The organism is Cupriavidus sp. MPR-AND1C (genome assembly GCF_058809705.1).
In genome coordinates this window covers 1-92,419 of sequence record NZ_JBXASU010000023.1, presented here as the reverse complement: position 1 = coordinate 92,419, position 92,419 = coordinate 1, and the positions used below count along the sequence as shown (strand labels likewise).

75 protein-coding genes, 1 pseudogene and 2 riboswitches are annotated in these 92,419 nt (G+C 65.8%); of the genes and pseudogenes, 24 read left to right on the top strand and 52 right to left on the bottom strand.

All coding sequences use genetic code 11. The features are described 5' to 3' along the window. Window positions 1-205: 205 nt before the first annotated feature. The gene (locus AC1RWI_RS15275; protein WP_492867259.1) at window positions 206-607 is read left to right on the top strand and encodes a peptidase associated/transthyretin-like domain-containing protein; all 402 of its coding nucleotides are present in this window, start codon (window positions 206-208) and stop codon (window positions 605-607) included. A gap of 104 nt (window positions 608-711) precedes the next feature. Here the strand turns inward: AC1RWI_RS15275 and AC1RWI_RS15270 are convergent, their stop codons facing one another. Beyond that, window positions 712-2,817: a UvrD-helicase domain-containing protein gene (locus AC1RWI_RS15270; protein WP_492867257.1), complete on the bottom strand. Its 2,106-nt coding sequence runs from the start codon at window positions 2,815-2,817 to the stop codon at window positions 712-714. Between the two features lie 234 nt (window positions 2,818-3,051). Continuing rightward, a riboswitch (glycine riboswitch) is annotated at window positions 3,052-3,139 on the top strand. A 21-nt stretch (window positions 3,140-3,160) separates the two neighbouring features. Beyond that, window positions 3,161-3,311: riboswitch (glycine riboswitch) on the top strand. Window positions 3,312-3,410: 99 nt separating this feature from the next. Between AC1RWI_RS15270 and gcvT the strand changes: the two genes are divergently transcribed. The 8 genes from gcvT (at window position 3,411) to AC1RWI_RS15230 (ending at window position 11,919) form a co-directional block, all read left to right on the top strand. After that, window positions 3,411-4,550, top strand: coding sequence for a glycine cleavage system aminomethyltransferase GcvT (gene gcvT, locus AC1RWI_RS15265; protein ID WP_043350704.1), 1,140 nt, complete (start codon window positions 3,411-3,413; stop codon window positions 4,548-4,550). Window positions 4,551-4,652: 102 nt separating this feature from the next. After that, window positions 4,653-5,033: a glycine cleavage system protein GcvH gene (gcvH, locus tag AC1RWI_RS15260; protein WP_006157271.1), complete on the top strand. Its 381-nt coding sequence runs from the start codon at window positions 4,653-4,655 to the stop codon at window positions 5,031-5,033. Window positions 5,034-5,134: 101 nt separating this feature from the next. Then, window positions 5,135-8,056 (top strand): aminomethyl-transferring glycine dehydrogenase, encoded by a 2,922-nt coding sequence (gene gcvP, locus AC1RWI_RS15255; protein WP_492867255.1) that lies wholly within the window; start codon window positions 5,135-5,137, stop codon window positions 8,054-8,056. Window positions 8,057-8,169: 113 nt separating this feature from the next. Further along, window positions 8,170-8,712, top strand: coding sequence for a DUF421 domain-containing protein (locus AC1RWI_RS15250; RefSeq protein ID WP_043350709.1), 543 nt, complete (start codon window positions 8,170-8,172; stop codon window positions 8,710-8,712). Between the two features lie 31 nt (window positions 8,713-8,743). After that, complete coding sequence (locus AC1RWI_RS15245; RefSeq protein ID WP_043350712.1) at window positions 8,744-10,120, top strand: L-serine ammonia-lyase; 1,377 nt, start codon at window positions 8,744-8,746, stop codon at window positions 10,118-10,120. 91 nt (window positions 10,121-10,211) lie between these two features. Next, window positions 10,212-10,535: an EthD family reductase gene (locus tag AC1RWI_RS15240; RefSeq protein ID WP_043350716.1), complete on the top strand. Its 324-nt coding sequence runs from the start codon at window positions 10,212-10,214 to the stop codon at window positions 10,533-10,535. Between the two features lie 54 nt (window positions 10,536-10,589). After that, window positions 10,590-11,327, top strand: coding sequence for an MBL fold metallo-hydrolase (locus tag AC1RWI_RS15235; protein ID WP_043352461.1), 738 nt, complete (start codon window positions 10,590-10,592; stop codon window positions 11,325-11,327). 112 nt (window positions 11,328-11,439) lie between these two features. Further along, window positions 11,440-11,919 carry an OsmC family protein gene (locus tag AC1RWI_RS15230; protein ID WP_043350721.1) on the top strand — a complete coding sequence of 160 codons (480 nt, stop codon included), beginning with the start codon at window positions 11,440-11,442 and terminating at the stop codon, window positions 11,917-11,919. On the opposite strand, the gene AC1RWI_RS15225 is transcribed toward AC1RWI_RS15230, so the two are convergent. The 3 genes from AC1RWI_RS15225 to AC1RWI_RS15215 all read right to left on the bottom strand — a co-directional run bounded on the left by AC1RWI_RS15225 (window position 11,920) and on the right by AC1RWI_RS15215 (window position 16,329). Beyond that, window positions 11,920-13,035, bottom strand: a complete 1,116-nt coding sequence (locus AC1RWI_RS15225; RefSeq protein ID WP_043350724.1) for a YbdK family carboxylate-amine ligase — start codon at window positions 13,033-13,035, stop codon at window positions 11,920-11,922. Continuing rightward, window positions 13,035-14,249, bottom strand: a complete 1,215-nt coding sequence (locus AC1RWI_RS15220) for a cation:proton antiporter (RefSeq protein WP_043350728.1) — start codon at window positions 14,247-14,249, stop codon at window positions 13,035-13,037. Before AC1RWI_RS15220 ends, AC1RWI_RS15225 begins: the two co-directional genes overlap by 1 nt. 166 nt (window positions 14,250-14,415) lie before the next feature. Further along, window positions 14,416-16,329 (bottom strand): tetratricopeptide repeat protein, encoded by a 1,914-nt coding sequence (locus AC1RWI_RS15215; protein ID WP_043350732.1) that lies wholly within the window; start codon window positions 16,327-16,329, stop codon window positions 14,416-14,418. Window positions 16,330-16,557: 228 nt separating this feature from the next. On the opposite strand from AC1RWI_RS15215, the gene AC1RWI_RS15210 reads away from it, so the two are divergent. Then, complete coding sequence (locus AC1RWI_RS15210; protein WP_492867251.1) at window positions 16,558-16,809, top strand: type II toxin-antitoxin system Phd/YefM family antitoxin; 252 nt, start codon at window positions 16,558-16,560, stop codon at window positions 16,807-16,809. Window positions 16,810-17,123: 314 nt separating this feature from the next. Here AC1RWI_RS15210 and AC1RWI_RS15205 read toward each other — a convergent pair whose 3' ends face one another. The 22 genes from AC1RWI_RS15205 to AC1RWI_RS15100 all read right to left on the bottom strand — a co-directional run bounded on the left by AC1RWI_RS15205 (window position 17,124) and on the right by AC1RWI_RS15100 (window position 44,343). Continuing rightward, window positions 17,124-18,275, bottom strand: a complete 1,152-nt coding sequence (locus AC1RWI_RS15205) for a branched-chain amino acid ABC transporter substrate-binding protein (protein ID WP_043350739.1) — start codon at window positions 18,273-18,275, stop codon at window positions 17,124-17,126. A gap of 145 nt (window positions 18,276-18,420) precedes the next feature. Beyond that, complete coding sequence (putA, locus tag AC1RWI_RS15200) at window positions 18,421-22,422, bottom strand: trifunctional transcriptional regulator/proline dehydrogenase/L-glutamate gamma-semialdehyde dehydrogenase (protein ID WP_492867248.1); 4,002 nt, start codon at window positions 22,420-22,422, stop codon at window positions 18,421-18,423. Between the two features lie 203 nt (window positions 22,423-22,625). After that, window positions 22,626-24,929, bottom strand: coding sequence for a primosomal protein N' (locus AC1RWI_RS15195; protein ID WP_492867246.1), 2,304 nt, complete (start codon window positions 24,927-24,929; stop codon window positions 22,626-22,628). Between the two features lie 574 nt (window positions 24,930-25,503). Continuing rightward, window positions 25,504-26,601 carry a uroporphyrinogen decarboxylase gene (gene hemE, locus AC1RWI_RS15190; protein ID WP_043350749.1) on the bottom strand — a complete coding sequence of 366 codons (1,098 nt, stop codon included), beginning with the start codon at window positions 26,599-26,601 and terminating at the stop codon, window positions 25,504-25,506. Between the two features lie 47 nt (window positions 26,602-26,648). Beyond that, window positions 26,649-27,605 carry an alpha/beta hydrolase gene (locus AC1RWI_RS15185; protein WP_492867244.1) on the bottom strand — a complete coding sequence of 319 codons (957 nt, stop codon included), beginning with the start codon at window positions 27,603-27,605 and terminating at the stop codon, window positions 26,649-26,651. Between the two features lie 71 nt (window positions 27,606-27,676). Beyond that, entirely contained in the window at window positions 27,677-28,099 is a 423-nt protein-coding gene (locus AC1RWI_RS15180) for a CoA-binding protein (protein ID WP_043352464.1), read from the bottom strand. A 5-nt stretch (window positions 28,100-28,104) separates the two neighbouring features. Then, window positions 28,105-29,109 carry an RsiV family protein gene (locus AC1RWI_RS15175; protein ID WP_492867242.1) on the bottom strand — a complete coding sequence of 335 codons (1,005 nt, stop codon included), beginning with the start codon at window positions 29,107-29,109 and terminating at the stop codon, window positions 28,105-28,107. A 767-nt stretch (window positions 29,110-29,876) separates the two neighbouring features. After that, window positions 29,877-30,293, bottom strand: a complete 417-nt coding sequence (locus AC1RWI_RS15170) for a F0F1 ATP synthase subunit epsilon (protein WP_043350759.1) — start codon at window positions 30,291-30,293, stop codon at window positions 29,877-29,879. Window positions 30,294-30,432: 139 nt separating this feature from the next. Further along, complete coding sequence (gene atpD / locus AC1RWI_RS15165; protein ID WP_043350761.1) at window positions 30,433-31,836, bottom strand: F0F1 ATP synthase subunit beta; 1,404 nt, start codon at window positions 31,834-31,836, stop codon at window positions 30,433-30,435. A gap of 33 nt (window positions 31,837-31,869) precedes the next feature. After that, window positions 31,870-32,745, bottom strand: coding sequence for a F0F1 ATP synthase subunit gamma (atpG, locus tag AC1RWI_RS15160; protein WP_043350766.1), 876 nt, complete (start codon window positions 32,743-32,745; stop codon window positions 31,870-31,872). 74 nt (window positions 32,746-32,819) lie between these two features. Beyond that, the gene (gene atpA, locus AC1RWI_RS15155; protein ID WP_043350770.1) at window positions 32,820-34,361 is read right to left on the bottom strand and encodes a F0F1 ATP synthase subunit alpha; all 1,542 of its coding nucleotides are present in this window, start codon (window positions 34,359-34,361) and stop codon (window positions 32,820-32,822) included. 49 nt (window positions 34,362-34,410) lie between these two features. Then, window positions 34,411-34,950, bottom strand: coding sequence for a F0F1 ATP synthase subunit delta (locus tag AC1RWI_RS15150; protein ID WP_006157248.1), 540 nt, complete (start codon window positions 34,948-34,950; stop codon window positions 34,411-34,413). 2 nt (window positions 34,951-34,952) lie between these two features. Next, a complete protein-coding gene (locus AC1RWI_RS15145; RefSeq protein ID WP_043350775.1) occupies window positions 34,953-35,423 on the bottom strand; it encodes a F0F1 ATP synthase subunit B in 471 nt (156 codons plus the stop codon). 99 nt (window positions 35,424-35,522) lie between these two features. Next, window positions 35,523-35,789, bottom strand: a complete 267-nt coding sequence (gene atpE, locus AC1RWI_RS15140; protein WP_006157246.1) for a F0F1 ATP synthase subunit C — start codon at window positions 35,787-35,789, stop codon at window positions 35,523-35,525. A 62-nt stretch (window positions 35,790-35,851) separates the two neighbouring features. After that, entirely contained in the window at window positions 35,852-36,715 is an 864-nt protein-coding gene (atpB, locus tag AC1RWI_RS15135; RefSeq protein WP_043352467.1) for a F0F1 ATP synthase subunit A, read from the bottom strand. Window positions 36,716-36,959: 244 nt separating this feature from the next. Continuing rightward, on the bottom strand, window positions 36,960-37,460 hold the full coding sequence (locus AC1RWI_RS15130) for an ATP synthase subunit I (RefSeq protein WP_043350778.1): 501 nt from the start codon (window positions 37,458-37,460) through the stop codon (window positions 36,960-36,962). A 378-nt stretch (window positions 37,461-37,838) separates the two neighbouring features. Next, window positions 37,839-38,741, bottom strand: a complete 903-nt coding sequence (locus AC1RWI_RS15125; protein WP_492867239.1) for a ParB/RepB/Spo0J family partition protein — start codon at window positions 38,739-38,741, stop codon at window positions 37,839-37,841. A gap of 52 nt (window positions 38,742-38,793) precedes the next feature. Continuing rightward, window positions 38,794-39,567: a ParA family protein gene (locus tag AC1RWI_RS15120; RefSeq protein WP_043350788.1), complete on the bottom strand. Its 774-nt coding sequence runs from the start codon at window positions 39,565-39,567 to the stop codon at window positions 38,794-38,796. Window positions 39,568-39,635: 68 nt separating this feature from the next. Next, the gene (gene rsmG / locus AC1RWI_RS15115) at window positions 39,636-40,343 is read right to left on the bottom strand and encodes a 16S rRNA (guanine(527)-N(7))-methyltransferase RsmG (RefSeq protein WP_492867237.1); all 708 of its coding nucleotides are present in this window, start codon (window positions 40,341-40,343) and stop codon (window positions 39,636-39,638) included. Continuing rightward, entirely contained in the window at window positions 40,344-42,284 is a 1,941-nt protein-coding gene (gene mnmG, locus AC1RWI_RS15110; protein WP_492867235.1) for a tRNA uridine-5-carboxymethylaminomethyl(34) synthesis enzyme MnmG, read from the bottom strand. A gap of 197 nt (window positions 42,285-42,481) precedes the next feature. Then, window positions 42,482-43,342, bottom strand: a complete 861-nt coding sequence (locus AC1RWI_RS15105) for an N-formylglutamate amidohydrolase (protein WP_492867233.1) — start codon at window positions 43,340-43,342, stop codon at window positions 42,482-42,484. Window positions 43,343-43,347: 5 nt separating this feature from the next. Then, the gene (locus tag AC1RWI_RS15100; protein ID WP_043350803.1) at window positions 43,348-44,343 is read right to left on the bottom strand and encodes a tripartite tricarboxylate transporter substrate binding protein BugE; all 996 of its coding nucleotides are present in this window, start codon (window positions 44,341-44,343) and stop codon (window positions 43,348-43,350) included. 127 nt (window positions 44,344-44,470) lie between these two features. Between AC1RWI_RS15100 and AC1RWI_RS15095 the strand changes: the two genes are divergently transcribed. After that, window positions 44,471-45,415: a LysR substrate-binding domain-containing protein gene (locus AC1RWI_RS15095; RefSeq protein ID WP_492867230.1), complete on the top strand. Its 945-nt coding sequence runs from the start codon at window positions 44,471-44,473 to the stop codon at window positions 45,413-45,415. 266 nt (window positions 45,416-45,681) lie between these two features. Here AC1RWI_RS15095 and AC1RWI_RS15090 read toward each other — a convergent pair whose 3' ends face one another. From AC1RWI_RS15090 to AC1RWI_RS15020, 15 genes are all read right to left on the bottom strand, one after another. Continuing rightward, complete coding sequence (locus tag AC1RWI_RS15090; protein ID WP_043350811.1) at window positions 45,682-46,425, bottom strand: ABC transporter ATP-binding protein; 744 nt, start codon at window positions 46,423-46,425, stop codon at window positions 45,682-45,684. 10 nt (window positions 46,426-46,435) lie between these two features. After that, window positions 46,436-48,223, bottom strand: coding sequence for a branched-chain amino acid ABC transporter ATP-binding protein/permease (locus AC1RWI_RS15085; protein ID WP_492867227.1), 1,788 nt, complete (start codon window positions 48,221-48,223; stop codon window positions 46,436-46,438). Between the two features lie 10 nt (window positions 48,224-48,233). After that, window positions 48,234-49,286, bottom strand: a complete 1,053-nt coding sequence (locus tag AC1RWI_RS15080; protein ID WP_043350817.1) for a branched-chain amino acid ABC transporter permease — start codon at window positions 49,284-49,286, stop codon at window positions 48,234-48,236. A gap of 411 nt (window positions 49,287-49,697) precedes the next feature. Next, window positions 49,698-50,849: an ABC transporter substrate-binding protein gene (locus tag AC1RWI_RS15075; RefSeq protein ID WP_043350820.1), complete on the bottom strand. Its 1,152-nt coding sequence runs from the start codon at window positions 50,847-50,849 to the stop codon at window positions 49,698-49,700. 407 nt (window positions 50,850-51,256) lie between these two features. Continuing rightward, window positions 51,257-52,015 carry a sulfite exporter TauE/SafE family protein gene (locus AC1RWI_RS15070; RefSeq protein ID WP_043350823.1) on the bottom strand — a complete coding sequence of 253 codons (759 nt, stop codon included), beginning with the start codon at window positions 52,013-52,015 and terminating at the stop codon, window positions 51,257-51,259. Window positions 52,016-52,096: 81 nt separating this feature from the next. Beyond that, window positions 52,097-52,615: a hypothetical protein gene (locus tag AC1RWI_RS15065; protein WP_236701942.1), complete on the bottom strand. Its 519-nt coding sequence runs from the start codon at window positions 52,613-52,615 to the stop codon at window positions 52,097-52,099. Window positions 52,616-52,925: 310 nt separating this feature from the next. Then, window positions 52,926-53,954 carry a branched-chain amino acid ABC transporter permease gene (locus tag AC1RWI_RS15060; protein WP_043350829.1) on the bottom strand — a complete coding sequence of 343 codons (1,029 nt, stop codon included), beginning with the start codon at window positions 53,952-53,954 and terminating at the stop codon, window positions 52,926-52,928. Continuing rightward, window positions 53,954-54,838, bottom strand: coding sequence for a branched-chain amino acid ABC transporter permease (locus AC1RWI_RS15055; protein ID WP_043350832.1), 885 nt, complete (start codon window positions 54,836-54,838; stop codon window positions 53,954-53,956). Before AC1RWI_RS15055 ends, AC1RWI_RS15060 begins: the two co-directional genes overlap by 1 nt. Before the next feature lie 179 nt (window positions 54,839-55,017). Then, complete coding sequence (locus tag AC1RWI_RS15050) at window positions 55,018-56,226, bottom strand: ABC transporter substrate-binding protein (protein ID WP_492867223.1); 1,209 nt, start codon at window positions 56,224-56,226, stop codon at window positions 55,018-55,020. A 95-nt stretch (window positions 56,227-56,321) separates the two neighbouring features. Next, window positions 56,322-57,047 (bottom strand): ABC transporter ATP-binding protein, encoded by a 726-nt coding sequence (locus AC1RWI_RS15045; RefSeq protein WP_043350837.1) that lies wholly within the window; start codon window positions 57,045-57,047, stop codon window positions 56,322-56,324. Between the two features lie 9 nt (window positions 57,048-57,056). Next, entirely contained in the window at window positions 57,057-57,833 is a 777-nt protein-coding gene (locus AC1RWI_RS15040; RefSeq protein WP_043350840.1) for an ABC transporter ATP-binding protein, read from the bottom strand. A gap of 381 nt (window positions 57,834-58,214) precedes the next feature. Next, entirely contained in the window at window positions 58,215-59,915 is a 1,701-nt protein-coding gene (locus AC1RWI_RS15035) for a GMC family oxidoreductase (protein WP_043350843.1), read from the bottom strand. 170 nt (window positions 59,916-60,085) lie between these two features. Beyond that, complete coding sequence (locus AC1RWI_RS15030) at window positions 60,086-61,021, bottom strand: alpha/beta hydrolase (protein WP_043350845.1); 936 nt, start codon at window positions 61,019-61,021, stop codon at window positions 60,086-60,088. A gap of 50 nt (window positions 61,022-61,071) precedes the next feature. Continuing rightward, on the bottom strand, window positions 61,072-61,572 hold the full coding sequence (cueR, locus tag AC1RWI_RS15025; protein ID WP_043350848.1) for a Cu(I)-responsive transcriptional regulator: 501 nt from the start codon (window positions 61,570-61,572) through the stop codon (window positions 61,072-61,074). Continuing rightward, window positions 61,569-64,040: a heavy metal translocating P-type ATPase gene (locus AC1RWI_RS15020; RefSeq protein WP_492867219.1), complete on the bottom strand. Its 2,472-nt coding sequence runs from the start codon at window positions 64,038-64,040 to the stop codon at window positions 61,569-61,571. The genes cueR and AC1RWI_RS15020 overlap by 4 nt, the downstream gene beginning before the upstream one ends. Window positions 64,041-64,301: 261 nt before the next feature. Between AC1RWI_RS15020 and AC1RWI_RS15015 the strand changes: the two genes are divergently transcribed. Continuing rightward, window positions 64,302-64,514 carry a heavy-metal-associated domain-containing protein gene (locus AC1RWI_RS15015; protein ID WP_043350852.1) on the top strand — a complete coding sequence of 71 codons (213 nt, stop codon included), beginning with the start codon at window positions 64,302-64,304 and terminating at the stop codon, window positions 64,512-64,514. A 69-nt stretch (window positions 64,515-64,583) separates the two neighbouring features. Here AC1RWI_RS15015 and AC1RWI_RS15010 read toward each other — a convergent pair whose 3' ends face one another. The 4 genes from AC1RWI_RS15010 to AC1RWI_RS14995 all read right to left on the bottom strand — a co-directional run bounded on the left by AC1RWI_RS15010 (window position 64,584) and on the right by AC1RWI_RS14995 (window position 68,433). After that, the gene (locus AC1RWI_RS15010) at window positions 64,584-65,312 is read right to left on the bottom strand and encodes an OmpW/AlkL family protein (protein ID WP_492867217.1); all 729 of its coding nucleotides are present in this window, start codon (window positions 65,310-65,312) and stop codon (window positions 64,584-64,586) included. Window positions 65,313-65,544: 232 nt separating this feature from the next. Then, window positions 65,545-66,504 carry a delta(1)-pyrroline-2-carboxylate reductase family protein gene (locus AC1RWI_RS15005; RefSeq protein WP_492867216.1) on the bottom strand — a complete coding sequence of 320 codons (960 nt, stop codon included), beginning with the start codon at window positions 66,502-66,504 and terminating at the stop codon, window positions 65,545-65,547. Window positions 66,505-66,592: 88 nt separating this feature from the next. Continuing rightward, window positions 66,593-67,597, bottom strand: coding sequence for an aldo/keto reductase (locus tag AC1RWI_RS15000; RefSeq protein WP_492867215.1), 1,005 nt, complete (start codon window positions 67,595-67,597; stop codon window positions 66,593-66,595). 158 nt (window positions 67,598-67,755) lie between these two features. Then, the gene (locus tag AC1RWI_RS14995) at window positions 67,756-68,433 is read right to left on the bottom strand and encodes a LysR substrate-binding domain-containing protein (RefSeq protein WP_492867213.1); all 678 of its coding nucleotides are present in this window, start codon (window positions 68,431-68,433) and stop codon (window positions 67,756-67,758) included. A gap of 7 nt (window positions 68,434-68,440) precedes the next feature. Between AC1RWI_RS14995 and AC1RWI_RS14990 the strand changes: the two genes are divergently transcribed. The 3 genes from AC1RWI_RS14990 (at window position 68,441) to AC1RWI_RS14980 (ending at window position 70,067) form a co-directional block, all read left to right on the top strand. Beyond that, the gene (locus AC1RWI_RS14990) at window positions 68,441-68,926 is read left to right on the top strand and encodes a hypothetical protein (RefSeq protein WP_492867211.1); all 486 of its coding nucleotides are present in this window, start codon (window positions 68,441-68,443) and stop codon (window positions 68,924-68,926) included. Window positions 68,927-69,111: 185 nt separating this feature from the next. Then, window positions 69,112-69,384 carry a helix-turn-helix domain-containing protein gene (locus AC1RWI_RS14985; protein ID WP_492867209.1) on the top strand — a complete coding sequence of 91 codons (273 nt, stop codon included), beginning with the start codon at window positions 69,112-69,114 and terminating at the stop codon, window positions 69,382-69,384. Further along, complete coding sequence (locus AC1RWI_RS14980; RefSeq protein WP_492867207.1) at window positions 69,336-70,067, top strand: LysR substrate-binding domain-containing protein; 732 nt, start codon at window positions 69,336-69,338, stop codon at window positions 70,065-70,067. The genes AC1RWI_RS14985 and AC1RWI_RS14980 overlap by 49 nt, the downstream gene beginning before the upstream one ends. On the opposite strand, the gene pbpC is transcribed toward AC1RWI_RS14980, so the two are convergent. The 4 genes from pbpC to AC1RWI_RS14960 all read right to left on the bottom strand — a co-directional run bounded on the left by pbpC (window position 70,036) and on the right by AC1RWI_RS14960 (window position 79,580). Beyond that, window positions 70,036-72,297 (bottom strand): penicillin-binding protein 1C, encoded by a 2,262-nt coding sequence (gene pbpC / locus AC1RWI_RS14975; protein WP_492867205.1) that lies wholly within the window; start codon window positions 72,295-72,297, stop codon window positions 70,036-70,038. The two genes, AC1RWI_RS14980 and pbpC, sit on opposite strands and share 32 nt — an antisense overlap. Then, window positions 72,294-72,995 (bottom strand): lysoplasmalogenase, encoded by a 702-nt coding sequence (locus AC1RWI_RS14970; RefSeq protein WP_492867203.1) that lies wholly within the window; start codon window positions 72,993-72,995, stop codon window positions 72,294-72,296. Before AC1RWI_RS14970 ends, pbpC begins: the two co-directional genes overlap by 4 nt. Next, on the bottom strand, window positions 72,992-79,012 hold the full coding sequence (locus tag AC1RWI_RS14965) for an alpha-2-macroglobulin family protein (RefSeq protein WP_492867201.1): 6,021 nt from the start codon (window positions 79,010-79,012) through the stop codon (window positions 72,992-72,994). Before AC1RWI_RS14965 ends, AC1RWI_RS14970 begins: the two co-directional genes overlap by 4 nt. 88 nt (window positions 79,013-79,100) lie before the next feature. After that, entirely contained in the window at window positions 79,101-79,580 is a 480-nt protein-coding gene (locus AC1RWI_RS14960; RefSeq protein ID WP_043350872.1) for an Lrp/AsnC family transcriptional regulator, read from the bottom strand. A 308-nt stretch (window positions 79,581-79,888) separates the two neighbouring features. Here AC1RWI_RS14960 and phhA point away from each other — a divergent pair, with 308 nt between their 5' ends. The 4 genes from phhA (at window position 79,889) to AC1RWI_RS14940 (ending at window position 83,789) form a co-directional block, all read left to right on the top strand. Continuing rightward, window positions 79,889-80,821: a phenylalanine 4-monooxygenase gene (gene phhA / locus AC1RWI_RS14955; RefSeq protein WP_043352471.1), complete on the top strand. Its 933-nt coding sequence runs from the start codon at window positions 79,889-79,891 to the stop codon at window positions 80,819-80,821. A gap of 156 nt (window positions 80,822-80,977) precedes the next feature. After that, window positions 80,978-81,295, top strand: a complete 318-nt coding sequence (locus tag AC1RWI_RS14950; protein WP_492867199.1) for a 4a-hydroxytetrahydrobiopterin dehydratase — start codon at window positions 80,978-80,980, stop codon at window positions 81,293-81,295. A 144-nt stretch (window positions 81,296-81,439) separates the two neighbouring features. Beyond that, window positions 81,440-82,144 (top strand): response regulator transcription factor, encoded by a 705-nt coding sequence (locus AC1RWI_RS14945; protein ID WP_043350877.1) that lies wholly within the window; start codon window positions 81,440-81,442, stop codon window positions 82,142-82,144. A 25-nt stretch (window positions 82,145-82,169) separates the two neighbouring features. After that, window positions 82,170-83,789 (top strand): sensor histidine kinase, encoded by a 1,620-nt coding sequence (locus AC1RWI_RS14940; protein ID WP_043350879.1) that lies wholly within the window; start codon window positions 82,170-82,172, stop codon window positions 83,787-83,789. A 37-nt stretch (window positions 83,790-83,826) separates the two neighbouring features. Here AC1RWI_RS14940 and AC1RWI_RS14935 read toward each other — a convergent pair whose 3' ends face one another. Further along, entirely contained in the window at window positions 83,827-84,393 is a 567-nt protein-coding gene (locus tag AC1RWI_RS14935) for an SET domain-containing protein (RefSeq protein ID WP_052494720.1), read from the bottom strand. Window positions 84,394-85,786: 1,393 nt separating this feature from the next. Between AC1RWI_RS14935 and AC1RWI_RS14930 the strand changes: the two genes are divergently transcribed. The 4 genes from AC1RWI_RS14930 (at window position 85,787) to AC1RWI_RS14915 (ending at window position 89,249) form a co-directional block, all read left to right on the top strand. Next, window positions 85,787-86,065, top strand: a complete 279-nt coding sequence (locus tag AC1RWI_RS14930; protein ID WP_006162250.1) for an HU family DNA-binding protein — start codon at window positions 85,787-85,789, stop codon at window positions 86,063-86,065. A 238-nt stretch (window positions 86,066-86,303) separates the two neighbouring features. Continuing rightward, window positions 86,304-87,272 carry a DUF2272 domain-containing protein gene (locus AC1RWI_RS14925; protein WP_492867196.1) on the top strand — a complete coding sequence of 323 codons (969 nt, stop codon included), beginning with the start codon at window positions 86,304-86,306 and terminating at the stop codon, window positions 87,270-87,272. Window positions 87,273-87,453: 181 nt separating this feature from the next. Continuing rightward, on the top strand, window positions 87,454-88,218 hold the full coding sequence (locus tag AC1RWI_RS14920) for a class II aldolase/adducin family protein (RefSeq protein WP_492867194.1): 765 nt from the start codon (window positions 87,454-87,456) through the stop codon (window positions 88,216-88,218). 47 nt (window positions 88,219-88,265) lie between these two features. Then, entirely contained in the window at window positions 88,266-89,249 is a 984-nt protein-coding gene (locus tag AC1RWI_RS14915; protein ID WP_043350889.1) for a 2-dehydropantoate 2-reductase, read from the top strand. Window positions 89,250-89,489: 240 nt separating this feature from the next. On the opposite strand, the gene rarD is transcribed toward AC1RWI_RS14915, so the two are convergent. Both rarD and AC1RWI_RS14905 read right to left on the bottom strand, forming a co-directional pair. After that, the gene (gene rarD, locus AC1RWI_RS14910) at window positions 89,490-90,380 is read right to left on the bottom strand and encodes an EamA family transporter RarD (RefSeq protein ID WP_492867192.1); all 891 of its coding nucleotides are present in this window, start codon (window positions 90,378-90,380) and stop codon (window positions 89,490-89,492) included. A gap of 105 nt (window positions 90,381-90,485) precedes the next feature. Next, a complete protein-coding gene (locus tag AC1RWI_RS14905; protein WP_043350893.1) occupies window positions 90,486-91,619 on the bottom strand; it encodes a TRAP transporter substrate-binding protein in 1,134 nt (377 codons plus the stop codon). Between the two features lie 480 nt (window positions 91,620-92,099). On the opposite strand from AC1RWI_RS14905, the pseudogene AC1RWI_RS14900 reads away from it, so the two are divergent. Next, window positions 92,100-92,419 (top strand): annotated as a pseudogene (locus tag AC1RWI_RS14900) (hypothetical protein); the annotation flags it as partial.

Genomic DNA, 92,419 nt, shown 5'->3' with positions numbered 1-92,419 from the left:
CCCCTTCCCCGGCGCCATGCCAGGCCCCATGCCCGGCCGCGGACCAGCGCCCATGCCCTGCGCCTTCGGCGCGAACAGCCCATTTGGCGTACCCGGCGCTGCGGGGCCTCACCAACAAGGAGCGCCAGATGCCCGGTAAGCCCCTCGGCCACGCAAGCCCGATAGCAGCAAACAGCGGCCGCCGCCGCTTCCTCGGCGGTGTACTGTGAGGATCGCCACCGGCGCCGATGGCGCCGCGCAGTTCCTGACGATCTACCCGGGCTGGTACGCGCCGCGCGCGGTGCGTATCCACTTGAAGATCCATCTCGGCAAAACCGAGGTACTGACCAGCCTGCTGTTCTTCGACGATGCGCTCAGCCGCAAGGTGCATCTGCAGCATGCCGCGTATCGCACGCGCGGCGCTTCGCCAGTGCAAAACGCACAGGACGGCATTGCCGGCGCGCGCCTGACGGCCACGGGATCTGGCGGATTCCCTAAAAAAACGCCCCCGGACCCAAGTGCGGAGGCGCTGAACAGGGAAGAATTCGGGCGTGCTGCCCGGCCACGCCACTCCGAAGGGACGGAACGGCGCGACGCCTGGTCCATACGTCGGGCCAGGCACCGGTGATGTTAGACAGACATCGGGCGGGGGTCTTGTCCCGCTTGTAGGCTAATGTATCGACTTTGTACGATTGGCACCGGGATGGGGCACGGAACGCCCGCCGGGGCCGGTCATGCGGAGGTCTTGCCTGGCGTGCCGGGCGTTCCCAGCAAGGCCTTGAGCCCGGCCAGGCGGTCCTTGGGGCTCATGGCGGGCGTTTCGTCCTTGATCGCGGGGGCCTCTTCGAGCTTCATCTCGCCGATAAAGCGCGAGGGCTCGCAAGAGTAGGTATCGCGGGCGCGCTTGCGCTTCTTGCACCAGCTCAGGTGCAGGCTGCGCTGCGCACGCGTGATGCCTACATACATCAGACGGCGCTCTTCCTCGATCTTCTCGTCGCTCATGTCCTCGTCTTCGCGGCAGTGGGGCAGGATGCCCTCTTCCACCCCGACCAGGAACACGTGCGGGTACTCCAGCCCCTTGGAGGCGTGCAGCGTCGACAGGCGCACCGCGTCGGGATCTTCCTCGCGGCCTTCGAGCATGCTCATCAGCGCCACCGTCTGGGTCAGCTCCAGCAGGTTCTTGCCCTCGTCGCCGAAACCATCGGCGGTGTCGAAGCCGGTGGCCTCCTCGCCCTCGCCCGTCGCCTCGGGCTTGGTGCCCTTGCGCTTGAGCCAGTCGAGGAACTCCAGCGTGTTGGTCCAGCGCGACTGGGCCTGGCGCTCATCGAAGGTGTCGTACAGGTAGGCCTCGTAGTGGATGCCTTCCATCATGTCGTCGAGCACCTGGGTGGCGGGATCGCTGGCCGCGCGCCCGGCCAGGCGCACCATGGCCTCGCAGAACACCCGCAGCGGCTCCAGCTGGCGCGGCTGGAGCTTGCCTTCGATGCCGCCCATCATGGCCGCCTCGAACAACGACACCTTGGCCTGGCCGGCGAAGGTGCCAAGCACTTCCAGCGTGGTGTTGCCCACGCCGCGCTTGGGCGTGGTGATGGCGCGGATGAAGGCGGGATCGTCCTCCGGGTTGGCGATCAGGCGCAGGTAGGCGCAGATGTCCTTGATCTCGGCCTTGTCAAAGAAGCTCTGCCCGCCCGAGAGCACATAGGGAATGCGCTCGCGGCGCAGGATCTGCTCGAACAGCCGCGCCTGGTGGTTGCCGCGATACAGGATGGCGTAGTCGCGGAACTGCGCGCGCCGCTCGAACTTGTGGGCCGACAAGCGGAATACGACCGACTCCGCCTCGTGCTCCTCATCGTTCATTGGGTTGACGGCAATGGGGTCGCCCATGCCGTGCTCGCTCCACAGCTTCTTGTCGAACAGCTTGGGATTGTTGGAGATGACCGCATTGGCCGCCTCCAGGATGCGCACGGTGGAGCGGTAGTTCTGCTCCAGCTTGACCACCTTCAGGTCGGGGAAATCGGTCTGCAGCAGCTTGAGGTTGTCCAGCGTGGCGCCGCGCCAGCCGTAGATGGCCTGGTCGTCGTCGCCCACCGCGGTGAAGGCCGGTGCGCGCAGGTGCGAGCCGCCGGCGAGCTGCTTGAGCAGCTGGTACTGGCAGGCGTTGGTGTCCTGGTACTCGTCCACCAGGAAGTAGCGCAGCCGGTTCTGCCAGCGCAGGCGCACCTCTTCGTTGCGCGCGAACAGCTCTGCCGGCAGGCGGATCAGGTCGTCGAAGTCCACCGCCTGGTAGGCATGCAGCGTAGCCACGTAGTTGCGGTAGATCAGCGCCGCCTGGTGATCGTCGGGGTTGTCGGCCTGGGCGATGGCGGTCTCGGGATCGACCATGCCGTTCTTCCACAGCGAGATGGTGCTCTGCACGCTGCGGATCAGCTTCTTGTCGGTGGAGGCGAGCTGCTCCTGCACCATGCCAAAGCAATCGTCCGAGTCCATGATGGAAAAGCGCGGCTTCAGGCCCACGTGCTCGGCCTCGGCGCGCAGGATCTGCACGCCCAGCGAGTGGAAGGTGCTCACCGTGATCTGCTTGATGGGGATGCGCTTGCCCTCGCGCGTGGTCTTGCCTTCCATCAGCTTGGCGATGCGCTCCTGCATCTCCTTGGCGGCCTTGTTGGTGAAGGTCACCGCGGCGATGTGCTTGGGCTGGAAGCCCTTGTCCTCGATCAGGTGCGCGATCTTCTGCGTGATCACCCGGGTCTTGCCCGAGCCAGCGCCGGCGAGCACCAGGCAGGGGCCGTCGAGGTAGCGAACGGCTTCGGATTGGGCAGGATTGAGTCCGTGGGTCATGCGAGGGCTGGTGGTGGTGCTGGGTGGCGGGATGGCCGGCAAGGCGGGCGCGGGCTTTTGCGCATGGCAAAAGCAGCACATGCACTGGCGCGGCCAAGGCCACGGGTGAAGCCTGCAGCACAGCAAAAGCCATCGGAGCCGCAGATGTTAACACGCCGGCCAGCCGGCCAGCGGCTGCGCCCGGGCTGGCGCGCGAGCGCGTTGACAAGCCCCCGAGGCTGGCTGTAGAGTCGCGCCATCCGACCGGGAGAGCGCGCAGATCTTGCGCCGCCGAAGGGGTATCACCCGAAAACTCTCAGGCACCATGGACTGGTTGGATCGGCTTGCAACATGCACACGATGCACGCCGTACTCTGGAGAGCGGCACCCGCCACTGATCGATTCCGTCGACAGCCTTGGTGAGCGTGCCCACCGAAGGGGCGCGCAAGGCTTGGGTTTCCGGTAAATGGAATCCGCCTTGTAATCTCTCAGGTATCGAGGACAGAGGGGTCATCCGCCGCAGCGGATCTGGCAGCGCTATGGCGCGCCGAATCCTGCGGCGGATGGCCCTTTTTTTGTTTTCGAACCGAGATTTGCCTTCCCCCGAGGATTCCATGACGCTCCAGGCCACGCCCCTCAACGCTATCCACCGCGCCCTCAGCGCCCGCATGGTCGACTTCGGCGGCTGGGACATGCCGGTCAACTACGGCTCCCAGATCGAGGAACATCACGCCGTGCGCACGGATGCCGGCATGTTCGACGTCTCCCACATGTGCGTGGTCGATCTCAATGGCGAGCATGTGCGTGCCTTCCTGCGTGGCCTGCTGGCCAACAATGTGGACAAGCTGCAAACGCCGGGCAAGGCGCTGTACTCCTGCATGCTGGACGAGAAGGGTGGCGTCATCGACGACCTGATCGTCTATTTCTTCGCCGAGGACCACTTCCGCCTGGTGGTGAATGCTGGCACCGCCAACAACGATATCGAATGGATCGCCGCGCGCAACGCCGCCACCAATAGCGGCGTGCGCATCACGCCGCGCCGCGGCGACAATGCGCCCGACGGCGTGGCTCCGCTGGCGATCGTCGCGGTGCAGGGCCCGAATGCCCGCGCCAAGGTGTGGAACGCCTTCCCCTCGACACAACCCAGCGAAGCCCTGAAGCCGTTCAACGCCGTCGTGGTGCAGGACCCCGCCCTTGGCGAAGTCATGGTGGCACGCACCGGCTATACCGGCGAAGACGGGTTCGAGCTGGTGGTGCCAGCCGAGAACGTGGCCGGCCTGTGGGAAAAGCTGATCGCCGAGGGCGTGCGCCCGGCGGGCTTGGGCGCGCGCGACACGCTGCGCCTGGAGGCCGGCATGAACCTGTACGGCCAGGACATGGATATCCACACCTCGCCGCTCAACGCCGGCCTGGCCTGGACCGTGGACTTGCAAAGCGAACGCGACTTCACCGGCAAGGCGGCCCTGGTCGCTGGCGGCAAGACCCAGCAGTTCGTCGGGCTGATCCTGCGCCCGGCCAACGGAAAAGCGGGCGGCGTGCTGCGCGCCCACCAGAAGGTCATCACCCCTGCTGGCGAAGGCGAAATCACCAGTGGCACCTTCAGCCCCTCGCTGTCCCAGTCCATCGCTTTTGCCCGCCTGCCGCTCGACGTTGCGCTCGGCGCCGAGGTGCAGGTCGAGATCCGCGACCGCAAACTCGCCGCGACTGTGGTTAAACTGCCGTTTGTGCGCAATGGCAAGGCACTCGTGAGCTGAAACGCTCGCACCGGTCACAGCGCGCCCGCCGGCGGTTACCCCGTCGAACTTCGACATCCCCCCGGCTGGCGCTGAATAACAAATTGAATCTGGAGCAATCCCATGAATTTCCCCGCCGACCTGAAATACACCGAGTCCCATGAGTGGGTGCGCGTCGAAGCCGACGGCACGCTGACCATCGGCATCACCGACCACGCGCAGGACGCGCTGGGCGACATCGTCTTCCTGGAACTGCCGGAAGTGGGCAAGTCGGTCGGCGCCGGCGACGCGCTGGCCGTGGTGGAATCGGTCAAGGCCGCGTCCGACATCTACGCGCCGGTGGCAGGCGAAGTGATCGCCATCAACGACGCCGCCGCGGCCGCGCCGGAAAGCGTCAATGCCGACGCCTTCGACGCCTGGCTGTTCAAGCTCAAGCCGGCCAACAGCGACGACGTGAACGGCCTGATGTCGGCCGACGCCTATAAGGCCAACGTCGGCGCCTGATGCCAGATCGTCATTCCCGCGCCACGGGAATGACGGATAAAGACTGCCGCGACGCGGACCGGGCCGACCACCCGCCGCACCGCTCCCACGAGATTCTTGCCATGAACGCCCCTTTGCCCATGACTGCCGCCCAAGTTGCCCGGCCCACGCTGGCCGAACTGGAGGCGCGCGACGCCTTCGCCTCCCGCCATATCGGCCCCGACGCCGCCGAACAACAGCACATGCTCAAGGTGCTGGGCTATGACAACCGCGCCGCGCTGATCGACGCCGTCATCCCCGCCGCCATCCGCCGCCGCGACGGCATGCCGCTGGGCGAGTTCACCGCGCCGCTGACCGAAGAAGCCGCGCTGGCCAAGCTGCGTGGCCTGGCCAGCAAGAACCGCGTGCTCAAGAGCTTTATCGGCCAGGGCTACTACAACACGCTGACCCCGGGCGTGGTGCTGCGCAATATCTTCGAGAACCCGGCCTGGTACACCGCCTACACGCCCTACCAGCCCGAAATTTCCCAGGGCCGCCTGGAAGCCATGCTGAACTTCCAGCAGATGGTGACCGACCTGACCGGCCTGGACATCGCCAATGCGTCGATGCTGGATGAAGGCACGGCGGCCGCCGAGGCCATGACGCTGCTGCAGCGCGTCAACAAGCACGCCTCCACCACTTTCTATGTCGCGGACGACGTGCTGCCGCAAACGCTGGAAGTGGTACGCACCCGCGCGCTGCCGCTGGGCATCGAAGTCAAGGTTGGCCCCGCTGCCGAAGCGGCCGGTGCCCATGCCTTCGGCGTGCTGCTGCAGTACCCCGGCGTGAACGGCGATGTGGCGGACTACCGTGCCATCGCCGACGCGGTGCACGCCGCTGGTGGACTGGTGGTGGCTGCCGCCGACCTGCTGGCGCTGACCCTGATCGCCGCGCCCGGAGAGTGGGGCGCCGACGTGGCGGTGGGCAACTCGCAACGCTTTGGCGTGCCGCTCGGCTTTGGCGGCCCGCACGCCGGCTACATGGCGGTCAAGGATGCCTTCAAGCGCTCCATGCCCGGCCGCCTGGTGGGCGTGACCATCGACGCGCAAGGCAACAAGGCGTATCGCCTGGCCCTGCAAACGCGCGAGCAGCATATCCGCCGCGAAAAAGCGACGTCGAACATCTGTACGGCACAGGTGCTGCTGGCCGTGATGGCCTCGATGTACGCCGTGTACCACGGCCCGCAAGGCCTCAAGCGCATCGCCCAGCGCGTGCACCGCCTGACGGCCACGCTGGCCGGCGGCCTGGAGCAACTGGGCTACGCGCGCACCAACGCCACCTTCTTCGATACGCTGACGCTGGAAACCGGCTTCAACACCGAAGCCCTCCACGCCTCGGCCACCGCGCGGGGCATCAACCTGCGCCACGCCGGCGCCACCCGCATCGGCATCTCACTGGACGAGACCGCCTCGCGCGAGGACGTCGTCGCCCTGCTGGAAATCTTCGCCCACGGCAAGCCGGTGCCCGGCTTCGATGCACTCGAAGCCGCCGCGCAAGACGCGTTCCCGGCCGGCCTGGCGCGCCAGAGCGCCTACCTGACGCACCCGGTGTTCAACACGCACCACGCCGAGCACGAAATGCTGCGCTACCTGCGCATGCTGGCCGACAAGGACCTGGCGCTGGACCGCACCATGATCCCGCTGGGCTCGTGCACCATGAAGCTCAACGCCACCAGCGAGATGATCCCGGTGACGTGGCCCGAATTCAGCAAGATCCACCCGTTCGCGCCGCTGGACCAGACGGTCGGCTACCGCGAGATGATCGACCAGCTCGAAGCCATGCTGTGCGCCGCCACCGGCTACGCGGCGGTGAGCCTGCAGCCCAATGCCGGCTCGCAAGGCGAATACGCCGGCCTGCTGATCATCCATGCGTACCACGCCAGCCGTGGCGAAAGCCACCGCGACATCTGCCTGATCCCGTCCTCCGCGCACGGCACCAACCCGGCGTCGGCACAGATGGCCGGCATGAAGGTGGTGGTGGTGGCCTGTGACGAGAACGGCAACGTCGACCTGGAAGACCTGGCGAAGAAGGCCGAGCAGCACAGCAAGAACCTCGCCGCGATCATGATCACCTACCCGTCTACGCACGGCGTATTCGAGCAGGGCGTGCAGCAGATCTGCGACATCGTGCACAAGCACGGCGGCCAGGTCTACGTCGACGGCGCCAACATGAACGCCATGGTCGGCACCGCCGCGCCGGGCCAGTTCGGTGGCGACGTGTCCCACCTGAACCTGCACAAGACCTTCTGCATCCCCCACGGCGGTGGCGGCCCGGGCGTTGGCCCGGTGGCGGTCGGTGCGCATCTGGCTGACTTCCTGCCCAACCAGGACAGCGTGGGCTATCGCCGCGACGACCAGGGCATCGGCGGCGTGTCCGCCGCGCCGTTCGGCTCGGCCAGCATCCTGCCGATCTCGTGGATGTACATCGCCATGATGGGCTCGGCCGGCCTGACCGCCGCCACCGAGAACGCCATCCTGGCCGCCAACTACGTGGCGCGCCGCCTGTCGCCGCACTTCCCCGTGCTCTACACTGGCCAGCACGGCCTGGTGGCGCACGAGTGCATCCTGGACGTACGCGCGCTGCAAAAGACCACCGGCATCTCCAACGAGGACGTGGCCAAGCGCCTGATGGACTACGGCTTCCACGCCCCCACCATGAGCTTCCCGGTGCCGGGCACGCTGATGATCGAGCCGACCGAGAGCGAGGCCCTGCACGAGCTGGACCGCTTTATCGACGCGATGATCGCCATCCGCGCCGAGATTGCCCGCGTGGAAGACGGCACCTTCGACCGCGAGGACAACCCGCTGAAGAATGCGCCGCACACCGCCGCCGTGATCACTGCCGACGTGTGGGAACACAAGTACACGCGCCAGGAAGCCGCCTACCCGGTGGCCGCGCTGCGCACGCAGAAGTACTGGCCACCCGTTGGCCGTGCGGACAACGTGTACGGCGACCGCAACCTGTTCTGCGCCTGCGTGCCGATGAGCGAGTACACCGAAGAGTAAGCTGGCATGAGGCCGGGGCGGCTGCGCGTTGCGGCGGCCCCGACGCATCGCCCTCGCGCTATGCTCTGTGTGGATGCGCGGCCACCCGGCCGTGCCCGGAATGCGGAGCACGCATGTGGAATCTCAGCGCCCCATGGTGGGAATTCGTCCTGCGCGGACTGATCGTCTACGGCAGCCTGCTGGTGCTGCTGCGGCTGTCCGGCAAGCGTCAGATCGGGCAGCTTACCTCGCTCGACCTGGTGCTGCTGCTGGTGCTGTCCAACGCCGTGCAGAACGCCATGAACGCCGGGGACAACTCCGTCACGGCCGGGTTGATCCTGGCGGTGACGCTGGTCGGCGCCAACCTTGTGCTGGCGTGGCTGAGCTGGTGCAGCCGGCGCTTCGAGAACGTCGTCGAGGGGCGCCCGCAGGTATTGATCCACGACGGCATGGTCTTCGGTGACGTGATGAAGCGCGCCTTCGTGACCCGCGACGACCTGCACAAGGCACTGCGCCATGCGGGGTGCGAGCGCGTTGCCGATGTGCATTTCGCGATCCTCGAGAACGACGGCACCATCAGCGTGCTGATAAAGAAAGACGTGCCACCCCCGCCGCCCGATGCGGCGGGTTCGCTGTGGCGCGCCCCCATCAATCAGGACACGGACGCGCCGGTCTGACCCCGGCGCGAGCCAACCCCAGGAGCCTACCGTGGCTGTCAGCGTCTTCGACCTGTTCAAGGTGGGCATCGGCCCATCAAGCTCGCACACCGTTGGTCCGATGCGCGCCGCGCTGATGTTCGCCCAGGGCCTGGCGCGCGACGGCCTGTTGCCGCAGGTGGCCAGCGTGCGCGTGGAGCTGTATGGCTCGCTCGGCGCCACCGGCCGCGGCCACGGCACCGACAAGGGCGTGATCCTCGGCTTGCTGGGCGAAGCGCCCGACACCATCGACCCCGACACCATCGACGTGCGGCTGGCCGCGCTGCGCGCCAGCCGCACGCTCTCGCTGCTGGGCACGCATCCCGTGCCCTTCGTGGAGAAGGAGCACATCGTCTTCTACCGCCGCGAGGCCATGGCCGAGCATCCCAACGGCATGAAGTTCCACGCCTTCAATGCCGGCGGCGAGCGCATCCGTGAAGGGCGTTACCTGTCGGTGGGCGGTGGCTTCATCATCACCGCCGGTGCAGCCAATACGCATATCCTGGAGGCTGACCAGCAGTTGCCGCATCCGTTTCGCAGCGGGCGCGCGATGCTGGAGATGGCAGCCGCCAGCAAGAAGAGCATTGCGCGGCTGATGATGGAAAACGAATGCGTGTGGCGCAGCGAAGCCGAGGTCAATGCCGGCCTGCTGCAGATCTGGGCCGTGATGCAAGCCTGCGTGGCACGCGGCTGCCGCACCGACGGCGAGTTGCCCGGGCCGTTCAAGGTCAAGCGCCGCGCCCACGACCTGTTCCGCAACCTCACCGAGCACGCCGAGCGCGCGCTGGCCGATCCGCTCTCGGTAATCGACTGGGTCAACCTCTATGCGATCGCCGTCAACGAGGAAAACGCCGCCGGCGGCCGCGTGGTCACCGCGCCCACCAACGGCGCCGCCGGCATCATCCCGGCCGTGCTGCATTACTACGACCGCTTCGTGCCGGGCGCCAACCCGCAAGGCGTGATCGACTTCCTGCTGACAGCCGGCGCCATCGGCATGCTCTACAAGCTTAATGCCTCGATCTCCGGCGCCGAGGTCGGCTGCCAGGGCGAGGTCGGCGTGGCCTGCTCGATGGCCGCCGGCGCCCTGGCCGCCGTGATGGGCGGCACGCCGGAGCAGGTGGAGAACGCGGCCGAGATCGGCATGGAGCACAACCTCGGGCTGACCTGCGACCCGGTCGGCGGGCTGGTGCAGATTCCCTGCATCGAGCGCAACGCCATGGCCTCGGTGAAGGCCGTGAACGCGGCGCGCATGGCGTTGCGCGGCGACGGCATGCACTATGTGTCGCTCGACTCCGTGATCAAGACCATGCGCGAGACCGGCGCCGACATGAAGACCAAGTACAAGGAAACCGCGCGTGGCGGCTTGGCGGTGAATATCGTGGAGTGCTGAGGCCGCCCCGCCAGCGCAAGCGAATGCACGCTTTCTGCTACGCTTGCCGAGCATTTACCCCCAATTCGATCCGATCCAACTGGAGTCCGGCATGATCAAGATCAGCTTTCTCTATCCGCACAGCAAGGGCGGCAAGTTCGACATGGATTACTACCTGCAGCGCCACATGCCGCGCGCCATCGCGCTGTTTGGCGCGCACCCGGGCTATCGCGGCGTGGCGGTGGAACGCGGTCTGGGCGCCGGCGCGCCGGGTTCAGATCCGGCCTTCACGGTGATGTGCCATTTCCTGTTCGAGTCCGTGCCTGACTTCGTTGCCGCCGCCAAGGCCGCCGGCAACGAGCTGCAGCTCGATATCCCCAATTACACCGATGCGGTTCCCGTGGTGCAGATCAGCGAAGTGCTGACAATCGGCTGATTGCGCCCGCTGGCGGCGCTATCATGTAGCGTTTCCCCACTAGCGGGCATGGCCATGCAGACCTTCCACCAGCTGTTTGACGAGACCTCGTCCACCTACACCTATTTGCTGATCGATGCCGCCACGCGCCAGGCGCTGCTGATTGATCCGGTGGACCACCAGCTGGAACGCGACATGGCGCTGCTGCAGGCCTGCGGCGCCACGCTGGCGTGGGTGGTCGAGACCCATGCCCATGCGGACCACATCACCTCGGCCGGCCATGTTGCACTGCAAACCGGCGCACGTACCGCAGCCCCCTCGGGCTGCGACATCCAACCCGCGCAAAAGCAGCTGATCGACGCCGACACGCTGCAGTTCGGCACGCAGACGCTGCGCGCCATCCATACGCCGGGGCACACCGCCGGCAGCATGAGCTACCTGTGGGAAGAGCCCACGCCCGCCGGCCCGGTGCGCCGCGTCTTCACCGGCGACGCGTTGCTGATCGACGGTTGCGGCCGCACCGACTTCCAGTCCGGCGACGCCGGCACGCTGTACGACAGTCTCACGCAGAAACTCTTCGCCCTGCCCGACGACACGGTGGTCTACCCCGCCCACGACTACAAGGGCCGCACCGCATCCACCATCGGCTTCGAGCGCGCCAACAACAGCCGCGTGGCCGGGCGCACGCGTACCCAGTTCATCGAGATGATGGGGCAGCTGAACCTGCCCAAGCCGAAGCTGATCGATGTGGCGGTCCCCGCCAACCAGCGGCTCGGGCTGCGGGATGGCGAAAGCGTGCCGCACGGGGCGTGACGCGCGCGTGCGAGAAGCGACAGGCGATAGGCGATAGGCGATAGGCGATAGGCGATAGGCGATCGGAACACCGGTATCCGGCCTTCGCAGGCAATTTAGTGGAGAGAGAAGCATGGCCCAGTACACCGCAGAGATCCTCTGGCAACGTGGCGAGCAGGATTTCCTCGGCAATCGCTATAGCCGCAAGCACCTGCTGCGCTTCGACGGTGGCGTGGAAGTACCTGGATCCTCATCGCCCCATGTCGTGCCCCTGCCCATGTCGGACGCTGCGGCCGTGGATCCCGAAGAAGCCTTCGTTGCCTCGCTCTCCAGTTGCCACATGCTGTGGTTCCTTTCCATCGCCGCCAAGCACAAGTTCTGCGTGGACCGCTACGTCGATGCCGCGGTCGGCACCATGGCGAAGAACGCGGAAGGCCGGATGGCCATGACGGTGGTCACGCTCAGGCCGGAGGTCACCTTCTGCGGCGAGCGCCAGCCGACCCGCGAGGAACTGGCGCACCTGCATCACACGGCGCACGAGGCCTGCTTCATTGCCAACTCGGTGAAGTCGGAGCTGCGCTGCGAGCCGGTGTACGTGGGCGCGCAGGCGTAGTCAGCCAGCCCAGCTGTCGCAGGTCTGCCGCACCGTTTCGCGCAGGCTGCGCGTGGTGCTTTCGATCTGGCGCACGCGCTCCGCGTCGCCGTTGCGGCTTTGCGCCAGCGCGCGGATATTGGCCAGCGCATCGAGCGAACCCAGCGCTTCGGCATGGGGCACCAGCACGTCGCAGATCGAGATGATGTGGTCGGCGATCGGCATCCGGGTCAGCTCGTTGGGGTGCACGTACTCGCCTTCCAGCCCGAAACGGCAAGCCTGGAAGCGGTTGAAGGTGTAGACCAGGTAATCGTCTTCCTGCGGCATGAAGGGACGCGACAGCAGCAGGTAGCGCGCGAGCGCCTGGATGTAGGCGGCGATATCGCAGGCGCGCCCGACGCTCAGCGGCGTGTCCATCACGCGGACTTCGATGGTGCCGAACTCCGGCTTGGGACGGATATCCCAATAGAAGTCCTTCATGCTCTCGATCACGCCCGTGTTGCGCATCTTGTTGAAGTACGCGGTGAAGGCGTCCCAGGTGAGCAGATGCGGCGCGCGCCCGCTCATGGGAAAGGCGGCGACGGAATTCAGCCGTGCCGAGGCGAAGCCGGTGTCCACCCCCTGCACATAGGGCGAGGAGGCGGCCAGCGCGACGAAATGCGGCACGTAGCGGCCGATGGCGTGGAGCAGGAACAGCGATTCGTCGGCGCTCGGGCAGCCGATGTGCACGTGCTGGCCGAACACCGTGAACTGCTTGGCCAGATAGCCATAAAGCTCGGAAATGTACTGGTAGCGCGGCGAATCGGAGATGGTGCGGTCGGCCCATTGCTGGAACGGGTGCGTGCCGCCGCCGCAGATGCCCAGGTTGAGCGAGCGCGCGGCGTCGACCATCAGGTCGCGCATGGTGCCCAGCTCGTCCAGCGCCTGTGCATAACTTTTGCAGATGCCGGTGCTGATCTCGATCATCGAGGGGCTGATCTCGGGCTTGATGTCGCCGGCGTGCTGCGCGCCCCTCAGCGCACGCAGCAGATCCGGCGCGAACGGCGCGAGGTCATAGTCATGCCGGTTGACGAGCTGCAGCTCCAGCTCCACGCCAAACGTCAGCGCCTCGGAATGCTTGAACGGTTCGAGTGACATCAGCGCCCTCCTCCATTGCTTCTGACCTCGCCCGCATAGCGAAGTGCCCAGCCCGCCAGCGTAGGCCCAAGCAACTGCTCGATCGCCAGCGTGCACAGGATGATGGCTGCCAGCGGCTCACCCGTGGCGGGATACAGCAGCGCGATATCGCTCATCAGCAAGTACGCGAGGCCCGACATGGGTGCCAGCGCAAGCCCGAGCGCCACGCACTGCTTCATGCTCAGGCCCGAGAACGAACCCAGCGAGACCACACCCACCAGCTTGGCAATATGACGCAGCAGTACCAGCACACAGGCGGCGCCGCCACCGATGGCCCAGTCGTGCGCAGTCAGCGGCAGGCCGAGCGAGACCACCATCACGATGATCAACAAGCTGCCCGCGCTGCCGAAGTGCGCTGGCCATACGCGCGGCTGGCTGTCCTGGTGCTTGAACACCACACCGGCGAGCAACAGCGTGAGCGGCATCGACAGCTTGAGCAAGCGCGTGAGCGCCAGCGTGAACAGCACCAGCCCCACCAGCACCAGGAAGCTGTAGTGATCGTCCGTCTCCATGCGCGCATAGATCGCGTGGCCGAGCTTGCCAACGCCCCAGGCCAGCAGGCAGGAACCCACCAGCAGGTAGAGCGGATGCAGCAGCGCCGCACCCAGGTTGCCATATTCGGAATGCAGCCAGCCGGTGGCGACCTGGACGATGGCGGCGGCGTAGATGCTGTTGAGCGCGGCCATGGCCAGCAGCCGCTCGGTCACCTGCCCTTCGGCGCGCAGCTCGTTCTTGAGCTGCAGCACGATGGTCGGCGAGGTGCTGACGGCAATGCCGCCGGCCAGGATGGCAACCGCCGGGCTCACGCCGATCCATTGCAGCACGGCGGCGACCAGGCCCCAGGTCAGCAGGCTTTCGAAGGCGCTGGTGAAGAGCAGCCAGCGATTGGCCCGCAGCCAGGTGAGCGAGAGCCGGTGCCCGAGCTCGAACAAGGCGAGCGCCAGCGCCATGTCGATCAGGATGCGGGTCTGCGCGATCATGTCCTCGTCCACGATGCCGCGGCCAAGCATGCCAGCCGCGAGGCCCGTTGCGGCGTAACCGACGATGCGGGGCAGCCGCAGGTACATGCGGCACACCTCGCCCGCCAGGCCGGCGCCCACCAGCGCCAGCCCGACCCAGAAAAGCCCGCCCGGTGCCAGGGGCAGGCTTGGAAACAATTGGCTCAGTCCATTCATGGGCTATATGGTAACGGAGCCACATGACATTCCATGTCAGAGTTTGTCCGACAGAGGCATGGAATTTGTTGCCAACGTGACGCGTTCACACGTAAAAAAACGCCATCTTACAGGGATGGCGTTTTTTTATCGTGACTGGACCGGTGATGCCGCTGGTCCCCGCCGGCTACACGCCCCAGAACTTCCATCCCGGACGCGTCGCCCGCAGGCCGGTTTCCATGCGGGCATAGAGTGAGCGCGTCTTGCCCTGCGCGGCGCCGCTCACGCGGGCCTTGTCGAAGTAGCCCAGCGCGGTCTCGCGCTGCTCCAGGCCCAGCGCGGCCTCGACGGCGCCGAGGTAGGCCTCGCCATCCCAGCCGTTGCGCGCGGCAAAGGCAGCCTCGAAGTCCGTCAGCGCTTCGGCGTATTGCTTCTCGCCGTTGCGGATCAGCGCGCGCTGCAGGCGCGGGAAGGCCTGGTCCGCAGGATCGTCGGCGGTCAGCGCGATGGCTAGCTCGAACAGCGGCAACGCCCGCTGCGGCGCGCCCAGGCCGCGCCAGATCATGCCGAACTGGTTGCACAGCCACGCGTCCTCGATCAGCAGCGCGCGGCGCTGCAGGGCCTCGATCTCGGCCTGCGCGTCGGTGCGGTCGTGCTGGTCCATGCTGTCCATGGCGTTGCGCAGCAGCCCCGCGAAGTGAGCTCGGGCGTGCGCCAGCGCGTGCGCGGTCTGGCTGCGCTCCTCCACCGGCAAGGCGTCGGCGCGCGCATCCATGTGCGCCAGCGCGTCACGGGCCGCCGACGTTACTTCCGTGCCGCCGATGGCCTTCCAGGTGCTCACCAGCCGGCTGAAGATCCAGCCCACGTTGGCGGGATCGCGCTCCAGCGGATAGCGGTTGAGCACATCGCCCGCGACTTCCACGGCTTTGCCGTGCTGGCCGGCCGCCTCGAGGCACTCGAGCAGGTCGATCCAGTGCTCGATGAATTCGCTGACCGCGATGCCCTTCTCGTGCAACGCGATGCGCTCCGCGCGGTTGCCGTCGCCTTCCAGCCGGGTCGCCAAGTTGTGGCACAACAACGAGTAGATATGGGGATCGGCGTCGTCGTAGCCGCCCTCGCCGGTGGCGAAGTAGGCTTCGAAGCGCGCCAGGCCCAGGCGATAGGCCTTGATCAGGTGCGGCATCAACGCCGCTTCGGCGGCCGGCACCGCGTCCATGAACTCGGCCAGCGCCACGCCCGCATTGTAGTAACCGGTCGCATCCGCCGCGCCCTCGACGAAGGCAAAGCGCAGCCAAGGCTCGGCCTCGCCGGACTGGTGGCGCCATTCGAGCTCGCGCACCTGCGCCTTGGGGTCCGGCGCCTTGCGCTGATAGGTGGCGAAATCGTCCCAGGCACCATCGAGCTCGCCCGCGCGGTAGCGCAGCGGCGCGCGGATGCGGCGGGCATGCGGGTGGTCCGGCTGGCTGGCCAGCACGATGGCCGCCTGCTCGGCGGCCAGGGCATCGCCCGCGGCTTCGTCGAGCGCCAGCAGGTCGGGGTTGTCCAGGCCGATGCGCGCCAGGCACAGGCGCAGCATCGGCTCGGCCTCGTCGCCGGCGGCATTCACGTGGGCCAGCGCCTGGCCCAGGATGTCTTCGGCGCCGAGATCCGGCGCGCGATAAAGCAGGTCATACCAGTAAGCGCCGGCCGCGGCGAAATTGCCCAGCCGGTAATGCACCAGCCCGGCGTGCAGGCGGGCGCTCCACTCGCCGGAGGACAAGCCGTTGCGCAGCGCAGCCTCTTCCAGCCAGGGCAGCGCCTCCTGCAAGCGCTCCATCCCCATCAGCAGCATGCCGTAGCGGTGCGCGATCACACCGCGCGAGGACCAACGGTGCGCCGGGTGCAGCGGCAGCCCGGGCAGCTTGGCCAGCGCCGCATCGAGCACGGCAAAGGCGGCCTGCGCATCGCCGCGGTCAAAATGCAGGCGTGCCCGCAGGCAGTCGAAATCCACCACTTGAGGCTGCGCCTGCGAAAGCTGGTCGAGAATGACCAGCGCTTCATCGTAGCGCTCTGCGTTGGCTAGCTCGATGGCGTGGTCGTAGCTGACTTCCTGCACGGACACGGACTGCTCCTTCGGGGTGGATGTGCGAGTGCGGGATTATGCGCCATCGTGGCCCCGTCCTGCTCGTGAAAACAGGGGGAGAAATCTGCCCCTAGCGCAGCACTAGACATCGGCTGGGTCCCCATGTATGCCAGAAACGACAGCACCACGCCGCAGGCTTGAGCAGATCGAAACAGGGCCTAAAACAGGTCTGAATTTAGACCTATCTAGACCTATCTGGAGCATGTGATGGAAAACATCCACAGCCTGCTGACCGTCAGCATCTCGGAATTCAAGCAAAACCCCAGCAAGGTTGTCGAGGAGGCCCATGGCCAGCCAGTGGCTGTTCTGAACCATAACCGGCCCGCGTTCTACACCGTATCTCCGGAATTCATGGCCAAATTGGCCGAACTGTATGATGAGCGCCAGCTTGAGAGCCTGGTGCAGACGCGACTCAAATCAGTGAGCCGCGCGGTCAAAGTCAACATTGACGACCTGTAAATGCCCCACGAACTACGGTTCGTCCCGGAGGCACTCGAAAATTGGGCGAAGCTCGAGGGTTCGGTCAAAGCCCTTTTCAAGAGCGCGCTGAAGCGGCGCCCGGCGACGCCGAGGGGGCAGGACCTCGGCGCCAACGAAGACTGAGGGCAGGTCTCGTCGGCATTGACCTGCCCCTGCGGGTCAAGACAGACCTTGCCGCGAAAAAAACGCCCCAGCCGCTGACTGAGGCGTTTGCACGCCCCTCGCGGGGCGCGACCAACGCTTTAACCCGACGGGTAGGCCCGCAGGGTGGCGTCGTTCCAGAGCAGAATAGCTTACTTGCCGCCCACCGTCTCCAGCACGGTCCACTTGCCGCCAACCACCTTGTAGACGGTGATGCCGCCGTCCTTGAGGTCGCCGCGCGCGTCGTAGGCCAGCGTCTTGGTGGTCACGCCTTGCATGTTGGTGGCGGCCAGCACCGGCAGGTAGCGCGCCGGATCGGCCGAGCCCGCCTTGATCATGGCGGTCATCAAGGCGGTGGCGCCGTCATAGGCGTACGGCGAGTAGGTCTGCACCTTGCTGCCGAAGCGCTTCTCGTACTTCTTCTCGTAGGCGGTGCCACCGGGCATCTGCTCCAGCGGCAGGCCGGCCAGCGAGACGACAGTGCCCTCGGCGGCAGGACCGGCCAGCTTGAGGAAGTTGTCGGTCTTCGACATTTCGCCCGACACCACCGGCGACTTCATGCCGAGTTCCTTGACCTGCTTGGCCATCGGCGCGGATTGCGTCTCGGCGCCGCCAAAGAAGATCACGTCCGGGTTGCTGCGCTTGATGTTGGTCAGCACAGCCTTGAAGTCCACCGCCTTGTCGTTGGTGAACTCGCGGCGCACGATCTTGCCGCCGGCGGCCTTGGCGGCCTTCTCGAACTCGTCGGCCAGGCCTTGGCCGTAGGCCGTGCGGTCGTCGACGATGGCGATGTTCTTGGCGCCCAGCTTCTTCACCACGAAGGCACCGATCACCGAGCCCTGCTGGGTGTCGGAGGTCATCATGCGGAAAGTGGTCTTGAAGCCCTGGCGGGTGTACTCAGGCGCCGTTGCCATGGCGATCTGGGGGATGCCAGCGCGGTTGTAGACCATCGACGCCGGGATGCTGGTGCCCGAGTTGAAGTGGCCCAGCATGCCCTGGATGCCGTTGTCGACCAGCTTCTGCGCGACCACCGAGCCGGTCTTGGGGTCGGCCGCGTCGTCTTCGGAGAGCAGTACGAACTTGACGTCCTTGCCGCCGATCTTGGGCTTGGTCGCGTTCATTTCCTCGATGGCGAGGACAACGCCGTTCTGCATGTCCTTGCCGTATTGCGCCTGGCCGCCGGTCATCGGCGCGGCAAAGCCCAGCTTGATTTCCTGCGCCTGGGCGAAGGCGGCCGAGGTGGCGCACAGGCCAGCGACGGACAGGGCAACGGTGAGGGCCGTCTTGTGGAAAGTCGAGTTCATCTGTTCTCCTTGGTAGCTATTCTCTATAGCCTTTGCTGCGTTTTTGGACGCGTCCGGGTGTGGCGCGAAACGCTCCCCGATTTTCAAATACGCGAGGTTTGCGGGATCACCGCTGCCTCGCGCCGCTTCGATCGACGCCCGGCGGTTAGCCGATCGTCATCAAACTCGCATTGCCACCCGCTGCCGCCGTATTGACGGACAGCGAACGCTCGATCAACAAACGCTCGATGGCGATATTCGGTTCACCATGTGCCAGGCCTTGCACCGAAATGATCGGGCCGGGGCGCGTGGCCAGCTGTTCGCATACCGCGCGCAGTTGGTCGGAATCGCCATGGTGGAGAACCGCGTCGAAGCCGGTATCGCCGGCCGACCAGTCGGCCACCAGGCGGACGCGCGATTGTACTGCCTTGGGCAGGCGCGCAAACAGGGCCCGGGCCATGGGGCTTTCAACCCACACCGCCTGGCTGCCAGCCGCCAGTACCGCCGCCAGTTGCACAGCCAGGTCGGTCTCCTGCTGGGCCAGGCACAGCACGGCGGCGCGCGGCAGCAGCGTGTAGGTGTTGCGCTCGCCGGTGGGGCCGGGCAGCGTGACCGACAGGCCGGCCGCCGAGGCCGCGGCAAAGCGCTCGCACGCCGCCACCAGCCCGGGCAGCGCCGCGCTCTCGCGCTGCGCCCATTCCTTGAGCGTAGCCAGTGTCTCGGTCAGCGTGCGGCGCACCGGGCCGGTCTCGTCGGCGCCGCCGACGGTGTCGGAGGCGCGCACCACGCGGGCCACGGCGTCCTGCGGGCAGACCGACAACAGACGGTGCAGGTACAGCGGGCCGCCCGCCTTGGGGCCGGTGCCGGACAGGCCTTCGCCGCCGAAGGGCTGCACGCCCACCACCGCGCCCACGATATTGCGGTTGACGTAGAGGTTGCCCACTTCCGCGCGCTCGACGATGTGCTCGATGGTCTCGTCGATACGGGTGTGAATGCCCATGGTCAGGCCGTAGCCGGTGCCATTGATCTGCGCAAGCAGCGTGTCAAGGCCGGCTCGCGGGTAGCGCACCACATGCAGCACGGGGCCAAAGACTTCGCGCTGCAGTTCTTCGATGCTGTCGAGTTCGATCAGCGTTGGCGACACAAACGTGCCATTGCGGCAGGCCGCGCTGAGCGCGCCGTTCGGGTCGGCCTGGTGGACGCGGCGGCCCTTGGCGCGCATGGCGTCGATATGGCGCACGATGTTGCCGCGCGCCTCTTCGTCGATGACCGGGCCGACATCGGTGGACAAACGGTCCGGGTTGCCCATGGTGAGCTCATCCATCGCGCCCTTGAGCATTTCCAGCACGCGGTCGGCCACTTCTTCCTGCAGGCACAGCACGCGCAGCGCGGAACAGCGCTGGCCGGCCGAGTCGAAGGCGGAGTTGACCACATCGCCAACCACCTGCTCGGCCAGCGCGGAGGAGTCCACGATCATCGCGTTCTGGCCGCCGGTCTCGGCGATCAGCGGCACCGGGCGGCCAGCCGCGTCCAGCCGGCCGGCCACGCTGCGTTGCAGCAGGCGCGCCACTTCGGTGGAGCCGGTGAACATCACGCCCTTGACGCGAGCGTCGCCGACCAGCGCGGCGCCCACGGTTTCGCCCCGGCCCGGCAACAACTGCACGGCGCCAGCCGGCACCCCAGCCTCGCGCAGCAAGCGCACCGCCTGGGCGGCGATCAGCGGGGTCTGCTCGGCGGGCTTGGCCAGCACGGTGTTGCCGGCAGCCAGCGCGGCCGCGACCTGGCCGGTGAAGATGGCCAGCGGGAAATTCCACGGGCTGATGCAGACCACCGGCCCGAGCGGACGATGGGTGTCGCTGGAGAAGGTCTCACGCACTTGCGCGGCGTAATAGCGCAGAAAGTCCACGGCCTCGCGCACTTCGGCGATGGCATTGGAGAAGGTCTTGCCGGCCTCGCGCACGATGATGCCCATCAGGGACTGCATCTGCGCTTCCATCAGTTCCGCGGCGCGCTCCAGCGCGGCGGCGCGCACGTCGGCCGGGGTCGCCTGCCAGATCGGCGCGGCGTTGACGGCGGCCTGCAGCGCGGCTTCCACCTCGGCCATGCTGGCCTCGGTGACATGGCCGACCACGTCGCGCTGGTCGGACGGGTTGCGCACGGGTGCCGGCTGATTGGCGTCCTCGCCGGCAGCGGCTTCCGTGCCCAGCAGCGGCACGGCGCTGACCGCCTCGCTCGTGCTGGCCAGTAGCGCGGACGACAGCGAGGCCAGGCGATGCTCGTTGGACAGGTCGATGCCGGCAGAATTGGCGCGCGACTCGCCGTAAAGGGTGCGTGGCTGCGCAATGCGCGGATGCGGCAGGCCAAGCGCGCCCTCATCGGCGTGCATCTGCTCGACCACGGCCACCGGGTCGGCCACCAGTTCGTCCAGCGAGATGGTGTCGTCGGCGATGCGGTTGACGAAGGACGTGTTGGCGCCGTTTTCCAGCAGGCGGCGCACCAGGTAGGCCAGCAGCGTCTCATGCGTGCCGACCGGCGCGTAGATCCGGCACGGGCGGTTGAACTTGCCATCAGCCAGCGGGCCGACCACCTGGTCGTACAGCGGCTCGCCCATGCCGTGCAGGCACTGGAACTCATACTGGCCAGGGTAGTAGTTGTGACCGGCGATCTGATAGATGGCCGCCAGCGTGTGGGCGTTGTGGGTAGCGAACTGCGGGTAGATCACGTCCGGCACCGACAGCAGCTTGCGCGCGCAGGCCACGTAGGACACGTCGGTATAGACCTTGCGCGTGTAGACCGGATAGCCCTCCAGCCCGTCCACCTGGGCGCGCTTGATCTCGCTATCCCAGTACGCGCCCTTGACCAGGCGGATCATCAGGCGGTGGCGGCTGCGGCGAGCCAGGTCGATCAGGTAGTCGATCACGAACGGGCAGCGCTTCTGGTAGCCCTGCACCACGAAGCCGATGCCGTTCCAGCCGGCCAGCTCGGGCTCGAAGCACAGGCGCTCCAGCAGGTCGAGCGAGATTTCCAGGCGGTCGGCTTCCTCGGCGTCGATATTGATGCCGATGTCGTACTGCCGAGCCAGCAAGGTCAGCGACTTGAGGCGGCCGTACAGCTCGCCGATGACGCGCTCATGCTGCGCGCGGCTATAGCGCGGATGCAGCGCCGAGAGTTTGATCGAGATGCCGGGGCCTTCATAGATGCCGCGCCCGCGCGAAGCCTGGCCGATGGCATTGATGGCCTGCTCGTAGGAGGCCAGGTAGCGTTGCGCGTCGGCCTCGGTCATGGCCGCTTCGCCCAGCATGTCGTAGGAGTAGCGGAAGCCCTCGGCCTCGTACTTGCGCGCGTTGGCCAGCGCCTCGGAAATGGTCTCGCCGGTGACGAACTGCTCGCCCATCAGGCGCATCGCCATGTCCACGCCCTTGCGGATCAGCGGCTCGCCGCCCTTGCCGATGATGCGGGTCAGCGCCTTGGACAGGCCGGCTTCGGTATGCGTAGCCACCAGCTTGCCCGTAAACAGCAGGCCCCAGGTGGCGGCATTGACGAACACCGACGGGCTCTGGCCCAGGTGCGACTGCCAGTTGGCGCCGCTGATCTTGTCGCGGATCAGCGCGTCGCGGGTGGCCTTGTCGGGAATGCGCAGCAGCGCCTCGGCCAGGCACATCAGCGCCACGCCTTCCTGCGAGGACAACGAGAACTCCTGGATCAGGCCCTGCACCAGCCCTTCGCGGCCGGTGCCGACCTTGCGCTCACGCAATCGCGTGGCCAGGGTCCGGGCCATGGCAAGTGCGGCTTCGGCCTGCTGATGTGGCAGGCGAGCCTGCTCAAGCAGCACCGGCACGCACTCGGACTCCGGGCGGCGATAAGCGGCTGTGATGGCGGCGCGCAGCACCGATTGCGGCTGCACGCTCTGCGCAAACTCGAGGAAAGGCTGTATCGCGCCATCGCTAGCCGCGCCGTCAAAGGCGTCGGCGCCGTCCGCCGCACCCTCGCTCCCCGTACCGGCGGCGCTGGTCTCATGCGGGATGTTGCCCCGTTCGACTTGCTCCAGATACGTGAAGATCGCCTGCTTGATCAGCCAGTGCGGCGTGCGGTCGATCGACTGCGCAACGCGCTTGAGGCGCTCGCGGGAGGCGTCGTCGAGTTTGACGCCGAGGGTGGTGGTGGCCATGCGCTTGATTCTCCGTAAGATGCGGATGCCGGCTTCCTGACTGCGGGGAAACCGGCAGATTGGCGCGATCATACTCCCGGGCAAACCAAAGGTGCAACTAGGTATAACCACTCAGACACATCAGAAAAAGTGGTTGCACCGTACCTTGCGCTGCGCTGCCCCTGGCGCAACCGGACCCCACTCGGGTTCCGCTCGGGTTCCGCTCAGATACGCAAAGGATCGATCTCCAACTGCCAGCGCACGCCCTTGGCATCGCCCAGCGCCTCGCCGAAAGTTTGCACCCACTCGCTGATAAATCTTTGCAGTGCAATGCGCGAGGTACTTTCCACCAGCATTTGCGCGCGCTCCCGGTTAGCCACCCGCACCATCGACATCGGCACCGGGTCATGGAGTTGCACCTCCGGCGCCATCCGGCACGTATCGGCCCGATTCCGCGCGCTCTGGAGGAAGGCCAGCGCACGCTCCAGTTCGGCATGGTCGGCCGTGACGAGCACCTGGTAGGCAAACGGGGGCAACCCGGCCTGGCGGCGCTCGCGCAACTGGGTAGCCGCGAATCCATCATAGTCATGGCGTACCAATGCCTGCAATGCCGATGCATCGGGATAGCGGGTCTGGATCAGCACCTCGCCCGCCAGCCCTGCCCGCCCGGCCCGTCCGGCCACCTGCATCAGGGAGGCAAACAGATGCTCGGCCGCGCGAAAGTCGTGGCTGAACATGGCGGCGTCCGGATGGACGATGCCGACCAGGGTCACGCGCTGGAAGTCGTGTCCCTTGGCCACCATCTGCGTACCGACCAGGATGTCGACCTCGCCTGCGTGGACCTCATCGAACATGGCCTGCGCGCTGCCCTTGCGGCGCGTGGAGTCGGCATCGATGCGGGCGATGCGCGCTTGCGGGAAGCGTGCTGCCAAGGCCTCCTCGATGCGCTGGGTGCCTCGGCCAAGCGGTGCAACATCCACATTTCCACAATCCGGGCAATGGTGCGGCACCGGGGATTCCAGCCCGCAATGGTGGCAGCGCAGGCGGCGCTCCGGCCGGTGCAGCACCATATAGGCCGAGCAGCGCGGGCATCCGGAGAGCCAGCCGCAGCTATCGCAGGCCAGCACCGGGGCGTAGCCGCGCCGGTTCAGGAACAGCAGGCTCTGCTCGCCACGCTGCAGGCGGGCCTCGATGGCGTTGAGCAACGGCACCGACAGCCCTTCGTAGAGGGCACGCTGGCGCTGGCGTTCCTGGTTGATATCGATCAGCCGCACCGTGGGCAGCGTGGCATCGGTCTGGGCCCGCTCACGCAACACCAGCTTGCGGTAGGTGCCCTGCTCCGCACGCCACCAGGACTCCATGGACGGCGTGGCGGAGCCCAGCACCACAGCCGCGCCGAGCTGCTTGGCCCGCCATACGGCCAGGTCGCGCGCGGAGTAGCGCAGGCCTTCCTGCTGCTTGTAGGATGTGTCGTGCTCCTCGTCGACCACGATCAGCGCCAGGTGTGGCAGCGAGGCCAGCACGGCCAGCCGCGTGCCCAGCACGATGCGGGCCTCGCCGCGATGCGCGGCCAGCCATTGCAGCGTGCGCTCCTGGTCGGCCAGGCCGCTATGCAGCACCGCCAGCGGCAGATGGGGAAAGCGCGAGGCAATGCGGCCCTGCAGTTGCGGCGTGAGGTTGATTTCAGGCACCAGCATCAGCACCTGCGCCTGCGCATCGCGCGCCAGCACGTCGGCCATGGCGTGCAGGTAGACTTCGGTCTTGCCGCTGCCGGTGACGCCGTGGAGCAGGAACGGCGCGAATCCCTTGGCCTGCGCGATGGCTTCCACGGCCACGCGCTGCTCCTCGTGCAGTGGCGGCGCGGTCGACGGCTCGGCAGCCGAGGGCGCGCCCAGCAAGGGCTGGTCGGCCCGCCCGGAGATCACCCAGCCGGCCTCGGTCCACTCCGCCAGGCGCGAGGGCGCCGCGCTGCATAGCACGCGCGCCTCGGCGGCGGATACCGCCCGCCCTTCCCCGGCGGCTGCCACCAGCGCTTGAGCCAGCGCCAGCACGGTGCGGGCGCGCGGCGGCACCGCCGCCAACAGCGCCTCGCCCTGCCCCGGGGCCGCGCGGTAGTGTTCGCTGCGGGCACGCAGTGCCAGCCGCGCCCAGCCGTCGGCCTCGCGCAGGGCCGGAGGTAGCGCGGGCAGCATGACTTCGCCAAGGCAGCGGTGGTAATAGCGAGCGGCAAAGCCCGCCAGCGCAATCCAGTGGGCGCCAAGCGGTGGCAGCCAGTCCAGGCGCTGCGCGACAGAACGCAGCTTGTCCGCAGGTACATCGGAGTGCGTACAACGCGATATCGCCACGCCGACCAGCGTACGGCGGCCGAACGGCACCGTGACCAGTTCGCCGGGCAGGACTTCCGGGCCAGCAAGGTAATCGAAGACATCGTCAGCCGGCGTATCAAGTGCCACCCGCACGACGGCAAGCGGTGCGCCGTCGGTGAGCTCCGCGGCCGGCCCGGCTTGCCCGGGGATCGCCGGTAACATCACACTGTGCCTCCCAGGCCGATCGCCCAGCGCAGCGGTGGGTACGGTCCAGATTGGGGCAAGCAAGCCCAATGCATGTGCAGACCGAGGCTGAGCCGCTTTCCAGACAAATTCAGTGTGCGGCGCAACATCAACTTAAAGTAACGCTTCAAATGTGCCCCTAAGTCGATGATAGATGGCTGGTTTTACCGGCCCCGGGCAGCGCCTGTGGATAACTTTGTTGAAAACTCGTCCGGCGTTCCCGGCAAGCCCCGTAAAACAAGGCTCCCACGGGCATTCCAGCCTGTGCGTGGCCAGATGCAATGCCTTGTAAATCAAGGACTTGGCGACATCCCTCAGATGAGTTAGGGACTAACCCGCTCTTGCACTGCGGAAAACCCATTGATGTGCATAAGTCAAGCCTTGACAAGCGTGAACCGGCACCGAAAGGGCGAAATATTGCAAAATAGTTTACTTGACAGCGCTTCGGGCAAGCCTCCCCCGGCACCCGCCCGTCCGGGTGCGGCGTGCGAGACCGGCTCGCTGCGCCGCACAGGCGGTACCCCCCGGTGGGAGGGAAGACGTGCACCAGCTGTCACCTTGCCGCGGTGCGCAGCTGCCGGCTGTAGCGATGCACCTCGTCCACCAGCACCGTCACATTCTCGGGCGGGGTGAACTGGGAAATGCCGTGGCCGAGGTTGAAGACGTGTCCGTCGCTGCCGCCGCCGGCGGCATAACTGTCGAGCACGCCGCGCACCTGTTCGCGAATCGCGGCTTCCGGCGCAAACAGCACATTGGGGTCGATATTGCCCTGCAGCGCCACCTTGCCGCCGGTGCGGCGGCGCGCCTGCGTCAAGTTGACCGTCCAGTCCAGACCGAGCGCATCGGCACCGATCTCGGTGAGCGCCTCCAGCCACAATCCGCCGCCCTTGGTAAACACGATGGCTGGCACCTGCTCGCCGTTATGCTCGCGCTTCAGTCCGGCCAGCACCTTGCGCATATAGGCCAGGGAGAACGTCTGGTACATGCCGTCGGCCAGCGTGCCGCCCCAGGTGTCGAACAGCATCACGGCTTGTGCACCTGCCTCGATCTGTGCATTCAGGTAGGCCGACACGGCCTGCGCGTTGATCTCCAGGATGCGGTGCATCAGGTCGGGGCGGCTGTACATCATGGCCTTGACCGTGCGGAAATCGGAAGAGCCGGCGCCCTCGACCATGTAGCAGGCCAGCGTCCAGGGGCTGCCCGAGAAGCCGATCAGCGGCACGCGCTGGCGGCCGTCCTGCACCAGCGCGCGGCGGATCTCGCTGACCGCGTCGAACACGTAAGACAGCGAGGCCATGTCCGGCACCGCCAGCTTCTTGACGTCGCCTTCGGTGCGCAGCGGGTGGGCAAAGCGCGGACCCTCGCCTTGCGCAAACGACAGCCCGAGGCCCATGGCATCGGGCACGGTCAGGATGTCGGAGAAGAGAATGGCCGCGTCGAGCGGATAGCGCTCGAGGGGCTGCAGGGTAACTTCCGTGGCATAGGCCGGGTTCTTGGCCAGGCCGAGGAAGCTGCCGGCGCGAGCGCGCGTGGCGTTGTATTCGGGCAGGTAACGCCCCGCCTGACGCATCAGCCACAGCGGGGTGTACTCGGTCGGTTGCCGGCGCAGCGCGCGCAGGAAGGTATCGTTCTGCAATGCGGTCATGGTCATCCTCGTAAGACCACCATTTTACGGGATGGCCGGCCCCTGCCGGCAGCTTAGATATCCTCCGCCAGTTCCTTGAAGGCCTGCGCGGCGCGGCGCATCCATTCGCGCGCGCGCGGGACATCGGGCTGCAGCCGTGCAAAGCCGTGCGTCATCCCGCTTGCCTCCAGCGTGATCACCGGCGCGCCGTAGCGCACCAGGTAGTCCGCGTAGGCCAGGCCGTCGTCGCGCAGCACGTCGTGTGCGGCAACAATCACCACGCTGGCCGGGGGCAGGTGCTGTGGCGCGGCGCCCATCAGGTGGATGCGCGTGTCTTCGATGGCGGCGCCGGCGGCAAGGCGCTCGGCGCCGATGAATGCCGTCCAGAACCAGGCCATTTCGTCGCGGGTGAGGCCGGGGCCATCCGCAAAGGCGCGATAGCTTTCGCTGGCCAGCACCGGCGCGGCCACGGGATAGATCAGCAACTGGGCGTTGACCAGGCCGGGGCGCCCGTGCGCATTGGCCCAGCGCGCGGCCTGCGCGGCCAGGTGCCCGCCCGCGCTGTCGCCCGCCACGGCCAGGAAGCCCGCATCCAGGCGCAAGCGGTCGCGTTGCTCGGCGAACCACAGCACCGCCTGCAGCGCGTCGTCGCACGGCGCGGGGAACGGATGCTCGGGCGCCAGCCGGTAGTCCACGCTGGCCACCGCGCAGCCGGTGTCGGCGGCAAGCAGCGCTGCCACGCTGTGATGCGTGTCCTGCGAACCCACCACCCAGCCGCCGCCATGGAAATAGACAATCAGGCGCGGCTCGGCCACGCCTTCCGGGCGGAACAATCGCACCGCCAGCGTGCGCCCGGGTAGCACCAGCTCCATGTCGGTGGACGTGATGCCTTCCGGGTCGGGCACGACCGAGGTCGCCGCAATCTCGGCGAAGCGCGCGCGGCGGCCGGCGGCACCCGCCGGCTCGGGCTGCCCGGCGTAGCGTTCGGAGAGCCGGCGGTAATAGTCGAGAAGCTGGGGATCGATGGCCATGGCTGCTTGGGACTGGATTTAGGGCGGGATTGAGGACGAGATTCGGGGCTGGCGTGACTAGTTTAGCGGGATCAGGCGGCCTGGCGCATCAGCTCGATCTTGCTGCAGCGGTCCTGCACCGCCAGCAATCCGGTGGCGGTGGCCCGGGCAAAAGCCTCATCATTGACGATGCCGAGCTGCAGCCAGACGCCGCGGGCGCCGATCGCGATGGCATCCTCGAGCACCGGCGGCACATCGGCGGCACGGCGGAAGATATCGACCCAATCAATGCGCAGCCCGGACTTGGCCAAGTCCGCAGCGGCATCGGCCAGGCTGGCGTAGCAGGTCTCGCCCAGGATGCGCTCGCCCGCGTGGCGCGGATTGACGGGGACAATGCGATAGCCATGGCGCTGCAAGTACGCGGCTACTTCATGGCTGGGCCTGTCCGGGTGCCCGGACAGGCCGGCCACGGCAACCGTCTTCATTGCCAGCATGCCGCGCATGGCTGTCTGCATCTCGCTCACGTCGATTCCTTCTCGTTGGGTTCGGGGGACTTGTCGCGGCCGGTACCGGCCGGGCGGGCACAACTTCCCAGCCGCGCGAACGGCACCGCCACCTGGTAAGCACCCTGCGCAAATGGGCCAACCGCGTAGGGGGCATAGTGCAACACCACGCCACCGCGGTACAGGGTAAACGGGACGCGCGATTCCTGCAGCGCTTGTGCGTCAAGCACGCCACGCGCAGGCTCGGCTGCGCCCTGCCGCTTCAGTGCGGCTTGTAGCTCGTCGTTGAGTTTTTGCAGGCAGGCCTCGCCCGGCTGCAGGAGATCGGCTAGCCCGACCCGGCGATAGACCAGCTGGACATTTGGCGCGGATGCCATTGCACCCGCCGGCCCGTAACGCCGCCACGTGCCACTCATGAAGTCGAGGCTGCCATGCGCGCCACCGCTGTAGCGCCAGGTGGTGCGCAGCAGGCTGACGTTGCCGGCATCCAGCCGCATTACCTCGATCGCGCTGCGGCACTCCTGTTCGCCCCGGCCGCAACTGCTGGCGCGTAGTGACGTAATCAGGGCATCCACGCGCGGGCGGCCGGTTTCGGGATAGCGTTCGGTAAGACGCGCGCCAGCCACATTCACAGTGCGCTCGCGATAGACCGCCTTGCGCGTGAGCGTCAATGCCTGGCGGCGAGTACCGTCGGTATTCATCCATTCCCCACTGACACTCAACCCATCGGAGGAGACGGTGCCCTCGAAACGTGCACCATCGCGGGCTTCGGGATACTCAACAGGCGCCTGTCCGGCGGCGCGCTCGCGCACGCTCAGCCGTCCGTCGGATGTCAATTGGCCATCGAGTTGACGCGGCGCGGCGGCAAGCATTGAATCGTAACGGGCCGTGCCGTCGATCCCGTCAGTGCCCGCGCGAGGAAATATCGTCAGCGATACCTGTACGCGGCCGTCGAGCTCGCCTTGCCAGAGCGCACCGGCGGGGGCTTGCGGCTCGGCCGCGCCAGCCTGGCCAGCCGCCATGAAAGACGCAGCCAGCAATGCCGCCAGCCTATGCTGGACAACGCCTCTCGCCATATCCGCAGGGGCCTGGGCAAAGCGGTAAAACGGGGAAAAGAGGAAGGAAAGCGGCATGGCAGTGGATGGCCGGACCGCAAGGCGGATGGCAGGATCAGCGAAAGCTATCGGACCCGCGCCGCGTGGTGATGTTCCCGCCGCCTGACGACAAGTGCGGTGAAACGTGGCGTAACATGCCTGTTTAGACGCTTATTTGGTTACCGCGCTTTCAACTTCTTGCAAACCGATACATTTTGTTACTGCCATCCCCAAAAGTTTCCCCCACAATGCTTCAACACAATCAGTTTTTTGTGAAAGGCGTTACCTCCCCCAAACAGAAAGGGAGGACGTCATGGAAGAAAGCCTAAGGAAGCATTCCCACCCAGATTGACCGGATCGCAGGCGATGCCTGTGATCGGTGTACCAGGTTGAGATGATGTTGGCGCTTGCCGGTTCCGGCTGGTTAAATCGTCTGAATGCGATCAATACCGCCTGACCGAGTGCTGGACCACAAGAATGTGGTTAGCGCCTGTTGGTTGACCTGGACCTTACCCGTTCCTTCGAATTGACCCCTCGAAGGGATTTTCCCGTCCGCGCGGAGCCTCCCCGGCCCGCGCGCTTTTTTTTGTCCTGAGCCGACAGAATAGTCGCTGGCATAAAAAAAAGGCAGCCTCGCAGCTGCCTTTTTTTTCGCCGCCGCCAAAAAAACAACAGCTGCGGCGGCCCTGCTTTTCTTACCGTTTCCGGCGCAGGCGCGCGATGGCAGCCAGCTGTGCTGCTGCCACGGCAAGCTCGCTCTGGGCACGTGCCAGGTCGAGATCGCTGCTCTGGTTCTGCATCAGCTCCTCGGCGGCGCGCTTGGCTTCCTGCGCCTTGGCTTCGTCGAGATCGCTGCCGCGGATAGCGGTGTCTGCCAGCACGGTGACGTGCTTGGGCTGGACTTCGAGAATCCCGCCGGCCACGAACACGAACTCTTCGCTGCCGTCTTCCTTCTCGATGCGCACCGCGCCCGGCTGGATACGCGTAATCAGCGGCGTATGGCCCGGCAGGATACCCAACTCGCCCGACTCGCCCGGCAGTGCCACGAACTTCGCCTGACCGGAGAAGATCGACGATTCGGCGCTGACGACGTCTACAAGAATGGTTGCCATGTGAATTCCTTTAGTCCCTGAAAGCTTCGGCTTCCCGTTGCCAGGAAGCAAGTATTCCGCCGCCAGGCTAAGCGCGGCCGCCCCGGACGTTGCTGTCCGTGGCGGCCGCCACTACGGCGCTGGCAGCGAAAGACGCCGCTTACTGGAGCTTCTTGGCCTTCTCGAAGGCTTCGTCGATCGAGCCGACCATGTAGAACGCTTGCTCCGGCAGGTGATCGCACTCGCCGTCCACCAGCATCTTGAAGCCGCGGATGGTTTCCTTCAGCGTGACGTACTTGCCCGGCGAACCCGTGAACACTTCCGCAACGTGGAAGGGCTGCGACAGGAAACGCTGGATCTTACGAGCGCGCGACACCGACTGCTTGTCTTCCGGCGACAGTTCGTCCATGCCCAGAATCGCGATAATGTCGCGCAGTTCCTTGTAGCGTTGCAGCGTTTGCTGCACGCGACGGGCCACGTCGTAGTGCTCTTGACCCACGACTTGCGGGTCCAGCTGACGCGAGGTCGAGTCGAGCGGATCGACTGCCGGGTAGATACCCAGCGCGGCGATGTCACGCGACAGCACGACGGTCGAGTCCAAGTGCAGGAAGGTGGTAGCAGGCGACGGGTCGGTCAAGTCATCCGCAGGCACGTACACGGCCTGGATCGACGTGATCGAGCCAGTCTTGGTCGAGGTGATGCGCTCTTGCAGCTTGCCCATTTCCTCGGCCAGCGTCGGCTGGTAACCCACTGCGGAAGGCATACGGCCCAGCAGTGCGGACACTTCGGTACCGGCCAGCGTGTAGCGGTAGATGTTGTCGACGAAGAACAGGATGTCACGGCCTTCGTCGCGGAACTTCTCGGCCATGGTCAGGCCGGACAGTGCCACGCGCAGACGGTTGCCCGGCGGCTCGTTCATCTGGCCGAACACCATGGCCACCTTGTCGAGAACGTTCGAGTCCTTCATTTCGTGGTAGAAGTCGTTCCCTTCACGGGTACGCTCGCCCACGCCGGCGAACACCGACAAACCGCTGTGCTGCTTGGCGATGTTGTTGATGAGCTCCATCATGTTCACGGTCTTGCCGACGCCGGCGCCACCGAACAGACCCACCTTGCCGCCCTTTGCGAACGGGCACACCAGGTCGATCACCTTGATGCCGGTTTCGAGCAGGTCAACCGAAGGCGACAGTTCGTCGAACTTCGGGGCCTTCTGGTGGATCGCGCGCAGCTCGTCCGAAGCGATCGGGCCGGCTTCGTCGATGGGACGACCCAGCACGTCCATGATGCGGCCCAGCGTGCCGTGGCCGACGGGCACCGAGATCGGGGCGCCAGTGCCCTTCACTGCCATGCCGCGGCGCAGGCCGTCCGACGAGCCGAGGGCAATGGTACGCACCACGCCGTCACCCAGCTGTTGCTGCACTTCGAAGGTCAGGCCCTTCTCGGCGAACGAGGCTTCGTTGCTGTCTTCCAGCACGAGCGCTTCGTAGACCTTAGGCAGCGCGTCGCGGGGGAACTCGATGTCCACCACGGCGCCAATACACTGCACAATATTTCCGATACTCATTTCGTATCTCCGATAGCTTGAATACTTGACGCCTTAGACGGCTGCGGCACCGCTGACGATTTCCGACAGTTCCTTGGTAATCGCTGCCTGACGGGTCTTGTTGTAGACCAGTTGCAGTTCGCCGATCACGTTCTTGGCATTGTCGGATGCCGCCTTCATGGCCACCATGCGCGCCGATTGCTCGGACGCCATGTTTTCGGCCACGGCCTGGTACACCAGCGCTTCGACATAGCGGACCAACAATTCTTCCACTACGGTCTGTGCGTCGGGCTCGTAGATGTAATCCCACGAGTAGGCGCGCTTTTCATCTTCGGTCTGGGCAAACTTGTCGGCGGGGAGCGGCAGCAGCTGCTCCACCATCGGCTCCTGCTTCATCGTATTGATGAACTTGGTGTAAGCCAGGTACACAGCATCGATTTCACCATTGGTGAAGGCGTCGAGCTGGACCTTGATGGCACCGATCAGTTTTTCCAGATGCGGGGTGTCACCGAGGTGCACCACGTGCGAGAGCACCTTGGCGCCGATGCGGCCCATGAACTGCAAGCCCTTGGAACCAATGGCGGTGCTCTGCACCTCCACGCCGCGGCTTTGCAGCTCACGCAGCTCATTGGTTACCGCACGCAGCACGTTCGTGTTCATGCCGCCGCACAGCCCCTTGTCCGTCGTCACCACGATCATGCCGGCGCGCTTGATGTCGCGTGCCACCATGAAGGGGTGCTTGAACTCGGGGTTGGCTGCAGCCAGGTGCGCCGCGATATTGCGCACTTTCTCGGCATAGGGACGGGCGTTGCGCATCCGTTCCTGCGCCTTGCGCATCTTGGACGCGGCGACCATCTCCATCGCCTTGGTGATCTTGCGCGTGTTTTGCACGCTCTTGATCTTGGTTCGAATTTCTTTCGTTCCGGCCATATCTTCCTCTCCATTCGTGCCGCACCGGCACCGTCATGGCAACGGTGCCGGCGCAGTTTCGTGGAATTGCGCGGTTAGAACGCGGCGGACTTCTTGAAATCCTCGATCGCGGCACGCAGGGTGGCTTCGTCTTCCTTCGACAGATCCTTGGAATCTTCGATGCGGGTGACGAGGTCGGCGTACTTGGTCTTCAGATGGTCGTGCAGGCCCTTCTCGAACGGGAGAATGTCCTTCACTTCCACGTTGTCGAGGAAGCCGTTGTTGGCTGCGTACAGCGACGCGGCCAGCTGCCACACCTGCAGCGGCAGGTATTGAGCCTGCTTGAGCAGTTCCGTCACGCGGCGGCCGCGCTCCAGCTGCTTGCGGGTGGCATCGTCCAGGTCGGAAGCGAACTGCGCGAACGCAGCCAGTTCACGGTACTGGGCCAGGTCGGTACGGATACCGCCGGACAGCTTCTTGACGACCTTGGTCTGGGCGGCACCACCAACGCGCGACACCGAGATACCGGCGTTGATTGCGGGGCGCACACCTGCGTTGAACAGGTCGGTTTCCAGGAAGATCTGGCCGTCGGTGATCGAGATCACGTTGGTCGGCACGAAAGCGGACACGTCGCCAGCTTGCGTTTCGATCACGGGCAGCGCGGTCAGCGAGCCGGTCTTGCCGGTCACTGCGCCCTTGGTGAACTTCTCGACGTAGTCGGCGTTCACGCGGGCTGCGCGCTCGAGCAGACGCGAGTGCAGGTAGAACACGTCGCCGGGGTAAGCTTCGCGGCCCGGCGGGCGGCGCAGCAGCAGCGACACCTGGCGGTAGGCCCAGGCTTGCTTGGTCAGGTCGTCATAAACGATCAGCGCGTCTTCGCCGCGGTCGCGGAAGTACTCGCCCATCGTGCAACCAGCGTAGGCAGCCAGGTACTGCATGGCGGCGGAGTCCGATGCCGTAGCAGCAACGACGATGGTGTACTCCATCGCGCCCAGTTCTTCGAGCTTGCGCACCACGTTGTTCACGGTCGAAGCCTTCTGACCGATTGCCACGTAGACGCAGAAAACGCCCTTGCCCTTCTGGTTGATGATCGCGTCGACAGCAACGGCGGTCTTGCCGGTCTGGCGGTCGCCAATGATCAGCTCGCGCTGGCCACGGCCGATCGGCACCATCGCGTCGATCGACTTCAGGCCGGTCTGCACCGGCTGGCTGACCGACTGACGTGCGATCACGCCAGGGGCAACCTTTTCGATCACGTCGGTTTCTTTGGCGTTGATCGGGCCTTTGCCATCGATCGGCTGACCCAGCGTGTTGACCACGCGGCCCAGCAGTTCCTTGCCAACCGGCACTTCCAGAATGCGGCCGGTGCACTTGACCGGGTCGCCTTCGGAAATGTGTTCGTACTCGCCCAGCACCACGGCGCCGACAGAGTCGCGCTCGAGGTTCAGTGCCAGACCGAACGTGTTACCGGGGAATTCCAGCATCTCGCCCTGCATCACGCCAGACAGGCCGTGCACGCGGCAGATACCATCGGTCACGGAAATCACCGTGCCGGTGTTGCGCACTTCAGCGTCGGCGCCAAGACCCGAGATGCGGGACTTGATCAGCTCGCTGATTTCTGAGGGGTTCAGTTGCATCACAATGCTCCTAATTCTTCAATCCGTCGGCTGGTGCGCTTCTCGCGCATCATGCGGTCAGCGCCACTTGCATTGCTGCCAGGCGCGCACGCACGGAGGTGTCGAGCACTTCGTCGCCGACCTTGACGCGCACGCCGCCAATCAGCGACGGGTCCACCGCAACCGAGGGCTGCAGCTTGCGGCCGAACTTGCGTTCGAGCGCGGCGACGAGGTCGGTCAGGCTTGCGCCCTCAAGGGGGAAGGCACTCGTGATCTCGACATCAGCCGACCCTTCACGGTCGTTCTTGAGCGCATGGAACTGCTCGGCGATTTCCGGCAATACCGACAGGCGGTGGTTATCCACCAGCAGGCTGACGAAGCGCTTGGCTTCGTCGTTGACCGGAGACTTCAGGGCCGACAGGAACAGTGCGCTCAGCTTGTCGCCGTGCACGTTCGGATCGCCAGCCACCGCCTTCATGTCGGGATTGGCGGCAACTTGCCCCATTTCCGACACCAGCTCGGACCATGCATCCAGATTGCCGCTCGATTCGGTCGCGACGCGGAACAGCGCCTCGGCGTAGGGACGGGCAATGGTTGCGGTTTCAGCCATGATTAGAGCTCAGCCTTGAGTTGATTGAGCAGATCCGCGTGGACCTGCGCGTTCACTTCGCGCTTGAGGATCTGCTCGGCACCCTTGACGGCCAGCACGGCGACCTGGTCGCGCAATTGCTCGCGCGCGCGGGTAACTTGCTGTTCGGCTTCGGCCTTGGCCTGGGCAATGATGCGTGCGGCTTCTGCCTGGGCGTTTTGCTTGATCTCGTCAGCGGTCAGCTGAGCGCGCTTCTCGGCGTCAGCGACGCGTTGAGCGCCTTCGGTGCGGGCTTCGGCCAGGGCCTGGTCCACACGCTTGTTGGCGAGTTCGAGCTCAGCCTTGCCTTTTTCGGCGGCGGCGAGGCCATCGGCGATCTTCTTTGCGCGTTCGTCGAGCGCCTTCACCAGCGGCGGCCAAATGAATTTGGCAACTACCCACCACAGGATGAAGAACACGACCATCTGCGCAAAAAACGTTGCGTTCAGATTCATGGTGTGTTCCTTTCGGTAATCAAACTACAGATAAATGCGCAAGGGCGGCCAGGCTAAGTGGCCCGCGCCGCCCGTCAGCATCATGCAGACCGAAAAGAATTACTTGATGACAGCCAGCAGCGGGTTGGCGAATGCGAACAGCATTGCAACGCCCACGCCGATCAGGAATGCCGCGTCGATCAGGCCAGCCAGCAGGAACATCTTGGTTTGCAGCGGATTCATCAGTTCAGGCTGACGTGCGCACGCTTCGATGTACTTGCCACCCATCAGGGCGATACCCAGGCAGGCGCCGATTGCGCCCAGACCGATGATGATGCCGATACCGATGGCGGTCAGACCCTGGATGTTGGCGAGATATGCTTGCATGACTACTCCTTTAATTGAGAAGAGACTTAGAACCAAAAAACCGAAAAACCGAAAAACTTAAATCAGTGGTGATCGTGTGCCTGGCCGATGTACACCAGCGTCAGCATCATGAAAATGAAAGCCTGGAGCAGAACGATCAGGATGTGGAAGATCGCCCATACCGTACCGGCCAGCACATGACCGACGAAGCCCAGCGCGGTGAGGTCCGCACCGAACGTCCAGATGGAACCCAGCAGCGCGATCAGCAGGAACACCAGTTCGCCGGCGTACATGTTGCCGAACAACCGCATGCCCAGCGAAACCGCCTTGGCCAGGAATTCGATCAGGTTCAGGATCAGGTTGAACGGGGCCAGGTACCACTTGGCGCCGAACGGAGCCGACAGCAGTTCATGGGCGAAGCCGCCCACGCCCTTGATCTTGAAGCTGTAATAGACCATCAGCACCAGCACTGCGCACGACATGCCCAGCGTACCGTTCAGGTCGGCCGTGGCAACCGCGCGGTGGTGCGGCAGATGGATGTGGAAAATGCCCAGCAGGCCGTTCAGGCCGGTAACCCAGTCGACCGGGATCAAGTCGACGGCATTCATCACCGTGATCCAGCAGAACACCATCAGTGCCAGCGGAGCGATGAAGGAGCGGTCGCCATGGATGATGCCCTTGGCCTGGTCGTCGACCATCTCGACGATCATTTCCACGAAAGCCTGGAAGCGGCCCGGCACGCCGGCGGTCGCGCGGCGCGCGGCGGCGTACAGGAAAATCACGGCGATGGCGCCGCACAGCACTGACCAGAACACGGTGTCGTAGTTGAGGACGCTGAAGTCAACGACGGAGGCTTGCTTGCCGCCAACCGTGTTGAGGTTCTGCAAGTGTTCGGCGATATAGCCGGAGGGGGTGAGGGCCTGTTCGGCGCCTTGAGCAGCTGACATGTCGAAACGAACCGTAATATTGCGAAACCAGTTGCCGGCATTTTGCCGGTACGCTTCTTGCACCGCCTTCAGCACACATTGCTGGTCACCGCGGGCAAGCTCGTTTGAACCTTATCCACGCCGCGCTTCACTGTTGTGACGCGCCACGCAAAAACATCTTGATATTCTGTTTTCGTGCCCCACTTCGACGAGAAGCACACTTATCCGACTTACCGCGCCTGGCCGCCCACCCTGGGGCACAACCTCAGCGAATCGCCAGCGCGACCCAGTAGGTCTTGAGCACAAGCAGGAACGTGACCAGCATCGGCACCCAGCGCAACTCGCTGTACAGCACCACTACCAGGACGAACAACCCGGCGGTGGCAAACACCTTGATCGCCTCGCCGACCACCAGTCCGCTGATCGAGGGACGCTCGCGCGCCATCCAGAGTCGCAGCGCGAAGAAACCGCTGGGCACGAAACACACCGTGCCACCGAATAGTGCCGACCAACCCGCCGCGCCTGCGTTGCCGCCAGCAAAAAGTCGCCAGGCAATGGCCGACAACAAAGTAACCGCAACCTGCGCCAGCACGACCCTGCCGGGCGTCATGCGCGAAGGGCGCAGCGCGCGCTCGCCGAACAGCGTTTCCGCCTCGACGCGCGACAGCGGATCGACCGCCTCCTCTTCACGCTCTGCCTCGTCTTCCCAGGCATCGCGCGTCTGCCAGTCGGTTTTCCGACCAGCATCCTGACGATCTGAAACCACCTGCTATTGCCTTTGCTCGTTGCTGCTTGTTGTTTAATCCGCCCCGGAACTTTTCTGGACCGGCCGGAATTCAAACCGCACGATTTTACGAGGAATGCACCATGCGAGTCAATCTGCTTACAGACGCCTTGCAACAGTCCGCATTTCACTTGCAATCGCCACGAACCCATAGTGCGTGCGCGGCCGACGCCCGGCAATAACGTGCCAGGTAATTGGACTACCCAAGGGTGGTGGCGCACTATGGTCGTCTATCGGCCTTGCACAGACCTTACACAGGCGTACGCGCGCCGGGGCAGAGCCGGCCCGGCATCAAATTGCACCGGGCCGCTGCACAGCCGCGTCGACCGTTAATCGCGCACTATTTTCGGGAAATCCCGCTCAGGTGGGTGACTGGCTTTCGCCGGGCTCGCGCAGGCGTGTCAGCACACCGTCGAGCGCATCATTGGTGGTGAAGTGAATGGTGAGCTGGCCTTTGCCCCGCACGCCCAGCTTGATCTGTACCGGCAGGCCAAGCACGTCGGATAGTTCTTCCTCAAGGCGGGCCACGTCGCGCGCCGGCGCGCCATTGTTCGGCTTCTGCAACCGGAGGTCAAAGGGCTTGAGGGTGGAGGCTACCAGCTTTTCGGTCTCGCGCACCGATAAACGTTTGTTAACGATCTGATTGGCGAGCGTGATCTGATTGGCGCCGTCGGCGGAGAGCAGCGCACGGGCGTGGCCCATGTCGAGGTCGCCGGCCATCAGCATGGTCTGCACCGGCTGGGCCAGGTTCAGCAGACGCAGCAGATTGGACACCGCGCTGCGCGAGCGCCCTACCGATTCCGCTGCCTGCTCGTGGGTGAAATTGAATTCGCGCACCAGGCGCATGATGCCCTGCGCTTCTTCCAGCGGGTTGAGGTCTTCACGCTGGATATTCTCGATGAGCGCCATCGCGGCCGCGGCTTCGTCGGCCACGTCCTTGACCAGCACCGGCACCTCTTCGAGCCCGGCGATCCTGGAGGCGCGGAAGCGGCGCTCACCGGCAATGATCTCGTAGCGATCCGGCTCTGCAACGCGGCGCACCAGGATCGGCTGCATCAGGCCTTGGGCACGAATGCTCGCGGCCAGCTCCTGCAGCGCGCCTTCGTCCATGCGCGTGCGCGGCTGGTACTTGCCGGGCTGGAGCTGGTCCAGGCGGAGCACGGAGGGGGCGCCCTCCTGCTTCACGGCATCGACGATCTCGGCTGGCCCACCCAGCAGGGCTTCCAGTCCGCGGCCCAGGCCCTTCTTCTTCGCGGTGCTCATCTCGGTATCCTGTATTCGGTGACTCTCAACCCGGTGACTCTCAGCCCGGCGTTCAGTCGAGTTGCTTGACGCGCGCGATCATCTCGGCGCCGAAATCGAGGTAGGCCTTGGCCCCCTTGGACGACGGATCGAACGCCACGCCAGGCATGCCATAGGACGGTGCTTCCGCCAGCCGCACATTGCGCGGGATGACGGTCTTGAACACCTTCTCGCCAAAATGCGACTCAAGCTGGGCCGACACCTGCTGCTGCAAGGTGACACGTGGATCAAACATCACACGAAGCAAGCCAATCACCTTCAGGTCGCGATTGAGGTTGGCGTGCACCTGCTTGATGGTATTGACGAGATCGGACAGCCCTTCCAGCGCGAAGTATTCGCACTGCATCGGCACGATCACGCCGTTGGCCGCGCACAGCCCGTTGAGGGTCAGCAGCGACAGCGATGGCGGGCAGTCGATCAACACGAAATCGTATTCGGCATCGACCTCGGCAATGGCGTTCTTGAGACGTTTCTCGCGCTGGTCCAGTTCGACCAGTTCCACTTCCGCGCCGGCCAGTTCGCGGTTGGCGGGCAGCACATCGTACTTGCCGGATTCGGAATGCTGGCGTGCCTGGCTCACCGTCGACAAGCCAACCAGCACCTGGTAGACGCTGTGCTCGAGCGACTGCTTGTCGATGCCGGAACCCATCGAGGCATTGCCCTGGGGATCCAGGTCGATCAGCAACACACGCTGGTCCTGTGCCGCCAAGCCGGCGGCAAGGTTCACCGTGGTGGTGGTCTTGCCGACGCCGCCCTTCTGGTTTGCGATCACGAATACCTTGGCCATATGTTCCTGCTGCTCCTGCTTGATTTCTACCTGCCGGGGGTGGGCGCCGGCGACAACCACCGGCCGGGTCAGCGGCGCGACAGCACCACCAGGTGACGTTCTGCGTCCAGTTCCGGTACGGTCAGGCGTGGTATTGCCTCGACCTGCCACTCGGCCATCAGGCCGGCCGCTTCCATGCGATCGAGTTCGGGCTGAGGATAAACGCCCTTCATGGCAATCAGCTTGCCGCCCGGCGCCAGCAGGTGGCCGGCAAGCGATACGAAATCGCTCAGCTCGGCAAACGCACGAGACGTGATGACCGCGTAGCCCTTGCCGTCTTCCAGCTTTTCGACCGGGCCCCAATGGGCAGCCGCGTTGGACAGGCCAAGCTGTGCCCGGCATTGCGTCAGGAAGGCGGTTTTCTTTTGCACGATGTCGACCATCAGCACCGACAGGTCGGGACACGTGATGGCCAGCGGCAGACCAGGCATGCCGCCGCCCGAGCCCACGTCCAGCACCCGGCCACGCGCGCCCTCCTCCACCTCCGCGGCGCGAGCCGCTTGCGCCAGCGCCGGCACGGCGGCCAGCGAGTCGAGCATGTGATGGGTCAACATCTCGTCGGGATGACGGATGGCGGTCAGGTTATAGATGGCGTTCCATTTGCGCAGCAGTGCCAGGTAGGCAAACAACTGATCGATCTGGCTCGTGCAGACCGCCAGGCCGATGGCGGACAAGCCGGCCTCCAGGCGGCGGCGCTGGTCGGCGTCGTCCACGGCCGCGTAACGTTGGTTCCTCACTCAGGCGGCCTCTTGGCTGGAGTCGGACTTGGTACGCCCCATGCCCTTCTTTTTCAGATGGACCAGCAGCAGCGAGATCGCAGCCGGCGTCACGCCAGAAATACGCGATGCCTGGCCGAGGGTCTCGGGCCGGTGCTGATTCAGCTTCTGGCCAACCTCGATGCCAAGGCCGCGCACTTCCGTGTAGTCGAAATCTTCAGGCAGGCGGGTGGATTCGTTGGCTTCGAGCTTGTCCACCTCCGCGGCTTGCCGGGCGATGTAGCCGTGATACTTGATGCCGATCTCGATCTGCTCGCGAATCTGCGCGACCAGCAGCGGGTCGGCATCGAGTGCCTGGGCGGGTGCGAACTTCCCTTCCTGCAACGCCATCAGCGCTTCGTACGTGACAGCGGGACGGCGCAGCAGATCGGCGAGGTTGTACTCACGCTCAATCGCTTTGCCCAGCAGCGGCACGGCATCGGCTTCCGGCAGGATGCCCGGATTGACCCAGGTACTCTTCAGCCGCTCTGTTTCACGTGAAACAGCGTCGCGCTTTCGGTTAAATGCATCCCAGCGCACATCATCGACCACGCCCAGCTCCCGACCGGCCTCGGTCAATCGCATATCGGCATTATCTTCCCGCAGGCTCAAACGGAACTCGGCGCGGCTGGTGAACATTCGGTACGGTTCCGAGACCCCACGGGTGATCAGATCGTCGACCAGAACCCCAAGATAGGCTTGGTCCCGCCGGGGAGTCCAGGCATCGCGCTCCCGCACGAAGCAGCCGGCATTGATTCCGGCCAGCAGGCCCTGGGCAGCGGCTTCCTCGTAGCCGGTGGTGCCGTTGATCTGCCCGGCAAAGAACAAGCCGCTGATGGCCTTGGACTCCAGCGAGGCCTTGAGGGCGCGCGGATCGAAGTAGTCGTACTCAATGGCGTAGCCCGGGCGCAGGATGTGCGCGTTCTCCATGCCGCGGATCGAGTGCACCAGGGCAAGTTGCACGTCGAACGGCAGGCTGGTGGAGATACCGTTGGGGTAGAACTCGTTGGTCGTCAGCCCTTCGGGTTCCAGGAAGATCTGGTGGCTGTCCTTGCTGGCAAAGCGGTGGATCTTGTCCTCGATGCTGGGACAGTACCGCGGCCCTACCCCTTCGATCACGCCGGTGTACATCGGCGAGCGATCCAGGCCGCCACGGATGATGTCGTGGGTCCGGCTGTTGGTATGCGTGATCCAGCACGGCAGTTGCTGCGGGTGCTGATCGGTACGGCCAAGGAAGGAGAACACCGGCACCGGATCGAGATCGCCGGGCTGCTCATCCATCACGGAGAAGTCGATGGTGCGTCCGTCGATGCGCGGCGGCGTACCCGTCTTCAGGCGGCCCTGCGGCAGCTTGAGCTCCTTCAGGCGCGCCGAAAGCGAGACCGAGGCGGGGTCGCCCGCGCGACCGCCAGTATAGTTATCCAGCCCGACGTGAATCTTTCCATCGAGGAAGGTACCAGCGGTCAGCACCACGGCGCGTGCGCGGAAGGTGATGCCGACCTGCGTGACGGCGCCGACAACACGATCACCCTCCACCACCAGGTCATCCACGGCCTGCTGGAACAGCATCAGGTTGGGTTGATTCTCCAGCCGCGCGCGAATCGCCTTGCGATACAGCACACGGTCCGCCTGAGCGCGGGTAGCGCGTACGGCCGGGCCCTTGCTGGAATTCAGGATGCGGAATTGGATGCCCGACTCATCCGTGGCCGCCGCCATGGCGCCGCCCATTGCATCCACCTCCTTGACGAGATGGCCCTTGCCAATGCCGCCGATGGACGGATTGCAGCTCATCTGACCAAGGGTCTCGATGTTGTGGCTCAGCAGCAGCGTCTGGCAACCCATACGCGCCGCGGCGAGTGCAGCTTCCGTGCCGGCGTGGCCACCACCGACAACAATGACATCGAATTCTTTTGGGTAAAGCATGGAGGCACCTCCTCCGGGAGGCTAGCGGGAATAAATCGGGATGCCGAATTATAACGGCAATCTCCGTGGCGTCCCTGCGCCGCGGCATGTTTCACGTGAAACATGCGCCATGAAGAACTTGGGTGTGTTCCACGTGAAACAAAAAACCGGGCGCAATGGCCCGGCTTTCTTGTGTGCACAGCGAAGGGGCGAGGCACTTACGGTCTGCGCTGCTCGCTCAGATAAGCGCCGATGCGCTCGACAAGTCGACCAAGATTTGTCCGGAGCTCGTCAAAGCCACCGTTACGCTCACGCGTCACTTCATCCATATACAGCGGCCGGCGAATCTCGATCTGCAAGCTGTTACGCCGCTCGGCCGGGCGGCCGATCTGTGCGATCAGTTGCACGCCCTTGTATGGATCGTTGCGCGCCACGGTATATCCCAGCGCGCGCAGTTCCGACGCCACCAGCCCGACAAAGCCGGCCTCGCAGGTGGCCCCATCTCGGTCGCCCAGCACGAAATCCGCCAGCGGGTGTGGACTCTGAATCTTGAGACGCTCGTACGCATCGTTCGGCATCGAGTGCAGGTTCAGATGCCAGACCGACCCGAAGCGCCGATAGGTGTCCTCCACCGCTTCCGACAGCGCCTGATGATAGGGGCGATAGTAGGTGTCGATCCGGTCGCGTACCTCTTGCAGCGAGAGCTTGCGGTCATAGATCGGGGTGGCCGCATCCATGTTGCGCCAGATCAGCCCGTAGCCGAGGCGAGTCTTCTCGCCCGGCGCCAGCGGCTCGGGCCACGTGCCATCCAGCAAGTCGGGGTCCAGATCATCGAGCGTGCGATTGGGATCGATGTAGACACGCGGAAAATTAGCCGCGATCAGCGTACCGCCAACGCGTGGCACGGATTCCCACAGCGCGTCTATGTGCGTGTCCTCGCCGGCACGCAACCGCTGCGTGGGGATGGCCGCCCGGAAGTCTTGCGGATAATGGGTGCCACTATGCGGTGAGTCGCACACCAGCGGCAGCGTCTGGGCCGAAGGCGCGAAGCGGACGACGGGCTCGAAGTTGTCGCTCATCGCCGTCAGTCCAGCTTGATATTGGCGGCCTTGGCCACGCGTGCATAGCGCGCCATCGCCTGCTGGATTTGCACCTTGAACCCGTCCGGCGTGGTCGGTACCAGCGTGCCGCCAGACTCCTCCACCTTGCGCTTGAACTCTGGATTCAGCATCGCCTTGTGGATGGCGTCGTTGAGCTTGGCGACGATAGCCGGCGGCGTGCCGGCCGGTGCGACGATGCCGAACCAGCCGCCATCGCCCATTTCCTTATAGCCCAGTTCCGCATAGGTCGGGACGTTGGGCAGCTGCGGCGAACGGGCGGAACCGAGCACCGCCAGCGCTCGCAGCCGGCCCGATTTCACGTGGGGCAGCGTAGACGAAAGGTTGTCGGTAATGGCGTTGACCTGCCCTGCCACCGCATCGTTGAGTGCCAGGCCGGCGCCCTTGTACGGCACGTGCAGCATGTCGATCTTGGCCAGCATCATGAAGTTCTCGATGTTCACATGGCCGAGCGAACCAGCGCCGGGAGAAGCAAAGCTGTACTTGCCGGGATTGGCGCGGACAAGCGCGACGAATTCCTGCATGGTCTTGGCCGGCACGCTGGGGTGCACGGCGAATACGCTCGGGATGGCGATCACGTTGGTCACCGGCGCGAAATCCTTGATCGGATCGTAGTTCAGCTTGGGATAGACAGCCGGGTTCGAGCCGTGCGTGCTGACCGTCGCCATGCCGATGGTGTAGCCGTCCGGCGCCGCGCGGGCAACCTGCTCCATGCCCAGCGAGCCACCGGCACCCCCCTTGTTCTCCACCACGATGGACTGGCCCAGCTCGCGCCCGCCGAACTCCGCCACCAGGCGTGCCGACAGGTCGGTCGAGCCGCCCGCGGCAAACGGCACGATCAGGCGAATCGGCTTGTTCGGATAGTTGGCCTGCGCTTGCGCGCCACCGGCTACGGCCAGGCTGGCGCATGCCGCCAGGCAAGACAAGACAAAATGCCGGCGCGGCAGTTGGGCTCGGATCATGCGGACTTCTCCTTGGATTTCTATGAGTTGGCCCGCCAAGTGTCGGGAGTTTACCGAGTCCGCACAAACGACTATATTGCACGGTTGCATTACCAAAGATCATTCTCGGCACACCCACCTCCACCGCATGCGGCTACGCTCGCCCTCGATGTCCGAACTCCATGCCTTTGCCGCGGTCGCGCGGCTGGGCAGCTTCACGCGCGCGGCCGAAGACCTGTGCGTGACCCAGGGCGCGATCAGCCGTGCAATTGCCCGGCTGGAATCCCACTTTGGCCAACCCCTGCTCCAGCGCAATGCGCATCGACTGACGCTAACCGATGCCGGCAAGCAGTTGCTGGAGGCCGTGGCCGGCCCGCTGGCCGCCATTGAGAATGCCAGCGCCGCCCTCCTCGCCCGTGACCGCCAGCACCACCTGACGCTGTCGGCCGTGCCCACGCTGGCCAGCGTATGGCTGGTGCCCAGGCTGCCGGATTTCCACCGCCGCTACCCCGACGTCCGCCTGGACTTCGTGCCCTACCGGCGCGATGAGGACTTCTCAGGTCCCGCGCCCGATGCCGCCATCCTGCCGGGCACGCCGGATCGCTGGCCAGGCCTGCAATCCGACTACGTGATCGGCCGTGAGATGGTGCCCATCTGCCACCCTGAGCGCGCCCTCGCCCGCCATGAGGCCGGCCGCTGGTCCGAGCCCGCCGAACTCCTCGGTGAGCCCCTGCTCTATCACACCACCGCACCGGCAAACTGGCAGCACTGGCTATACGCCGCCGGCGTACCCAGTGCTGCGCCAACGCTCTCGAAAGGCTTCGACCAGGTCTCGATCCTGGTGCAAGCGGTCAAGGCGGATATGGGCGTAGCGGTATTGCAGCGTTGCCTGGTACGGGATGAGATTGCCGCAGGGCGCGTGGTGGCGCCGTTCGATTTGCCGATCCGGCTGACACGCGGCTACTTCCTGTGCGTACAGCGGGAGCGGCGGGACCATCCGGCGTTTGCGCAGTTTCGCGCATGGTTGCTCGGTGTGGCGGCACAGGATCCGGATGTGCTTCAGCTCAATGAAGAAAATTCGCCAGAAAAATAGAAATAGACTCTATTTGCCGGATTGCATCCATCAGGTACATAAATCTCAGCATCCGGCAACCATCACATCAGCACGACGAATATTAATAGCAAGTTTTAGTCTAAGTACATTTATCTTGTGAATCCAAAGCGTACCAGCCGCTGCGCTATCCTGCTGACAACGTCACCAACAATCCGGTTACATCTTGAAATGCACCTGAAGAATAATAACGGCAGGCATTGCCAATCATTATTTTTCTAGTGAATTCCGACAACAGGAAGCGCTGACTAGGCCGCCTTCTTCGCCAACCCCAGATACGTCTCGATCACCTTCGGGTTAGCCGCAAGCTCGCCAGCCGGCCCCTCCATCGCCATATCCCCCGTCTCGATCACGTACCCGTAGTCCGCCACCTGCAGCGCAGCCCGCGCGTTCTGCTCGATCAGCAGCGTCGCCACCCCCGTCTTGCGCAGGTCATTGATGATGTGAAAGATCTCCTTGACGATCAGCGGCGCCAGCCCCAGGCTCGGCTCGTCCAGCATCAGCAGTTGCGGCTTGGCCATCAGCGCACGGCCTACCGCCAGCATCTGGCGCTCGCCCCCGGACAGCGTGCCGGCGTCCTGCTTCGCACGTTCCTTCAGGCGCGGGAACAGGCCGTAGACCACTTCCATCTGGTCCAGGAAGTTCTTCTCACCCGCACGCTTGCGGCGATAGGCGCCCAGCACCAGGTTGTCCGCCACGCTCATCGAGCCAAACAGTTCGCGCTTCTCCGGCACCAGGCACATCCCGCGCGCCACGCGCCCTTCCGCCGGCAGGCCGGCGAGGTCGTGGCCGAGGTAGGTCACCGCGCCGGTGGACGAACCGCTCACCGGCAGCGCGCCCATGATGGCGTTGAGCATGGTGGACTTGCCCGCGCCATTGGGGCCGATCACCGTGACGATCTTTCCCGCTTCCACTTTCAGGTTGGCACCGTGCACGGCTTCGACCTTGCCGTAGCGCACGTGCAGGTCCTTCACTTCCAGGATGAGGCTCATTGTCGTTTCCTTACTCCACGCCACCGAGGTAGGCCTCGAGCACCGCCGGGTCCTTCTGCACGTCCTCGGGCACACCTTCCGCAATGCGCGTACCGAACTCCATCACCACCAGACGGTCCGTCAGGTTCATCACGAAGTCCATGTCGTGCTCGACCAGCAGCACGCTCATGCCCTCGCCCTTGAGCTTCTTCAGCAGCTCGGCCAGCGCCTGCTTCTCCTTGTAGCGCAGCCCCGCCGCGGGCTCATCTAACAACAGCAGCGCGGGATCGCAGCACAGTGCGCGCGCGATCTCCAGGATGCGTTGCTGGCCCAGCGCGAGGCTGCCGGCTTCCATGTACATGCAGTCGGCCAGGCCCACGCGCTCGAGCTGGCGCGCGGCTTCGTGCAGCAGCTTGGCCTCCTCGTTCTTGTTCATGCGCAGGATCGCTGCCGTCACGCCGCCCTGCGGCGCAAAGTCGCCGCGCAGGTGCGCGCCGATGGCCACGTTCTCCAGCACGGTCATGGTGGACAGCAGATGCACGTGCTGGAAGGTGCGGCCGATGCCGCGCTTGACGATCTCGCGCGAAGGCAGTCCGGAGATCTGCTCGCCGCGATACAGCACCTCGCCGCGCGTGGCGGGCAGCACGCCGGTGACCAGATTGAAGGTGGTGGACTTGCCCGCGCCGTTGGGACCGATCAGCCCGATGATCTCGCCCGCGCGGACCTGGAAGCTCACGTCGTTGACCGCCACCAGCCCGCCGAACTCCTTGCGCGCGGCTTTGACATCGAGGATCAGTTCGCCGGCCTGCGGCTTGGCGCGCAATGGCAGCGCGCTCGCTTGCGCCGGCGCCATCACCGGCGGCCCGCTGGGGAACAGCTTCTTGATGAACGGCCAGAGGCCATCGCGCGCGTATTGCAGCAGCAGCACCATCAGCACGCCGAACACGATGGTCTCGAAGTTGCCGTTGGCGCCCAGCAGCTTGGGCAGCACGCCTTGCAGCACGTCCTTCAGGATGGTGAGGATGCCGGCGCCGAGCACCGCACCCCACACGTGGCCTACGCCGCCCACCACCGCCATGAACAGGTACTCGATGCCGTAGTTCAGGCCAAACGGCGTGGGGTTCACCGCGCGCTGCAAATGCGCGTAGAGAAAGCCGGAGATGCAGGCCAGCATCGCCGCCACCACGAAGATCACCACCTTCATCCACGCGGTGTTCACGCCCATCGCCTCGGCCATGGTGCCCCCGCCCTTCAGCGCGCGGATGGCGCGGCCCGGGCGTGAGTTGAGCAGGTTCTGCATGGCGATCACCGACACCAGCACCACGGCCCAGATCAGGTAGAACATCGAGCGCCCGGAGGCCAGCTCGATGCCGAGCACGTGCAGCACGGGAATGCCGTTGAGGCCGTCGTACTTGCCGAGGAATTCCAGGTTGCCGAACAGGAAAAACAGCGACAGGCCCCAGGCGATGGTGGCGAGCGGCAGGTAGTGGCCCGACATGCGCATGGTGATCAGGCCGATCACATAGGCCGAGGCCATCGTGATCACCAGCCCGACCAGCAGGCCGAGCCAGGGCGACAGCCCGAACTGCGTGGTGAGGTAGGCGGTGCTGTAGGCACCCAGCCCGACGAAAGCGGCCTGGCCGAACGAGGTCATGCCGCCCACGCCGGTGAGCAAGACCAGGCCGATGGCGACGATGCTGTACAGGCCGATGTAGTTGCCCAGCGTGATCCAGAATTCGGGCGTGGGCAGCACGGGCAACAGCGCCAGGACTACCGCGAAGGCCAGCAGGAAGATTCGGTTCTTGAGGTTGGTGTTCATGGCGTGTCCCTTATTCCTCGTCTTCCACATGCTTGCTGGTGAGCGAGCGCCACAGCAGCACGGGCAGGATCAGGGTGAACACGATGACCTCCTTGAACGCACTGGCCCAGAAGGACGAATACGATTCGAGCAGCCCCACCAGGATGGCGCCGGCGGCCGCCACCGGGTAGCTCACCAGACCACCCACGATCGCACCGACGAAGCCCTTCAGGCCGATCAGGAAGCCAGATTCGTAGTACACCGTGGTCAGCGGTGCAATCAGGATCCCGCACAGCGCGCCCATTGCCGCTGCCAGCGTGAACGAAAGGCGCCCGGCCTGCGTCGTGCCGATGCCGACCAGCCGCGCGCCCAGGCGATTGACCGCCGTGGCACGCAGCGCCTTGCCGACGATGGTGCGTTCGAAGTAGAAATACAGCCCCGCGATCATCAGTGCCGATACGCCGACCACCCAAAGGCTCTGACCGGAGATCGTCAGGCTGCCCACTTCAAAGCGTGCCTCGGAGAAAGGCGCGGTGCGCGAGCCCTCGGCGCCGAACATCACCAGCCCCAGCCCCACCAGTGCAAAGTGCACGCCCACCGAGACGATCAGCAGCACCAGCGTGCTGGCTTCGGCCAGCGGCTGGTAGGCAAGGCGGTACAGCATGGGTCCGAGCGGAATCACGATCAGCAGCGTCAGCGCGATCTGCGCCAGCATAGGCATCGACTGCCCATCGAAGTTCTGCGCCAGCAGATGCACGGCCAGCGGGAAGACCAGGTATTTGCCGGCCAGTACCGCGATCCGCCTGGGTGCGGTCCGGCGCAGTTCGGCGCTGCGCAGGATGGTGACCGTCTCATAGACAAAGGTGAGCACGCCCATGACCAGCAGCAGCCAGCTGCTTTGCGGCGCATGGCCAGACTGGATCGCCGCCAGGGTCAGCGCGCCATAGGCGACGAACTCCCCTTGCGGAATGAAGATGACGCGGGTCACCGAGAACACCAGCACCAGGGCCAGCGCGAGCAGCGCATAGATGGCGCCCGAGGTGATGCCGTCCTGCGCCAGGATGGCGGCGATCGAGAGGTCCATTGTCTCCCCGTATTGTTGGTGAGTCCGGCCGGCGGAGGGAAGCCGGCTGGCTTGTGAAATTACGAGTTACGAAATATGAAACAACTTACGCATAGCGGAAATCCCGACGAACCCTTAGATTCCGCAGTGCCGCATCGGTAATCTGGCACAGCAGGCGGGAAGCTATGCCTATGACGGGTGCAGCATATCCGCGGCGCACCATGGCAGTCATCCCGTCTCGCTTGCCTTGGCAAACGCCAATTTCATTAACACGTTAAAGATCTCGCATGGCGGATGCGGTGTCAAGTGCGGGATTGCCAGTAGTCGCGCAGTGGCGTGGGATGGCATGAGACGACATGAGACGGCATCAACAAAAAGGGCGCATGGCTGGCCATGCGCCCTTCTTGCGTCAAATGCAGCCAGTCGTGCCGCTTACTTGGTCTGCAGCTTCCACTTGCCGTCGACGATCTCCACCATCACGCGCGCGCGCTGGTCCAGGCCAAGGTGGTCGGTCGGCGTCATGTTCATGATGCCGTGGGAGATCGGCAGCTCCTTGGTCTGCTCCATGGCATCGCGCAGCGCCTTGCGGAACTCCTTGGTGCCCGGCTGGCCCTTTTTCAGCGCCTCCGGGATGGCACGCTGCAGCAGCAGGCCGGCATCCCAGGCATGGCCGCCGAAGGTCGAGACCTGGCCGCCAAATGCCTTCTCGTAAGCCGTCTTGTAGGTGATGGCGGGCTTCTTCACCGGGTTGGTGTCCGGCAGCTGCTCGGCCACCAGCAGCGGGCCGGCCGGCAGGAAGGTCCCTTCGCAATCCTTGCCGCACACGCGCAGGAAGTCGGCGTTGGCCACACCGTGGGTCTGGTAGATCTTGCCCTTCCAGCCACGCTCCTTGAGCGCCTTGGCGGGCAGCGCGGCGGGCGTGCCCGAGCCCGCGATCAGCACGGCGTCGGGGTTGGTGCCCATCATCTTGAGCACCTGGCCGGTAACCGAGGTGTCGGTGCGCGCAAAGCGCTCGTTGGCCACCACCTTGATCTTGCGCATCTCGCCGACCTTGGCGAACTCTTGCGCCCAGCTATCGCCATAGGCATCCGCGAAGCCGATAAAGGCAACCGTCTTCACGTTGTGGTTGGTCATGTGCTCGGCAATGGCGGTGGCCATGTGCGAGTCGTTCTGCGGCGTCTTGAAGACCCAGGCGCGCTTGGCATCCATCGGCTCGATGATGCGGGCCGAGGCGGCCAGCGTGATCATCGGCGTGTCGTTCTCGGCGACGACATCCACCATGGCCAGCGAGTTGGGCGTCACGGTGGAACCGACTATCACATCGACCTTGTCTTCGCTGATCAGCTTGCGCGTATTCTTGACCGCCGTGGTGGTGTCCGACGCATCGTCGAGCACGATGTACTCGATCTTCTTGCCAGCGATCTCCTTGGGCAGCAGCGAGATGGTGTTCTTCTCGGGAATGCCCAGCGAGGCGGCGGGCCCGGTGGCCGATAGTGTTACCCCGACCTTGACCTGTGCGCTGGCGGTGCCGGCGCACAGGCTGGCGGCGGCGAGAGCCAGCAGGCTGGCGCGCTTGAATGTCATCGTGTCTCCTTCCATTGCGGCAAACGGAAGAGGCATCCGTGCCGCCTCGCGGCCAGTCGGATGCCTCAATCTGGTCTTCTGGTCTGTCTTGTCCTGGTGGATCTTATTGTGCCGGTGCCCTTGCGGTGCTTTTCAGGCCCGTATCCAGGCGCAACGCCGGCGCCTGCCTGCTACCCCGGGGCGATGGGCGAATCCGTATCCGCCCTGCCCCAATCTCCCGTCCTGCGCGTCATCCCCGGCGGCGCTCGGCAGGGCTCGCCAGGCAATGCCATGGTGCGCCACGCCGGCCGCTCATTCACCGACCGCCCGGTCGGGAATGCGTAGCGAGTCTAGCAACAGGCATATCGCCGGGCTAGCGGGATTAACCCGCATCGCAGCATGCAAGCGACACGGCTGCGAACCGGCGCTCAGCGGCCGAACGCATCCCAGGCGGTTTTCACGATCAGTGCCGCCACCACCACGATGAACACGCGCCGCACAAAGGCGCTGCCATGCTTGAGCGCGAGGCGGCTGCCAATCTGGCTGCCGCCCACGTTAGCCACCGCCATGACCAGCCCTAGCTGCCACCAGACGTGCCCCTTCGCCGCCAGCAGCAGCAAGGCTGCCAGGTTGGTGGCGAGGTTGACCACCTTGGTCGATGCCGAGGCGTGCAGGAAATCGTAGCCGAACACGCGCACGAACACGATCATCAGGAAGCTGCCGGTGCCTGGCCCGAACACGCCGTCGTAGAAGCCGATCACGGCGCCCGCCAGCAAAGCCGCGGCGCGCTCCTTGCCGCCGCGAAGCGACGGTGCGTGCTCGGTGCCGAGGCTCTTCTTGGCCACCGTATAGACCAGCAGGGCCACCAGGATAAAGGGCAACGACTTGCGCAGCGGCTCCGCGGGAATCAGCGTGAGCGCGTAAGCGCCCGCCATCGAGAAGGCAAAGGCCGACAGCATCGTCGGCAAGGTCGCGCCCCAGTAGATGCGCACGCTGCGGCCATAGCGCAACGCCGCATTGGTGGTACCAGCGAGCGACGCCACCTTGCTGGTGCCGAGCAGCGTGGCCGGCGCCATGTTGGGATAGGCCGAAAACAGCGCGGGGATCTGCACCAGGCCACCGCCGCCGGCGACAGCATCGATCAGGCCGGCGAGAAAAGCGGCAACAGCAAGAAACGCGAATTCCATGGACGCGGGCAGGCGAAGAAAGAGAAAACGGAGGGAACGAGGGAAGGAGGCGAACCAAGCGCGGCAGGCGCGCTGGAAGCGTCAGCCCAGTATCTTGGCGGCTGGTGACAAATTGAGATGCCACAGGCCGCTGGCATGCGGGGCAAAGCCCGCCGGTGCGGCCTGCGCCGCCGTCAGCAGCGCTGGCGCCAGCAACAGATGGCGCACGCCATGCGCGCTGCACCAGTCGGCCAGCAGGCCGCAGCAATCCAGCAGCAAGGCGGCACTCCTGCCCGCCGGCACGTCACCGGCCCACCATTCGGTGGCAAGCGCCGCAAGGCCGGCAAGTTCGAGATGCGGTATCAACGTAACGGGCAGGCAGCCGAGCAGATCCGGGCCGGCGCTGGCCTGCGCCACCACACAGGCCCCGCGCTCCGGCCGGGCAAGCAGGCCCTCCAGCAGCGCCTGCCTGGCACGCGCCGCCGCGACAGGCAATGCGTGCCGTGATTGCAGCCAGGCGCCCAGGTTTTGCGCATCGCCAGTCCCGGCCAGGCGTATCGAGGTCGGGGGCACAGCGGGTTCAGGCGAGGAGGGAATGAGAAAGGGGGAATCTGACGGCATGGCGGGCCCGGTGGCAAGGCCGCATTGTCGCATGTGCAATCGGTGGCTTTGACGACGATTCCGCATGGCGAAAACATCACGCACCAGGAACGGGCATACCACCCGGAAATTAAAAAAGGCGTTGCCGAGGATCACCCGGCAACGCCCTTATCTTATATTGACACTGCAGCCTAGTGACTGCGCGCCTGTCGTCTCCTCGCTTCCGCCTCCATTTAACCTGCGAAAACCGTATATGGAATGTAACGAAGCGGTGCGTTTCGAGCAAGCTAGAAGAAACCCTAGCCCCAAAATCGGGCATGTCGCCCCACGATCACTCCCGAGCCTTCCCAAAGCGGGCAAGAAGCTCGCCCATGATGCCGCGGCGGAACGTCAATACGCAGATCACGAAGATCACGCCGGTCACCATTGTGACGGATTCGCCCAGTGAGTTGAACCACTCGATGCCCGTCGTCGAGGCCAGGAAGGTGCCGATGTCGCCAAGCTTGTTTTCCAGCGCCACCACCACGAAAGCCCCGACCAGCGGTCCCGAAAGCGTGCCCAGGCCGCCAACCAGCGTCATCAGGATCACCGAGCCCGACATGGACCAGTGCACGTCGGTCAGCGTGGCAAAGCCCAGCACCAGCGCCTTGATCGACCCGGCCAGCCCGGAAAGCGCCGCAGACAGCACAAACACCATCAACTTGAAGCGGTCCGTATCGTAGCCCAGCGAGATGGTGCGCGGCTCGTTTTCCTTGATCGCCTTGAGGATCTGGCCGAACGGCGAATGCACGGTCCGCACGATCAGCGCGAAGGCCGCCACGATGATCGCCAGCGCCACGTAATACAGTGTCAGATCGTTGGCTAGCGACAACACACCGAACAGCTTGCCGCGCGGAATGCCCTGCAAGCCATCCTCGCCCCCGGTGTACGGCACCTGCAGGCAGAAGAAGAACAGCATCTGCGCCAGCGCCAGCGTGATCATCGAGAAATAGATGCCTTGCCGGCGAATCGCGATGTACCCGACCACGTAGCCGATCAAGGCACCCGCCAGCGTGCCCAGCACCAGCCCGACCTCAGGCGTGACGCCCCACGCCTTCATCGCGTGCCCGGCCGTATAGGCCGCGCCGCCAAAGAAGGCCGCATGGCCGAACGACAGCAGCCCGGTATAGCCGATCAGCAGGTTGAAGGCGCACGCGAACAGCGCGAAGCACAGCACCTTGAGCACGAACACCGGATACGCTCCGGCCATCGGCGCCAGGACCAGCGCTGCCAGCAACAATCCGTACAACAGTTTCTTCTGCACGCCCCGCCCCTGTCTTGTCTGCCCCGCGGCCACTGCCGCGCCGGTTGGTTGGTTCATCACTTCTCCCTCCCGAACAGTCCGGCCGGGCGCAGCATCAGCACGATCACCATGATGAAGAACACGACCGTGGAGGAGGCCTCGGGATAGAACACCTTGGTCAGGCCCTCGATCACGCCCAGGCCGAGGCCGGTCAGGATCGAGCCCATGATCGAGCCCATCCCGCCGATCACCACCACCGCGAACACGATGATGATCAGGTTCTGCCCCATCAGCGGCGAGATCTGGATCACCGGTGCCGCGAGCACGCCGGCAAATGCCGCCAGCGCCACGCCGAACCCGTAGGTCAGCGTCACCATCAGCGGCACGTTGACGCCAAAGGCTTCAACCAGCTTGGGGTTCTCGGTGCCAGCGCGCAAATAAGCGCCCAGCTTGGTCTTCTCGATCAGGTACCAGGTGGAGAAGCACACCACCAGCGAGGCAGCCACCACCCAGGCCCGATAGTTCGGCAGGATCATGAAGCCCAGATCCGTGGCGCCGCTCAGCGCCTCGGGCGCCGAGTACGGCAGTCCCGACACCCCATAGATCGAGCGGAAGATGCCTTCGATCACCAGCGTGATGCCGAGCGTCAGCAGCAGGCCGTAGATATGGTCGAGCTTGTAGATCCAGCGCAGCATGGTGCGCTCGATCACGATGCCGATCAGTGCCACCGCGAGCGGCGACAGCACCAGCATCACCCAGTAGTTGAGCCCGGCGTACTCCATGCCCATCCAGGCCAGGACCGCGCCGAGCATGAACAGCGCCCCGTGGGCAAAATTGATGACGTTGAGCAGTCCGAAGATGACCGCAAGGCCAAGACTCAACATCGCATAGAAGGCACCGTTGACCAGTCCCAGCAGTAACTGGGACAGCATGGCGGGCAGAGGAATACCGAAGATGTCCATCGCAGGCGTTACCGTTTGCGCACCAGCCGGGATTCGTCGTTCCCCGCCAGGCAGGCGCTGTCAAAATGAAGCGAAGAAAGACACTGGCCCCCGCTGCCGAACCCGGTCAACATGCAACGGTCCCGGGCGGGGGCGCCATACCTCAATCAACTCTACGCAACTCAACTCAGTTCAAACGCTTACTTCTTCATCATCGCGCACTTCGATTCCGCCACCGTGGTGAAAGCCTGCTCACCCGGGATCGTGGCCACCACCTTCAGGTAGTCCCACGGCTTCTTCGATTCGGCCGGCGACTTCACCTGCATCAGGTACATGTCGTGGATGCCGCGGCCGTCCTGGCGGATGTAGCCCTTGGTGTAGAAGTCGTTGATCTTCATCTTCTTGAGCTCGGCCATGACCTTGTCCGGGTCATCCGTCTTGGCTGCCTCGACCGCCTTCAGGTAGGTATGCGCGGCGGAGTAGTCGGCGGCCTGCAAGCTGCTCGGCATCTTCTTCATCTTGGTGAAGAAGCGCGCGGCGAATTTGCGCGTATCGTCGTTCATGTCCCAGTACCAGCTGTCGGTCATCAGCAGGCCTTCGGTGTTCTTCAAGCCCAGGCTGTGGATGTCGTTGATGAACATCAGCAGGCCGGCGATCTTCATCGTCTTGGTGATGCCGAATTCCTTGGCCGCCTTGATCGCGTTGATGGTGTCGCCGCCGGCATTGGCCAGGCCCAGGATCTGCGCCTTGGACGCTTGCGCCTGCAGCAGGAACGACGAGAAGTCGGAGGCCGACAGCGGATGGCGCACCGCGCCCACCACCGTGCCACCGTTGGCCTTCACCACGGCCGCGGTATCGTTTTCCAGCGAGTGGCCGAAGGCATAGTCGGCGGTCAGGAAGAACCACGACTTGCCACCCTGCTTGACCACCGCGCTGCCGGTACCCTTGGCGAGCGCCACCGTGTCATACGCAAAGTGCACGGTGTAAGGCGAGCACTCTTCGTTGGTCAGGCGCGCCGAGCCGGCACCGATATTGAAGTAGACCTTCTTCTTCTCCGAGGCCACCTTGTTCATGGCCAGGCCGGTGGCGGAATTGGTGCCGCCGATCAGCACGTCCAGGCCCTGCTGGTCCATCCACTCGCGCGCCTTCGAGGCGGCGATGTCGGCCTTGTTCTGGTGATCGGCCGAGACCAGCTCGATCGGCTTGCCCAGCACCTTGCCACCGTTGTCCTCGATCGCCATCTTGATGGCTTCGAGGCCGCCCGGGCCGTCGATGTCGGCGTACAAGCCCGACATGTCGGTGATGTAGCCGATCTTGACGGTATCGCCCGAGACCTGCGCCGATGCCGAACCCATTGCCACGCCCGTTACGATAGCCGCCAGAGCGACCGCCAGCCGAGTCATCTTCATTGCCTGTCTCCTTAGTTTCGGCGGCACCTGACGCCACCCGTTCCTGCCCTAAAACAATGCCTGCGATTCATGACAGCGCCGCGCGCCGATTCGAATCAGACCCCAAGCAACTCGTTGAGCACCGGCATCTTGGCCTGCAGCTCGGCAGCCGCGAAGCGCTCGACGATCGTGCCGTGTTCCATCACATAAAAACGGTCGGCCAGCGGCGCGGCAAAGCGGAAGTTCTGCTCCACCATCACCACCGTGTAGCCCTTTTTCTTGAGCATCAGGATCATGCGCGCCAGCGCTTGCACGATCACGGGCGCAAGACCCTCCGAGATCTCGTCGAGCAGCAGCAGGTTGGCGCCGGTGCGCAGGATGCGCCCGACGGCCAGCATCTGCTGCTCGCCGCCCGACAGGCGCGTGCCCTGGCTCTGGCGGCGCTCCTTCAGGTTAGGGAACATCTCGTAGATCTCGGCCTCGCTCATGCCGGTGACCGCGCTGGTGCCCTGCCCTTTCAACAGCGGCGGCAGCATCAGGTTTTCTTCGCACGACAAGCTGGCGAAGATGCCCCGCTCTTCCGGGCAATAGCCGATGCCGCAGTGCGCGATCTTGTGCGTCGGCATGCCGATGGTCTCGGTGCCGTTGACGCGGATCGAGCCCTTGCGCTGGCCGGTCAGGCCCATGATGGCGCGCAACGTGGTGGTGCGCCCGGCGCCGTTGCGCCCTAGCAGGGTCACCACCTCGCCGGCATTCACGGTCAGGTCCACGCCATGCAGGATGTGCGATTCGCCATACCAGGCGTGCAGGTCCTTGATTTCTAGTGCGGGCGTTGTGCTCATCCTGGCTCCTCAGTGCGCGCCCTGCAGTTCGGCCTCGACGGTGCCCATATAGGCCTCCATCACGCGCGGGTCTTTCGATACCTCGGCGTACGGCCCCTCGGCCAGGATCGCGCCGCGCTGCAATACCGTGATCTTGTCGGCAATCGACGAGACCACGTTCATGTTGTGCTCCACCATCAGGATGGTGCGCCCCACCGCCACCTTGCGGATCAGCTCGGTCACGCGCGCCACGTCTTCATGGCCCATGCCCTGGGTCGGCTCGTCCAGCAGCATCATCTCCGGCTCCATCGCCAGCGTGGTGGCGATCTCGAGCGCGCGCTTGCGGCCGTACGGCAGGTTGACCGTCACCGTCTGCGCCACATCGCTCAGCCCGACCTGCTCCAGCAGCTCCATGCCGCGCGCGTTCAGCGCATCGAGCGTGGTTTCGCTGCGCCAGAAATGATAGGAAGTGCCAAGTTGCCGCTGCAGCCCGATGCGCACGTTCTCCAGCACCGTCAGGTGCGGGAACACGGCGGAGATCTGGAACGACCGGATCACCCCGCGCCGGGCAATCTGCGCCGGCTTTTCGCGGGTGATGTCGATGCCGTTGAACAGGATCGTGCCCGTGGTAGGCTCGAGGAACTTGGTCAGCAGGTTGAAGCAGGTGGTCTTGCCGGCGCCGTTGGGGCCGATCAAGGCATGGATGGAGCCGCGCCGCACCTTGAGGTTGACGTCGCTTACCGCGGTGAACCCCTTGAACTCCTTGGTGAGGTTCCGCGTTTCCAGGATCGATTCTTGCTGATTCATGGTCTCCTGCCCGCCCTCTTGCTGCGGCGCCGGCTTCTGGTCGGCACCGCCAAATGGTCAGAACTGTGGTGCCAGTCGCACCACCACGGCACAGGTCGCGCCAATCCAGTTGCGCTCCCCGTGGCTGTTGCGGCCCTCGCGCCGCTTGTATTTATTTGCTGCCTTTATTGCTGCCTGGATGTCCGCCGTGCGCGCCCCTCCCGGAACGCGCGACGCGCCCTTGTCGGGGCGCGCCAATGTGAGCAGTGCTGCACGGCATCTCGGCGTCTATTGTGTGCGTCTGCTGCGTCGCAAAACATCCGGGTTTGCACTGATTATGAAACATGAACCAGATGTCAGGTTGGTGTCAGGTTTGCCGCGCGTTCGCGGCAGGCGGCACACTCAGGCCTGGGTTGTGGCTCCCGCTTTGCTGGCCGGCTCAGCCCCCGCCGGGGAAACGGCGCCCTGCGCGACCCCTTGCGCCACGCCGCTCGCGCGCCGGCGCCGATCCTCCCGGATCATGTCGCTGGCGCGCTCCGCGATCATGATGGTCGGGGAGTTGGTGTTGCCCGAGGTGATCAGCGGCATGATCGATGCATCGACCACACGCAAGCCATCGATGCCGATCACGCGCAGGCGCTGGTCCACCACGGCCTGCGGGTCATCGGGACGGCCCATGCGGCAAGTGCCCACCGGATGGAAGATGGTGGTGCCGATCTCGCTCGCGGCCTGGGCCAGTTGCTCGTCGGTCTCGAACGCCGCGCCCGGCAGCCATTCCTGCGGCTTGTAGGGCGCGAGCGCGGGCGAGGCCACGATGCGCCGCGTCAGCCTCAGCGAATCCGCCGCGACCTTGCGGTCGGCGTCGGTCGTCAGATAGTTGGGCGCGATCACCGGCGCGTGGCGGAAATCCGGATCGGCGATGTGCACGCTGCCGCGCGAAGTCGGGCGCAGATTGCACACGCTGGCGGTAAACGCGTTGAAGCGATGCAACGGATCGCCGAACTTGTCGAGCGATAGCGGCTGCACGTGGTACTCCAGGTTGGGCCGCGCATACGATGCATCCGAGCGTGCGAAGGCGCCGAGCTGCGACGGCGCCATGCTCATCGGGCCGCTCTGGTTGACCGCGTACTGCAGGCCGATGCCAAGCTTGCCCCACCAGCTGCCCGCGCGCGTGTTGAGCGTGCGCACGCCCTGCACCTTGACCACGCTGCGCAGCTGCAAGTGGTCCTGCAGGTTTTCGCCCACGCCGGGCAACGCATGGCGCACCGCGATGCCCGCCGCCTGCAGCCGCTCGGGCTGGCCGATGCCGGACAGCTCCAGCAGCTGCGGCGTATTGACCGCGCCCGCTGCCAGGATGACTTCCTCGCGCGCTGCCGCCGTGAATGGCTTGCCGCCGCCGAGATAGTCCACACCGGTGCAGCGGCGTCCCGCGAACGTCAGCGCGCTCACCTGAGCGCCGGTGACGATCGTCAGGTTCGGCCGTTCCGCCGCGCGGCGCAGGAACGCCTTGGCGGTATTCCAGCGGATGCCGCGTCGCTGGTTGACCTCGAAGTAGCCCACGCCAAAGTTATCGCCGCGATTGAAGTCATCGGTGCGCGGGATGCCGGCCTGCTCGGCGGCATCGATAAAGCGCTCCAGGATGTCCCAGCGCAAGCGCTGCCCTTCCACCCGCCATTCGCCACCCGCGCCGTGGAATTCGTCGCCGCCGCGATGATGGTCCTCGCTGCGCTTGAACAGCGGCAGCACATTGTCCCAGCGCCAGCCGTCGTCGCCCGTCAGGCGCGCCCAGTCGTCATAGTCTTCACGCTGCCCGCGCATATAGATCATGCCGTTGATCGAGGACGAGCCACCCAGCACGCGCCCGCGCGGGTAGCCCAGCGAGCGCCCGCCCAGGCCGGCTTGCGCCACGGTGCGGTACATCCAGTCGGTGCGCGGGTTGCCGATGCAATACAGGTAGCCCACCGGGATGTGAATCCAGTGGTAGTCGTCGCGCCCGCCGGCTTCCAGCAGCAGCACGCTCACCTCGGGATCCTGGGTCAGGCGGTTGGCCAGCACGCAGCCTGCCGATCCGGCGCCGACGATGATGTAGTCGTATGTCTCCATGCTTTCTCTTGTCAGGCCTTGCGCCACGTTTGGAAAGGTTGATGATGAGCCCGCGCGGGAATATCCCGCCGGGATGGCAAATGCGTGCGTCCGTGCGCGGCATGCCGAACTTGGGCCACGGCTGCGCGCAATGGTTCAGGTGATGGCAGCCAGGGACACATCATGCGCGCTCACGCCGCCTGTGGCTGCAGATGCTTGCGCAGCCAGCCGGTGAGCGCGGCCAGTACCTCGCCGCGCAGCGGCTGTGCCTCGTTGAAGATCTCGTGGTAGCCGGTGTCGAACCAGAGCGCGTCGCGCAGGTCGGGCGGCGCGTTGTCGAAGAAGCGGCGGCTGCCGGCCGGATCGACGATGCGATCGTCGCCCGCCACCAGCATCAGCATGGGTGCTTCCAGCATGGGCGCATCGGTTTGCGCTTGCGCCATGCCGCGCACGAAGGTCTCCAGCACGCCGGCGCTGATGGTGCCCTGCACCAGCGGATCGGCGCGGTACTGCGCCACCACCGCGGCGTCGTGCGACAGGTAGCGCGCATCGATCGGGTTGGGCACGCGCAGGCGCGGCACCAGCGTCAGCAGCATGCGGTGCAGGGCCAGCATTGGGGCGGACAGCCTCAAGGCCAGCGCCGGCGATGACAGCACGAGCGCGCGGATGGGCCGCACGCGCGCGGTGGCAAAGCGCGCTGCCACCAGCCCGCCCATGCTGTGCCCCAGCAGGAACGGCAGCTCCCGCCACTGGCCCACCGCGGCGTCGTGGATTTCGGTGAGGTCTTCGACGAACACATCCGGATGCTCCGCCACCATGCGCGGGCCGCCGCTGGCGCCATGGCCGCGCTGGTCGTAGGCGCGCACACGCAGGCCCAGGCCGCACAGCAGTTCCGCCACGTGCTGGTAGCGGCCGCAATGCTCGGCCAGGCCGTGCACCAGCAACAGCGAACCGGCGGGTTCCGGGAACAGCTCGGGATCGGGCTGCCAGGTGCGCAGAAACAGTTCCGTGCCGTCGCGCATGCGCTGGCGGCTTTCGACGGGGGTGGCGGTCCGCGCGGGGGCCGCCACGGCAGGGCCGCCAACGTCGGTCGGCTCGGCGGGAGCAGCGGTACTCGGTCGATCCATTCGGTTGATCTCCAACTGTGTTCCGCTACGATGCCGCCGGCCCTCCCTGACTAGGAGGCCGCGGTGCTGTCCTCGTCGTGACGATGGCAGGCCGGCACCGCGCCATCGCTGTTGCCGCCCGCATCCGATTCCTCCGCCGCCAGGCCGAATCCCGCCTGCGCCATATCCGCGAGGATCGGGCAGTCGGGCCGCGCATCGCCGCTGCAGGCCTCGGCCAGCTGGCGCAGCGTGTCGCGCATGGCGGCAAGCTCGGCAATGCGCTGCTCCAGATCCGCCACGTGGCGCAAGGTGAGCGCCTTGACGTCGGCGCTGGCTCGCGCGCGGTCGTGCCACAGCGACAGCAGCCCGCGTATCTCGTCCAGCGAGAACCCGAGATTACGGGCACGCCGCACGAAGCGCAAGGTGTGCACCGCGCGCTCGTCGTAGCGGCGGTAACCGCCCTCGCTGCGCGGCGGCGGCGCCAGCAGGCCGATGGACTCGTAGTGCCGGATCATCTTGGCGGTAACGCCGGAAGCCTGTGCCGCTTCGCCGATATTCTTGCCGATACTCATGCTTGCTCTCCCGCCGGCTTCCAGCGCCGCAGCAGCAGCGCATTGCCGACCACGCTCACGCTGGAGAAAGCCATGGCCGCGCCGGCCACGACCGGGTTGAGCAGGCCGGCCGCCGCCAGCGGGATGCCGATCACATTGTAGAAGAAGGCCCAGAACAGGTTCTCGCGAATCTTGCGCACGGTGCGGTGCGAAATCGCCAGCGCATCGGCCACCAGCGCCGGGTCCCCACGCATCAGCGTGATGCCGGCAGCATGCATGGCCACATCGGTGCCGGTCGACATGGCGATGCCGACATCCGCCGCGGCCAGCGCCGGCGCATCGTTGATGCCGTCGCCAACCATCGCCACCACGGTGCCGTCTGCCTTGAGCCCGTTCACGCGCTCGGCTTTGTCGGCCGGCAGTACTTCCGCCTGCACCTCGTCCAGCCCCAGCGTCTTGGCCACGCGCGCGGCGGCGCCCTGGTTGTCGCCGGACAGCATCACCGTGCGCACGCCGGCGGCGCGCAGCCGCTCGATCGCGCGCCGCGCACCAGGCTTGATGGCGTCGCCAAAGGCAACCAGTCCCACCACGCGGTGTTGCGCGGGCGACGCATCCCCCGCACCCATCTCGATCAGCCAGGACACCGTGCGGCCCGCTTGCTGCAGTGCCTGCGCCTGCGCTTCAAGCGTACCCGCCGCTGCGCCCAGCGAGGCGCGCAGCCGCTCGCTGCCAAGCTGCAATGCCACGCCATCGACCATGCCGGACAAGCCCATGCCAGGCAATGCACGCACATCGGTAGCGGTCGGCGCGTGGATGCCGCGCGCGCGGGCCGCTGCCAGCACCGCGTGCGCCAGCGGATGCTCGCTGCCGGCCTGCAGCGCGGCCAGATGCGCCAGCAAGCGCGGCTGCGCATCGTCACCGGCACCCGCCGGCACCGCCAGCGCCACCACTTCCGGCTTACCCACCGTCAGCGTGCCGGTCTTGTCGAAGACCACCACCTTGACCCGGTGCGCCACTTCCAGCGCCTCGGCGTCCTTGATCAGGATGCCGGCGCGCGCACCCGCTCCCGTGCCCGCCATGATCGCGGTCGGCGTGGCCAGGCCGAGCGCACACGGGCAGGCGATCACCAGCACCGCCACCGCGTTGAGCAAGGCCGCCTCCCAGTTGCCGCCGAACAGGCCCCAGCCTAGCAGCGTGACCAGCGCGATGCCCAGCACCACCGGCACGAAGACCGAGCTCACGCGGTCGACCATGCGCTGGATTGGCGCCTTGGCGGCTTGCGCGTGCTCGACCATGCGGATGATGCGCGCCAGCACCGTCTCCGCGCCCACCGCCACCGTGCGCGCCACCAGGCGGCCTTCGTAGTTGATGGCGCCGCCGGTCAGCAGCGCGCCGGGTGCCTTCGGTACCGGCAGGCTCTCGCCGGTCAGCATGGATTCGTCCGCATGGCTGCTGCCTTCGATTACCTTGGCATCCACGGGTACGCGTGCGCCCGGCAGCACCACGATCTCGTCGCCGACCCGCACCGAGCCCAGCGCAACGCTTACCTCCGCGCCGTCGCGGCGCACGATCGCGCTATCGGGGCGCAGCGCGGCCAGCGCGCGGATGGCATCCGCCGTCTGGCGCTTGGCGCGCGTTTCCAGCCACTTGCCCAGGCGCACCAGCGTGATGACCACCGCCGCGCTCTCGAAGTACAGATGCGGCATATCGTGCGCGCCACGCCACATCAGCCACAAGGACAAGCCATAAGCCGCCGAGGTGCCGAGCGCGACCAGCAGATCCATATTGCCCGCGCCCGCGCGCACCGCCTTGAAGCCAGCCTTGTAGAAACGCCAGCCAAACACGAACTGCACCGGCGTGGCCAGCAGCCACTGCACCCAGGCCGGCAGCATCCAGTGCACGCCGAACCATTCGGCCACCATGGGCGCCACCAGCGGCAACGATAGCACCGCCGAGATCGCCACCGGCCACGGCCCGGACCAGAAGCCTTCGCCAAGCACCGCCCCAGCCGGCAATTCGCCGGTGACCGGCACTGCGCCATAACCGGCGCGCGCCACCGCAGCGGCCAATGCTTCTGCATCCACGGCACCGCGCAGCACGGTCACCTCAGCCTGCTCCGTGGCCAGGTTGACCTGCGCCTCCACCACGCCGGGCACGGCCTTCAGCGCACGCTCGACGCGGGCCACGCAGGAAGCGCACGTCATGTCGCTGATGGACAAGGTCATGGCCTGGTGCGGCACCTCGTAACCGGCAGCCCTCACGGCCTCGGCGGCCGCCGGCAGCACGGCTGCGCCATCGGCCTGCAGCGTGGCTTCTTCGGTGGCGAGGTTGACGGCGACCTGGCGCACGCCAGGCACCTTGCCCAGCGCAGTCTCGACGCGCCGCACGCACGAGGCACACGTCATGCCGCCGATCGGCAGCCGCCATTCGGAGGCCGGCGCGCCTGCTGCGGCGCCGGATACGGGAAGGAGTCGGGAGTTAGCGGGCATGGCAGGGATCGGGTCCACAGTGATGACAACCACATCATGGACCTTACCATGTTGGGAAGGTCAAGCCCGCGCAAGCAGCGCATTCATCACGTGTCGCACGCGAGAACGTTTGGAAAAGGCCTTGCGCTTCCCACGGTGGGAAGGTGCAAACTTCAGGGGTAGACCAAAGTCCGGCCCGGCCAGCGCAGCGACAGGTACGCTTTTTGGACGGCCGGACGCTCACCTTGATTCCTTACCCCAGGTACCAGCAGGAGATTGCAGATGATCCAGTTCCAGGTTGAAGGCATGTCGTGCGGCCATTGCGTGGGCGCCATCACCCGCGCCGTGCAAGCGCTCGATCCCGCCGCGAAGGTGTCGGCCGACATCCCCGCACAGGCAGTCACGGTAGAAGCCACCGCCAGCGGCCAAGCGCTGCGCGAAGCCATCGAGGCCGCTGGCTATCCCGTCAAGGGCAGCACCCAGGCCGCGGGCTGAGCCGGCAGCGGCACAAAGCAAAACGGGCGCCAGCAATGGCGCCCGTTTTGTCGTCTGGTGAGTCGCTTCTTAGAAGCGGTAGCCGACGTTCAGGAAGGTCACGACCGGATCGATCTTGATCTTGGTATGCGACACAACGGTAGCATTGCCCGCCGCACCCGCGTTCTGCGTGGTGAGCGTGGCCGTGCTGGACAGCGGCAGGTAGGACACCGACAGGCCGACGAACCAGTTATCGGTGATGGCGTAGTTCGCGCCAACATTGAACACCGGATTCCACGAGCTCTTGGCGCTCGCCGTCATCCTGGCGTTCGGACCAAACTCTGAGCGCACGAAAGTCTGGTTGTTGATGGTCTCGTCGGTGAACCACGTGTAGTTCACGCCAAGGCCCACATAGGGGCGGAACTTGGTCTTCGCTTGCCCGAAGTGGTACTTCACCAGTACCGCCGGGCTCCATTGCCGCACATTGCCCAGCGTGCCGTATTTGGCAAACGTGCCAGCGCCCTCCACGTCGTGCTTCGGCGGAATCCCCGCCACGATTTCGCCTGCGATATTGTCGGTAAAGAAGTGCGTGAACGCGATGCCAAGCGTATCCGCGGACTGGATCTTGGCACTCGTGCCGGCTTCGGTGTGGTTGATGGGGACGCCACCGATGCTATCGACGACCAGCGCATCGGCCGAACTCGTCGGCATCACGCGGAACCAGCCCAGGCTGACGATATTGCTGCCGGCACTCTGCGCTTGCGCGGCACCAGCAACTAGCATGGCTACGCTGGCCAGCAGGATATTCTTGGGGGACATGCCTCTTACTCCTTGTATTGACTCTCTACCCGGGGCAGGCATTATCCGGTCTGGTGTGACCCGTCTGTTTCAAACGCTTAATACTTTTGTAGAAGCCTGCCCCTAAAGCACGGGTTAACCATTAGAAACGCAGGCAAACAAACCAAACTGGCCAGGGAATCTGTATGCAATTCGCGACGCTCGCCGGCCAAAAAACCTACTGCACGGTATAGGCCTACTCGTCGCAAGGGAATTACGCTGTGCCGGCGCTTGCGAGCACGCACGCCGCCAGGTCCCACAGGGCATAACCGACACTCTTGAAGACAAGCGGGCTGCCGCCGCGCGCGCGCAGTGCGTCCGCGGTGAGGATGGCGCGCTCGAAGGGCTGCACGGTAGACCAGGCGATGCCCGCCTGCAGCAGGTCGCCCGCCTCCTCCTCGATGCCGAACAAGGTATCGGCCAGCAACCGGCCGTGCGCCGAGGCCGCCTGGCAGAGCGCCGGCGGCAGCTCGCACATCTCCGGGCGGAACGCGCCCACCGCGGCGATGAAATGATCGTCGCGCCACAGGCCGCTATCCAGGTCCGGCAGCACCGGCACCAGGCTGGACGTCACCGTCACCACCATCGACACGCGCGGCAAGACCGTGCGCACGTCATCCACCGACTGCGCCTCCACGCCCAGCGTGCGCGCATGCGCGGCGAGGGCTTCGGCCTTGGCGGCCGTGCGCGAATGCAGCCACACCCGGCGCGGCGAGAGGCCGGCGGCAAAGGCTTCCAGATGGGTCAGCGCCTGTACGCCAGCACCGATGATCAACAGCTCGCCAGCGGGATCCGGCGCGAAGCTCTGCGCCGCCAGCAGCGACACGGCGGCAGTGCGCCGGCCCGTCACGGTGGGCCCGTCCAGCAGCGCCAGCCGGCGTCCGGTATGGGCGTCGGCCACCACCACCTCGCCGAGGATATTGGGCTGGCCGCGTTGCGGATTCCCGGGGTGCACGGTGATGTTCTTGGTCATCACCAGCTCCCGGTTGCGCGCCGGCATCACCAGCAGCGTGCCTTCCCCGCCGGCGGGGTCCCCTACGGGCAACGCAATGCGCGGCGGCGCCATGGCCGTGCCCGCGCGCAACTCGGCCAGCATGGCGGCAATGGCACGGGCCAGCGCGGGGTAAGGCAGGCGGGCCGCGGTCTGGGCGGCGTCTAGCAGGGCAACGGACATGGCGGGTGGCTCCGGAGGCGGTTCGCGATGCTGGATTATCGGCGAACTCGCCGCCGGCCTGCCCCCAAGCTCCACAGCTTCAGGCGGTTCAGCGTGCCAGCAAGGACATCACCTGCCCCGGATAGCGCGTACCCGCTACTGCGTCTGCCGGGAACACGGCGTCGATGGCCGCCATGTCCGCCGCGTCCAGCACCACGTCCAGCGCGCCAAGGTTGTCGTCAAGGTTGGCCACGCGCCGCGTGCCGGGAATCGGCGCCAGCATTTCGCCACGCGCCAGCACCCACGCCAGTGCCAGTTGCGCCGGGCTGCAGCCCTTGTCGCGCGCCAGCGCGTTCACCTTGTCCACCAGCGCCAGGTTGCGCGCGAAGTTCTCACCCATGAAACGCGGGCTGGTACGGCGGTAATCGTCCTGCGCGAAATCCTCAGGGCTGCGGATGGCCCCGGTCAGGAAACCCCGGCCCAGCGGGCTGTATGGCACGAAGGCAATGCCGAGCCGCTGGCACGTAGCGAGAATGCTCTGGTCGCCACCTGCCTCCACGTCGCGCGTCCACAGCGAATACTCGCTTTGCAGCGCGGTGATGGGATGCACGGCATGCGCGCGCTCGATGGTCTGCGCGCCGGCCTCCGACAATCCCAGCCAGCGTACCTTGCCCGCCTTCACCAGTTCCGCCATCGCGCCCACGGTTTCCTCGATGGGCACCTGCGGATCGACCCGGTGCTGGTAGTACAGGTCGATATGCTCCACCCCGAGCCGCTTGAGGCTGGCATCGCAGCTGGCTCGCACATATTCGGGCCGGCCATCCACGCCGCGCGCCACCGGGTTGGCGGCGTCGCGCACGATGCCGAACTTGGTCGCCAGCACCACGCTGTCCCGGCGCGCCGCGATGGCCCGGCCTACTAGGCTCTCGTTGGTGTATGGCCCATAAATATCAGCCGTATCGATAAAATTCACACCATTATCAATTGCGTAATTGATAGTGCGAATAGATTCGGCGTCGTCATGCGCGCCGTAGAACTCGCTCATGCCCATGCAGCCCAGGCCAAGGGGGAATACCTGTGGGCCATGCCGGCCCAGCTTGCGTAGTGCGGTCATGCGGAACTCCTTGGTTGAGGAACCTCGGCAGTATCGCCAAGGCCGGGGCACGGAAACAGCCGGCTACGCCGCATGCGTCATGAAGCACAGCTTCACAATCGGGTTACCCTCTTAAGCTGGACACCATGGGCGATGGGAAGAGCGATGGGAAGGGGCTCTCATCCCGGGTTCTCCCGGCGGGACAGGAAGTCAACCAGCACCCGCAGCTTAGGCAGCATGTGCCGGCTCGATGGCCACAGCATCCAGAACGTGCCCTGCACCACGTTGAATGTGTCCAGCGCCGTCACTAGCCGCTGCTCGTGCAGCGCCTCCTGCGCCACGAAATCCGGCACGTAGCAAATGCCCAGGCCGCCGATCGCCGCGGCCAGCACGCCTTCGATGCTGTTCAAGGCGAACGTGGCCGGCAAACGGACTTCCTCGCCGCCGGCATCCTGCGTCAACACCCAATCCTGCAGTTTCCCGCTGGAGGGGAAACGATAGCGCAGGCAAACATGGTGCTCCAGGTCCTTCGGCCGCACGGGCATGCCGCGCAGCGCGAAGTAGTCCGGCGCCGCGCACACCACCTGGCGAAAAGGCCGCAGGCGCCGCGCCATCAGCTGGGAATCCACCAACTCGCCGCTGCGGATCACCAGGTCGAAGCCCTCCTCCACCACGTCCACCATGCGGTCGCTGAAATCCAGGTCGAACTCGATCTCCGGATAGGCGGCGCAGAACGCAGCCAAGTCGGGCAGCAACAGGCGATAGCCAATCGCTGCATGCGCGAATCGCGCGACCCCGCCGCCAGCGGGCTCGACTGGCCACGCGGGCGCCCTTACCGGCGCGCTAAGCCTGTTCACCTATGCCGTGCTGCGCGCGCCAGACAGCGGCTGGGGCAGCTTGCCGGTGATCTTGCTGCTGGCAAGCGCCGCCGTGCTGATGCTGGCGTTCGTCATGATCGAGCAGCGCGTGCGCACGCCTATGCTGGACCTGTCGCTGTTTCGCTATCCGCGCTTTGTCGGCGTGCATTTTCAGGCGGCCGTGCCCGCGTATTCATACGTGCTGTTGCAAGCGCTGCTGCCGGTCCGCCTGATCGGCATCGAAGGCTACAGCGCGATCGAAGCCGGCCGCATGATGATTGCGCTGTCCGCACCGATGCTGGTGGTGCCGCTGCTGGCCGGGCATCTGACCCGCTGGATCTCGGCGGGCCTGATCTGTGGCCTGGGCTTACTGGTGTGCGCCGGCGGCCTGCTATGGCTGGCCAGATGCGCACCGGCTCGCCATGGGCGACTTGCCCCGCGCCATGGCCCTGCTCCCGCAGGCGGGCGAGCAAGCGCTGGTGCAAGGCTATGACGACGCCTTCCGGGTCCTGCTGTATATCCTCGCGGCGATCACCGTTGCGTCGGCGGCATTGGTGTTCGGCTTGCTCAGCCGTTCACGGTTGCCGCATCTGCCAGGATCCGCACCGCAAGCCGTACGGTAGCGACGCGCCACCGCACGCTTTGCGGCAAGGCGCGCCATGCTACCCTCGCCGCATCATGAAACCTGACGTCTGCCTTGACCCCGACCTGCTGCCTGCCATGGCCGCCTTCGTCCGCGTGGCGCGCCTGGGCAGCTTCACCGCCGCCGCCGCCGCGCTGGCGGTGAGCCCATCGGCCGTCTCGCAGACTATCCGCCAGCTTGAGCAGCGCCTGGGCGTACGCCTGCTGCAACGGACCACGCGCCGGGTCGGCCTGTCCGAAGCCGGCGCGGGGGGGGGGGGGTGTCCTACGCGGGCGCCGCGCTGCTGGCCCGCGTGGAGCCCGCGCTGACGGAGATCGGGGCGGCGGCCGACGACGCGCGCCAGCAGCGCGAAATGCCTGCCGGCACGCTGCGCATCACCACCTCGCACTCGGCTGCGGCCACCGCGCTGCAACCGGTGCTGGTGGAGTTCATGCGGCTCTATCCGTCGATCTGCGTCGACGTCGCCGTCGACGACCGCTTTACCGACCTGATCGCGGAGGGCTTCGATGCAGGCCTGCGTCTGGGGGAGGCGTTGCAACGCGACATGGTGGCGATTCCCATCACCGGCCCGATGCGCATGGTGGTGGCCGGCACGCCGGACTACTTCGCGCGCCATGGCAAGCCCAAGCTGCCGCGCGAGCTGCAGGCGCATGCCTGCCTGCACTACCGCTTCGGCCCCGCGGGCCAGGTCTATCGCTGGGAGTTCATGCATGCCGCGCGCCAGGCCACGGTCGATACCGGCGTCGCGCTGATCGCCAATGACAAGGCCCTGCTGCACCAGGCAGCGCTCGCCGGGCTCGGGCTGCTTTACGAGTTCGAGGCCTTGCTGCGCGCACCTCTCGCCTCGGGCCAGCTGGTCACGGTGCTGGACGACTGGCTGCCGCCGTTCGATGGCTTCTACCTCTACTACCCGGGCCGCCTGCTGATGCCGGCCAAACTGCGCGTGTTCGTCGACTTCCTCAAGGCGCGCGCACCACTCGCGCCGGCATAGTCAGCCGCCTAGTCAGCGGCGGGGGGGGGGGGGGGGCCTTGGCTACGGCGCCGCGCACTTCGATGCCGATGCGGTCAACCACCTTGCCCGCGGCATCCAGCAACTCCACCTCGTGCCGGCCAGGCCAGGGCAGCCAGGAGAGCTGGCCGCCGTGCCCCAGCGGCTTGCCGTCGATGCGCCAGCTCACGCGTTGCGCGGTCTGTCCGCTGACACCCTCGGCATGGAACCAGACGCGCTGCGCCGCCGGCGGGATATCGGGATCGAGCGCGAACACGGTGCCGTCGGCAGGGCTGGCGATGGCGGTCACGCGATCCTTGGTGGCGCGCACGCTATCCGCGCTGGCAATGTTGACAACGCGCATGGCAGTACCCGCAAGGAAGACCTCATCGCGCGCGGGCTCGAGGTCATCGGCGAAGTGCAACGGCACACGCTCCACGCCGGCGGGCATGGCCGGCGCCACGCTCGGCACCGAGCGGTGCAACGCCTCCATGATCTCGTGCCACACCGGCGCGGCGCCGGACACACCCGAGACCTCATGCATGCTTGCGCCGCTGGCGTTTCCCACCCACACGCCAACCGTGTAGCGCTGCGACCAGCCCACGCACCAGTTGTCGCGCATGTCCTTCGACGTGCCCGTCTTGACCGCGGTCCAGAAGCGCGTGGTCAGCGGGCTGTCCAGGCCAAACGTGCGCGCCCGCGCGTGGCGATCCGACAGCACGTCGGCAACCAGATAGCTCGCAGCAGGCGACATCACCGCGCGCACTGGCATCTGCGGCGCATCGGCGCGCAGCCGTGCGCCCCCATAACGCCCGCCGTTGGCTAACGCACGATAGGCATTGGTGAGCGCGATCAGCGGCACATCGGCACTACCCAGCGCAAGGCTGTAGCCGTAGTAATCGCCGGCCTGCGCCAGCGGCAAGCCGAGCGCGGTCAGCCGCTGGTGAAAGCGAAACGGCGTGACCATCACCAGCGTGCGCACCGCGGGTACGTTCAACGACGACGCCAGCGCGGCCCGCATGCTCACCCAGCCCGCATATTGCCGGTCGTAGTTCTGCGGCACATAGAGGCCCCCGCCGCCGCCCGTGGGCAGGTTGACTGGCCGGTCGTCCAGCAGCGACGCCGTGGTCAGCCGCCTCCCCTCCAGCGCCTGCTCATAGAGGAACGGCTTGAGCGTGGATCCGGCCTGGCGCGGCGCGGCCGCGTGATCGACCTGCGCGGCCGCCGACAACACGCCCGATGAGCCAACGTAAGCCAGCACGTCGCCACTCGTGTTGTCGATCACCACCACCGCGCCGTCTTCCACATTGCGTCCGGCAAGCTCGCGCAGATGTCGATCCAGGCTCGCCGTGGCGATGCGTTGCAGGCCGGCATCGAGCGTGGACGTGATGGTGGCAGGCACCGGCCCGCCGGCACGGGCTTGCGATACCAGCAAGCGCGCCAGATGCGGCGCGAGGTTCGGCGTGAGGTTCGGTGCCGATGTTGTGCCCGCAGTGCTGCCGCTGCTGCGCAGCAACGCCAGTTGCGCGAAGCCGTCCAGCCCATCGCATGCCTTGGGCAATTGCTGCTCGCGCAGGATGCCGCACGCACGCAGCGCCACCTGCGGCGCACGCGCGTTGGGCGCGCGCACCAGCGCTACCGCCAGCGCCGCCTCACGTGCATCGAGGCCGCTCGGATACTTGCCGAACAGCGCCTGCGACAGCGCGGACAGGCCGACCAGCTCGCCGCGAAACGGCACCAGGTTGAGATACGCCTCGAGGATCTGGTCCTTGCTCCAGTTGCGCTCCAGTGCCGTCGCGCGCACGGCCTGCGCCATCTTTTGGCTCACGCTGCGGCCGCTGTCGGCACGCCGCAGGTCCTCGTCGAGCAAGCCGGCGAGCTGCATGGTCAGGGTGGAGGCGCCGCGCGTGCGCGTGTTCCACAGGTTGGCCCACGCTGCTGCGGCGACGCCCTGCCAGTCCACCCCGCTGTGCGCATAGAAGCGACGGTCCTCCGACAGCACGATAGCGGTGCGCACCGCGGGCGATATCTCCGCCAGCGTGACCCAGTCGCCGCGGCGCGAACGAAAATCGTCGCGCACCCGGGACAGCGTTTCGCCATGGCGGTCGAGCACCACCACATCCGCGCTGCGCCAGCTGGCGCGCACGCTGTCGTAAGACGCTAGCGCAAGCGCATGCGTAGGCGCGCAGGCCACGCAGGCCATCACGGCTAGCACGCGCAGGCCTGCGTTCATTTGTCCCGCCCGGCCGCCGCGCCGGCCACCAGCAGCACTTGCGCGGCCGCGTAAGTCCACCAGATGCCGAGCGCGAAGGTATCGAACGGCGCGAGGAACCGCGCGGTGCCAAGCAAGCCATCTGACACGGCAAAGCACAGCGCACCCATTGCCGCCAGCGGCGTCGGCAGTTTCGCCAGCAACGCGGCGCAGGCCATCGCCGCGAGTGCGCCGACATAGACCGAGACCGGCACCGCCAACGTGCCCAGGTTGGGCCAGAAGCGTGCGAGCATCACGCCGGCCGCGCCCACGACCACGCCGCAGGCGATCAGGCGATGCGCGCGCCAATCTCCCGCCATGGGCACGAACAAGCCAAGGTAAGCGAAGTGCGCGATCAGGAAAGCCCCAAGGCCGCCGATGAAGGAGAACGACAGCCATGGCATCGCCAGCAGAAAGTCCCCCAGCGCGGAGAACAACAGCGCCGCCATCAGCCAGCGCCGCTCGCGGCGTATCGGATGGAAACGCGCGGCGCGTACCAGCAACAGCGCCATGGCGGTCTTCCACACCGGCTGGAAGGCGATCTGCCCGTTCAGCGGCGCGCCGGGCGGCGAGTCCATCGCAACGGTGACCAGCAGGCCGCCGTAGACCAGTCCGGCCATGGTGCCGGCCAGCCACCACTCGCGCACCCGCGCGGGCATCATCATTGCAAGCCAGCTCAAGGGCGTGCTCCTACGGTCAGTCTGGCATTGGGTTGCGCGCCGAATACATCCGGCGCGTACATCGCCTCGACCCGGGTGGGCGGCAAGGCAAACTCGCCGGCATTGTTCAGGCGCACGGTGTATTCCACCGTGGCACTGCCGCGCGGCATGTAGGCGTAATACTCGCGCAAGGCCTGCGGGGTGCGCTCGGTGAACGCAGGCCATGCGCCCTTGCGCCGCTCGCCGCGCGTGGCGATCTCCGAGTCGCGCCCCAGGCCGCTGCCGAGAATGGTGGCGCCGGCGGGCACCGGGTCGCTCACCACCACCCAGGTCATGTCGGCCTGCGCATCGATCTCCAGCTTCACGCGATACGTGTCGCCGCGCGACCACTTGCCCGCCACCGCCTGCTCCACCGCCGTTACGCTGCGCGTGATGCGATAGCCCGCCGAGAGCGGCGCGGCGAGCGGCACCGCCGCCAGCGCGCGCACCGTGGCCCAGGGTTTGCCAGCGCCTTGCTGCACGGCCTGCAGCGTGGCGGACTCGCCCGCGCGTGGCCACGGCAGGCTGATGCCGCCGCTTGCCACGCCATCCACCTTCCCGGCGTGCGCCCAGTCGAAGCTGCGCGATGCATCGGGCACCCCCTGCAGCATCACGCGCGTGGCGCCCGACACCGGCGTCTTCTCGAAGGCTTGCGCAAAGCGCGTGATCGCCAGCGAGCCCCAGGCGTTGGCCGTGGTCGTGCCCCAGGCACCGCGCATCTGCCGGCCGAGCAAGCCGGTAGCGAGTTGCGCGCTTTCGTCCTTCCAGCCGGGCAGATCGAGCGACAGCGCCAACAGGCGTGCGGCGTTGAGATCGCCGCCGCTCATCAGCCACCACCAGTTGTCGCCGCGCTCGGTGGAAAACGCCAGCCGCGTGCCTTGCACCATCAGCCGCGAGCGCAGGATCTGCTGCGCTTGCGCGAGGCGCTCTTCGCGCTGCGGGATATCCTGCACGCGCGACAGCACGGCAATCCAGTCGAGCAGCGCCGAGGTGGGCCACTGCGCCGGCAAGATCTGGATCGAGCCCAGCATGCGCGCCTGCGCTTGCCCGCTGCGCGAGAGCGCCTCTAACGCCGCCAGCTTGCGCACCTCCAGGTCTTGCGTCGGTGCCCAGCGTTCGCGCTTGATGCGGCCCTCGATGAACGCGGCCAATCCGCTTTCCATGCGGGCCCGCGTTTCGTCGGGCAGGCGCAGCGGCAGCCCCGCGCGCACGGCTTCGTCGGACACGGCCAGCAGGTAGGCGGTCAGCACCTCGCTGCCGGCGTTACCGTCGTTTTGCAGCGGGAAATACGCGGCCAGCCCGTCGTTGTCGAGATAGCCAGGCAGTTGCGTGGCCAGTGCATTCCACTGCGCCGCATCGCCCAGCCCGATCGCGCGCGAGGCGCGCTGCTCCAGGCACGAGAACGGATAGTTGCGGAACCACTCGCGCACGCCCGGCATGCCACCTGCCAGCGAGGCTTGCAGGTTCACCTGCAGGCCACCGCGAGGCTGCCCCGCGCCATCGGCCAGCGCACCCTGCGGTGCGCGTACCGGCACCGACAGGTTTGGCGCGAGCTGCGCCAACGTGGCTTGCTGCACGGTGAGCGGCACCGCCGGCACCAGTTGCTGCGAGAGCTTGACGCGGTCACTGGCGCCGCCCGTCTTGCCGGCCTCGGTAGCTTCCACCTCCCATTGCACCGTGCCGTTCTGGCCCGACGAACCCGCCGGCAACAGTGGCGCGGCCGCATCCCAGCCAATCTCGCGCGATTCGCCCGCGGGGATCTCCACCGTCTGCGCGGCCAGCGCCTGCGGCTGCACGGACTGTCCCGGCGGGCTCACACGCGCCACGGCCTGCACCGTCATCGCGCGCTGCGTGGTATTGCGCAGCGTAAACATGGCGCGATAGCGGTCTTCCTCGCGCACCAGCGGCGGCAGTCCCGAGATCAGCTGCAGGTCCTGCGTGGCAGCAATGGTGGCACTGCCGTTGCCGAAGCGGCCCACGCCCAGGTCGGCCACGGCCACAATACGGAATCGCGTGAGCGAATCGTTGAGCGGCACCGTCAGCGTGGCGCGCCCTTCGCCGTCAAGCTGCACGCGCGGATTCCACAGCAGCAAGGTATCGAACAGCTCGCGCGTCGGGCTCTTGCCGCCGCCGCCGCCCGCCGGCACGGCCTTGCGGCCGTAGTGGCGCCGGCCGATGATTTCCATCTGCGCGGTGGCGGTCTGCACGCCATAGCTGCGACGGCGCAGCATGGCGTCGAGCAGATCCCAGCTCGTGTTCGGCATCAGCTCCAGCAGGGCTTCATCCACCGCGGCAAGTGCGACTTCGCCATTGGCGGCAGGCCTGCCGTCTGGCAGCTTCACCTGCACGGCTACCTGCACCTTGCCGCGCACGGGATAGCTCGTCTTGTCGGGCGTCACCTTCACGTCGAGCTTGTAGCCCTCGTTGCCCACGCGGATCTCCGCCAGCCCGAGGCGGAATGCCGGCTTGGACAGGTCCACCAGCGTGCTCGGCGCGGCATACTCGCGGCCCTCGCTGCGAAACGCCTGCCACCACTCGGTTGGCTGGCGCCAGCCCCAGGTGAAGAACGAATACCAGGGCACCTCGCGCAAGCGCCCGCGCAATGCCAGCACCGACACATACACATTGGGGCCCCACTCCGGCCTTACCTTGACCCGCACCGTGGGATCGCGCCCGTTGAGCTCCACCACGCTGGTCTCCAGCACGCCCTCGCGCTCCACCGCCACCAGCGCGGTGGCGTGGCGGAATGGCATGCGCACCTGAAACACGGCGGTCTCGCCCGGCGCGTAGGCCTTCTTCTCGGGCAGCAGGTCGATGCGGTCGTTGTTCTCGCCGCCGAACCACAGCTCGCCCTGGCGCGTCACCCAGACCGAGGTGGCGGCCTGCGATACGCGTCCCGCGTTATCCCGGGCCCGCGCGATCAGTTCCACCTGGCCGGCCTCGGGCAGCGTCACGTCGCATTGCATGCGGCCTTGCGCATCCGTGCGGCCCTCGCACACGATGCCCAGGTCCTTGTTCTCGTTGCGGTTATCGTAGCGATAGAAGCCACCCACCACACGCTTGCGCACCGAGGTGGTGATGCGCACCTGTGCGCGCAGCGAGATCGGCACGTTGGCCTGCGGCCGCCCCTGCGGATCGAGCGCCACGGCATGCACGGGAAGCTTCTGCCTGACCGAGACCCAGCTCTCTGTGCGGATGCCCGCCACCACGCCCGCCGGCCAAATTGGCACCGTCTGGCGCAGCGTCTGGATCTCGCCGTTGGGATCGGCAAAGCCCGACTCCACCACCAGGTCCTTGGGTGCGTCCAGCCTAGGCATGTTCTTGAGGGTGAGCGTGCCGCCGCCGTTCTTGTCCAGCTTCAGCGGCAGTTTGTCCGCCACCAGCTTCTGCGCATCGTCGCGCGGCGTATTGCCATCCTCGCCCTCGTCCTCATCGCCGCTGCTGTCCTTTTGCGGCTTGCGCGGCGCGGTGAAGGCATAGCTGTCGTAGTTGGCAAAGCGCACGTACTTGTCGCGCAGCAGCGCCGACACCTGCACCGGCAAGCCTGCCGCGCCACCACCCGAGACGTAGTGCACTTCCAGGTTGAGCGGCACCTCCGCCGAGGCCACCAGCGCCCCGCCGCTGCCGGCCTTGAGCGTGCCCGCGAGCACCGGCAGGCGGAAGGCCTCGACGCGGAAGCTGCCGCTGTCCAGCACATGGTCCTTCCCATCGCTGAACGACACCGTATAGACGCCCAGCTTCGCCGCCGCGGGAATCGCGAACGTGCTTTCGGCGCTGCGCCCACCGGTAGCGGTGCTGCGCCATTGCACCGGCTGCTCGTAAGTCTGGCCACTGCCTTCATGCTGGATGACCAGCTTTTCCGGCAAGGGATCGCCCGCGCCCGGCAATGCGAAGCCATTCGCAGTCTCGGTGCGGATCATGTGCTTCATCGACACGGTCTCGCCGGCACGCAGCAAGGTACGGTCGAAGATGGTGTGCACGCGCACGTCCGGCACCGCGCTGGTGTCGGTCGGCACGTTGAAGCGCCAGCTCTCGATGCCCTGGTTCCAGTCGGACATCACGAAAGCCATGTCGGCCTGGCCGCGTGCCTGCGGATGGTCCGCGGCGATGCGTGCCGAAACGAAATAACCGGACAGCCCGGTGTCGTCGCAACTGCGCTCGCGCACGTCGTCCAGGCCGTTGAAACTCGCCAGCCCGGCGGCATCGGTGCGGCCCGAGGCCAGCAGCTTGCCGCTGCAATCGCGCAGCGCCAACGCGGCGTTGACCACCGGCTTGCCATCATCGAGCGTAGTGACCCACGCCAGCGCGGTCATCTTGCCAGGGCCTCGCGCGAGCTTGAAATGCACGCCGAGGTTGGTCACCAGCGCGGCGGTGCGCACGTACATGGGCGCGGGCTTGCCGAGCAGCGCCTCGCCCAGCATCGGCGAAGCGATCTCCACCACATGAAAGCCGGCTTCGGGCAGGGGAATGCCGACCACCTCGAACGGGCGTGGCGCCTTGCCGCCCGGCTCAACCAGTTGCGCAATGGCGAGCTTGCGCGCACCTGCCACGCCATCGAGCAGCGAGATGGAGCGGGTCTCGATGGAAGGCGCATTGCGCGGGTTGTTGACCGCGGACGGCGAGCGGCCGGCGAGAATGGCATCAAGCTCGCCACGCGTCCAGCTGCCTTCGTGCAGCCGGCGAACCAGCCCGTACCAGCGCAGCACCGCGCCATCGTCGTCCACCTTCAGGCGGCGTACCGTGCCGGCCTGCGCGCGCACGCCTTGCGCCGGCAGGTCGGCCTCGACATTGCGCAGCGTCACCGGCAGCAGCGCCGGATAGTCGACCGCTGGCTTGCCCTTGGGCAGCTCGCCAAAACGCTCGAGCACGCCGAACGGCGCGGCCGGGAATTTCGCCAGCGGCGGCATCGCGGCCATGCCCACCTTGAGCGGGAACAGCTCCGCATTGGACAGCACGCGGCCACTGTCATCCTTCAGGCCAGCCGGCACGGACAGTGTCAACTCGGTCTTCTCGGCAAAGGGTGGCTTGAAGCTGACACTGCTGACGGGCGCGTCGCGCGCCGCTTGCGGCTCGAACTGCGGGGCGCGCGGGCCTTTGGGCGTGTTGAGCAGGATATGCTCGGCGTCCTTGCGCGAAATCGGCGCGGAGAACGACAGCGAGATCGGCCGCAATGGCGTGCAGGGCGACTGCGCGCGCTCTCGCTCGCAGGTAAAGCTCGCGGTGAAGGGCTCGCGCACGGTGTAGTCGAAGCGCCGTTCGTCGCGCGTGACCAGCCCCGATGGCGTGGCCACGCCGCTGCCCAGCACCAATTGCATGCGCGCGCCGGACGGCAGGCGCTGCTGGCAGGCCAGCAGGTGGACGGTATCCACCTCGTCGGCCTTCAGCTTCCAGCGCAGCGCGCCCAGCACGGCGTCGCGCTCCTTGCCGACAATGAGACGCACGGGGATGCGCTCGCCCAGGCCTTGCGCCTGGCACCAGGTGGCGTTGCGCACCGAGCCGGCAGTGGCCGGACCGTTGAAACGCAGTGCAAAGACCTGGTCCTCTTCGATTTCTCCGCCGCCGGGACGCGCGGAGACCACGGTGGGCCCGCCGGTCTCGAAGCGATACTCCGGCTTGCCGGTGTATGCCTTGCCGGCCTCGCTCTTGAGGCCGGGCGCCATGCGCACCGTGCATTTGACGCCTGGCGGCAGATCACGCGCAAAATCGAATGCCCAGTTCTTCGCGTCGATCCAGCGCGCCTGTCCGGTGATCGCGCTGCCATTGCAGGACACCGTGGCGGGCGGGCTCGCCTGCAAGTCGCCCAGCGGCACCATCGCTTCATCGAAGCGGATCGCCACCTGCCGCACGCGAGCGACCTCGCCCTCCGGCGAGAAACGTACCACCTGCGCCGCCTGGCCGGAGCCCGGCATGGTCGCCAGCACGGCCTGCAGGCAGGCCGCGGCAACCCACCAGTACCCACGTCTCTCACGCTTGTCCATCCGCGCGACGATCTGCGTCATCCTGACCCCTTCCGATTACGGCACCCGGCGAGCGTGACATGCGCCGATGGCAAGCGCAAGCCCGCGCGAGCTGCGAACGGCCCGCGGGCTAGCGCAAATGCGACAGTGGCAACGGCCCGTCGCGCTTGAGCGCGGTCAGCACGATGTTGGAACGCACGCTTTCCACACCCGGCACGCGCATGAGCTTCTTCATCGTGAATTCGGCCAGCGTTGGCAGGTCGGGCACCATGATGCGCAGCAAGTAGTCAGCCTCGCCGGCCACCGAGTAGCACTCCTGCACTTCCTCCAGCAGCAGGATGTCCTCGCGGAAGCGCTCGACGATGGTGTCACCGTGGTGGGCCAGCTTGACGCTGGTGAACACCATCACGCCAAGCCCGAGCGATGGCGGCGACAGCACCACCCGGTAGCCGGTGATCACGCCGTCGGCCTCCAGCCGCGCGAGCCGACGCCCGATCTGGCTGGGTGAGAGATGAATGCGCTCGGCGAGCTGCTGGTGGGTGGAGCGGCCGTCGGTCTGCAACGCCGCCAGCAGCGCGAGGTCGAATGGGTCGAGATTGATCATGGTCATGTCGCTTCGGTCGCTTCGGTCGCGTTGGACAGGTTCGACGCGTTAGGCGCGCTAGGCGCGTTGGTCGAGTCGGAATCGCTTCTTGTTGTGCACCAGGCCTGCGGGTAGGAATGCTACCCCCGCCGCCGCCTGGCGGTACGCCGATTGTCGACGGCAGCGCACCCACGCACATTTCCCGCAGACAATACCAAATTTTTGCGCGACTGATGCATCTCATGACGAAACAAAGCCGTTTTTGCGGGCCACTTGCGTCACGTCCTAGCTAAACTGTGCGGCAAATCCGCAGGAGATAAAACATCATGGACGCAATGGCTACCGCCACCCACGCTGGCGACGCCCAGGCCAGCTTTTCCGGCACCCTGACCGACAAGCTCAAGGAACAATTCGACGCCGGCCTGCTGTCCGGCCAGGAATTGCGCCCCGACTTCACCATCGCGCAGCCACTGGAACGCTATACGGACACCGACCACGCGGTGTGGGCCAAGCTCTATGACCGCCAGGCCTCGATGCTGCGCGGCCGCGTCTGCGATGAGTTCCTGCAAGGCCTGTCCACGCTGGGCATGGAGCGCGACCGCGTGCCCAGCTTCGACCAGCTCAACGAAACCCTGATGCGCGCCACCGGATGGCAGGTGGTGGCGGTGCCCGGCCTGGTGCCGGACGCGGTGTTCTTCGAGCACCTGGCCAACCGCCGCTTTCCCGCCAGCTGGTGGATGCGCAAGCCCGAGCAGCTCGATTACCTGCAGGAGCCCGACTGCTTTCACGATGTGTTCGGCCATGTGCCGCTGCTGATCAACCCGGTCTTCGCCAACTACATGGAGGCCTACGGCAAGGGCGGGCTCAAGGCCGCTTCGCTGGGCGCGCTCGACATGCTGGCGCGGCTGTACTGGTACACCGTGGAGTTCGGCCTGATCCGCACACCGGAAGGCCTGCGCATCTACGGCGCGGGCATCCTGTCGAGCCAGGGCGAATCGATCTACAGCCTGGACTCGGCCAGCCCCAACCGCATCGGCTTCGATGTGCGGCGCATCATGCGCACGCGCTACCGCATCGACACCTTCCAGAAGACTTACTTCGTGATCGACAGCTTCGATCAGCTGTTCGACGCCACCCGCCCAGACTTTGCGCCGCTGTATGAGGAACTGCGCGCACAGCCCACGCTGGGCGCGGGCGACGTGGGGCAATCCGACCTCGTGCTCCAGCGCGGCTCGCGCGAAGGCTGGGCCGACAGCGACGACGTCTGACACGCGCTACCGGCGCTACCCGCGCGCATCCTTTGTGAAACAATGACGGCATGCCTGCTCCGCCCCCGCCTCCCTGCACATCGCAAGGGCCGGGAGGCCGGGCAGGCCGGCCGGCATTGCCCTTTGCCAACTTCCTTTTCAACCATCGAGCCCCTCATGTCCCCTGCGCCCGTCGTGCCCCTAACGCTTGAAGAACGTGCACCGCTGCTGGCCAGCCTGTCCGGCTGGAGCACCGTCGATGACCGCGATGCGATCCACAAGCGCTTTACCTTTGCCGATTTCAACGCCGCCTTCGCCTTCATGACGCGCGTGGCGCTGGCCGCGGAGAAGGCCGACCATCATCCTGAGTGGTTCAACGTCTACAACCGGGTCGACGTCACCCTGTCCACCCATGACGCCAACGGCCTGACCCGGCGCGACACCGATCTGGCCGCCTTCATGGACCGCGCGGCTGCTTCGCTGGCAAAAGCCTGAGCGCGCACGCGGCAAGCCAGGACACGCTGGAGACTGTAGGCAAACCGAAAGCTCGCCGGCGGTCGTGCGCTGTACAATCGCTGGCTGACCGTTTGTAACTTTCGTTACTCTCCCGATTCCTTTCCTGCCCCCCAGCCTGCCACCATGCGTATCCTTCTGATCGAGGACGACCGCCAGATCGCCAGTGGCGTCGAAGCCGGCCTGGCCCAAGCCGGCCATCAGGTGCGCGTGGTGCACGACGGCGTCTACGCCACCGAGCACCTGCTGCGCGAACAACACGACCTGGTGATCCTCGACCTGGGCCTGCCCGGCATCGACGGCATGACCCTGCTGGCGCGCTACCGCGCCCGCAACCGCACCACCCCGGTCATCATCCTGACCGCGCGCGACGAACTCGAAGACAAGCTCTCTGGCCTGAACGCCGGCGCCGACGACTACCTGGTCAAGCCCTTCGCCCTGCCCGAGCTGGAGGCGCGCGTGCGCGTATTGCTGCGCCGCAGCCAGCACGGCGAGGCCGCGCCCGAGCGCGACGTGCGGCTCGGCCGGCTACGCCTATCGGGCAACGACCGCCGCATGTTCATCGATGGCAAGCCGCTGGAGCTTTCGCCGCGCGAATTCGCCGTGCTGGAGCTGCTGCTGCAGCGCCAGGGCCGCGTGGTCAGCAAGGCGCAGCTGCAGGACCATCTCGCCACTTTCGCGCATCCCGCAGGGGAAGGCGGCGACACGGTCGGCGATACCGCCATCGAGGTCTACGTGCACCGCGTGCGCAAGAAGCTCGAAGAATGCGACGTGGAGATCGTGACCGTGCGCGGCTTCGGCTACCTGCTGCAGATCCGCGCCGGCACCTGACGCCGCGCCCAGGGAGAAGCCCGCCATGTGGCTGCGCCCACGTCCTCCCCAGCCTCCCAAGGCCCTGACCGATGCCGCCGGTGGCGCATCCGGCAAAGCCGCAACGCCCGCCGCGACGCCATCCGCGCGCTCGCCCTCCACGCAAAGCCTGCGCGTGCACTTGCTGCGCGCACTGGCCACGCCACTGTTCGCGCTGGTGCTGACCAGCGGCTCGCTCTCCTACTGGCTGGCGGCGCACTACACCACGCAGGTATTCGACCGCGCGCTGTATGGCGTGGCCAACAATATCGCCCAGCAGATCCGCATTGCCGGCCCCCGGCTGGAGCAAGACATCCCGATGATTGCGCAGACGCTGGTCGAGGCCGAAGGCACCGACCGCATCTACTGGCGCATCCACGGCCCCGACGGGCTGATCGGCGGCATGGACACCTGGCTGGGCTACGGCACCGGGCAAACCTCGCTGCACGATGCGCGGCTCTTCTACGCCTGGTTCAGCGGGCGCCAGGTGCGCGCCGTGCGGCTACCGGTCAACCTGCCCAGCCCGGCCTCGGATGAACTGGCCACCAGCGAAGCCGGGCGCGTCCCGCGCGGGCCCATCGTGGTGGAAGTGGCTGAACTGCTGGATCGGCGCGAGACCGCCGCCAACGAAATCCTGCTTTCGGTCTCCGTGCCGCTGATCCTGCTGCTGGTGGTGGGCAGCCTGATCCTCTCGCACGTGCTCAAGGAAGAGCTGGTGCCGCTGCAGATCCTCACCGACAAGCTCAATCGCCAGACCGCGCGCTCGCTGGCGCCGCTCGATGAAACCCAGGTGCCGGCCGAAGTGGAGCCGCTGATCCGCGCGCTCAACGCGCTGCTGGCCAGGCTGCGCGATGCGCTGGACGCGCAGCGCAAGTTCATCGCCGATGCCGCGCACCAGTTGCGCACGCCGCTCACCGCCGTCAAGCTGCATGCCGACCGTGCGGTGCAGTCGGTGGATCCCGCGGTGACGGACCACGCGCTGCGCGAGCTGCAATCGGCGGCCGACCGCGCGGTGCGCCTGTCCAACCAGTTGCTCTCGCTGGCCCGTGCGGAGCCTGGGCTGTCGCTGGAGCGGCTGGGCCCGATCGAGCATTTCGACCTGGCCACGCTGGCCTTCGAGACCGGCGCCGAGTGGGTGCCGCAGGCGCTGGCGCGCCAGATCGACCTTGGCTTCGAGACCTTGCCCGGCCCCACCTTTACCGGCGCGGCGCCCTCCACGGTACGCGGCAACCGCTTGCTGATGCGCGAAGCGCTCAGCAACCTGATCGACAATGCCGTGAAATATGTGCCACCCGGCGGGCGCATCACCGTGCGTGCCGGCGGCGAGGCGCTTGGCCATCGTGGCATGGCGGTGGTGATGGTGGAAGACAACGGGCCAGGCATTGCGCTGGCGCGCCGCGAGGAAGTCTTCAAGCGCTTCTTCCGCGGCGACCATACGCCGGGGCCCAATGCACCGGCGCAACCGCCCGGCGGCGCGGGCCTGGGGCTGGCGATCGTGCATGAGATCATCGGCCTGCATCAGGGCACCATCCGCATCGAGGATGTGCCCGCCTCCGGGGAGGAGGTTGAGGCACGCGGCATGCGCTTTGTGATCCGCATCCCGTGCGAGGCCGCCGGGACGGTCTGAGGCAGGACAAGCCGCGACGCGGCTCGCCCTTCTCTTTTCAAGCGCCCTGCCTAGCCTTCTTTTCCTTCGGCGCCAGCATGGTGCCGCGGCATTTCGGGCTGCCGCAGCGGCACTCGAACTCCTTTTTGAGCTTCTTGGTGTAGCGCGCGTCGATCACCAACCCATAGTCATAGAACAGCTCCTCGCCGCCGGCGATGTCGCGCAGCGCGTGGATGAACACCCGCCCCTTCTTCTCGCGCGCCTCGCAATTGGGCTCGCAGGCGTGGTTGATCCAGCGCGCGCGGTTGCCGCCGAACTTGGCGTCGATCACGTCGCCGTCTTCCAGGCTGAAGTAGAAGGTATGGTTGGGATCCGCCGGATCGTGCGGATGGCGCTTGAGCGCTTCCTTCCACGAGATGTGCTCGCCCTTGTATTCGATGATGCGCTCGCCCTCGGCAATCGGCGCGTTCGCATAGACGCCCTTGCCATGCACGCCAGAGCGGCGCACTTCCACGCGGTCGGACGCGGTCTTGCGCTTGCCTTGCTTCGGACTCTTGACGCGCCTGGCGTCTTTCGCGTCAGTCCCTTCCTGCTTCAATTCCGCTTGCTTTGCCTGTTCCGCCATGTGCCATCCCGTATAGATCCGCCTGCCACCCCGCGTGGCTGCGCGCCGCCCGGGCGCGATGGCGATGATACCTGCCCATATTGGCCGCGGCATCCCCTTGCCGGCAAATAGGCGTATACGGGCAAACCGCCTGAACCTGTACACGTCAGGCCAGGTATACGTCACGCTGGTTTACGGGGAGACCCGCCGTCAAAACAGCCTCAATCAGCACCCCTGTGTTTACGTATACAACCGCGCCCCCGCTGATCATCTGTGGATAACCCGGCAAAAATCTGGGGATAAAGACATGCAATTCATGTGGGCTGCCTGGGGTTGGCATGGGGATGCATCGGGCATAAGTAGGAGGGTTGCACCCGACACCCTCCGCCAGAAGGATAAGTCATCCACGTCCGCCAACACCGGGTCCCACCACTTCTGCTTCTTGCAACACGCTGATTTTAAAGGTGTTAATTGGGTTATCCACAGAAAAGGCAGCCGTTTACCTACTACTACTATCTGTATACATTAAAGAAAGAAGTAAACAGAAAGGACTGCGTCCGGCGATCGGTGCGCAAAAAGAACCCGGCAAAAAATAAAGGGCTGAAAAGCCGCTTCAGGCGTGGCTTCTTTTTTGAGCAGAGGGAATTTGCTGGCCGCGGCACGGTTTACTGCCGCGCCTCCATGGTTTTTTGACGAGAAAGACCGCGTATACGCCTCGTCTCCATGCTGGGCGTGGACGTATACGTGCCGCTTGGCGGAGGTATACGTCCACGCAGCCCGGCGTGTAAACGCGCACCGTTCACTGCGTCGATTGACGCATGCATGAGGCGAATAGCCTCAAGATCCCGACCTCGCTTGCACATCAAGCATCATGCACAATAGTGCAGAGCCTTCCCTGGCAGTCCCACGAGCCTCGCTGCTACGCTGCAATGGGTACGCGGCCCCGCAGCTCGGCGCCAGCGAAAGAAGCGCTCATAGCGCCCATAGGGCCCCTTTACGAGCGAGCGCAGCCGCTGCGCGACGGGCAACTGCCGTTGACGCCCGACCGGAGCCCGGGCGTCAGAGGAATTTCGCGCTGCGCGTACCGGGCCGCGCTACGGCAATGCAATGCCCCTGAGAGGGCCTACGAGGCCACTGGAGCCGTTTTTCAGGCATGGATGCCCTGTGGGACACCTGGGCGCGTTAACTCGCCTGAGGCCCATCCTGAAGCCGCCGAAGTCCCTGCTTATCTCCCCTAATCCCCACAAAGCCCCAGCCAGCGCGGCCTGGAGCGGGATGCGCTGTAACAATCTGTTCCCGGTTGACCTGGCCCGACACGGTATGATGTGGCCCGCGGCGCCTTTGCCGGCGCCGGTGCGCAGTGCGCCGGCCCAGCCAGGCGTCCTTGTTTTATCAACTCGACACGGAGTGAAGCATGACGAAAACCGAACTGATCGACGCCATCGCGGCCGGCGTGGACGGCCTGACCAAAGCCAAGGCAGAACAAGCGCTGAACGTGACGCTTGGCGCCATCATGGAAGCCGTGGCCAAGGGCGACACCCTGAGCTTGATCGGCTTTGGCACCTTCAGCCAGGGCGAGCGCGGCGAACGCATGGCGCGCAACCCGCGCACCGGCGAAGAAATCAAGGTCGAAGCCGCCAAGACCGTCAAGTTCAAGGCTGGCCAGAAGTTCAAGGACGCAGTGAACCAGTAAGTCCCGCGGGCGGTTTCGTGCCAGCCCCGTTGGATCAACCCCGCCGTGCCGCCACCAGTTGCCTGATGGCATGGGTGAGCGCCAGGCGGGGCGCGTTATCCACAGTGTTTGACCCGCGGTTATCCTGCCGCTTCGCGGTATACGCCGCACCCTCCGCCAGCCCGGTAAGATAGTGCCCTATCGGCGCCTTCCCTCTGTAAATACAAGGGTCTAGGACGTCCTGCTCAGTAGGCCTCTCATGCACCTTCGTTCGCCGCGCGGCAGATTTCCACAGCTTTATTCACAACGTTTCCCACAAAATTTTCCACAGGCACGAGCGCTTGGCCTGAGCCTGCTGATGACGCTCGCGCTGGTCTCGGGTTGCACCACGCCTGCTCCGCCCGCCCGGCCTCAGGCGATCCCCCTCCCCGATACGGAAAAACCCGTCACAACGCCCGGCGCCACGCAGCGCCAGCGCATCGTCGAGATCGCCTGGCAGGAATGGCAGCGCTGGGGTGGCCAGACCGTGCGCCTGGGCCGTGACGACACCGCGTGCGTGGCCGACAGCCCGCTGCCGGCACCCGTATTACCCGGCATGCCGGTGGCGGGGGGCAATGCGGATGGTGCGGATGCCGCAGACCGCTCCGCCGATCGCGAGGAAGAAGAGAGCGGCGAGTCAGCCTGCCTGCACTTTCCCGATGGCACCGGCATGGAGGCCACGCCGCAGGGCTGCAAGCTCGCCCAACGCTACTGGGCCATCGTGGGCAAGGCCGTCACCTGCCGCCAGATCACCCGGGGAAACTGGGCCTGGTCTGCCGTATTCATTTCCTGGGTGATGCGCAAGGCGGGCCTTGACGATCGCCAGTTCCTGACTGGCGATTCGCATTCGATGTACGTGGTGGACGCGCGCGACGGCATCCTGCCCGCGCCGGCGTTCCGCATCGAGCCGTTGCCCGCCATGCCCCGCCCGGGCGATGTGATCTGCGCCGCGCGCGGGCGCGACAAGTACCTCGACAGCGCGGCCGAGATCGGCTTTGGCACCACGCCCATGCACTGCGACATCGTGGTCGAGGTCGACCCGGCGGCACGCCTGGTCAAGGCCATCGGCGGCAATGTCCAGCAATCGGTGTCGATGGAGCTGATCGAGCTCGGTGATTCGGGCATGATCGACGGCGTCACCAACTCGCACATGCCGTGGCTGTTGATCATGCGCAACACGCTGCCCTGAGCCTGAGCCTGAGGCGCTGCGGGTAGCCCCCGGCTTGACCAGTACCGCAAAATCATTAACATGGTAATTAATCGGGCAGCGGGATGGGTTGCCCCGCACTAACATCCCGGCCCGACCCCACCTGAACCGCATTCCGAAAGCGCGCGCACCGACGCCGCGAGCAACGCGAGAGGAGACCTGCATGGCTGTTGCCAACTGTCATCCGGCGGAATGGGAGGCGCGCGTCAAGCTCGCCGCCTGCTACCGCATCTTCGACCGGCTGGGCTGGACCGAGCTGATCTACAACCACATCACCTTGCGCCTGCCGCCGGAGGCTGGTGGCGACGGCGGCAATCCCCATTTCCTGATCAATCCCTTTGGCCTGCGCTATGCGGAGGTCACGGCTTCCAACCTGGTGAAAATCGATCTGGCGGGGCAGGTCATCGGTGAGAGCCGCTGGCCGGTCAACCCGGCCGGCTTCACCGTGCATGCGGCCATCCACGCCGGCATCCCGGGCGCGCACTGCGTCATGCACACGCACACCACGGCGGGCATGGCGGTCGCCTGTTCGGCGCAGGGCCTGTCGATGAGCAACTTCTACGCAGCGCAATTGTTCGACAAGGTGGCCTACCATCCGTTTGAGGGCATCACCGTGCACGACGACGAAGGGCCGCGCCTGGTGCGCAATATCGGCGACAAGCCCGCCGTGATCCTGCGCAATCATGGCCTGCTAGCCTGGGGCGACAGCATTGCACGTACCTTTTCCACGCTCTGGCTGCTCAACCGCGCCTGCGAGATCCAGCTGGCTACGCTGGCCATGGGGGCGGCGCTGCCGGTGCCCGAGGAGATCCAGCGCAAGTGCACGCGCGACTCGCTGCAGTTCAATCCCAAGTTCGGCGCGGGCGAAGATGTGTTTGCAGCACTGACCCGTGAAATTAACCGTATCGATGAATCGTATCGTGATTAGTAATCATTGATTCGTTGTGTGAATAAAAATACAGGAACAAGGCAGTCATGACATCCCTATGCATCGTCGGCGCAGGTGCCGTCGGCGGCTTTATCGGCGCACGGCTCGCCCGCTCCGGCCAGGCGCTGAACGTACTGGCGCGCGGCCAGACGCTGGAGGCGCTGCGTTCGCAAGGCCTGACCCTGATCGAGGGCGAGCGCACCGAGACGTTTCCGGTCAACGCGCAAGGCGATCCCGCAGCGCTAGGTACGCAAGATGTGGTGATCCTGGCAGTGAAAGCCCCGGCATTGCCGCAGCTGGCGCAGACCATCGGGCCACTGATCGGCCCTGATACGGTGGTGGTGACGGCGATGAACGGCGTGCCGTGGTGGTTCTTCGAGCGGCCCGGCCCGCATGCCGGGTTGTCGCTGCGCACCGTGGATCCGCAAGGCGCCATTGCGCGCGCCATTCCTGGCGCGCAGGTGATCGGTTGCGTGGTGCACCTCACCGCCTCTACGCCGGCCCCGGCCACGGTGCGCCACGGCTTTGGCGCGCGCCTGATCCTGGGTGCCGCAGGTGGCGCTACGGGCATGGCAGCCGGCAAGCTCGAGGCCGTGGCCAGCCTGCTCGCCAGTGGCGGCCTGGAAGTCGAGCGCAGCGCCGCGATCCAGCAGGACATCTGGTTCAAGCTGTGGGGCAATATGACGATGAACCCGGTCTCCGTGCTGACCGGCGCCACCTGCGACCGCATCCTCGACGATCCGCTGGTCAATCGTTTCTGCCTGGCTGTGATGGCAGAAGCCAGCAAGATCGGCGCGGTCATCGGCTGCCCAATCGCGCAGAGCGGCGAGGAGCGCAACCAGGTCACGCGCAAGCTGGGCGCTTTCAAGACTTCGATGCTGCAGGATGCGCAGGCCGGGCGGCCGGTGGAGATCGATGCGCTGGTGGCATCGGTGCGGGAAATCGGCGAGCACGTCGGGATCGCGACCCCCAACATCGATGCGCTGCTGGGGCTGGTACGGCTGCATGCGCAAGTGCGTGGGCTTTACTGACCCGGTGTGTCCGGATAACGGGGTTTGTATTCCCGCTACTAATCAAAGTGACCTGTATGTTTTATTTTTAATAAATGGCAGGAATTTTTTTGACCTGAATCGCCAGGACTTGGCCCACTGATTGTTGAGTGAACTGCTTCGACGACACGAAAATTATTCGTGTGATGAATATTTTATATTGTTTATCGGTCGAGTTCATTGTTGGTAAAAATAAAAAAGGGCCTCCATGAGGCCCCTTTTTTACCCTTGCGGCGCCAGCTTCGCGCGCTGGCGCCCCGCCCATATCCCCTCGACCGCATAAACAACCAGCGATATCCAGATCATCGCGAAGCCGATCTGCTTGCTGGCCGGGAACGGCTCGTTCCAGAGCCATACGCCGAGCAGCAGCTGCAGCGTCGGGCCGGTGTACTGCAGCAGCCCCAGCAAGGACAGCGGGATACGCCGCGCGCCGGCCGCAAACAGCAGCAAGGGGACGGCGGTGACCGGCCCGGCAAGCAGCGCCAGCAACTGCACCCCGCCGCCCACCCCGGTGAAGTCGGCCTGGCCCGTCGCGAACATGTAAGCCAGAGCGCTTGCCGCCAGCGGGAACAGCAGCATGGTCTCCAGCGAGAGGCCTTCCAGCGCGCCCAGCGTGGCGGTCTTGCGCAGCAGCCCGTAGCCGCCGAAGGTGGCGGCCAGCGCCAGCGCAATCCATGGCAACTGGCCCGCGGCCACGGTCAGCCAGACCACGCCTGCCGCGGCCAGCGCAATGGAGGCCCACTGGCCGGGACGCAGCCGCTCGTGCAGGAACAATACGCCCAGCAGCACATTGAACAGCGGGTTGATGAAGTAGCCCAGGCTGGCGTCGACCACCCGGCCATTCGATACCGACCAGATGTAGAGAAACCAGTTGCCGCTTAGCAGCAGCGCACTGGCGACGAAGCCGGCCAGCAGGCGCGGATTGGTCCAGACTCCGCGCAGCCAGCCCCAGTGGCGCCGCCAGGTCAGCACCAGCCCCAGGAACACCAGCGACCACACCATGCGGTGCAGCAGGATCTCCATAGGCGCGATGCCGTGGAGGGATTTGATATAGAGCGGCAGCAAGCCCCAGATGATGTAGGCGAGCAGCGCGTAGATGATGCCGGTTTGCATGAAGAGTCCCAAGGAATCGGGGGATTCTACCGGCGTAAAAAAACCCGTGCTGGGCACGGGCTTATGGCTGGCTTGCGCCACCTCGCGCAGACGGCTGCAGCGCGCTTACAGCTTGCGTGAAAAGCTGAACTGCGAGAATGCCTGCTCGGCCACGTTGAACCATGCTGCTTCGTTGTTGCGAAAGACGCGCCAGTCGTCGTAGATCTTCTTGAACGACGGATTCTTGGCGGTTTCCTCGGCGTAGGCGTCCTGGGTGGCCTTGAAGCAGGCTTCCATGATTTCCTTGGAGAACGGACGCAGCTTCACGCCGTTTTCCAGCAGGCGGGCCAGCGCTTGCGGATTGACCGTGTCGTACTTGGCCATCATGTTGGTGTGGACTTCGATCGTGGCCGTTTCCAGCGCGCGCTTGTACAGCGCGGGTAGCTTCTCGTACTCGGTTGCCGACGAGTAGAAGGACAGCTGCGCGCTGCCTTCCCACCAGCCAGGGTAATAGTAGTACGGGGCGACCTTGTAGAAGCCGAGCTTCTCGTCATCGTACGGGCCAACCCATTCCGCCGCATCGATGGTGCCTTTTTCCAGCGCGGGATAGATGTCGCCGCCAGCAATCTGCTGCGGCACCACGCCCAGGCGCGACAGCACCACGCCAGCGAAACCGGCGATCCGGTACTTCAGGCCCTGCAGGTCGGCAACCGTCTTGATCTCCTTGCGGAACCAGCCGCCCATCTGCGCGTTGGTATTGCCGCCCAGGAAATTGACGACGTTGTATTCCTTGAAGAATTCGCGCATCAGCTTCATGCCATTGCCCTGCATCATCCAGGCGTTTTGCTGGCGCGAGGTCAGGCCGAACGGGACGGTGGTGTCAAAGCACAACGTCGGGTTTTTGCCGAAGTAGTAGTAGCCGGCGGTGTGGCCGATCTGGACGGTGTTGTTTTGCACCGAGTCCAGCACCTGCAGCCCCGGCACGAGTTCGCCGGCGGCGAAGACCTTGATGTTGAATTTGCCGTCGGTCAGTTCCTTGACCCGTTGCGACAGCAGTTCGGCGCCACCGTAGATGGTGTCAAGCGACTTGGGGAAGCTCGAAGCCAGGCGCCATTCCACGGCCGGATTGCTGCCGATCACGGCCGGTGCGCTGGCACCGGCGGCGGCCGGCGCGGCGGCCTTTTCTTCCTTGCCGCACGCGGCCAGCGCACCCGTGGCGGCCACGGCCGATGCCTTCAACAGAAAGGAACGACGTTCCATGACTTCTCCTCTTTTATAGATTTTTAATGCGGCAGCAGGGGATGGGCACGCCCGCGTCATGCGCGGGCATTTCGCTCTGTACCGAGACGCGCAAGCAGCCAGGGTAAGGCCACCGCGCAACAATGAGCCTGTTACGCAGACACGCCAGGAATGTGGCGTATCCTGGCATGCCTTCGTAACAGGCTCGGGGGCGCCGGTCCGTACCCGTCGGACAGGCCAGACGATTATAGCGGTGGCCCTTTCGCCACGGGAGGCCGTGCAAGTGCGGGTTTTCGCTAGGAAAGTGCAGATTTAGGGGCGCCCGTACATCGTCCTGTCATCCCGTGCCGCTCCCATTAGCATGACCGCACCGTCGCATACCGGACGCCGCAAACGACGTATCCCATATGGTGAGAAGGACGCCCCGCCGCGGATTTTGTAACCCCGCTTGCGGTCCAATCGGTCGACTGTTAAAAAATCACGCCTTACTGGTCCTGCCCTATGTTGTTTGCCGTTTCGCCCGCCTCCGGCCGCTTGCCGGTGCTCCGCTCGCGTTGCCTAGCCGTTGTCTTGCTGGCCGCCTGGGGATTGAACGCGTGCGCGCAGACCGGACCTGACCTGGCGGCAGCCGATGTGCCGGCCGCGCCCATGGCGGCACAGCGTGCGGCTACCCCGCCTGAGGCTGACCCGCTGGCAGCGCTGATTTCGAACGAACAATCGGCTGCGGCCCCGATAGCCGGCGATGCTCCAGTCGCGGCAATCACGCAGGAAGCGCCCAAAGGCGCCGCTGCGGATGGTGCTTCGCCCGCCACCAGCACCGC

Bases quoted from the DNA above. Each gene is read 5' to 3' on its own strand.
- AC1RWI_RS15270 (WP_492867257.1), bottom strand. From the start codon at position 2,817: ATGACCCACGGACTCAATCCTGCCCAATCCGAAGCCGTTCGCTACCTC.
- gcvT (WP_043350704.1), top strand. From the start codon at position 3,411: ATGACGCTCCAGGCCACGCCCCTCAACGCTATCCACCGCGCCCTCAGC.
- gcvH (WP_006157271.1), top strand. From the start codon at position 4,653: ATGAATTTCCCCGCCGACCTGAAATACACCGAGTCCCATGAGTGGGTG.
- gcvP (WP_492867255.1), top strand. From the start codon at position 5,135: ATGAACGCCCCTTTGCCCATGACTGCCGCCCAAGTTGCCCGGCCCACG.
- AC1RWI_RS15250 (WP_043350709.1), top strand. From the start codon at position 8,170: ATGTGGAATCTCAGCGCCCCATGGTGGGAATTCGTCCTGCGCGGACTG.
- AC1RWI_RS15240 (WP_043350716.1), top strand. From the start codon at position 10,212: ATGATCAAGATCAGCTTTCTCTATCCGCACAGCAAGGGCGGCAAGTTC.
- AC1RWI_RS15235 (WP_043352461.1), top strand. From the start codon at position 10,590: ATGCAGACCTTCCACCAGCTGTTTGACGAGACCTCGTCCACCTACACC.
- AC1RWI_RS15230 (WP_043350721.1), top strand. From the start codon at position 11,440: ATGGCCCAGTACACCGCAGAGATCCTCTGGCAACGTGGCGAGCAGGAT.
- AC1RWI_RS15225 (WP_043350724.1), bottom strand. From the start codon at position 13,035: ATGTCACTCGAACCGTTCAAGCATTCCGAGGCGCTGACGTTTGGCGTG.
- AC1RWI_RS15220 (WP_043350728.1), bottom strand. From the start codon at position 14,249: ATGAATGGACTGAGCCAATTGTTTCCAAGCCTGCCCCTGGCACCGGGC.
- AC1RWI_RS15210 (WP_492867251.1), top strand. From the start codon at position 16,558: ATGGAAAACATCCACAGCCTGCTGACCGTCAGCATCTCGGAATTCAAG.
- AC1RWI_RS15205 (WP_043350739.1), bottom strand. From the start codon at position 18,275: ATGAACTCGACTTTCCACAAGACGGCCCTCACCGTTGCCCTGTCCGTC.
- putA (WP_492867248.1), bottom strand. From the start codon at position 22,422: ATGGCCACCACCACCCTCGGCGTCAAACTCGACGACGCCTCCCGCGAG.
- AC1RWI_RS15195 (WP_492867246.1), bottom strand. From the start codon at position 24,929: ATGTTACCGGCGATCCCCGGGCAAGCCGGGCCGGCCGCGGAGCTCACC.
- hemE (WP_043350749.1), bottom strand. From the start codon at position 26,601: ATGACCATGACCGCATTGCAGAACGATACCTTCCTGCGCGCGCTGCGC.
- AC1RWI_RS15185 (WP_492867244.1), bottom strand. From the start codon at position 27,605: ATGGCCATCGATCCCCAGCTTCTCGACTATTACCGCCGGCTCTCCGAA.
- AC1RWI_RS15180 (WP_043352464.1), bottom strand. From the start codon at position 28,099: ATGCAGACAGCCATGCGCGGCATGCTGGCAATGAAGACGGTTGCCGTG.
- AC1RWI_RS15175 (WP_492867242.1), bottom strand. From the start codon at position 29,109: ATGGCGGCTGGCCAGGCTGGCGCGGCCGAGCCGCAAGCCCCCGCCGGT.
- AC1RWI_RS15170 (WP_043350759.1), bottom strand. From the start codon at position 30,293: ATGGCAACCATTCTTGTAGACGTCGTCAGCGCCGAATCGTCGATCTTC.
- atpD (WP_043350761.1), bottom strand. From the start codon at position 31,836: ATGAGTATCGGAAATATTGTGCAGTGTATTGGCGCCGTGGTGGACATC.
- atpG (WP_043350766.1), bottom strand. From the start codon at position 32,745: ATGGCCGGAACGAAAGAAATTCGAACCAAGATCAAGAGCGTGCAAAAC.
- atpA (WP_043350770.1), bottom strand. From the start codon at position 34,361: ATGCAACTGAACCCCTCAGAAATCAGCGAGCTGATCAAGTCCCGCATC.
- AC1RWI_RS15150 (WP_006157248.1), bottom strand. From the start codon at position 34,950: ATGGCTGAAACCGCAACCATTGCCCGTCCCTACGCCGAGGCGCTGTTC.
- AC1RWI_RS15145 (WP_043350775.1), bottom strand. From the start codon at position 35,423: ATGAATCTGAACGCAACGTTTTTTGCGCAGATGGTCGTGTTCTTCATC.
- atpE (WP_006157246.1), bottom strand. From the start codon at position 35,789: ATGCAAGCATATCTCGCCAACATCCAGGGTCTGACCGCCATCGGTATC.
- atpB (WP_043352467.1), bottom strand. From the start codon at position 36,715: ATGTCAGCTGCTCAAGGCGCCGAACAGGCCCTCACCCCCTCCGGCTAT.
- AC1RWI_RS15125 (WP_492867239.1), bottom strand. From the start codon at position 38,741: ATGAGCACCGCGAAGAAGAAGGGCCTGGGCCGCGGACTGGAAGCCCTG.
- AC1RWI_RS15120 (WP_043350788.1), bottom strand. From the start codon at position 39,567: ATGGCCAAGGTATTCGTGATCGCAAACCAGAAGGGCGGCGTCGGCAAG.
- mnmG (WP_492867235.1), bottom strand. From the start codon at position 42,284: ATGCTTTACCCAAAAGAATTCGATGTCATTGTTGTCGGTGGTGGCCAC.
- AC1RWI_RS15105 (WP_492867233.1), bottom strand. From the start codon at position 43,342: ATGAGCGACAACTTCGAGCCCGTCGTCCGCTTCGCGCCTTCGGCCCAG.
- AC1RWI_RS15100 (WP_043350803.1), bottom strand. From the start codon at position 44,343: ATGATCCGAGCCCAACTGCCGCGCCGGCATTTTGTCTTGTCTTGCCTG.
- AC1RWI_RS15095 (WP_492867230.1), top strand. From the start codon at position 44,471: ATGCGGCTACGCTCGCCCTCGATGTCCGAACTCCATGCCTTTGCCGCG.
- AC1RWI_RS15090 (WP_043350811.1), bottom strand. From the start codon at position 46,425: ATGAGCCTCATCCTGGAAGTGAAGGACCTGCACGTGCGCTACGGCAAG.
- AC1RWI_RS15085 (WP_492867227.1), bottom strand. From the start codon at position 48,223: ATGAACACCAACCTCAAGAACCGAATCTTCCTGCTGGCCTTCGCGGTA.
- AC1RWI_RS15080 (WP_043350817.1), bottom strand. From the start codon at position 49,286: ATGGACCTCTCGATCGCCGCCATCCTGGCGCAGGACGGCATCACCTCG.
- AC1RWI_RS15075 (WP_043350820.1), bottom strand. From the start codon at position 50,849: ATGACATTCAAGCGCGCCAGCCTGCTGGCTCTCGCCGCCGCCAGCCTG.
- AC1RWI_RS15070 (WP_043350823.1), bottom strand. From the start codon at position 52,015: ATGGAATTCGCGTTTCTTGCTGTTGCCGCTTTTCTCGCCGGCCTGATC.
- AC1RWI_RS15065 (WP_236701942.1), bottom strand. From the start codon at position 52,615: ATGCCGTCAGATTCCCCCTTTCTCATTCCCTCCTCGCCTGAACCCGCT.
- AC1RWI_RS15060 (WP_043350829.1), bottom strand. From the start codon at position 53,954: ATGAACCAACCAACCGGCGCGGCAGTGGCCGCGGGGCAGACAAGACAG.
- AC1RWI_RS15055 (WP_043350832.1), bottom strand. From the start codon at position 54,838: ATGGACATCTTCGGTATTCCTCTGCCCGCCATGCTGTCCCAGTTACTG.
- AC1RWI_RS15050 (WP_492867223.1), bottom strand. From the start codon at position 56,226: ATGAAGATGACTCGGCTGGCGGTCGCTCTGGCGGCTATCGTAACGGGC.
- AC1RWI_RS15045 (WP_043350837.1), bottom strand. From the start codon at position 57,047: ATGAGCACAACGCCCGCACTAGAAATCAAGGACCTGCACGCCTGGTAT.
- AC1RWI_RS15040 (WP_043350840.1), bottom strand. From the start codon at position 57,833: ATGAATCAGCAAGAATCGATCCTGGAAACGCGGAACCTCACCAAGGAG.
- AC1RWI_RS15035 (WP_043350843.1), bottom strand. From the start codon at position 59,915: ATGGAGACATACGACTACATCATCGTCGGCGCCGGATCGGCAGGCTGC.
- AC1RWI_RS15030 (WP_043350845.1), bottom strand. From the start codon at position 61,021: ATGGATCGACCGAGTACCGCTGCTCCCGCCGAGCCGACCGACGTTGGC.
- cueR (WP_043350848.1), bottom strand. From the start codon at position 61,572: ATGAGTATCGGCAAGAATATCGGCGAAGCGGCACAGGCTTCCGGCGTT.
- AC1RWI_RS15020 (WP_492867219.1), bottom strand. From the start codon at position 64,040: ATGCCCGCTAACTCCCGACTCCTTCCCGTATCCGGCGCCGCAGCAGGC.
- AC1RWI_RS15015 (WP_043350852.1), top strand. From the start codon at position 64,302: ATGATCCAGTTCCAGGTTGAAGGCATGTCGTGCGGCCATTGCGTGGGC.
- AC1RWI_RS15010 (WP_492867217.1), bottom strand. From the start codon at position 65,312: ATGTCCCCCAAGAATATCCTGCTGGCCAGCGTAGCCATGCTAGTTGCT.
- AC1RWI_RS15005 (WP_492867216.1), bottom strand. From the start codon at position 66,504: ATGTCCGTTGCCCTGCTAGACGCCGCCCAGACCGCGGCCCGCCTGCCT.
- AC1RWI_RS15000 (WP_492867215.1), bottom strand. From the start codon at position 67,597: ATGACCGCACTACGCAAGCTGGGCCGGCATGGCCCACAGGTATTCCCC.
- AC1RWI_RS14985 (WP_492867209.1), top strand. From the start codon at position 69,112: ATGAAACCTGACGTCTGCCTTGACCCCGACCTGCTGCCTGCCATGGCC.
- pbpC (WP_492867205.1), bottom strand. From the start codon at position 72,297: ATGAACGCAGGCCTGCGCGTGCTAGCCGTGATGGCCTGCGTGGCCTGC.
- AC1RWI_RS14965 (WP_492867201.1), bottom strand. From the start codon at position 79,012: ATGACGCAGATCGTCGCGCGGATGGACAAGCGTGAGAGACGTGGGTAC.
- AC1RWI_RS14960 (WP_043350872.1), bottom strand. From the start codon at position 79,580: ATGACCATGATCAATCTCGACCCATTCGACCTCGCGCTGCTGGCGGCG.
- phhA (WP_043352471.1), top strand. From the start codon at position 79,889: ATGGCTACCGCCACCCACGCTGGCGACGCCCAGGCCAGCTTTTCCGGC.
- AC1RWI_RS14950 (WP_492867199.1), top strand. From the start codon at position 80,978: ATGTCCCCTGCGCCCGTCGTGCCCCTAACGCTTGAAGAACGTGCACCG.
- AC1RWI_RS14945 (WP_043350877.1), top strand. From the start codon at position 81,440: ATGCGTATCCTTCTGATCGAGGACGACCGCCAGATCGCCAGTGGCGTC.
- AC1RWI_RS14940 (WP_043350879.1), top strand. From the start codon at position 82,170: ATGTGGCTGCGCCCACGTCCTCCCCAGCCTCCCAAGGCCCTGACCGAT.
- AC1RWI_RS14935 (WP_052494720.1), bottom strand. From the start codon at position 84,393: ATGGCGGAACAGGCAAAGCAAGCGGAATTGAAGCAGGAAGGGACTGAC.
- AC1RWI_RS14930 (WP_006162250.1), top strand. From the start codon at position 85,787: ATGACGAAAACCGAACTGATCGACGCCATCGCGGCCGGCGTGGACGGC.
- AC1RWI_RS14925 (WP_492867196.1), top strand. From the start codon at position 86,304: ATGCACCTTCGTTCGCCGCGCGGCAGATTTCCACAGCTTTATTCACAA.
- AC1RWI_RS14920 (WP_492867194.1), top strand. From the start codon at position 87,454: ATGGCTGTTGCCAACTGTCATCCGGCGGAATGGGAGGCGCGCGTCAAG.
- AC1RWI_RS14915 (WP_043350889.1), top strand. From the start codon at position 88,266: ATGACATCCCTATGCATCGTCGGCGCAGGTGCCGTCGGCGGCTTTATC.
- rarD (WP_492867192.1), bottom strand. From the start codon at position 90,380: ATGCAAACCGGCATCATCTACGCGCTGCTCGCCTACATCATCTGGGGC.
- AC1RWI_RS14905 (WP_043350893.1), bottom strand. From the start codon at position 91,619: ATGGAACGTCGTTCCTTTCTGTTGAAGGCATCGGCCGTGGCCGCCACG.